This is a genomic window from Nocardia gipuzkoensis, assembly GCF_021183645.1.
GTDB classification, from domain to species: Bacteria; Actinomycetota; Actinomycetes; order Mycobacteriales; family Mycobacteriaceae; genus Nocardia; species Nocardia abscessus.
In genome coordinates, this window is record NZ_CP089225.1 from 57,672 (window position 1) to 173,014 (window position 115,343).

General features: G+C 67.9%; 97 protein-coding genes, 1 tRNA gene and 5 pseudogenes (2 of these 103 cut by a window edge). 48 read left to right on the plus strand and 55 right to left on the minus strand.

The window, feature by feature from the left end:
- The 8 genes from LTT66_RS00245 to LTT66_RS00280 all read left to right on the plus strand — a co-directional run.
- Nucleotides 1-578, plus strand: the 3' portion of a protein-coding gene (locus LTT66_RS00245) for a helix-turn-helix domain-containing protein (protein WP_233063132.1). It extends 778 nt beyond the left edge of the window; the window shows 578 of its 1,356 coding nt (coding positions 779-1,356); the start codon falls outside the window, past its left edge; it ends in the stop codon at nt 576-578.
- Nucleotides 575-1,147, plus strand: coding sequence for a GNAT family N-acetyltransferase (locus LTT66_RS00250; protein ID WP_233063133.1), 573 nt, complete (start codon nt 575-577; stop codon nt 1,145-1,147). Before LTT66_RS00245 ends, LTT66_RS00250 begins: the two co-directional genes overlap by 4 nt.
- A gap of 110 nt (nt 1,148-1,257) precedes the next feature.
- On the plus strand, nt 1,258-2,109 hold the full coding sequence (locus tag LTT66_RS00255; RefSeq protein WP_233063134.1) for a helix-turn-helix transcriptional regulator: 852 nt from the start codon (nt 1,258-1,260) through the stop codon (nt 2,107-2,109).
- Nucleotides 2,110-2,184: 75 nt separating this feature from the next.
- Complete coding sequence (locus LTT66_RS00260) at nt 2,185-2,955, plus strand: glucose 1-dehydrogenase (RefSeq protein ID WP_233063135.1); 771 nt, start codon at nt 2,185-2,187, stop codon at nt 2,953-2,955.
- 39 nt (nt 2,956-2,994) lie between these two features.
- Complete coding sequence (locus LTT66_RS00265) at nt 2,995-3,147, plus strand: hypothetical protein (protein WP_233063136.1); 153 nt, start codon at nt 2,995-2,997, stop codon at nt 3,145-3,147.
- A gap of 33 nt (nt 3,148-3,180) precedes the next feature.
- Nucleotides 3,181-3,606, plus strand: coding sequence for an NUDIX hydrolase (locus LTT66_RS00270; protein ID WP_233063137.1), 426 nt, complete (start codon nt 3,181-3,183; stop codon nt 3,604-3,606).
- Nucleotides 3,607-4,019: 413 nt separating this feature from the next.
- On the plus strand, nt 4,020-4,403 hold the full coding sequence (locus LTT66_RS00275) for an RNHCP domain-containing protein (RefSeq protein ID WP_233063138.1): 384 nt from the start codon (nt 4,020-4,022) through the stop codon (nt 4,401-4,403).
- Nucleotides 4,404-4,413: 10 nt separating this feature from the next.
- A complete protein-coding gene (locus LTT66_RS00280) occupies nt 4,414-4,824 on the plus strand; it encodes an RNHCP domain-containing protein (protein ID WP_233063139.1) in 411 nt (136 codons plus the stop codon).
- A 44-nt stretch (nt 4,825-4,868) separates the two neighbouring features.
- On the opposite strand, the gene LTT66_RS00285 is transcribed toward LTT66_RS00280, so the two are convergent.
- Genes LTT66_RS00285 through LTT66_RS00300 form a run of 4 tightly spaced genes read right to left on the minus strand, consistent with a single transcriptional unit; the run spans nt 4,869 to nt 10,054 of the window.
- Nucleotides 4,869-6,137 (minus strand): cytochrome P450, encoded by a 1,269-nt coding sequence (locus LTT66_RS00285; protein WP_233063141.1) that lies wholly within the window; start codon nt 6,135-6,137, stop codon nt 4,869-4,871.
- Between the two features lie 58 nt (nt 6,138-6,195).
- Nucleotides 6,196-7,599, minus strand: a complete 1,404-nt coding sequence (locus tag LTT66_RS00290) for an NAD(P)/FAD-dependent oxidoreductase (RefSeq protein ID WP_233063143.1) — start codon at nt 7,597-7,599, stop codon at nt 6,196-6,198.
- Nucleotides 7,596-8,819 (minus strand): cytochrome P450, encoded by a 1,224-nt coding sequence (locus tag LTT66_RS00295; protein ID WP_195099171.1) that lies wholly within the window; start codon nt 8,817-8,819, stop codon nt 7,596-7,598. The genes LTT66_RS00290 and LTT66_RS00295 overlap by 4 nt, the downstream gene beginning before the upstream one ends.
- Nucleotides 8,816-10,054, minus strand: a complete 1,239-nt coding sequence (locus LTT66_RS00300) for a cytochrome P450 (RefSeq protein WP_233063145.1) — start codon at nt 10,052-10,054, stop codon at nt 8,816-8,818. The genes LTT66_RS00295 and LTT66_RS00300 overlap by 4 nt, the downstream gene beginning before the upstream one ends.
- Nucleotides 10,055-10,311: 257 nt before the next feature.
- Between LTT66_RS00300 and LTT66_RS00305 the strand changes: the two genes are divergently transcribed.
- From LTT66_RS00305 to LTT66_RS00330, 6 genes are read left to right on the plus strand one after another with little or no spacing between them, the layout of a single operon-like run.
- Nucleotides 10,312-11,967, plus strand: coding sequence for a fatty acyl-AMP ligase (locus LTT66_RS00305; protein WP_233069525.1), 1,656 nt, complete (start codon nt 10,312-10,314; stop codon nt 11,965-11,967).
- Nucleotides 11,968-11,990: 23 nt separating this feature from the next.
- The gene (locus LTT66_RS00310; RefSeq protein ID WP_233063146.1) at nt 11,991-12,779 is read left to right on the plus strand and encodes a ferritin-like domain-containing protein; all 789 of its coding nucleotides are present in this window, start codon (nt 11,991-11,993) and stop codon (nt 12,777-12,779) included.
- 4 nt (nt 12,780-12,783) lie between these two features.
- Nucleotides 12,784-13,353, plus strand: a complete 570-nt coding sequence (locus LTT66_RS00315; protein ID WP_233063147.1) for a PaaI family thioesterase — start codon at nt 12,784-12,786, stop codon at nt 13,351-13,353.
- Nucleotides 13,350-13,616 carry an acyl carrier protein gene (locus tag LTT66_RS00320; RefSeq protein WP_043704268.1) on the plus strand — a complete coding sequence of 89 codons (267 nt, stop codon included), beginning with the start codon at nt 13,350-13,352 and terminating at the stop codon, nt 13,614-13,616. The genes LTT66_RS00315 and LTT66_RS00320 overlap by 4 nt, the downstream gene beginning before the upstream one ends.
- Nucleotides 13,613-14,461: an SAM-dependent methyltransferase gene (locus tag LTT66_RS00325; protein ID WP_233063148.1), complete on the plus strand. Its 849-nt coding sequence runs from the start codon at nt 13,613-13,615 to the stop codon at nt 14,459-14,461. Before LTT66_RS00320 ends, LTT66_RS00325 begins: the two co-directional genes overlap by 4 nt.
- Nucleotides 14,462-14,477: 16 nt before the next feature.
- Entirely contained in the window at nt 14,478-15,320 is an 843-nt protein-coding gene (locus LTT66_RS00330; protein WP_233063149.1) for an acyl-ACP desaturase, read from the plus strand.
- 60 nt (nt 15,321-15,380) lie between these two features.
- On the opposite strand, the gene LTT66_RS00335 is transcribed toward LTT66_RS00330, so the two are convergent.
- The gene (locus LTT66_RS00335) at nt 15,381-15,848 is read right to left on the minus strand and encodes a PaaI family thioesterase (RefSeq protein WP_195099157.1); all 468 of its coding nucleotides are present in this window, start codon (nt 15,846-15,848) and stop codon (nt 15,381-15,383) included.
- 278 nt (nt 15,849-16,126) lie between these two features.
- On the opposite strand from LTT66_RS00335, the pseudogene LTT66_RS00340 reads away from it, so the two are divergent.
- Both LTT66_RS00340 and LTT66_RS00345 read left to right on the plus strand, forming a co-directional pair.
- Nucleotides 16,127-20,224: pseudogene (locus LTT66_RS00340) on the plus strand (beta strand repeat-containing protein); the annotation flags it as partial.
- Nucleotides 20,225-20,319: 95 nt separating this feature from the next.
- Entirely contained in the window at nt 20,320-25,311 is a 4,992-nt protein-coding gene (locus tag LTT66_RS00345) for a beta strand repeat-containing protein (RefSeq protein ID WP_233069526.1), read from the plus strand.
- A gap of 138 nt (nt 25,312-25,449) precedes the next feature.
- Here the strand turns inward: LTT66_RS00345 and LTT66_RS00350 are convergent, their stop codons facing one another.
- Nucleotides 25,450-25,842 carry a hypothetical protein gene (locus LTT66_RS00350; RefSeq protein ID WP_233063150.1) on the minus strand — a complete coding sequence of 131 codons (393 nt, stop codon included), beginning with the start codon at nt 25,840-25,842 and terminating at the stop codon, nt 25,450-25,452.
- A 395-nt stretch (nt 25,843-26,237) separates the two neighbouring features.
- Between LTT66_RS00350 and LTT66_RS00355 the strand changes: the two genes are divergently transcribed.
- The 3 genes from LTT66_RS00355 (at nt 26,238) to LTT66_RS00365 (ending at nt 28,943) form a co-directional block, all read left to right on the plus strand.
- Entirely contained in the window at nt 26,238-27,401 is a 1,164-nt protein-coding gene (locus LTT66_RS00355; protein WP_233063151.1) for a lipase family protein, read from the plus strand.
- A 132-nt stretch (nt 27,402-27,533) separates the two neighbouring features.
- Complete coding sequence (locus LTT66_RS00360; protein ID WP_181721776.1) at nt 27,534-27,776, plus strand: hypothetical protein; 243 nt, start codon at nt 27,534-27,536, stop codon at nt 27,774-27,776.
- A 105-nt stretch (nt 27,777-27,881) separates the two neighbouring features.
- Complete coding sequence (locus LTT66_RS00365) at nt 27,882-28,943, plus strand: NAD-dependent epimerase/dehydratase family protein (RefSeq protein ID WP_233063152.1); 1,062 nt, start codon at nt 27,882-27,884, stop codon at nt 28,941-28,943.
- 107 nt (nt 28,944-29,050) lie between these two features.
- Here the strand turns inward: LTT66_RS00365 and LTT66_RS00370 are convergent, their stop codons facing one another.
- Nucleotides 29,051-29,413 carry a hypothetical protein gene (locus LTT66_RS00370; RefSeq protein WP_233063154.1) on the minus strand — a complete coding sequence of 121 codons (363 nt, stop codon included), beginning with the start codon at nt 29,411-29,413 and terminating at the stop codon, nt 29,051-29,053.
- Between the two features lie 4 nt (nt 29,414-29,417).
- On the opposite strand from LTT66_RS00370, the pseudogene LTT66_RS37295 reads away from it, so the two are divergent.
- A pseudogene (locus tag LTT66_RS37295) lies at nt 29,418-29,468 on the plus strand (hypothetical protein); the annotation flags it as partial.
- Between the two features lie 6 nt (nt 29,469-29,474).
- Entirely contained in the window at nt 29,475-29,606 is a 132-nt protein-coding gene (locus LTT66_RS37030) for a hypothetical protein (protein ID WP_269821991.1), read from the plus strand.
- A gap of 149 nt (nt 29,607-29,755) precedes the next feature.
- On the opposite strand, the gene LTT66_RS00375 is transcribed toward LTT66_RS37030, so the two are convergent.
- Complete coding sequence (locus LTT66_RS00375) at nt 29,756-30,352, minus strand: TetR/AcrR family transcriptional regulator (RefSeq protein WP_233063156.1); 597 nt, start codon at nt 30,350-30,352, stop codon at nt 29,756-29,758.
- Between the two features lie 52 nt (nt 30,353-30,404).
- Between LTT66_RS00375 and LTT66_RS00380 the strand changes: the two genes are divergently transcribed.
- A complete protein-coding gene (locus LTT66_RS00380) occupies nt 30,405-31,265 on the plus strand; it encodes an alpha/beta fold hydrolase (protein ID WP_233063158.1) in 861 nt (286 codons plus the stop codon).
- A gap of 11 nt (nt 31,266-31,276) precedes the next feature.
- Here LTT66_RS00380 and LTT66_RS00385 read toward each other — a convergent pair whose 3' ends face one another.
- Entirely contained in the window at nt 31,277-33,520 is a 2,244-nt protein-coding gene (locus LTT66_RS00385; protein ID WP_233063160.1) for a hypothetical protein, read from the minus strand.
- 99 nt (nt 33,521-33,619) lie between these two features.
- The gene (locus LTT66_RS00390; protein WP_233063161.1) at nt 33,620-34,747 is read right to left on the minus strand and encodes an acyl-CoA dehydrogenase family protein; all 1,128 of its coding nucleotides are present in this window, start codon (nt 34,745-34,747) and stop codon (nt 33,620-33,622) included.
- A gap of 140 nt (nt 34,748-34,887) precedes the next feature.
- Here LTT66_RS00390 and LTT66_RS00395 point away from each other — a divergent pair, with 140 nt between their 5' ends.
- Both LTT66_RS00395 and LTT66_RS00400 read left to right on the plus strand, forming a co-directional pair.
- The gene (locus LTT66_RS00395; RefSeq protein WP_233063162.1) at nt 34,888-35,262 is read left to right on the plus strand and encodes a MerR family transcriptional regulator; all 375 of its coding nucleotides are present in this window, start codon (nt 34,888-34,890) and stop codon (nt 35,260-35,262) included.
- A complete protein-coding gene (locus tag LTT66_RS00400; RefSeq protein WP_233063163.1) occupies nt 35,259-36,125 on the plus strand; it encodes a TIGR03619 family F420-dependent LLM class oxidoreductase in 867 nt (288 codons plus the stop codon). Before LTT66_RS00395 ends, LTT66_RS00400 begins: the two co-directional genes overlap by 4 nt.
- A gap of 32 nt (nt 36,126-36,157) precedes the next feature.
- Here the strand turns inward: LTT66_RS00400 and LTT66_RS00405 are convergent, their stop codons facing one another.
- The 10 genes from LTT66_RS00405 to LTT66_RS00450 all read right to left on the minus strand — a co-directional run bounded on the left by LTT66_RS00405 (nt 36,158) and on the right by LTT66_RS00450 (nt 46,555).
- The gene (locus LTT66_RS00405; protein ID WP_233063164.1) at nt 36,158-36,658 is read right to left on the minus strand and encodes a flavin reductase family protein; all 501 of its coding nucleotides are present in this window, start codon (nt 36,656-36,658) and stop codon (nt 36,158-36,160) included.
- 305 nt (nt 36,659-36,963) lie between these two features.
- A complete protein-coding gene (locus LTT66_RS00410) occupies nt 36,964-38,193 on the minus strand; it encodes a cytochrome P450 family protein (protein WP_233063165.1) in 1,230 nt (409 codons plus the stop codon).
- Nucleotides 38,194-38,202: 9 nt separating this feature from the next.
- Nucleotides 38,203-39,432, minus strand: coding sequence for a cytochrome P450 (locus LTT66_RS00415; protein WP_233063166.1), 1,230 nt, complete (start codon nt 39,430-39,432; stop codon nt 38,203-38,205).
- Between the two features lie 226 nt (nt 39,433-39,658).
- Nucleotides 39,659-40,954, minus strand: coding sequence for a cytochrome P450 (locus LTT66_RS00420; protein WP_233063167.1), 1,296 nt, complete (start codon nt 40,952-40,954; stop codon nt 39,659-39,661).
- Between the two features lie 290 nt (nt 40,955-41,244).
- Nucleotides 41,245-42,474 (minus strand): cytochrome P450 family protein, encoded by a 1,230-nt coding sequence (locus LTT66_RS00425; RefSeq protein WP_233063168.1) that lies wholly within the window; start codon nt 42,472-42,474, stop codon nt 41,245-41,247.
- A gap of 13 nt (nt 42,475-42,487) precedes the next feature.
- Nucleotides 42,488-43,729: a cytochrome P450 gene (locus LTT66_RS00430; RefSeq protein WP_233069527.1), complete on the minus strand. Its 1,242-nt coding sequence runs from the start codon at nt 43,727-43,729 to the stop codon at nt 42,488-42,490.
- Between the two features lie 26 nt (nt 43,730-43,755).
- Nucleotides 43,756-44,361 carry a GTP-binding protein gene (locus tag LTT66_RS00435; RefSeq protein WP_174184304.1) on the minus strand — a complete coding sequence of 202 codons (606 nt, stop codon included), beginning with the start codon at nt 44,359-44,361 and terminating at the stop codon, nt 43,756-43,758.
- Entirely contained in the window at nt 44,336-44,686 is a 351-nt protein-coding gene (locus tag LTT66_RS00440) for a DUF742 domain-containing protein (RefSeq protein ID WP_039805398.1), read from the minus strand. The genes LTT66_RS00435 and LTT66_RS00440 overlap by 26 nt, the downstream gene beginning before the upstream one ends.
- A gap of 73 nt (nt 44,687-44,759) precedes the next feature.
- Nucleotides 44,760-45,185, minus strand: coding sequence for a roadblock/LC7 domain-containing protein (locus tag LTT66_RS00445; protein WP_181721800.1), 426 nt, complete (start codon nt 45,183-45,185; stop codon nt 44,760-44,762).
- Complete coding sequence (locus LTT66_RS00450) at nt 45,185-46,555, minus strand: ATP-binding protein (RefSeq protein WP_233063169.1); 1,371 nt, start codon at nt 46,553-46,555, stop codon at nt 45,185-45,187. The genes LTT66_RS00445 and LTT66_RS00450 overlap by 1 nt, the downstream gene beginning before the upstream one ends.
- A gap of 431 nt (nt 46,556-46,986) precedes the next feature.
- Here LTT66_RS00450 and LTT66_RS00455 point away from each other — a divergent pair, with 431 nt between their 5' ends.
- Nucleotides 46,987-47,418, plus strand: coding sequence for a type II toxin-antitoxin system Rv0910 family toxin (locus LTT66_RS00455; RefSeq protein ID WP_233063170.1), 432 nt, complete (start codon nt 46,987-46,989; stop codon nt 47,416-47,418).
- Between the two features lie 10 nt (nt 47,419-47,428).
- Here the strand turns inward: LTT66_RS00455 and LTT66_RS00460 are convergent, their stop codons facing one another.
- A complete protein-coding gene (locus tag LTT66_RS00460) occupies nt 47,429-48,145 on the minus strand; it encodes an SDR family NAD(P)-dependent oxidoreductase (RefSeq protein ID WP_233063171.1) in 717 nt (238 codons plus the stop codon).
- A gap of 84 nt (nt 48,146-48,229) precedes the next feature.
- On the opposite strand from LTT66_RS00460, the gene LTT66_RS00465 reads away from it, so the two are divergent.
- Nucleotides 48,230-48,784 carry a TetR/AcrR family transcriptional regulator gene (locus LTT66_RS00465; protein ID WP_233063172.1) on the plus strand — a complete coding sequence of 185 codons (555 nt, stop codon included), beginning with the start codon at nt 48,230-48,232 and terminating at the stop codon, nt 48,782-48,784.
- A gap of 130 nt (nt 48,785-48,914) precedes the next feature.
- On the opposite strand, the gene LTT66_RS00470 is transcribed toward LTT66_RS00465, so the two are convergent.
- Nucleotides 48,915-50,453 carry a DHA2 family efflux MFS transporter permease subunit gene (locus tag LTT66_RS00470; protein WP_233063173.1) on the minus strand — a complete coding sequence of 513 codons (1,539 nt, stop codon included), beginning with the start codon at nt 50,451-50,453 and terminating at the stop codon, nt 48,915-48,917.
- Entirely contained in the window at nt 50,450-51,385 is a 936-nt protein-coding gene (dapA, locus tag LTT66_RS00475; protein ID WP_233063174.1) for a 4-hydroxy-tetrahydrodipicolinate synthase, read from the minus strand. The genes LTT66_RS00470 and dapA overlap by 4 nt, the downstream gene beginning before the upstream one ends.
- A gap of 71 nt (nt 51,386-51,456) precedes the next feature.
- Between dapA and LTT66_RS00480 the strand changes: the two genes are divergently transcribed.
- On the plus strand, nt 51,457-52,335 hold the full coding sequence (locus LTT66_RS00480) for a LysR family transcriptional regulator (RefSeq protein ID WP_233063175.1): 879 nt from the start codon (nt 51,457-51,459) through the stop codon (nt 52,333-52,335).
- 4 nt (nt 52,336-52,339) lie between these two features.
- On the opposite strand, the gene LTT66_RS00485 is transcribed toward LTT66_RS00480, so the two are convergent.
- Nucleotides 52,340-52,996, minus strand: a complete 657-nt coding sequence (locus tag LTT66_RS00485) for an EthD domain-containing protein (protein ID WP_233063177.1) — start codon at nt 52,994-52,996, stop codon at nt 52,340-52,342.
- A gap of 113 nt (nt 52,997-53,109) precedes the next feature.
- Between LTT66_RS00485 and LTT66_RS00490 the strand changes: the two genes are divergently transcribed.
- Entirely contained in the window at nt 53,110-54,582 is a 1,473-nt protein-coding gene (locus LTT66_RS00490; RefSeq protein ID WP_233063178.1) for an MFS transporter, read from the plus strand.
- On the opposite strand, the gene LTT66_RS00495 is transcribed toward LTT66_RS00490, so the two are convergent.
- Together LTT66_RS00495 and LTT66_RS00500 are read right to left on the minus strand one after the other, a co-directional pair.
- Nucleotides 54,564-57,320, minus strand: a complete 2,757-nt coding sequence (locus tag LTT66_RS00495; protein ID WP_233063179.1) for a hypothetical protein — start codon at nt 57,318-57,320, stop codon at nt 54,564-54,566. The genes LTT66_RS00490 and LTT66_RS00495 overlap by 19 nt on opposite strands.
- Nucleotides 57,321-57,728: 408 nt before the next feature.
- A complete protein-coding gene (locus tag LTT66_RS00500; protein WP_233063180.1) occupies nt 57,729-57,887 on the minus strand; it encodes a hypothetical protein in 159 nt (52 codons plus the stop codon).
- Between the two features lie 744 nt (nt 57,888-58,631).
- On the opposite strand from LTT66_RS00500, the gene LTT66_RS00505 reads away from it, so the two are divergent.
- Nucleotides 58,632-59,705 carry a baeRF2 domain-containing protein gene (locus tag LTT66_RS00505; protein WP_233063181.1) on the plus strand — a complete coding sequence of 358 codons (1,074 nt, stop codon included), beginning with the start codon at nt 58,632-58,634 and terminating at the stop codon, nt 59,703-59,705.
- On the opposite strand, the gene LTT66_RS00510 is transcribed toward LTT66_RS00505, so the two are convergent.
- The 7 genes from LTT66_RS00510 to LTT66_RS00540 all read right to left on the minus strand — a co-directional run bounded on the left by LTT66_RS00510 (nt 59,702) and on the right by LTT66_RS00540 (nt 70,805).
- The gene (locus LTT66_RS00510) at nt 59,702-60,418 is read right to left on the minus strand and encodes a PAS and ANTAR domain-containing protein (protein WP_408638716.1); all 717 of its coding nucleotides are present in this window, start codon (nt 60,416-60,418) and stop codon (nt 59,702-59,704) included. The two genes, LTT66_RS00505 and LTT66_RS00510, sit on opposite strands and share 4 nt — an antisense overlap.
- Before the next feature lie 85 nt (nt 60,419-60,503).
- Nucleotides 60,504-61,508: a glycosyltransferase gene (locus LTT66_RS00515; RefSeq protein ID WP_233063182.1), complete on the minus strand. Its 1,005-nt coding sequence runs from the start codon at nt 61,506-61,508 to the stop codon at nt 60,504-60,506.
- A gap of 449 nt (nt 61,509-61,957) precedes the next feature.
- Nucleotides 61,958-62,212 (minus strand): S1 RNA-binding domain-containing protein, encoded by a 255-nt coding sequence (locus LTT66_RS00520; RefSeq protein WP_233063183.1) that lies wholly within the window; start codon nt 62,210-62,212, stop codon nt 61,958-61,960.
- 252 nt (nt 62,213-62,464) lie between these two features.
- Nucleotides 62,465-64,114: a carboxylesterase/lipase family protein gene (locus LTT66_RS00525; protein ID WP_233063184.1), complete on the minus strand. Its 1,650-nt coding sequence runs from the start codon at nt 64,112-64,114 to the stop codon at nt 62,465-62,467.
- A gap of 461 nt (nt 64,115-64,575) precedes the next feature.
- Nucleotides 64,576-68,871, minus strand: coding sequence for a type I polyketide synthase (locus tag LTT66_RS00530; RefSeq protein ID WP_233063185.1), 4,296 nt, complete (start codon nt 68,869-68,871; stop codon nt 64,576-64,578).
- Nucleotides 68,868-69,134: an acyl carrier protein gene (locus LTT66_RS00535; protein ID WP_233063186.1), complete on the minus strand. Its 267-nt coding sequence runs from the start codon at nt 69,132-69,134 to the stop codon at nt 68,868-68,870. Before LTT66_RS00535 ends, LTT66_RS00530 begins: the two co-directional genes overlap by 4 nt.
- 27 nt (nt 69,135-69,161) lie before the next feature.
- Complete coding sequence (locus tag LTT66_RS00540; protein ID WP_233063187.1) at nt 69,162-70,805, minus strand: fatty acyl-AMP ligase; 1,644 nt, start codon at nt 70,803-70,805, stop codon at nt 69,162-69,164.
- Nucleotides 70,806-71,120: 315 nt separating this feature from the next.
- Between LTT66_RS00540 and LTT66_RS00545 the strand changes: the two genes are divergently transcribed.
- Nucleotides 71,121-71,618 carry a MarR family winged helix-turn-helix transcriptional regulator gene (locus LTT66_RS00545; protein ID WP_233063188.1) on the plus strand — a complete coding sequence of 166 codons (498 nt, stop codon included), beginning with the start codon at nt 71,121-71,123 and terminating at the stop codon, nt 71,616-71,618.
- On the plus strand, nt 71,611-73,215 hold the full coding sequence (locus tag LTT66_RS00550; RefSeq protein WP_233063189.1) for an MDR family MFS transporter: 1,605 nt from the start codon (nt 71,611-71,613) through the stop codon (nt 73,213-73,215). The genes LTT66_RS00545 and LTT66_RS00550 overlap by 8 nt, the downstream gene beginning before the upstream one ends.
- Nucleotides 73,216-73,288: 73 nt before the next feature.
- Here the strand turns inward: LTT66_RS00550 and LTT66_RS00555 are convergent, their stop codons facing one another.
- From LTT66_RS00555 to LTT66_RS00600, 10 genes are all read right to left on the minus strand, one after another.
- Entirely contained in the window at nt 73,289-73,639 is a 351-nt protein-coding gene (locus LTT66_RS00555) for a hypothetical protein (protein ID WP_233063190.1), read from the minus strand.
- 89 nt (nt 73,640-73,728) lie between these two features.
- Entirely contained in the window at nt 73,729-74,136 is a 408-nt protein-coding gene (locus LTT66_RS00560; protein ID WP_233063191.1) for a PIN domain-containing protein, read from the minus strand.
- 4 nt (nt 74,137-74,140) lie between these two features.
- Nucleotides 74,141-75,817, minus strand: coding sequence for a S8 family peptidase (locus tag LTT66_RS00565; protein ID WP_233063193.1), 1,677 nt, complete (start codon nt 75,815-75,817; stop codon nt 74,141-74,143).
- Nucleotides 75,818-76,010: 193 nt separating this feature from the next.
- Nucleotides 76,011-76,952, minus strand: a complete 942-nt coding sequence (locus LTT66_RS00570) for a GlxA family transcriptional regulator (protein ID WP_043704155.1) — start codon at nt 76,950-76,952, stop codon at nt 76,011-76,013.
- Nucleotides 76,953-76,961: 9 nt separating this feature from the next.
- Nucleotides 76,962-78,758, minus strand: coding sequence for an NAD(P)/FAD-dependent oxidoreductase (locus LTT66_RS00575; RefSeq protein ID WP_233063195.1), 1,797 nt, complete (start codon nt 78,756-78,758; stop codon nt 76,962-76,964).
- A 27-nt stretch (nt 78,759-78,785) separates the two neighbouring features.
- On the minus strand, nt 78,786-79,589 hold the full coding sequence (locus tag LTT66_RS00580) for a TauD/TfdA dioxygenase family protein (RefSeq protein ID WP_233063196.1): 804 nt from the start codon (nt 79,587-79,589) through the stop codon (nt 78,786-78,788).
- Nucleotides 79,590-79,597: 8 nt separating this feature from the next.
- Nucleotides 79,598-80,632, minus strand: a complete 1,035-nt coding sequence (locus LTT66_RS00585) for an L-tyrosine/L-tryptophan isonitrile synthase family protein (RefSeq protein WP_233063197.1) — start codon at nt 80,630-80,632, stop codon at nt 79,598-79,600.
- Nucleotides 80,633-81,021: 389 nt separating this feature from the next.
- Nucleotides 81,022-82,170: an acyltransferase family protein gene (locus LTT66_RS00590; protein WP_332909661.1), complete on the minus strand. Its 1,149-nt coding sequence runs from the start codon at nt 82,168-82,170 to the stop codon at nt 81,022-81,024.
- A gap of 3 nt (nt 82,171-82,173) precedes the next feature.
- Nucleotides 82,174-83,352 (minus strand): acyl-CoA dehydrogenase family protein, encoded by a 1,179-nt coding sequence (locus tag LTT66_RS00595; RefSeq protein ID WP_233063198.1) that lies wholly within the window; start codon nt 83,350-83,352, stop codon nt 82,174-82,176.
- Nucleotides 83,353-83,363: 11 nt separating this feature from the next.
- Nucleotides 83,364-84,179, minus strand: coding sequence for an SDR family oxidoreductase (locus LTT66_RS00600; RefSeq protein ID WP_233063199.1), 816 nt, complete (start codon nt 84,177-84,179; stop codon nt 83,364-83,366).
- Between the two features lie 312 nt (nt 84,180-84,491).
- Here LTT66_RS00600 and LTT66_RS00605 point away from each other — a divergent pair, with 312 nt between their 5' ends.
- Nucleotides 84,492-85,760: a cation:proton antiporter gene (locus LTT66_RS00605; RefSeq protein ID WP_233063200.1), complete on the plus strand. Its 1,269-nt coding sequence runs from the start codon at nt 84,492-84,494 to the stop codon at nt 85,758-85,760.
- A gap of 74 nt (nt 85,761-85,834) precedes the next feature.
- Complete coding sequence (locus LTT66_RS00610; RefSeq protein WP_233063201.1) at nt 85,835-86,473, plus strand: HAD family hydrolase; 639 nt, start codon at nt 85,835-85,837, stop codon at nt 86,471-86,473.
- 12 nt (nt 86,474-86,485) lie between these two features.
- On the opposite strand, the gene LTT66_RS00615 is transcribed toward LTT66_RS00610, so the two are convergent.
- Nucleotides 86,486-87,436 (minus strand): GlxA family transcriptional regulator, encoded by a 951-nt coding sequence (locus tag LTT66_RS00615; RefSeq protein ID WP_233063202.1) that lies wholly within the window; start codon nt 87,434-87,436, stop codon nt 86,486-86,488.
- Nucleotides 87,437-87,542: 106 nt separating this feature from the next.
- Here LTT66_RS00615 and LTT66_RS00620 point away from each other — a divergent pair, with 106 nt between their 5' ends.
- The gene (locus tag LTT66_RS00620; protein ID WP_181721833.1) at nt 87,543-88,802 is read left to right on the plus strand and encodes a KasA/KasB family beta-ketoacyl-ACP synthase; all 1,260 of its coding nucleotides are present in this window, start codon (nt 87,543-87,545) and stop codon (nt 88,800-88,802) included.
- A gap of 28 nt (nt 88,803-88,830) precedes the next feature.
- Here LTT66_RS00620 and LTT66_RS00625 read toward each other — a convergent pair whose 3' ends face one another.
- The 3 genes from LTT66_RS00625 to LTT66_RS00635 form a co-directional block, all read right to left on the minus strand.
- Nucleotides 88,831-89,238, minus strand: a complete 408-nt coding sequence (locus tag LTT66_RS00625; protein WP_233063204.1) for an ArsR/SmtB family transcription factor — start codon at nt 89,236-89,238, stop codon at nt 88,831-88,833.
- Nucleotides 89,238-89,894: an SRPBCC family protein gene (locus tag LTT66_RS00630; protein ID WP_233063206.1), complete on the minus strand. Its 657-nt coding sequence runs from the start codon at nt 89,892-89,894 to the stop codon at nt 89,238-89,240. The genes LTT66_RS00625 and LTT66_RS00630 overlap by 1 nt, the downstream gene beginning before the upstream one ends.
- 115 nt (nt 89,895-90,009) lie before the next feature.
- A complete protein-coding gene (locus tag LTT66_RS00635; RefSeq protein ID WP_233063208.1) occupies nt 90,010-90,552 on the minus strand; it encodes a TetR/AcrR family transcriptional regulator in 543 nt (180 codons plus the stop codon).
- A gap of 187 nt (nt 90,553-90,739) precedes the next feature.
- On the opposite strand from LTT66_RS00635, the gene LTT66_RS00640 reads away from it, so the two are divergent.
- The 3 genes from LTT66_RS00640 to LTT66_RS00650 all read left to right on the plus strand — a co-directional run bounded on the left by LTT66_RS00640 (nt 90,740) and on the right by LTT66_RS00650 (nt 94,761).
- Complete coding sequence (locus LTT66_RS00640) at nt 90,740-92,041, plus strand: lipase family protein (protein WP_233063210.1); 1,302 nt, start codon at nt 90,740-90,742, stop codon at nt 92,039-92,041.
- Nucleotides 92,042-92,800: 759 nt separating this feature from the next.
- Nucleotides 92,801-94,024, plus strand: coding sequence for an alkane 1-monooxygenase (locus LTT66_RS00645; protein ID WP_233063212.1), 1,224 nt, complete (start codon nt 92,801-92,803; stop codon nt 94,022-94,024).
- A gap of 98 nt (nt 94,025-94,122) precedes the next feature.
- Nucleotides 94,123-94,761, plus strand: a complete 639-nt coding sequence (locus LTT66_RS00650; protein ID WP_233063213.1) for a TetR/AcrR family transcriptional regulator — start codon at nt 94,123-94,125, stop codon at nt 94,759-94,761.
- Nucleotides 94,762-94,770: 9 nt separating this feature from the next.
- On the opposite strand, the gene LTT66_RS00655 is transcribed toward LTT66_RS00650, so the two are convergent.
- Genes LTT66_RS00655 through LTT66_RS00665 form a run of 3 tightly spaced genes read right to left on the minus strand, consistent with a single transcriptional unit; the run spans nt 94,771 to nt 98,380 of the window.
- On the minus strand, nt 94,771-96,498 hold the full coding sequence (locus LTT66_RS00655) for a bifunctional 3-(3-hydroxy-phenyl)propionate/3-hydroxycinnamic acid hydroxylase (RefSeq protein WP_233063215.1): 1,728 nt from the start codon (nt 96,496-96,498) through the stop codon (nt 94,771-94,773).
- Complete coding sequence (locus LTT66_RS00660) at nt 96,495-97,523, minus strand: VOC family protein (protein WP_233063217.1); 1,029 nt, start codon at nt 97,521-97,523, stop codon at nt 96,495-96,497. Before LTT66_RS00660 ends, LTT66_RS00655 begins: the two co-directional genes overlap by 4 nt.
- Entirely contained in the window at nt 97,520-98,380 is an 861-nt protein-coding gene (locus tag LTT66_RS00665) for an alpha/beta fold hydrolase (RefSeq protein WP_233069530.1), read from the minus strand. The genes LTT66_RS00660 and LTT66_RS00665 overlap by 4 nt, the downstream gene beginning before the upstream one ends.
- Nucleotides 98,381-98,565: 185 nt before the next feature.
- Here LTT66_RS00665 and LTT66_RS00670 point away from each other — a divergent pair, with 185 nt between their 5' ends.
- The gene (locus LTT66_RS00670; protein ID WP_233063218.1) at nt 98,566-99,597 is read left to right on the plus strand and encodes an amidohydrolase family protein; all 1,032 of its coding nucleotides are present in this window, start codon (nt 98,566-98,568) and stop codon (nt 99,595-99,597) included.
- Between the two features lie 32 nt (nt 99,598-99,629).
- Here the strand turns inward: LTT66_RS00670 and LTT66_RS00675 are convergent, their stop codons facing one another.
- Nucleotides 99,630-100,454, minus strand: a complete 825-nt coding sequence (locus LTT66_RS00675; RefSeq protein WP_233063219.1) for an MBL fold metallo-hydrolase — start codon at nt 100,452-100,454, stop codon at nt 99,630-99,632.
- Between the two features lie 427 nt (nt 100,455-100,881).
- Here LTT66_RS00675 and LTT66_RS00680 point away from each other — a divergent pair.
- The 4 genes and pseudogenes from LTT66_RS00680 (at nt 100,882) to LTT66_RS00695 (ending at nt 105,020) form a co-directional block, all read left to right on the plus strand.
- Nucleotides 100,882-101,599 (plus strand): annotated as a pseudogene (locus LTT66_RS00680) (GNAT family N-acetyltransferase).
- Nucleotides 101,596-102,315 (plus strand): SDR family NAD(P)-dependent oxidoreductase, encoded by a 720-nt coding sequence (locus LTT66_RS00685; RefSeq protein WP_195099067.1) that lies wholly within the window; start codon nt 101,596-101,598, stop codon nt 102,313-102,315. The pseudogene LTT66_RS00680 and the gene LTT66_RS00685 overlap by 4 nt, the downstream one beginning before the upstream one ends.
- Nucleotides 102,316-103,233: 918 nt before the next feature.
- Nucleotides 103,234-104,418: a cytochrome P450 gene (locus LTT66_RS00690; protein ID WP_233063220.1), complete on the plus strand. Its 1,185-nt coding sequence runs from the start codon at nt 103,234-103,236 to the stop codon at nt 104,416-104,418.
- A gap of 528 nt (nt 104,419-104,946) precedes the next feature.
- Nucleotides 104,947-105,020, plus strand: a tRNA-Pro gene (locus tag LTT66_RS00695).
- A gap of 638 nt (nt 105,021-105,658) precedes the next feature.
- Here LTT66_RS00695 and LTT66_RS00700 read toward each other — a convergent pair.
- Nucleotides 105,659-106,477, minus strand: coding sequence for an alpha/beta fold hydrolase (locus tag LTT66_RS00700; protein ID WP_233063221.1), 819 nt, complete (start codon nt 106,475-106,477; stop codon nt 105,659-105,661).
- Nucleotides 106,478-106,555: 78 nt separating this feature from the next.
- Here LTT66_RS00700 and LTT66_RS00705 point away from each other — a divergent pair, with 78 nt between their 5' ends.
- Complete coding sequence (locus LTT66_RS00705) at nt 106,556-107,380, plus strand: helix-turn-helix domain-containing protein (protein WP_233063222.1); 825 nt, start codon at nt 106,556-106,558, stop codon at nt 107,378-107,380.
- A gap of 87 nt (nt 107,381-107,467) precedes the next feature.
- On the opposite strand, the gene LTT66_RS00710 is transcribed toward LTT66_RS00705, so the two are convergent.
- Nucleotides 107,468-107,671 (minus strand): hypothetical protein, encoded by a 204-nt coding sequence (locus tag LTT66_RS00710; protein WP_233063223.1) that lies wholly within the window; start codon nt 107,669-107,671, stop codon nt 107,468-107,470.
- Nucleotides 107,672-107,908: 237 nt separating this feature from the next.
- On the opposite strand from LTT66_RS00710, the pseudogene LTT66_RS37300 reads away from it, so the two are divergent.
- Nucleotides 107,909-108,031, plus strand: a pseudogene (locus LTT66_RS37300) (IS3 family transposase); the annotation flags it as partial.
- 1,141 nt (nt 108,032-109,172) lie between these two features.
- Here the strand turns inward: LTT66_RS37300 and LTT66_RS37305 are convergent.
- The gene (locus LTT66_RS37305; protein WP_408638719.1) at nt 109,173-109,499 is read right to left on the minus strand and encodes a hypothetical protein; all 327 of its coding nucleotides are present in this window, start codon (nt 109,497-109,499) and stop codon (nt 109,173-109,175) included.
- On the opposite strand from LTT66_RS37305, the pseudogene LTT66_RS37310 reads away from it, so the two are divergent.
- The 4 genes and pseudogenes from LTT66_RS37310 to LTT66_RS00740 form a co-directional block, all read left to right on the plus strand.
- Nucleotides 109,483-109,671 (plus strand): annotated as a pseudogene (locus LTT66_RS37310) (IPT/TIG domain-containing protein); the annotation flags it as partial. The gene LTT66_RS37305 and the pseudogene LTT66_RS37310 overlap by 17 nt on opposite strands.
- A complete protein-coding gene (locus tag LTT66_RS00725) occupies nt 109,672-111,102 on the plus strand; it encodes an ice-binding family protein (RefSeq protein WP_233063225.1) in 1,431 nt (476 codons plus the stop codon). It begins immediately after the preceding pseudogene.
- Nucleotides 111,103-112,532: 1,430 nt separating this feature from the next.
- Entirely contained in the window at nt 112,533-114,143 is a 1,611-nt protein-coding gene (locus tag LTT66_RS00735; RefSeq protein WP_233063227.1) for an MFS transporter, read from the plus strand.
- Between the two features lie 169 nt (nt 114,144-114,312).
- Nucleotides 114,313-114,888: a hypothetical protein gene (locus LTT66_RS00740; RefSeq protein WP_233063228.1), complete on the plus strand. Its 576-nt coding sequence runs from the start codon at nt 114,313-114,315 to the stop codon at nt 114,886-114,888.
- A gap of 148 nt (nt 114,889-115,036) precedes the next feature.
- Here the strand turns inward: LTT66_RS00740 and LTT66_RS00745 are convergent, their stop codons facing one another.
- A protein-coding gene (locus LTT66_RS00745) for a phospholipase D-like domain-containing protein (RefSeq protein WP_233063229.1) crosses the window boundary here: on the minus strand, nt 115,037-115,343 show its 3' portion. The gene runs 1,184 nt beyond the window's last position; the window shows 307 of its 1,491 coding nt (coding positions 1,185-1,491); the start codon falls outside the window, past its right edge — the gene reads right to left on this strand; the stop codon is at nt 115,037-115,039.

Sequence of the window (115,343 nt, forward strand, 5' to 3'; positions counted from 1 at the left end):
CCGGACTGGGCGGAAGTCCCCACAAGGCATTGCAGCTGTCTGCTCGTGCCCGCGACATGATGCGTGGTCGGCCACCAGGCCGCATTCACGCCTTGATCGCCGTTCGTGAGGCGCAGGCGTACGGTCTGCTGGGTGACCGGAGGGCGTTCGGGCGTGCAGTTGCGACAGCGTGGCGTGAGTTGGAACAGGCAATGCAGTTCGAGCCACTGGAGGAAGTTCCGCAATGGCTGCGATTCGTGACATATTCGGAGATCGCCGACCACGAGGCCCGCGGCTACGCTGACATGGGTGACCTGCGTAGATCTGTCGATCTGTACGCGACTGCCGTGGACCGACCCGCAGAGATGCGTAACGCCACGATCGTCCGCGCATGGTCGGCCGCGACCAGGGCTCGCCTCGGCGATATCAGTGGCGCACTCGAGCACGGGTTCCCAGCGTTGGTGGACCTGTCCGCCATAGCGTCGACACGCACACTACGTCGCCTCGAGCCGGTTCGGAGAGCGGTCGATCGATTGCCCGCCGGTGCCGAGTTCCGCGACCTGTACGACGCACTGACTCAGAAAGCGATAACCGCATGACCGGCTTGCCGGATGGTCTGGAATTCGAGCACTACAGCGCTGCCGAAACTCGTTCTCGTCGTGCGATAGTCGAGGAAATATACCGCCGTTCATATGTTGATGCCATTGCCTCCGGAGATCCGTTCGACTCGCCCTCGGAATTCATGCGACGGTTCGATTCCTACACCGATTCCCGTAGCAACGGGTTCGCGTATGTGCTTGCGCGAGTGAACGGTAAGCCCGCTGGTCAGATCTGGGGCTGGCCACTACCCCCGCATGCACGATGGTGGACCGGATTGCAACTCGACAGTGGCGACCTCGAGGAGTTCACTGCCGAGGACGGCACACGCACGTTCGGGCTCAGCGAGATCATGGTGTGCGCCGAATATGCTGGTCAGGGCATCGCACGTGCTCTGCATGACGAAATGCTCAGCTCGAGACCCGAACGGCGAGCGACACTGCTCGTCGAGTCGGACAACGAGCGTGCCTACGAACGTTATCGGCGCTGGAGTTGGAAGAGGGTCGGATCGCTGCGCCCATCCTGGCCGGACGCCCCACATTTCGATGTGCTTGTTCGCGACTTGCGCTGACCAGGAATAGCAACAGCCGCGGCTCGAAACGGTGCTCACCCAGAACGACCTCGAAGCGTTCCCCGTGTATCTCGGGAACTGCCCCGGAGCATCGGTTGTTACCGTGGCCTATGGCCAGCGAATCCTCGGCGGCGCTGCACCGGCGTGACCAGCTCCGCGACTTCCTCCGCACCCGCAGGGCCCGGCTCACGCCGGAGGACGTCGGCCTGCCTGCGGTGGGACGGCGGCGCACGCCCGGCCTGCGGCGCGAGGAGGTCGCCATGCTCGCCGGGGTGGGCGTGTCCTGGTACACGTGGCTGGAGCAGGGACGCGACATCACCGTGTCGGCGGAGGTGCTCGACGCGATCGGTGCCGCGCTGCGCCTGTCCGGTCCGGAGCGGACGCATCTGTATCTGCTCGCCGGTCTCAATCCGCCGCCGTCGGGGGCGACGGGCGACGCCGAGATCACCCCGCAGCTGCGCCAATTGCTGGACGCGTGGGGCTCGCGGCCCGCGGTGCTGCGCGACCGCTCCTGGAATCTGCTCGCGGTCAACGACACCGCGCGAACCGTCTTCGGTTTCACCGACGCCGACCACAACTGCCTGGTCTCGTTCTTCACCAACGCCAGGTACCGCGGCATGCACGCGGAGTGGAGCGCGATCGCGCCCGCGGTCGTGGCCGCTTTCCGCGCGGATGCGGCGCACCACCCCGGCGACCCCGAGTTCGGCCGGGTGATCGGCGAGCTCACCGCCGCGAGCGAGGAATTCGCCGAGTTGTGGGCTCGCCACGACGTGGACGCCCCAAGCCAAGCCGTGAAGGCGGTACACCACCCCGAAGCGGGTGACCTGCTGTTCGACACGACCACCCTCGCGGTGGCCGACCACCCGGATTGGTTCCTGGTGCTCTACAACCCGCAACCCGGCACCGAGACCGCGCAGCGGGTCGACGGGCTGATGCGGATCAGACTCGCCGCCCCGGCGTGACCGTAGCCTGGTGGTGCCACACCTAGGTCAACTGGACACTGTTACGCGGACCGGGCCTTCGGCACGCTGATTCGTATGACACACAGCATCTCCCGATTCGACGGTCAGGTCGCGCTCGTCACCGGCGGCTCGAGCGGCATGGGACTGGCCACCGCACGACGGCTGCTCACCGAGGGCGCGCAGGTGGTCATCACCGGCCGGGACAAGACTCGGCTGGATGCCGCGGTCGAAGAATTGAACGGTGCCGACCGTGTGGTCGCGATCCAAGGCGACGCGGGACGCGTCGCCGATCTCGACGCGCTGGCCGCCGCCATCCGCGACCGGCACGGACGCCTGGACGTCGTGTTCGCCAACGCCGGGGTCGCGTCCTTCCGGCCGCACGCCGAGATCTCCGAGGACGAGTTCGACCGCGTCGTGAACGCCAACTTCAAAGGCGTGTTCTTCACCATCCAGAAGGCGCTGCCGCTGCTGTCGGAGCACGCGTCGATCGTCATCAACGCGTCGTGGACGCTGCATCGCGGCCTGCCCGGAGGCACGTTGTACGCGGCCACCAAAGCGGCCGTGCACAATCTGGCCCGCACGCTCGCGGCGGAGCTGGGGCCGAGAGGAATTCGGGTCAACTCCGTGAGCCCTGGATACATCGAGACCCCGATGTTCCACGACAACGTCAGCCCCGAAGCGCACGCCGCCGTGCTCGCCGAGGTGGCGAGCCGCCGGTTGGGCACCGCCGAGGACGTCGCGGACGCCGTCGCGTTCCTCGCCTCCGCTGAGGCGTCCTACGTCAACGGGCAGGATCTCGTCATCGACGGCGGCCTGGTCGCGGCCATCTCCCGCGAGATGATCTAGGCGGCCGTCGCCGGGCTCGCGCGGCACACGGATGCGAGGATGGCTTCCCGGATCGGCCGCCAGCGCAGATCCAGCTCGGCCGGGGTCCGGGAGTCGTCGGTCGGCGGAGCGGTGGTCAGCAATCAGGCGGCCTCGCGGCTGATCCACCGGCGCATCGGCGAACTCCTGCACCGCGCCTTGCTCGATCGCTGAGCGGCCGAAGCTCCGAAATCCGGTTGCCGTCGCATGCGCGCCGCTCAGTACAGTGGGCCGGTGATTCGCACCGCCGCGCTGGCCCATGTCCGGGATCGTCGCCTGTTGCAGGCGCGCTCGGCCGGCAAGGAGGTCTTCTACATGGCCGGCGGCAAGATCGATCCCGGCGAGACGCCCGAGGCGGCGCTGCACCGCGAGGTACGCGAGGAACTCGGTGTCGGCGTCGTCTCTTACGACGAACTCGGCGTCTTCCAAGCCGAGGCGTACGGGCACTCCCCCGGCACCCGGCTGCACATGACCTGCTTCACCGCGGAACTCGACGGCGATCCGCGCCCCACCAGCGAGATCGCCGAACTCCGCTACTTCACCGTGAGCGAGTACGCCGCCATGGACCACGTGGCACCCGGCTCGATGCTGGTCTTCCGCAAACTCCACGAACTCGGCGTGGTCGACTGGTAGTTCAGCGAACCGCTGGTTGCCGGCGTACGGCGCGCGGCGACCTCGCATCGAATTCGAAGCAGCGGGCGTCGACAAGTCGCGCGTTCCCGTGTGACCCGAAGCCGACCCCTCCGGCGAGGACTTCGAGGTCGCATGATCGGATCCACCGTCCGCCGCGCCCGTCGTGCACGCCGTCGAAAATCGGTGGTGGCGTGGCCGCGTGCGGCGGTACGGTGACGCGACCTCGGAGGCCGATGGTCCACCGAACCCGAGAGGAGTGGTTTATGTCCCGGCGAGCGCCGAGCGCGCCCCATCCTGTGGATTCGAACGACCCGTTCGGTCACACCTGACCAAGCCGGAACGCCGTCGGCACCGTCGAGGCGCGCTCGGTCTTCTCCTGCTGCATCAATCACCGCTCAGTGAGGAGTACCCGGGTGTCGAGCAACACCTCTTCGTCTCATCGTGGTCCCAGCCCGTCGCTGCGGACCGACACTTTCACCTGCGTTCGCTGCGGGCTCGTCGTCACGACGCTCGGGCCCGACAGCAGCAGGCGCAACCACTGCCCGAGCTGCCTGAATTCGCGGCACACCCGCGATCAGGTCGGTGGCGGCCGGTCCGACTGCGGGGCGCGCATGGCCCCGCTCTCGATCGCCGTGTCGCGCAGCGGCGAGTGGGCCGTCGTGCACCGATGCACCGGCTGTCACGAGCTGGCGCTGCACCCGGTGTCCGGCGACGACAACCAGCTGATCTTGATGCGCATCGCCGTTCGGCCGTTGGCCGAGCCACCGTTCCCACTCGAAATATTCGCGGATCTGTGAGGCGCGCGTCATGCCACGAAGGAAATTCGAGCGGCGCCGCCCGCAACGTCCCAAAGAGGTACTGCACGGGGCCGGTGGCGAATCCGGCGATATTTTCCGCTGCATCGGCTGTAGAAGGGAGATCCCGGTACGTGCGCCCGGGACCGCGCACCGCAATCACTGTCCGCACTGTCTGGCCAGTAGGCATGTCGATCATCGAGTGCCGGGTGACCGCGCCGCCGCATGTCGCGGACGGATGGCAGCGGTGAGCATGTCCTCGCGCGCGGACGGGGAATGGCTGCTGGTGCACCAGTGCGTGGCCTGCGGCCGCGTCCGGGCCAATCGCATCGCGGGCGACGACGACGCGGTGGCGTTGATACGAATCGCGTTGCGCCCGCTGTCCGATCCACGCCTGGGCAGGCGGGTGCTGTTGTCGCTGTGAGCGGCGCCCTCGGGCCGAGTCCTGGTCGGCCCGAGGGAACGGGCTCAGACCGCGGTGAACCGGGTCGGCAGCGCTTCCAACCCGCGGATCACGACATTCGGCTTGTAGGGCGGGGTCTGCGACAGCAATTCGATGTCGCGGACCTTCCGCAGCACCACCTCGAGCAGCACTTCCATCTCCAGCAGCGCCAGCGGCGCACCGAGGCAGTAGTGGATGCCGAGGCTGAAGCCGAGGTGTTTCTTGGCGGGGTTCATCGGATCGGCGTATCGGGCGACGTCGATGCGATCGGGATCGGTGTAGGCCGCGTCGTCGCGGTTGGCCGAGTTGATCAGCACCACCACGCCCTCGCCGGGCTCGAAGTCGTGACCGGCCAGCGTGATCGGGCGGGTCGCGGCGCGCGTGGTGATCTGCACCGACGGCTCCAAGCGCAAGAGTTCATCAGGCGCCGAGCTCACCAGTTCCGGGCGCTTGCGCAAGGTGTCGATCGCTTCGGGGTTGCGCATCAACTGCAGCATTCCGGTGCCGACCAGGTTGGCCGTTGTCTCGTGCCCGGCCACGAACGTGGTGATGCAGGTGGCCAGCAATTCCTGTTCGGTGAGCACGTCACCGCGGTCCTCGACCTGGGACAGCGCACTGAGCAAGTCGTCCTTCGGATCGCGGCGGCGTTCGTTCAGCAATTGCCGGAAGTAGCCCATGAATCCGCGCGAGGCCGCGCTGCGGGCCTTCAGCGACTCCTCGGGCAGCGTGTAGTCGTGGTCGAAGCCGCGCGCCAGATCCTGCGACCACCGATGCACCTGGTCGTAGGCGTCCGGCGGCACGCCGATCAGCTCGCACGCGATGATCAGCGGCAGCGGGTAGGCGATCATCTCGACGAGGTCGAATTCGCCTGCTTCCAGGGCTTTGTCGACCAGTTGCTCGGTGAGTTCCAGAATCCGCGGACGCAGCCTGGTCACCATGCGCGGGGTGAAGCCCTTGGTCACCAGGTTGCGCAGGCGGGTGTGATCCGGCGGCTCCATCCACAGGAACGAGGTGGGCAGTTCTTCGGGCGCGTCCTCCGGCGACACCGTGGGATGCATCATCGCCGCCTCCTCCGCGTGGCTCCACGCGGTGGTCGACAGGACGGCGGCGCAGTCGTCGTAGCGGGTGAGCACATAGTGGCCCAGCGGGGTCCGGTGCAGTCTGCCCGCCTCGCGCAGCACCCGGGCGGGGGCGTAGGGATCGGGCCTGCCTTCGGGACCGAAGAGCTGGGCCAGGGCGGTCTGGATAGCGGAATCCTGTTCCGCGACAGCCGTACCCGCGGTTGACGAGTCCATGTCGGGTGGTCCCTTCTTACGGAGCACCTGGTCGATGCTGCCGGTCGTTCGACAAAGGTCAGTGATCGGAATGGATGCGATGGCTCGGGTCCGGCGGCGATGCCGAAGCCGCTCGAACGGCTCCGGGACCGGTGGAGTTCATTCCCGGTGCGCCGGTCCGCGGACGCCTGGGCAGCAGAACTCGTCTCGCCATCGACGGGTGCAGCAGTGCTCTCGGCGGTTCCACCAGGTTCGCCACCCGCAAGAAGGTCCGCGACACCTGCGGGTCGACGTGCGCGGCGCGATGAACACGGGCGACGTAGGCGTTGGTGAGGCGCGTGCGCACCGTGCGCGGCCCGGCCACACCCGGATGCGCGAGATCCGCTCCGGCCGACAGCTGCCAGGCGACGTCGAGCGCCTTGTCCGCCGCCGCGTAGAACCGCGCGGGTAGATCGGGCGTCGGTCCGCCCGCGCGCAGACCGGCGCGCAGCGCGACGGCCTGCTGCGCCGCGACCGCCATGCCCTGGGCGTAGAGCGGGTTGAAGCTGCACAGCGCGTCACCGAGCAGCAGGAATCCCCGCGGCACCGCCGCACGAGACCGGTAGCGCCTGCGCACCGGAGCGCGGAAGCGGTGTGGCACCGCGTCGCCGAGCGGTTCGGATCGCGTGATCAGTTCGAGGATGTCCGGTGCGGCCAGGGAGGCGGCGAAGCGGGTGAAGCCGTCCGGGTCGGTGGGCGGATGGTCGCCGAGGATTCCGGCCAGGGTGACGTGCCAGCGGTCGCCTTCCACCCGGACCGCGCCGCCGCCGCGGCCGTTGGCACCGGTCGAGATGATCACCGACGAGTGCCCGTCGAGCTGGCCCTCGATCCGCCGGTAGAACCGCGAGGCGTAGCCGAGGTCCACCTCCAGCCGCTGCTCGTCCGGTGACTCGGCGCCGAGCGCGGTGAGCCACACCGCGGCCCGGGAGCCACGGCCGGTGGCATCGATCACGAGGTCGGTGGCATGCGTCTCGACGCCGGAGTCACCGGACACCGACACCGCGCGCACACCACGCGCGTCACCGACCAACCCGCGCGCGGTTCCCGCCACCAGCCGCACCACGGGTAACGCCGAAGTGCGTTCGCGCAGAACCGATTCCAGTAGCGGGCGAGTGGCGATCAGGGACGTGAGCCCGGTGGACGCCGGCGCGGCCCGCAGTCCGCCCACATACCATCGGGTTCCGACCAGGGCTTCGGCCCGGGTCGCGCCCCGGGTGGTCATCTCGTCGGTGAATCCGGGGAACAGTTCCTCGATGACGGTGCGGCCACGGTCCAGCAGCCCGTGCAGGTGCCGTGCCTGCGGCACGCCTTTGCGCATACCCTCGGCGTCGAAGCCGTCCCGCTCGAAGACCGTGACCCGGTCGAAGTGGTCGGCCAGCACCCGGGCCGCCAGCAGCCCGGCGACGCCCGCGCCGAGCACGACCGCGTGCCGTGTCGCGTTCACATCGTCACCGGCAGCGACACGATGCCGCGATGGATCAGACTCGGCCGGTACTCGATCGCGTCGGTCGCCGGTGCGAGCTTCGGAGCGCGAGCCAGCAGCGCGCCCACCGCGGCCTCGGCCTCGATCCGCGCCAACGGCGCACCCACGCAGTAGTGGATGCCGAGGCTGAAGCCGAGATGCTTGCGCGCGGGGCGATTCCCGGCGTAGCGGGTGACATCGAAGCTGTCCGCGTCCGGATACACCCGGTCGTCCCGGCTGGCCGAGGCCGTGAGCACCACCACCCCGTCGCCACGCCGGAACTGATGCTCGCCGACCGTGGTGTCGGCCAATGCGACGCGAATGGTGAACTGGGTGGGGGCGTCGTAGCGGAGCATCTCATCGAGCGCGGGCGCGATCAGCTCGGGGTTGTCCCGCAGCAGGGCGAGTTGGCCGGGGTTGCGCAGCAGCGCGAGCATGCCGTTGCCGATCAGGTTGATCGAGGTTTCCATGCCCGCCACCAGGGTGAGCAGGGCCATGCCGATCACCTCCGGTTCGGTCAGCTGATCGCTGTCCGCGCCGGCGGCGACCAGCGCGCTCAGCAGGTCCGGCGTCGGGTTCTGCTTCTTCTGCTGGACCAGCCGGGCGAAGTACCCCATGCACTCCATGGCCGCCGCGGTGCGGGCGGTGACGTCCTCCGGGCCGAGCAGCGAGTCGGGGTCGCTGCCGCGCGCGATGGCCAGCTGCCATTCCCGGAACTTCGCGCCGTCGGCCGGGTCGGCGCCGAGCAGCCGGACCGGGACCATCGCCACCGCCAGCGGCACCGCCAAACCGTCGAGCACGTCGAGTTCGCCCCGCACGAGGGCCGCGTCCACGATCTCCCGCACCACCTGCCCGGCGACCGGCGCCAGCTCGGCCATCAGCCGTGGGGTGAACGCCTTCGCGACCAGCTTGCGGTAGCGACCGTGCTCGGGCGGATCCATCCGGACGAACGAACCGGGTATCGCGGCCGTGGTGTCGCGGAACGGGCTGATGCCCGCCGCGTAGCCGTGCCCCCAGTCGGCGCCGGTCAGAATCGCGGCGCACTCCTCGTAACGGGTGATCAAAGTGACCGGCACGTCGCCGAACGCGTACGGGAACAGCGCCGCCGCGTCCCGCACTCGCCGGTAGGCCGGATACGGGTCGGCGCGGGCGCTCGGGTCGAAAGCATCGAAGGTCACATCGGGGGGCGTAACGGTGTTCATCGGGCCTCCATCCGGACACGCAGTTGCGACATGCCGCGCACGACCACGTTCGGCCGGTACGGCGGTTCCTCGAGCAGGGACAGCGACTCGACTCGATCGGCGATCGCCCGCAGCACGGTGCGCATCTCCAGCCGGGCCAGCGGCGCACCGAGGCAATAGTGCAGACCGAGCCCGAAAGACAAGTGCCGCTCGGCTTTTCGACCTCGCGCATACCTCGCGATGTCGAACTCGCCGGCCCGGGGGAAGGCCGCCGGGTCGCGGTTGGCCGACGCGAGCAGCACGATCACCGCCTCGCCCGGCGCGAACGTCTTTCCGGAGACGGTGATCTCCTCGTGCGCGGTGCGCGTGGTCAGATGCACCGGGGCGTCGTAGCGCAGCACCTCGTCCACCGCGGGCTCGGACAGCTCGGGAAAGCTGCGCAGCCGCTCGAACTGCTCCGGGTGGCGGATGAGCGCGAGCACACCGTTGCCGATCAGGTTGACCGTGGTCTCGTGCCCGGCCACGACGAGGATCAGCAGGGTGCCGAGCAGTTCGGTGCGGGTGAGCCGGGCGCCCGCGTCGTCGGCCTGTACCAGCGCGGTGATCAGATCGGCGCGCGGGGCGCGACGCCGCTGTTCGACCAGGTCGCCGAAGAATTCTAGGAAGGCGTGCACCGCGTGGGTGCGCGCGTCGAGTTCCTGCTTCGACAGCAGCACGTCGGGGTCGAGGCCGCGCGCGATGCTCGTGGAGATCTCCCGGACGTGCTCGTGCGCCTCGGCAGGCACGCCGAGCAGCTCGCACACCATGGTCAGCGGCAGCGGATACGCCAACGCCTCTAGCACGTCCACGTCGCGATCGGCGAGCATCTTCGCCATCAGGTCTTCGACCAATCGCTCGGCGCGCTCCCGCATGCCGCTGACGGTGCGCGCGGTGAACGCCTTGCTCACCAGCCCGCGCAGGCGGGTGTGCTCCGGCGGTTCCATCCAGAGGAACGATCCGGGCAGTTCGACCTCGCTGTCGCCGTGCAGCAGATCCGGTTCCTCCGCGTGGCTCCAGCGGGGGTCCTGCATGATCGCCTGCGCCTCGTGGTGGCGGGTCACCAGGTGGGTGTCGTGCGGGCCGGGCACGAACGGGCCCGCCGCCCGCAGCACGCCGTAACTGTCGTAGGGGTTGTGCCGCATATGCGGAGCGACGCTCTCGACGACCGCCAGCTGGACCGGGGTCGATTCCTCGACCGCGGAATGGTCGGAACTCACCGGCGACTCCTGAATAGACAATGGACGCGGCGCGAAAATGCCGGATCGCTGCGGACAATTCCGGGACGCGAAAGAGATTTCTCGTCCATCGTGGTGCTCGCCAGCGGCCCGGCGCGGCGGCGATTACCCGTTCCTATCGCCCCATAGCCGAAATACTTTATCGTGCAGAGTGATCGGCTGATCGGCCCTGTTTATCGCCGACATCAATTCACAACGAGTTCAATGCACCGTCATAATTCGCTGTTGTCGTGGCAGGTATGAATTCCGCGGAATCGGCCGTAACCTTGCACGGCCGCCTCGCCGAGATCGCCGCCGCCCATCCCGCGGTGGCCGCCACGTTCTGGTCGGTGTCGCAGACCGTGGACTACGCCGAGCTGCACCGGCTGTCCCTGGTGGCGGCGACGGCGCTGGCCCGGCACGGTGTGCGGCGCGGCGAACCGGTAGGCATCCTCAGCCCGAACGCCCCCGAGTTCCTCACCTGCCTGTTCGGCGTGACCGCGGCGGGCGGCGCCGCCACTCCCCTTCCGCTGCCCGCCGGCGCGCGGGCCGCGAGCGGCTACCCGCAGAAGCTGGCGGCCGTCATCGCGGCGGCGGGCATGCGCACCGTTCTGGTGTCACATCGCTTCGCCGACCTCGCCGCGCTGCTGAGCGATGCGTTGGACGTCGAACTCATCGACAGTGCAACGCTTTTCGAATCCGAACCGCCTGCGACCGAAGTCCTTCCCGCGCTCGGACCCGACGATCTGGCCGTCATCCAGTTCACCTCCGGCAGCACCGCGACACCCAAGGGCGTTCGCCTGACCCACCACAACGTGCTCAGCGGCCTGGCAGCGATTCGCGCCGGCATCGAGTTGAGCCTGGACGACCAGGGCGGCTTCTGGCTTCCGCTGTTCCACGACATGGGCCTGTTCGGCACGCTCTCGGCCGTTCTGCGCGGCATTCCCGCACACGTGTGGTCCCCCATCGCGTTCGTCAAGGACCCGGCGCGCTGGCTCGGCGAATTCGCCGCCAGCGGCGCCACCATCACCGCGATGCCCAATTTCGGCTACGAGTCGCTGCTGGCCGCCGTGCCCGCCGACCGGGTGCGAGACTACGACCTGAGCCGCTGGCGGATCGCGTTCAACGGGTCGGAGCCGATCTCCCGGGAGATCGTCGTCGCGTTCGGCGAGCGTTTCGCGCCCGCCGGATTCCGTCCGGCCACCATGTTCGGCGTCTACGGCATGGCCGAAGCCACCCTGGCGGTCACCTTCCCGCCGCTCGGCCGGGAACCGGTCTTCGAGTGGGTCGATCGGGCGAAACTGTCGGATGACGCCGTCGCACGGAGTGTTTCACCGGATGCGCCGGGCGCTCGGCCGGTCGCCGGAGTCGGTTCACCGGTACAGCGGCTGCGTTTGCGCATCGTCGCCGCCGACGGGGACCGTCCGCTGCCCGACGGCGAAGTCGGCGAGATCCTCATCCAGGGCGACGCGGTCACCGACGGATACCTCACCGCCGACCCGTCGCGAGTGGCCGGGCTGTTCGCCGACGGCTGGTTGCGCACCGGCGACCTCGGATACCTGCGCGACGGCGAGCTTTTCGTCACCGGCCGGTGCAAGGACATGATCACCGTGCGCGGCGTGAACTACTACGCCCAGGACGTCGAGGCGGCCGTGCGCGGCCTCGACGGTGTGTACAAGGGCCGGTGCACGGCGGCGATCGACCCCGACGCGGACGTGATCGCGCTGATCGCCGAATCCGAGCGCACCGGAGCCGGCGCCGACGCGCTGACCGAGGCGATTCGCGCCCGGATCGCCGCCGAACTCGGCCTGGCCGCGGTGCGGGTCCACCTGGTCGCGCCGCGCAGCATTCCCCGAACCAGCAGCGGCAAGCTCCAGCGGCTCGCCGCCCGCGATCTCATCACGCACCGCCGGTAATCCCGACCGAACTGGAGTTCTTCGTGCACAGCTATGACGTCTTCCGCCACTACGAGCGCCTGCATTGGAGGCTGGCCGACCTCGATCTCGACGCCGTCGACAAGTCTCTGGTCCGTCCCGAGTACATCACCCTCGCCAAGAGCGCGACCATGGGCGAATCCAACGTCATCGCCGCGGTGCACGGGTTCATGAACGAGTTCGTCGACGACTACGACTTCTCCACGTTCGCGGTGGTGTGGGGCTACCAGGAAGTGCAGCACCACTACGCGTTCCGGTCCTGGCTGGACGCGCTCGGCGAGCGCGTGGACGACAAGGCCGTCGACTCGATGCGCGAACCGTACGCGCCGGGCACCACCCCCTCGGCGACCCTGGCCACCAACATCATCTCCGAGCTCACCGTCAACCACATCTACCGCGCGGTGGCGAACTGGGTCGAGGAGCCCGTGCTGAAAGGGTTGCTGCTCAACGCCAGTCGCGACGAAGCGGGCCACGCGCGCGAGTTCATCCACTATGCCACCGAGCGGCTGCGGCGGCGTCCCGAGGAGCTGCCCTCGGTGCTGGAGACCCTCTACGTGTACAGCTCCGAGGCCAAGATCAAGCACCCGGTCAGCACGTTCAAGGCCGGGATCAGCGAACTCGGCGACCACGAGACCATCGACACCGGGTTCGAGCTGTTCCTCGAGCAGGTCGCCGCCGAGGGTGAGCTGGACGTCCTGCACGACAAGGTCCGTCGCACCTTCGGCAACATGACCGGACTGGATCTGTCCAGCAACGCCAAAGTCCGCCGGGCGCTGGCCGACGCGATCGCCTGACGCCATGGACCACGACAGCGCCTTCGGCGCGGAGACCGTGCACAGCGGGGTGGACACCGTCCGGGTGCCCTGGTCGGTGATCCCGGACTACCGCTGCTTCGGCTGCTCACCGCACAACACGACCGGTCTGCGCCTGCGTTTCACCCCCCATCCGGACGGGCTGCAGGCCCGGTTCCGGCTCGGGCGCGAGTTCGAGTCCTACCCCGGCGTCGTGCACGGCGGTCTGATCGGCGTGATCTGCGACGAGGTGATGGGCAATCTCATCGTCCTGGCTCGCCACCACCCGGCGTTCACCGTCACGCAGCGCACCCGCTTCCTCACACCACTGCTCGTGGGTCGCGAATACCACTGTGTCGCGACATTGCCCGGCGCCGAGGAGGCCCGCCCGATCCAGGCGTCCGCGGAGATCCGTGACGCCGACGACCTGGTGTGCGCCAGCTCCACCGCGGCCTACCAGCCGTTCGCGCTCGACGACGTGCGCCATCAGCTCACCCTCGGCGACGACGAGGTCGCCGCGCTCTCCCACGCCCTGTCCACCGGAACCGCCCTCGTACCGAACGGAGTCCACCCATGACCACCACCCACACCGCCGACGACATCCTGCGCACGGTCACCGGGATCGCCACCGCCGAGACCGGCATCCCGGAGTCGGAACTGCGTCCCGACCTGGACCTGCGCGGCATGGCGGGCGTCGACTCGGTGCGCGTGCTGCGCATGGTCGCCAAGATCGAACGCGCCTACGACATCGAACTCGAGGACCAGGACGTGTTCGGCCTGTCCTCGTTGAACGACGTCGTCACGGTGGTCGGCAAGGCGCTGCGCGAGGCTGCGGCGTGACCGTCACCGACCAGCCGGTCACCGCCGACACCAACCAGCACTACGACCTCGACCCGGACGTCTTCGGCCAGTTCCTCGACCCGCTGCGCAAGTACAGCTCGGCGCTCTACGAGTCCGAGTCCGACACGCTCGAGCAGGCGCAGCGGCGCAAGCTGCGATTCGTGGCCGACCGGCTCGGGGTGACCGGCGGCGAACGCCTGCTCGACGTCGGTTGCGGATGGGGCTCGCTGATCCTGTTCATGGCCGCCGAATTCGGCTGCGAGACAACGGGTGTCAGCCCGGCGCCGCGCCAGCACGAGTACATCGCCGAGCAGGCGCGCGCCCGTGGCCTCGCGGATCGGGTGCACACCAGGGTCGGCCACTTCGAGCGACTGGACCTGCCGCCGCGCGGATTCGACGCCGTGACGCTGCTCGGCTCGATCGTGCACATGCCCGACCTCGGCGCGATCTTCCGCCGGGCCCGTGCGGTGCTGCGGCGCGGCGGCACGCTGTATGTGTCGGAGAGCTGTTTCCGCAACGCGGCAGCACGCACGGCGTTCGACGCCAAGGACGGCACCGAGTTCGTGCGCGAGGACATCTTCGGGTGGGGCGATCTGCGTCCGCTCTCGGACTTGGTGACCGCCGCCGAGGACGCGGGATTCTCCATCATCGCGGTGGACGACCTCACCGAGCACTATCGCCGCACCATCGACGATTGGATCGCAGGAGTCGACGCCGCCGCCGAACGCATCGACACCCACGGGCCGGGCTTGGCCGCGAAGCTGCGGCACTACCTGGAGATCGCGAACGCCGGATGGGGTTACACCACCAAGCATTACGCGCTGACCTGCCGGAACGCCCGCTGAACGGGAGGAGCGAAAGATGAACATCGAATCGGCGCTGATTCCCGTGGACGAAGTCGTCGCGGCCGTGGACGGGTTCCTCGCGGCGTCGCCCGCCACGCGGGCCTGGGATGTGGAGACCGCGTTCGACTGGTCCCGCGCCGACGCGGGCCGGCTCACCGAGGGCCAGCGGTCGGCGGTCCAGTTCGTCACCCTGATCGAGGACCATCTGCCCGGCTACTTCGACGTCTACCACCGCTACTTCCCGGTGGACGACACCGTGGACCGGGACGCGTTCATCCACAACCGCGAGCTCTACCACTTCACCGTCCGCTGGGCACTCGAGGAGGACACGCACGCCCGCGCGCTGACCCGTTACCAGGAGGCGTCCGGCATCGCCGAACGCGGTGCGCTGCGCACGGAACTGGCGATCGAGGGGCAGAAACCGTTCGACCTGCCGTACCGGCATCCGGTGCAGTTCTTCGCCTACGCGCTGGTGCAGGAGAAGGCGACGCAGATGTACTACCAGCACCTGCGCGAGGTGGTGAACGACCCGGTGCTCGCGGCGGTGCTGGCGCGGCTGTCGCGCGACGAGGCGCGGCATTTCAGTTTCATGGCCGACGTGGTGGGCCGCTACCTACGCGTCCAGGGCGACGCCACCGTGGAACCGATCCGCGAGGTGATCGCCACCTTCCGTATGCCACTGGCCGACACCATGCGCGGCTACTGGCGATGGGCGCTGAAGATCGCCGACGTGGCCGCCTACGACCACACCGAGGCCTACGAGCACCTGGTGAAGGTGATCGATCGCGCGGTGGACGCACGCAGCGATCGCCTCGACGAACTGGTGCGCTTCGTCGACGAGTGCCGATCGCTGGCGTGAACCGGAAAGCCGAAGGGCCCTGTCCCCGAGAGAGTTCGGAGACAGGGCCCTTCGCGGCGTTCAGTTCTCGGGCTGCAACACCAGGATCGTGGTCGAACCGTGCGCGATCAGCTTGCCGCCCGCGTCGGTGATCCGGCCCTCCGCCGTAGCGGTGCGCCGTCCCACGTGCACGGCGTTGGCCTCGCAGGTCAGGCGCGAGCCGTCCAGCGTCACCGGCCGGATGAAGTTCACCTTCAGCTCGAGCGTCGTATAGGCGACGCCGTCGCCGAGTTTCGTGAAGACCGCGCTGCCCATCGCGGTGTCCATCAAGGTGGCCAGCACCCCGCCGTGCACGGTGAACATGGCGTTGATGGTGGCCGGGTTCGGGTCGAGGTAGTACCGGGTGTAGCCGTCGCCCGCCGTCTCCAGTCGAATGCCCAGAGACGCGCCGACGCCGAGGTTCTCGCGAAGCCCCCGCTCGAAAACCGTGGTCAGTTCGGTGACACGGGACGCCACGGTCCCGTTGGCGTGAATGTCGATGCTGGTCATGGCTTTCCTCCCTGGCGAACGTTGCCCCGCTATTCGACCAGCACCCGATGAACTCCAGCCGACCCCACTCGATTGCATACCGTGTTTCGATCGGCCGATAGGACGTGTGTCCCGGGCGGTTCCGCCGATGGTGACGCTGCCGCACACCAAAACAGACAAAAACGGAGCGAGTCCTCATTGCCAAGCTGTAGTAGCTCGAGGGTTACTGGAGAAGCCGGTTGCGACAACGTCGGCGTAGCGCCATCTTCCAGTTCACGTCTCCGTCGGAGGGCAGCCCCATGCCTACTATCGCGTCGCTCTCACCGGCTTCGGGGCCGGCGTCCGGAGGCAACAGCGTGGTGATCACCGGCACCGGGTTTCGCAGTTCCGGCCCGTTGACCGTGCGATTCGGCACGACCGCAACGACATTCACCATCGATTCCGAAACCCGGATCACGGCTGTCGCCCCCACCGGAAGCGGGACGGTGCAAGTCACCGTCGACGCGCCGCTGAGCGGCACCAGTAACGCACTGCCCTACACCTACCTGGCGGTTCCCTCCCTGAGCTCGATCAGTCCCGTCCAAGGGCCGTCCGGGACCACGGTCACCATCAACGGCTCCGGGCTTTCCGGCGTGACGGGGGTGAATTTCGGTGGCGCTCCAGCGACTTCGTTCTCGGTCGTGTCGGGGTCCCAGATCACCGCGACGGTTCCGCAAGGAAGCGGCATAGTTCCGGTGACCGTCACGTCCCAGGCCGGAACGAGCAACCCACTGCCCTACATCTATATCCCGTCTCGCCCTACCATCACATCGCTGTCACCACCTGCGGGACCGGCATCCGGCGGCAACAGCGTGGTGATCACCGGCACTCACTTCATCGGCCCCACCACTGTGCGTTTCGGCTCGACCGCTACCACGTTCACGCTCGATTCCCCGACGCGGATCACCGCGATCGCTCCCCCTGGGACAGGTACGGTGCAGGTCACCGTCACCACCGCGGGCGGTACCAGCAACGGGGCGACCTACACATACCCCGCCGCACCGTCACTGACCTCGGTCAGCCCCGAATCCGGCCCGGCGACGGGCGGCAACACCGTCGTCCTCACCGGCACCGGGTTCGGCACGGCCACGGCAGTGCACTTCGGTGCGACCGCCGCGAGCTCGTTCACCATCGTCTCCGAAACCAGGATCACCGCCGTAGCACCGGCAGGAACCGGGACGGTCGCCGTCACCGTCACCAACCCCAGGGGCACCAGCAACGGGATCGCCTACACCTTTGTCGCCGCACCCACTCTCGCCTCGGTGGCACCGGGCTCCGGCCCCGAAATCGGCGGCAATACCGTCGTCCTCGACGGAACCGGGTTCACCGGCACCAGTGCCATCCGCTTCGGCGACACGCCCGCGGCCTCTTTCGCGGTGGTCTCCGATACCGAGATACGTGCCGTCGTCCCCACAGGTACCGGCACGGTCGACGTCACCGTCATCGCGATCGGTGGCACCAGTAACCCGGCGACCTACACCTACGTCCCGTTACCGGCACTCGCCTCGGTGACACCGAGCTCCGGCCCCGAGACCGGCGGCAACACGGTCGTGCTCACCGGAACCGGTCTCACCGGCACGACCTCCGTCGTGTTCGGCGCCACCCCGGCGATAGCTTTCGTGGTGGATTCGGACAGCCGGATCAGCGCCACGGCGCCCGCGGGTACCGGGACCGTCGACGTCGCCGTCACCACCAACGGTGGCACCAGCAACACGGTGGACTACGCCTTCGTCGCCGCACCTACCCTCACCACGGTCGTCCCCGACGACGGCCCGGAGTCCGGCGGGAACACCGTCACCCTGACCGGCACGAACCTAGCCGGCGCCACCGCCGTGCATTTCGATCGGATACCCGCGACCTCCTTCACCGTCGTCTCCGACACCCGGATCATCGCCGTGGTGCCCGCCGGGACCCCGGGACCTGTTGTCGTCACGGTCACGGCCACGGGTGGCACCAGCAACGGGCTGCTCTACACCTTCGTCGCCGCACCGACTCTCGTCTCGGTTGCACCGAGCTCTGGTCCCGAGACCGGCGGCAACGCGGTGGTTTTGACCGGCGCCGACCTCACCGGCACGACATCCGTCGTGTTCGGCGCTACCTCCGCGATCGCATTCGTGGTGGATTCGGACACCCGGATCACCGCCACGGCGCCGGCGGGCACCGGGACTGTCGATGTCGCCGTCACCACGAACGGTGGCACCAGTAACGCACTCGCCTACAGCTACGTTCCCGCACCCGTGCTCGCCTCGATCGCGCCCGGCTCCGGCCCGGAGACGGGCGGCAACACCGTCATCCTGACCGGCTCCGATCTGACCGGCGTCACCGCCGTGCATTTCGGCGCGAATACCGCGATCGCTTTCACGGTCGTCTCCAACACGCAGATCGCCGCTGTGGCGCCTGCCGGAACCGGCCCGGTCGTTGTCACCGTCACCTCCGCCGGTGGCATCAGCACCCCGGTGACCTATACCTATGTCCCGGTACCGGTACTCGCCTCGCTGGCTCCGGGCTCCGGCCCCGAGACCGGCGGCAACACCGTCACCCTCACCGGTACGAAATTCACCGGCACGACCGCGGTCACCTTCGACGGGACACCCGCGACATCGTTCACGGTCGTCTCGGATGCCGAGATCACCGCGATCGCCCCCGCGGGAACCGGCCCGGCCGACGTCACCGTCACCACGGCCGGCGGCACCAGCGACCCGGTGACCTATAGATACCTCCCGGCACCCACTCTCGCTGCGGTGGCACCGGACTCGGGGCCGGAGACCGGTGGTAACACGCTCACCCTCACCGGCGCGGGACTCACCGGCACGACCGCGGTCACCTTCGACGGGACACCCGCGACATTCACGGTCGTCTCGGATGCCGAGATCACCGCGACCGCCCCCGCGGGAACCGGCCCGGCCGCAGTGGCCGTGACCACCGCCGGTGGCATCAGCAACCCGGTGGGCTACACCTATGTCCCGGCGCCCACACTCGCTTCGCCGGCACCGGGCTCAGGGCCGGAGACCGGTGGCAACACAGTCGATTTCACCGGTACCGGATTCACCGGCGCCACCGCGGTCGACTTCGATGGGACAGCGGCGGTTTCGTTCGCCGTGGTGTCCGATTCCCGGATCACGGCGGTCGCGCCTGCCGGGTCCGGCTCGGTGGGGGCGACCGTGACCACAGCCGGCGGCACCAGCAACCCCGTGACCTACACCTACGTCCCGGCACCGGCATCGGCCGCGGCGATCCCCGATTCAGGCCCGGAGACCGGCGGCAACACCATTGCCTTGGCGGGTACGGGATTCACCGGAGCGACCGCCGTGCACTTCGGTACCACCCCGGCGGCCTCCTTCACGGTGGTGTCGGATACCGAGATCACCGCTGTCGCTCCCGCGGGTTCCGGCACCGCCGCGGTCACCGTGAGCTCGGTGGGAGGCACCGGCAACGGCGTCCTCTACCGCTTCGTCCCAGCACCCGCCCTCGCCTCCGTCGAACCCGGCTCCGGGCCGGAGGCCGGTGGCGACACCGTCGTCCTCACGGGTACCGAGTTCACCGGGGCCACCCGGGTCGATTTCGGTGGGACAGCGGCGGTCTCCTTCACTGTGCTGTCGAGCACCGAGATCAGCGCGGTCGTCCCCGCCGGGACCGGCGCGGTCGACGTGACCATCAGCACCCCGGGTGGCACCAGCAACAGCGTCCGCTATGACTACCTCCCGGCACCGTCGCTCACCACTGTGGCATCCGGCTCAGGACCCGAAAAAGGCGGCAACACGGTCGATTTCACCGGCACCGGATTCACGGACGCGACCGCAGTGCACTTCGGTGCGAACACGGCGGTCTCCTTCGCCGTGGTGTCCGATTCGCGGATCACCGCGGTGGCGCCTGCCGGCGCCGGGGCGGTGAACGCCACCGTGACCACAGCCGGTGGCACCAGCGACCCGGTGGCCTACGCCTACATACCGGCTCCGACACTTGCCGGCGTGGCCCCGCGCTTCGGGCCGGAAACCGGCGGCAACACCGTCACCCTCACCGGCACCGGATTCACCGGCGCCACCGTCGTCCGGTTCGGTACCACGCCAGCCACCTCGTTCACGGTGGTCTCCGACACCCAGATCACCGCCCTCGCTCCCGCGCGCACTGGTATCGCCGCGGTCTCGGTCAGTACACCGGGCGGAATCAGCAACTTCGTGGCCTATGCGTTCGTCCCGGCTCCGACGCTCACCAGCGTGGCGCCGCGCTTCGGGCCGGAAACCGGCGGCAACACCGTCACCCTCACCGGCACCAACCTCACCCGAACCGTCGCGGTCCGCTTCGGAACCACACCCGCCACCTCGTTCACCGTCGTGTCCGACACCCAGATCACCGCCGTCGCACCCGCACGCACCGGCACCGCCGCGATCACCGTCACCACACCAGGGGGCACCAGCACACCGCCGTCGCACCCGCACGCACCGGCACCGCCGCGATCACCGTCACCACACCAGGAGGCACCAGCAACTTCGTCGCCTACGGCTACACCCCCGCACCGGCACTCACCACGGTCACGCCCCGCTTCGGGCCGACGACGGGCGGCAACACCGTCACCCTCACCGGCACCAACTTCACCCGAACCACTGCGGTCCGCTTCGGAACCACACCCGCCACCTCGTTCACCGTGGTCTCCGACACCCAGATCACCGCGGTCGCACCCGCACGCACCGGCACCGCCGCGATCACCGTCACCAGCCCGGGCGGTACCAGCAACGGTGTCTCCTACACGTTCGTCCCGGCGCCGACCCTCGCCGCGGTGGTCCCCGGCTCGGGACCGGCGAGCGGCGGCAACACCGTCCTCCTCACCGGCGCCAATCTCACCGGAACCACCGCGGTCACCTTCGGCGGCACACCGGCGAGCTCCTTCACCGTCGTGTCGAACACCCAGATCAGCGCCGTAGCCCCCGCGGGCACCGGCAGCGTTTCGATTACCGCCAGGACGCCGGGCGGTACCAGCAACGGTGTCTCCTACACCTACCTTCTGGTTCCCGCCCTCGTGTCCGTCGCGCCGAATTCGGGTCCGGTGGAGGGCGGCAACACCGTGCTCCTCACCGGCGCCAACCTCACCGCTGTCACCTCGGTTCTCTTCGGTGCGGTCCCGGCAGGCTCGTTCAGCGTCCTGTCCGATACCCAGATCAGCGCCGTCGTCCCCGCCGGGGCCGGAACGGTGTCGGCCACCGTCGTCTCACCCAACGGCACCAGTAACGGGGTCCTCTACACCTACGGCGAAGCCCCCGCCCTCGTCGCAGTGGTCCCCGGCTCGGGGGCCCGAGCCGGTGGCAACACGGTCGTACTCCAAGGCGACAACTTCACCGGGACGCTCGCGGTGAACTTCGGCGCCACGGCGGCGACATCCTTCACCGTCGACTCCGATACCCAGATCACGGCGGTCGTTCCGGCCGGCACCGGCGTAGTGCCGGTGACGGTCACCACCCTGGTCGGCACCGGCAACGCCGTTCCGTACACCTACCTCGGAACCCCGAGTCTCACCTCGATCGACCCGAATCAGGGCCCCGCTTCCGGTGGCAAAACGGTCACCCTCACGGGCACCGAATTCACCGGAGCCACTGCCGTCGATTTCGGTGGGACAGCGGCGATCTCGTTCGCTGTGGTGTCGAGCACGCAGATCAGCGCCGTCGCGCCTGCCGGAACCGGCGCGGTGAACGTCTCGGTCACGACACCGGGAGGCGCCAGCAACAGTCGTTCCTACGCCTATGTTCCGGCACCGGTTCTCGCCGCGGTGGTCCCCGGCACCGGGCCGGAGACCGGCGGCAACACCGTCGTCCTGACCGGCATCGACCTCACCGGCGCCACCGCGGTGCGTTTCGGTGCGAACGCGGCGGTGGCCTTCACCGTCGTGTCGGCTACCGAGATCACGGCGGTCGCACCGGCGGGAACCGGTTCCGCCGCGGTCACCGTCACCACTCCCGGGGGCATCAGCAACGGCGTGTCCTACAGCTACGCCCCTGTGCCGAGCCTCACCGCGGTGGTTCCGAACACGGGACCGGAGACCGGCGGCAACGCCGTGACCCTCACCGGCACCGGATTGGCGACCGCGACCGCGGTGAACTTCGGCCTCGCCCCGGCGATCTCGTTCACGGTGGTATCGGATACCGCGGTGACCGCGATCGCCCCCGCGGGCACCGGCACGTCCGCGGTCACCCTCACCACTGCGGGTGGGGTCAGCAACGACAGCGTCTACACCTATGTCCCGGCGCCGACCCTCGCCTCGGTGGTCCCCGGTGCGGGATTGGTGACCGGTGGCAATACCGTCACCCTCACCGGCGCCGGATTCACCGGCACGACCGCTGTCCGCTTCGGCGCCACACCCGCCGCCTCGTTCACCGTGGTATCGGACACCGAACTCACCGCGATCACTCCTGCCGGTACCGGCACAGCAACGGTGACCCTCACCGCCGTCGGCGGCAACAGCAACGGCGTCTCCTACAGCTTCGTCCCCGCACCGGCACTCGCCTCGATCGTCCCCGGCTCCGGCCCGGAGACCGGCGGCAACACCGTCACCCTCACCGGCACCGGATTCGCGACCGCGACCGCGGTGAATTTCGGCCCGAACCAGGCGATCTCGTTCACCGTGGTGTCGGACGCCGAGATCAGTGCGGCGGTGCCTGCCGGCACCGGCCCGGCCGGTGTCACCGTCACCTCCGCCGGTGGCACCAGCAACCCCGTGACCTACAGCTACGTCCCCGCACCGGCACTCGCCTCGATAGTCCCGGACTCCGGCCCGGAGACCGGCGACAACACCGTCACCCTCACCGGTAGCGGGTTGACCGGCACGACCGCGGTGAACTTCGGCCTCGCCCCGGCGATCTCGTTCACGGTGATATCGGACAGCGCGGTCACCGCGATCGCCCCCGCGGGCACCGGCACATCCGCGGTCACCGTCACCACCGTCGGCGGCAACAGCAACGACGTCCTCTACACCTACGCCCCGGCGCCGGTGCTCGCCTCGGTGACCCCGGGCTCCGGCCGCGAGACCGGCGGCAACACTGTCACCCTCACCGGCACCGGATTCACCGGCACGACCGCTGTCCGCTTCGGCGCCACACCCGCCGCCTCGTTCACCGTGGTATCGGACACCGAACTCACCGCGATCACTCCTGCCGGTACCGGCACAGCAACGGTGACCCTCACCGCCGTCGGCGGCAACAGCAACGGCGTCTCCTACAGCTTCGTCCCCGCACCGGCACTCGCCTCGATCGTCCCCGGCTCCGGCCCGGAGACCGGCGGCAACACCGTCACCCTCACCGGCACCGGATTCGCGACCGCGAGCGAGGTGACCTTCGGCGCCGCCGCCGCGGTCTCCTTCGTCGTGGTCTCCGATTCCCGGATCACCGCGGTCGCCCCTTCCGGGATCGGTTCGGTGGATGTCACCGTCACCAGCTCCGGCGGCAGCAGCTCCGGCGTCCGCTACACCTACGTCCCAGCACCGGTGCTCGCCTCGGTGACCCCCGGTTCCGGAGCGGAGACCGGCGGCAACACCGGCACCCTCACCGGCACCGGGTTCACCGGCGCGACCGCGGTGAACTTCGGCCTCACCCCGGCGACCTCGTCGACGGTGGTCTCCGACACGCAGATCACGGTGACGGCTCCGGCGGGTACCGGCACGACCGCGGTCACCGTCACCACCGCGGGCGGCACCAGCGGCGGCGTCCTCTACACCTACGTCCCGGCACCGGCGCTCGTCTCGATCGTGCCCCACTCGGGACCGGTGACCGGCGGCAACACCGTCACCCTCACCGGCACCGGGTTCACCGGGGCGACCGCTCTCCGCTTCGGCGCCACACCCGCCGCGTCCATCACGGTGGTGTCGGATACCGAGGTCACGGCCGTCGTTCCCGCCGGAACCGGCTCCGCCGCGGTTACCCTCACCACCGCGGGCGGCACCAGCAACGATGTCACCTACGCCTACACCCCAGCGCCCACCCTCGCCGCCGTCGATCCCGAGTCCGGACCGGAAACCGGCGACAACACCGTCACTCTCACCGGCACCGGCCTCACGGCTACGACCGCGGTGCGTTTCGGTGTCGTGTCCGCGTCGTTCACGGTCGTCTCCGACAGCGAGGTCAGCGCCACCGTCCCTCCGGGAGCCGGCACGGTCACCGTCACCGTCACCACGCCGGGTGGGATGAGCAACTCGGTCGGCTATGCCTACGTCCCGGCACCGATTCTCGCCTCGGTGGTCCCCGACGTGGGTGCGACGTCCGGCGGCGGCACCATCATCCTCCACGGCACGGGATTCACCGAGGCGACTGTGGTGAATTTCGGTGCGAATACCGCCGGTTCCTTTGTCCCGGTCTCGGATTCCGAGATCAGGGCCGTGGCGCCTCCCGGGGTGGCCGGGACCGTCACCGTCACCGTCGTCACGACCGGCGGTAGGAGCAACGGTGTCTTCTACACGTATGTGCCTGCACCGGCCCTCGCCTCGGTGGTCCCCGGCTCCGGGCCCGCCACGGGCGGCAACACCGTCACCCTCGACGGCACCGGATTCACCGGCGCGACCGCCGTCCGTTTCGGCGCGATCCCGGCAACCTCCTACACCGTGGTCTCCGACACCCGGATCACCGCGATGGCGCCCGCCGCGACCGCTGGGCCGGTCGCCGTCACCGTCGCCACCGAGGGTGGCACGAGCAACGGAGTCTCCTACACCTACCTCGCAGCACCCACACTCACCTCGGTCGTTCCGAACTCGGGCCCGACCACCGGCTCCGACACGGTTGTCCTCACAGGTACCGGTTTCACGGGCACTACGGCCGTGCGGTTCGGTCCGAACAGCGCTGTGTCCTTCAGCGTGGTCTCGGATTCCCTGATCAGCGCCGTTGCGCCTGCCGGTATCGCGGGGCCGGTCGCGCTCACCGTCACCACCGCCGGGGGCACGAGCAACGGAGTCTCCTACACCTATGTCACCGCGCCCACCCTCATCTCGCTCGCCGCTGACTCGGGTCCGGCCGCGGGGCATACCACCGTCGTCCTCACCGGCACGGGATTCACCGGCGCCAGCGGCGTCCGCTTCGGCACCGTCCCCGCGACCTCTTTCACGGTGATCTCCGAAACCGAGATCGTCGCCGTCGCTCCCGGTCGGCCCGCCGGGCCGGTCGCGGTCACGGTTGCCACCCCCGGCGGCACCAGCAACGGCGCCGTCTACACCTACCTTCCCGCGCCGACGATCGCGGCGATCCACCCGAGCCAAGGGCCCTCCTCCGGCGGCACCATCGTCATCCTCGCCGGTACGGGATTCACCGGCGCCGGCACGGTACGTTTCGGCACGACGACGACGCCGTCGTTCACCGTCATCTCCGACACGCTGCTCCGGGCCACGGTGCCCGCCGGAAGTGGCGTCGTCAGCGTCACGGTCACGACCCCGAGCGGCGCCAGTAATGGCGTCCCCTACACCTACCTCGGCGGATAGTTCACCTCACGGTCACGCGACAATACTCAGCCGGCTGTCCGGCCTGGTCCGACCGACGTCGGCCAAGCGCTCGCCGTCGCCGGTACGGAGGCCCCGCGAATCAGGGGAGCGATCGTGGCCGAGCTTCCCTCGGCACGGTTACTCGCGGGCCCGGCTCGGTTCGGTGTCCGAATCGCGACGGGCATGCTCCGCCACCCAGACGCCGACGCCGATCGCCCCGGCGACCGGCCACGACACCACCCCGGTGATCGCGGCCGCCCCGAGCCCACCGAAGTAGAGCAACGACTCCCGATCCGGCACCCGATTGCGCACCGCCGCGGTGGCCGACGCGACACCACCGGCCACGGTGCGCGGCCCGGGCGGAAGCGGGACGCGCGCCATCCGCACCCCGACCGTCGGAACCGGGACGGGCAATCCGGCGCGCTTGGCGGCCGGGGTCGGCGATGCAGTCTCGGTATCCGGCCCCGAACGTGCCGTCTCAGGTGACCCGGAGCCGGTTTCGCGGACCTTATGGGCTGCTCTCTTGGACATGACCGCTCCTTCCTTCGTCCTGAACCTCATCGCTGTGTATGTGATCCAGCCAAGCCGGGCTCGCCCCGCGTGGCAACCCCCTCGGGGTCACCGCGGCTGTACATCGAATCCAACCGTCGGCACTGCAATGGCTAAAAGATTGCTGAGATCCAGAATACCGCGCAGCGAAGCGGCAGGATTCGCGGTTGTACCGCACGTAAATCGGCTATTTGCCGCATTACGGTCTAACCAGCGAATGTCGCTGGTAATTTGCTGGCGGTACATATGGATTCAGTCCACTACTCGACGAATGCGGCGAACTACCCCTGGAGGTCAAGGTCGTGACTCGTCCGTCTCTTCGTATCCTCGCCAGAAAGCGCATCGGTTCGGCCCGCGCCCTCGGTGCGATCGGCGGTATGGCATTCACGCTGCTGCTGGCGACGACGGCAACCGCGGAGCCGATCTATCCGCTGCCCGATCCAGACCCGTTCTACGCGGCCCCGGCCGATCTGTCGGCGCACCGACCAGGTGACGTGCTCGAGGTGCGGCCGTTGCCGCCACTGGCCTCCTTCCCCGGCGCCGCTGTCAGGCTGGTCGAGTTCCGGTCCACCAATTCGCGGGGCGCGCCGATCGCGGCGACCACCACGATCGTCACACCCGCCTTCCATCGACCCGGCATGCCGCTGCTGTCGTATCAGCACTTCATCAATTCGCTCGGCACCGGCTGCGCGGTATCGCACCTGCTCTACGAGAACGATTTCAATCTGTCGATGTCGACGCCGATGTTGAACGTGCTGCTGCAACAGGGCTGGAGTCTGGCGCTGCCGGACCACCTCGGACCGCAGTTCGCACTCGGAGCCGGGCGGTTGGGCGGCCAGATCACGCTGGACGGCATCCGTGCGGCGAGACGACTGCCCGAACTCGCCGTCGATCAGAGCCCGGTGGCGCTGGCGGGCTACTCCGGCGGCGGGCTCGCCACCGCCTGGGCGGCCGCGCTGCAGCCGTCCTACGCACCTGACCTGCGGCTGGCGGGCGCGGCCATCGGCGGCGCCCCGATGAACCTGGTGGCGATGGCGGAAGGGCTGGGACTCAATCCGCACCCGGCCTTCGGCTTGGCCATGGCGGCGGCGATCGGTCTGGAGCGTGAGTACCCGGACCGGGTGCCGATCAGCCCGAATCTCAACGCTCGCGGCCGCGCGCTGCGTGACGCCATGGCCAACAGCTGCACCAACGACATCCTCGCCATCGGCGCGGGCGGCAGCGCGCGCGATTTCGTCGACAGCCCCTCTGTCTTCGACAACACACCCGACGCTTGGTCGGTGGTGGAGGAGAACAGCGTGGAACTCTACGGCGGCGCTCCGCGAACCCCGATATTCGAATGGCATTCGCCGAGCGACCCACTGATTCCGATCAAGGCCATCGACAACACCGCCGGCCGTTGGTGCGCGAGCGGGGTGCCGGTGCAGGTGGTGCACGTGCCCGCCTTCGACCACCTGTCCGCGGCGGCCATGGGCGCCCCCGCGGTGGCGGCGTGGCTCGAAGGACGGGTTCGCGGAGAGCCCGCGCCTTCCAACTGCTGACGAATCCAGCCCTGCGGCCGAGAAACGCAACGTCGAAGGCCGCTCGAAGATGACGAAGAAGCAGCTGGCGCACGGGCTCGGACGGGATCGAGCCCGACGCGCCGTCGAGAACCGGAAGCGAGAGGAACGAAGATGACCAAGCAGCAGGAAACGGGCACCATCACCGGCACAAAGGACAAGGACTACAACCTGATCTGGTTCGTCGAGGCGTCCCTGGAGAACGCGTTGCGCCTGGATACGTTCATTCAGGATGCGGAACGGGCTGGCGACAGCGAGCTGGTGGAGTTCTTCCGCAAGGCGCAAGCCGACAGCCGGAAAGGTGGCCGGCTCGGAAAAGAGCTTCTGGCCAAGCGTCTCGCGAAATCCGACATCTGACGTTTCACACGATCGGCGGGGAGGGCGCAACCTGCAGGGCCGCCCTCCCCGCATCCTGATGCCGGGTACATCTGACGAATCTCGCCGCCGAGCCGAGGAGCAGACATGCGTGTGGTCGTGGTCGGTGCCACCGGAAACGTGGGAACGAGCGTGCTGGAGGCACTGTCGGCCGAAGCAGGGATCACCTCGATCGCCGGCATCGCGCGGCGCGTGCCGGGCAAGCTCCGGGACGGCGTCGAATGGGTGCGCGCGGATGTGCGAACCGACGACCTGGAATCCCATTTCCATGGAGCCGACGCCGTAGTGCATCTGGCATGGTTGTTCCAGCCCACCCATCAGCCCTTGGTCACTTGGCGGGCGAATGTCGGCGGCACCGAACGCGTCCTGCGCGCCGTGGCCGCGGCCCAGGTTCCCGCTTTGATCTACGCCTCGTCGGTCGGCGCCTATTCCCCGTGCCAGGACGACGAGCCCGTGCCGGAGAGCTGGCCCACCGATGGATGGCCTCCGGCCGCGTACATGCGCGAAAAATCCTATGTCGAAAGACTTCTGGATCGTTTCGAGGCCGAGGAACCGGACCGGCGGGTGGTTCGCATGCGACCGGCGTTCATCTTCCGGCGGGAGACCGCCAGCCAGCAGCGGCGTCTGTTCGCCGGTCCCCTGCTACCGAATCGCCTGATCCGGCCCGGACTCCCGCCCATCCTGCCGATTCCGGGCGGCCTGCGATTCCAGGCGGTGCACAGTGACGACATCGGCCGCGCCTACACCCTCGCCATCACCAGCGACGCGCGCGGCCCGTTCAATCTCGCCGCGGAACCGGTGATCGACCGCGCCCGGTTGGCCGAGGTGTTCCAGGCTCGGGTGGTGTCCGTGCCACCCGCGGTCGTGCGCGCCGCGCTCGCCATGGGATGGCACGCGCGGACCTTGCCCGCCGCGCCGGACCTGTTCGACGCGGTGATGCATCTGCCGATCCTGGACACCGGGCGCGCGCGTGCCGAACTGGGCTGGACGCCCCGGTTCACGGCGGTCGAGGCCCTCCAGCACTTGCTCGCCGGTTTACGTGCGGGGGCGGGCGAGGACACCCCGCCGCTGGCTCGCGACGCGGGCGGACCCTGGCGATGGCGCGAGTTCGCCTCCGGAGTGGGCGGCCGTGAGCTGGGAGTCGGATAGCCCTTCCGTCGAATCGCGGCCTGCGGCGGCGGCTCGGCGGACGTCGATAGTCGCGTAGTCCCGACCCCGTTCCCGGCCCATCCGCTCGCTGTCGACAACGATCGGCCTCATTCGTCACGAGAGGATCGGCACGGAAGGGCTACTTCGCCGGGGTAGGGCGCGTTGATCGTGGTGAAGTACTGGATCGCGGCGCCGATCGCCACCGGGGAGAGGTGTTCGGCATCGGGTATCTGCCCGAGCACCACCACGACGTCATCGACCCGGAGACGGTGTACCTGCGCAACCCGCTCAACCGCCTCTGGGTGGCCGAGCACGAGGGCCGCATCGTCGCCACCACGGCGATTCGCGCTCGCGGCCCGCGCCATCCACCGCACCCCGCGTGGCTGGTCGAACAGTTCCCCGACCAGGGCACCGCACAGTTGTTCCGGGTCTACGTCCGCCCCGAGCACCACCGGGCGCGGCCTTGCCACACGGCTGGTCCGGGCAGCGGTCGATTACGTATCCGCGACACCGGAATTCGACCGGCTGTACTTGCACACCGACGCCAGGACGCCGGGTGCGCTGGACTTCTGGCTCACCTTCGGCGAGATCGTCCACGACGCGCGCCTGCCCGGTCCCGGGTTCCAGACCGTGCACCTGGAAATCCCCTTGACCCGCCCGTAGCTCTCCTGGGCACCAGCCGAACACGAAGCGGCAGCGAACGATCGGTGTCGCGGGTCACCGCGGCCTGGCGACACCGATCCCGCATCGGTTCCGAGCCGAGCTATGCGAGGCACTCGAAGCGAGCGGGCGTCCGCTCGACGCGTGAGCCGCTAGCCGCGCACCCCCGCCAGCACTTCCTCGATACGGGCGCGCAACGACCGGCCCGCCGCGTGCAAGGGTTCGGTCGAACGGAGCGTGCGGCTGAGGACGAAAGCGCCCTCGAGCGCGCTGAGCACGGCGAGGATGAGTTCGCGGGCCTCCGGGGCGGGCAGGCCGCGGCGAACGAAGTAGCCGGTGCCTTCATCGATCCAGGCGGCCATCACCTCGGCGGCGACTTCGCGCAGGTTGGGTTCGCTGTCGGCGACCTCGCCCGCGACGGTGCCGACCGGGCACATGTTGATCCAGCCGGTCTGCTCGATCTGCTCGGCGGCCGCCGCGAACGCGGCGGGCACCGCCTCGCGCAGATCGTCGTGCGGATCGAGCAGCAGCGGCAGCAACTGGATGTACGCGGCTCCCGACGTGCGCAGCGCCGCGGCGGCGATCTGCGGTTTCCCTTCGGGAAAGTGGTGGTAGAGCGAGCCCATCGGAGCGCGGGCGGCGACGGTGATCTGCTTGACGCTGGTTCCCGCGTAGCCCTGCGTGCGCATCAGCTCGGCCGTCGCGGTGACGAGGCGTTCCCGGGTGCTGGTTGACATTCTCTCGGTCACCGTTCCAGACTAGAGCAAACACTCTAGAGCGATCGCTCGGATGGAGGCGGACATGCCTGTTGCCGAATTACCCGCGGGCCGGGTGCACTATGTCGAACGGGGCGAGGGGCCACCGGTCGTCCTGCTGCACGGCCTGCTGATGAACCACACGCTGTGGGACGAGGTGCTCGACGCGCTTCCCGCGGGCTTCCGGTACGTGCTGCCGGACCTGCCGCTCGGTGCCCATCGCCTGCCGCTGCGTCCCGGCGTCGACCTGAGCCTGCGCGGCCTGAATCAGTTGGTCGCCGATTTCCTCACCGCGCTGGATCTGCGCGACGTGACGCTCGTGCACAGCGATTGGGGCGGCGCGCTGTTCCTCACCGCCTACGGGCTCGACCAACGCGTCGGCAGGCTGATCGTGCTGCCGTGCGAAGCATTCGACAACTTCCCACCCGGCCTGCCGGGCAAGATGGCCACCGTCGCCACCTATCTCCCCGGCGGGATCTCGCTGGCGCTGCGGCAGTTACGCGTTCGGTGGCTGCGCCGCTCGCCGCTGCTGTTCGGCTGGATGGCGCGGCGCCCGCTGCCCGACGCGCTGGTGCACGGCTGGACCGAGCCGGGGCTGCGCGATGCCCGGATCCGGCGGGACCTGCTCGCCTACACCAAGTCGGGCTTCCGCAAGCCGGAACTGATCGCGAACACCGAAGCGCTGCGCGACTTCCAGGGTGAGGCGCTGATCCTGTGGTCGTCGGCGGGCAAGGTGATGCCCCGCGAGCACGGGCGCAGGCTCGCCGAACTCATCCCGAAGGCTCGGCTGGTCGAAATCGACGACGCCTACGTCCTTTCCATGCTCGACCGGCCCGCCGCGGTCGCCGAGGCGATGTCGGCGTTCCTCGTCGGGCAGCGCGCCACGCCGGAGCCGCCCAGCCGCTGATCCCGCGGTGCTCACGCGTCGACGGAGACCAGCGCCGGTGGAGGAATGACGATCTTCGGAGCCTCCGGCGGTTCGTCGGTCGTGCGCCGCCGCGTCCGGTGGTATGTCCAATGCAACAGGCCGAGCCCGATCAGTCCGGCCGCGGTGGTCGCGATCCCGATTCCACTGCCGGGTGGACGCCAGTCCACGACCAACTCGGCGCCGTCGGTGCCCGCCGGTACGTCGACGGTGAGGAAGACGCCGCCGATCGTGCCCGCTGCCACCTCGCGCCCGTTCAGGGTCACCCGATGCCCCGGCCAGGCGAGCCGGGCGAACACGATGCGCCCGCCGCTCGCCGAGCTGACCACGGCCCGGGTCGTGATGTCGTCGAGCGAACCGCTCGACTCGGCGGTCACCCCCGCGGTGTGGGCGATCGCCCCGTCGCGGGCGGACGCGAGCCCGTCGGCGCGTTCCAGCACCCAGATGTGCCGCTCGTGTCCCGGATAGTCGGCCCATCGCCAGCCCGACGGCGCGGGACGGTCACGGGCGTCCGGGTACTGCGTGCGGTGCAGGACCACCCGATCGACCTTCATCAGGTCGATGATCCTGGCCCCGGTGACGGGTTCGGTCGCGAAGGCACGACGGAACGCGTCGGGGCAGGTGCTGCCGTCCCACGCCATGCACAGCATGCCGGCGAAAGCGGCGTGCCCGATCGGCGTGTAGGCGTTGACGTAGTCGAGTCCGAGCGCCTTCGCGTAGTTGCCGATGGCCAGCGAGCCGTACGCGCCGGCGAGGTTGCGGTCCTCGGGGCGCACGGCGGCGCGATCAGCCAATTGCAGAGTGAGGCCGTCGAAATCGGGGAAGGCCGCGCGCATCGCCGAGCGCCGCTCCGGGAAGTCGTAGGACATCGGCGTCATCGGCGCACCGGCCACCTGCGCGTAGGCGATGGGGAACATGGCGAGCACGGCCAGTGCGCACGCGGCGGCGGCGCCGCGGTGGCGGGCCAGCCATACGGCGGCGGCGCCGAGCGCGCCCACCGCCAGCGCCCCCGCCACGTGCCGCAACACCAACTCGGGGGCGGCCGACACCGACCGCACGAACAACAGCCCGATCAGCACGACGGCGGCAGTGGCCCGGCGGCGCGAGGCGGCGAACGTGCCGTAGCGGCTGAGCGCGACACAGACCAGCACGAGCAGCACGATGGCGAGCATCGGCAGCACCCGGGCCGGCCAGCGCAGCGGACCGATGGCCCCGGGCCCGGCTGTCCACATCAGCACCGCCACCGCGAAGAAGATCAGGCCGCTGAAATCCCGTGCGGCGGTGCGCGCGGCACGCCAGTCGACGAACGCGAGCGCCGGGATGAGGAACCAGGCGATGTAGACCATCGGCAACGGCTGGACATGACCCCACCAGGCGGTGAACGCGGGGGTCGTGCTCGGCAGGCTCGCGTTCAGCGACTCCGACCACGGCACCGTCAGGAACGGGTCGTTGTGGATCTGCACGCTGCCGCGCCAGGTCACCTGCGAGGACAGGATGCCGGACAGGTTCGCGATCGCCGCGGTGAGCGCCGCGCACCCCGCCGCGAGGCACAGCCGCACCGCGGGGCCCCACCGGCGCTGATATACGACCTCGCCTGCCGCGACGGCGACAATGATCAGCGCCGATTCCACCGCGGGGAAGGCGTATTGGACCGTGAGCGTCAGGTACAGGAAGACGAAGACCGGCAACGGTCCGCTCCGGCCGCGCGCGTACTGCACCGCCGAGGCCCAGGCGTGCACCATCCAGGCGGTCGCCACGTGCGGAGTGAACCAGCTGGCCTGGTCGAAGAACAGGAACCAGCCGCTGAGCGGGAACGCGATACCCGCGACGGCGGCCCACCCGGGACGCGCGCCGTAGGCGAGGCAGATGCGGAATACCCCGAGCGCGGCGATGATCGAGAAGACGAGCTTCACCGCCGTCGCGTAGGTGGCGAGATCGTCCATCGACGGCGCGAGGAGATAGACGAGCAACTGCGGCGGATTGAACAGCGCCGCCTCTTCCAGCGTGTAATTGCCCGCCATCCATTCGTGCGGGACCAGCGCGGGAAAGCGGCCGTCACGCAACAACTCTCCGAGCATCACCCACATCGGGGCGTACTGCGCCTCGGTGTCGTCGGTGTAGTAGTGCCTGGTGTCGGCCAGCAGCACCGACACATATCCGGCGAGGACTCCGACGACGGTCGCCGCGCCCCAGACGTAACGCTCTTTTCGCGGTCCGGATGCCGCGGCTGTACTCACAAGGCGCGGAGTGTAGCCGCCCCGGGTGAACACACGACGACCTGTTCGCACCATATGTCCGAATATTTGACGTTCGGACCCTCGAGCGAAGACCCGCGATCACGCTTCGTCCGGCACACCGAGGACTTCCCGGCCGATCACACCGGCGATCACCTCCGTCGAATACGCCATGAGTTGGCCGGCTTGGGCATCGCGCAGGTGGCGTTGGATCGGCGACCGCTTGAGATACCCCGAAGCGCCGCCGATCCGGATGCCCAGCTGCGCCACCTCGACCGCGACCTTGTTCGCTAGATACTTGGCCCGGGAGAGGTTGTCGAAGAACAGCGGAATCCCGTTGTCGGCCTGCCACAGCGCCTGCTCGTAGAGCGTGTGTGCCGCCGCGAGCCGGGTCTGGGCGTCCGCGACCTCGTATTGCACCCACTGCTGGTGCGCCAATGGCTTGCCCAGGATCTCCCTGGCCCGTGCGTGCTCGACCAGCGCCTCCAGCGCCGCATCGGCGATCCCCAGCGAGATCGCGGGCAGACCGGCCGGGATCACCGCGAAGTCTCCGGGGCCCGGCGCGCGACCGCGGTACTCGGCGCGCAGAACGGTGTCATCGAACGCCAGCAGCTGACTGCGCGTCGCGCGCAAGCCGAGGGTGTCCCAGATCGGGATGATCGACACCGTGCCGTCGGGGACCACGCCGAAGAACGCGGGCTCCCCGTCCACGAGCGCGTTGACCAGCAGATAGTCGGCGATCTCACTACCGGACACGAACCGCTTGGCCCCACTGAGCGTCCACCCGCCCTCGGCCGGCGCGGCGATCTGCTGCGGCTGGAGAAAGCGGTTTCCGCTGGCCGGTTCCGATAGCGCGTTCGCGAAACGCCGGCCGGCGCGGAACTCCTCGGCGAAGAACGATCCCGATGTCTCGGTGGTCAATTCCGCGAGGGCGACACCGGCCCCGGCGTGCATCGTCCAGATCGTCGCGGTGGACGGATCGGCTTTCGCGAGGATGCGGACCAGGCGCCCGAGCCCTTGATAGCTCAGGCCGGTGCCACCGGCCGACTCCGGCAGCACCGCCCGGTTCACCCCCGCGCCGTGCAGCGCGTCCAGATGCTCGACGGCGAGTTCGGCGCGCTCGTCGTAGTCGGCCGCCACGGCGGCGAATCCGGCCGCCAGGTCGGCGACCCGGTCGAGCAGTTCCCGCTCGCTGTCGCGGACCGGGAGGAAGAAATGCGCGTTCGTCACGAAATGCTTTCTGGTCGCAGCGGATCGGCGGACGAGACCGCCGGATGGATTCGTTCCGAGCGTACGCAGCGCCCGCGGCAGCTTGCCTTGACATCGACGAGAAGGTTTAGCGTTGCGGTGACGAAGACGAAGGAGGACCGATGCGCATCGGCGAACTGGCGCAACGGGCGGGCACCAGCACGCGCGCCCTGCGGTATTACGAGGAGCACGGCCTGGTCCGGCCGCACCGCACCGCCAACGGGTACCGCTCCTATGACGACGCCGAAGTGCTGATCGTGGCGAGTATCCGCGAAATGCTCGGCGCGGGCTTCGACCTCGACGAGATCCGCCCGTTCGTCGCCTGCCTGCGGGCGGGTAACGGCTCCGGCGATGTCTGCCCGGACTCGGTCTCCACGTTGCGGCGCAAGCTGGCCGAGGTCGATTCGTACCTGGAACGGCTGGAGCAGGTCCGGCGTCAGCTGAACGACCGGCTCGCGGCGGCCTGCGAGTTCGACCGAATCGAGGAGCAGCGGTGAAATTCGCGGTCAGCTACAGCACGCCCTTCTTCGGCGTCGACCCGGATCGGCTGATCGGCTACGCCCAGCACGCCGAGCGCTGCGGGTTCGAGGCGATCTACCTGCCCGAGCACATCGCGTTGTATCCGGGCGCCACGATCGGGCCGATGGAGATGACGCCGTCGGTCCCGTTCGCCGACCCGCTCGACGCGCTGAGCTTCGTGGCCGCCGCGACGGACCGGATCCTGCTCGGCACCGCCGTGCTGCTGCTGCCCTATCACCATCCGGTGGTGCTGGCCAAACGCCTGGCGACGATCGATGTGCTGTCCAAGGGACGGATGCGCCTGCTCACAGTCGGGTTGGGCAGCCTGCCCGGTGAGGCGCAAGCCGTCGGCGTCGATTTCACCGGCCGCGGCCGCCGCGCCGACGAGGCCATCGACGTGCTGCGACTGCTGTGGTCCGGCGACGCCGAGGGAGTGAGCTTCGACGGGGAGTTCTTCCGATTCGAGAACCTGTGCAGTTTTCCGAAACCGTTCGGGGGCGAGCCGTTGCCGATCCATGTCGGCGGATCGAGCCGCGCCGCGGCGCGGCGCGCCGGATCCCGCGGCGACGGCTACTTCCCGGGCGGGATGCTCGGACCGGCCGAACGCGCCACCCAACTGGAGATCGCCCGCGCCGCGGCCGGAGCAGCCGGCCGGACCACCGGGGCGTTCGACTACACGCGCTGGGGCTCGATCGACATGCCGGTAGCGCGGGTCGAAGGACTGGCCGAACAGGGTGTCACGCGAGTTGTGGTGAGCGCGAGCACGGGCGACCCGGAGCGCGCCCGCGACGAGTTGTCCGCCTTCGCCGACCGCTTCGATCTTGCGAACGCACGGAAGTAGCTTCCGCGCAGTCCTGCGCGCCGCGGACCTCCTCAGACGGCGTGGCCCGCAACCAGATCCGCCACCGAGTGGTAGTGCAGTGTCTCCACGGGATGCCGCCGCACCGCGGCGTCCTCGGGTTCCAGCAGCAACCCGGCGTGATCGCCGAAGTCGTAACGCTCGCGGATGCGGGCGCTGAACCAGCTCGGCACCGTGCTGAGCACCGGAATGCCGCCGGGGCCGGAGTGCCAGTCGCAGTGCACGAACTTGTCGATGTCGTCGCCGGTCTCACCACCGAAAAGCCTGGCCAGCGAGAGTTGTTCGCTGCTGAGCACATGCACCGCGAGCCGGTCGGCGCGCTGCGCGACCCGGTAGGTGTGGTTCTTCTTGGACAGGCCGATCAAGAACCGGCGCGGCTCGATGCTGACCTGCGTCGCGAATCCGACCAGACAGCCCGCGCGCCTGTCCTCCGCCTGCACGGTGACCAGCAGCACGGGATAGTCCGCCGCCGCGACCACCGCGTCGAACACTGCGGTCCGGTCTTCGGTAGCCATCGGTCCTCCCAGCGTGATGCGACGTCTTTCCCGGATGCCCGCGCGATCGTCGTGCAAACATGCCGGGACGAGCAGCGCTCACCCGGAAACCGCGGCGGCAGGTCGTCTGAGACGCCGACGCCGGCAGGGGTGGGGCGCCCGTGCGACGGCCGTGCAGATCAGCTCATTCCGATCCACATCCCGTGGATGATAGTCCACCACAACAGCTTCCGCGCCGACACTGAAAATGCATAGTGGCGGTCGCCACATTGCGAGCACACCGCACCTGCTGCGCCCCCGGCCACACCGGGGGCGCGGGTCCGCCGCTAGTCGGCCGGTTCCAGGTACACCGGAAGCCTGGCGTGCCCGTTGGAGATGAAGCTGGACACCGTGCCGAGTTCGGCGGGTCCGGCCGCCAGGCGCATGTTCGGGAAGCGCCGGAAGAGGGCGGGCAGGGCGATTTCGGCTTCCATCCGGGCCAGCGGCGCACCCAGGCAGTGATGCGCCCCGTAGCCGAAGGCCAGGTGCTCCTTGGAAGCTCGCCGCACGTCGAACTCGTCGGCGGCGGCGCCGTGCAGGTTCGGGTCCCGGTTGGCCGCGGCGTAGGACGCGAGAATCGGCTCGCCCTTGGCGATGCGCAGGCCGTCGATCTCGATGTCGTCGGCGGCGAAACGCAGCGGCAGGTGCGCCACCGGCGCCTCGTAGCGCAACGCCTCCTCGATCAGATCGGACCAGGTCGCGCGTCCCTCGGTCACCTCGGCGCGCTGCTGCTGGTGGGTCAGCAGCGCGAACACGGCCTGGTCCAACAGATTCACCGTGGTCTCGTGCCCGGCGCTGATCACGAGCAGCAGCGTATCGATGAGCTCCTGCTCGGTCAGCTGCGAGCCGTCCTCCTCGTCGCGGTGCGAGATGAGCAGGCTGGTCATGTCGTCGGCGGGGTTTTCGCGCCGGTGGGCGACGAGCTCACCGAGGATCCGGTACATCTCCAGGTAATTCGCCTGCGACTCCTCCGGTCCGAGCGAAGTGTCGAAGATGCCGTCGACGCACTTGCGCAGACCGGCGTTCAGGGATTCCGGAACGCCCATCAGCACACTGATGACCTGGATCGGCAGCGGATAGGCGAAACCTTCCCTGAGGTCGACCGCTTCGCCCTGCGGTGTCGCCGCGAGTTCGGCCAGCAGATTCGCGGTGATCTGCTCGATCATCGGCCGCATCGCCTGGGTGCGGCGGTGGGTGAACGCGGGCGCGACCAGCTTGCGCAACCGGCGATGGTCCGTGCCGTACGCGGTGAACATGTTGTTCACGGCCACCCACAGGAACAACGGCCAGTCCTGGGGTATCTCCCCGTTGATGAACGCGGGCCAGTGCTGCTTGGCATCTTTCGACACCCGGGGGTCGGCCAGCAACCGCTTGAGCACGCCGGCGTCGGTGACCGACCACGCCTGCACCCCGCCGGGCAGTTCGACTCGGGCCATCGGCCCGCGCGCACGGATTCGAGCGGACTCACCTTGGATGTCGGCGCCCGTTGGGTCGAGGACTAGGGGCTGTGTGTCCATCGGGACTCCTTAGAAGACGGTCAGTGGAGGGGATTTCGGAAAGACGACCGGCAGCGACACCAGAGCGCGGTGGAACGGGCCGGGCCGCCAGTTCAATTGGCCGGGCTCCACGGCCAAACGCAGCTCTGGCAACGCGTCGAGGATCTGATCGATGGCGTCCTGGACCACCAGGTACGCGGCCGATCGGGCGGGGCAGGCGTGCGGGCCCACGCTCCAGGACAGATGGGCGCGGCTATCGGTGCGTTGACCGACCCCGATCGCGGGATCGTTGTTGCAGCCGGCCATGCTGATCACCACCGGCTGATGCGCGGGCAGCCAGACGTCATCGATGAGGATCGGCTGCCTCGGATAGCTCACGCAGTAGTTCGCCATCGGCGGGTCGTTGAACAACACTTCGTCGAGGGCGTCGCGGGTCGAAAGGCTCCCGCCGAGGAAGTCGCCCGCGAAGCGTTCGTCGGTGAGCATCAGCAGCAGCGTGTTGACGATCAGGTTCTGCATCGGTTCGATTCCGGCGCCGTAGAGCGTCACCAGCTGATGGATCATCTCGACGTCGTCCAGGCCCGCGGTGTGCTGCAACAGCCTCGAGGTGATGTCGTCGCCGGGTTCATTGCGCTTCATCTGCACCAGTTCGAACAGCGCGTCGGTGAGCATCGCGTTGCCCTTGTCCGCGTTGACGCCCTCGAAGATGGCGGCCATGCCGGTCGCGACCTGCTGCCCGATGTCCGGCGGGCAGCCGATCACGGCGTTGAGCACCGCGAAGCTCACCGGGAACGCGTACTGGCTGATCAGATCCGCCGCTCCGTCCTGGCAGAAGGCGTTGATCAGCGGAATCGCGATCTGCTCGATGGTCCCGTGCAGCGTGTGCAGATCGACCCCGGCGATGCTGGCGACGTTCGCCTGCCGGTAGCGCAGATGCTCCAGGCCGGAGCTGCGCAGCGCGTTCGGACGCCACTCCAGCATCGGCAGCACCGGGCACTCGCCGGGAATGTCCTTCTGCCAGGTGCGCGGATCGGCCGGGAAGTGATCCGGATCGTTCAGGATGCGCAGCGCGGTGTGGTAGCCGATCACCAAGGTGGCCGGCACGTTCGGCGACAGCTCGACCGGAACGAGCGGACCGTACTTGCGGCGCATCTCACGGTAGGCCCGGTGCGGATCCTCGGCGTATTCCTGCGAATACAACGGGTAGCGCGGACCGCCGGTGTCGATCGGCGACCCGTGCGGCACGGGGCACCCGCTCACGGAGGTGGACGGTGGGAAGTGTGGCGTGGTCAAAGACGAAACTCCAGAAGAACGAACTTTCGACGAACGCGTTCGCACGGCGCGTGCCGCGACGGCGTGGGTCGACGTGATGCGTGGGAATCGGTGACAGGCCGGCGCACACCCTCATCAGCTGTGTGCACGACGACCTCTGAGCGGCAACCTCCTTCTGGAACGGAATGCGAGAAGCTTCAGCTCGCCGGACAGGCTACGACGCCGGGCTCTGCTCCGGCTGGCCGGAGAAGACGAGCATCGGCGGTGATTCCGGGAAGGCGACCGGCAAGGCGGCCAGCGAGCGATGGAACGGACCCGGCCGCCAGGTCAGCTGCTCGGCGGGGACGGCCAGCCGCATCTCGGGCAACGCGTCGAGCAACTGATCGATGGCATCCTGGGCGATCAGATAGGCCACCGACCGGGCCGGACAGGTGTGCGGCCCGACGCTCCACGCGAGATGAGCCCGGTTGTCGGTGTACTGCCCCGTGTTGATCGCCGGGTCGTTGTTGCATCCGGCCATGCTGATGACCACCGGCTGGTGCGCGGGTAGCCAGACGCCGTCGATCAGGATCGGCTGCCGCGGGAACGTGACGCAGTAATTCGACAGCGGCGGATCGGTGAACAACACCTCGTCCAGCGCGTCCCGTGTCGAGAGACTGCCGCCGAGAATGCCGCCCGCGAACCGCTGGTCGGTGAGCATCAGCCGCAGCGTGTTGATGATGAGGTTCTGCTGCGGTTCGATGCCCGCGCCGTACAGCATCAGCACCTGCTGCACCATCTCCGCGTCATCGAAATCGACGGGGTGGCGCAGGATGCGCGTGACGATGTCGTCGCCGGGCTGCGATCGTTTGAGCGCCACCAGGTCCGCCATCGCGTCGTTGAACATCGCGTTGCCCTGCTCGGCCTCCACGCCTTCGAACATCGCCGCGAGCCCCATCGCCGCCCGCTGCCCGATGTCCGGCGGGCACCCGAGCATGGCGTTGATCACCGCGAACGACAGTGGGAACGCGTATTGCGCGATCAAGTCGGCCGAGCCGTCCCCGCAGAAGCTGTTGATCAGCGGAACGGCGATCCGCTCCACCGTGGTGCGCAATGCGAACTGGTCGATCTCCTCGATGCCCGCGACCGTGGCCTGCCGGTACCTGGCATGCTCCGGGCCGGAATTGCGGATCGCGGCCGGACGCCACTCGAGCAGGGGCAGCACCGGGCAGTCACTGGGCACGGTCTGCTGCCACGTCCGCGAATCGGCCGGGAAGTGGTCGGGATCGTTCAGGATGCGCAGCGCGGTGTGATATCCGATCACGAGCGTCGCGGGCACACCGGGGGACAGTTCCACCGGAACGAGCGAACCGTACCGCCGGCGCATGTCCCGATAGGCGCTGTGCGGGTCCGCCGCGAAATCCTCCGAGTACAGCGCGACCCGTGGGCCGTCCGCGCCGACCGGTGAACCGTGCCGGACCGGGCAGCCGCTGGAGGTGGACGCGGACGACGAAGACTGTGGGTGGGTCAAAACGTGACTCCAAAGTCGGAACGTTCGACGAGCAGGGTGGATAAACGACACACGTGCCCCAGTGCTCGGGATACGAATTGCCGTGCGGGCGTGGCGATTTCGACTTTACGCCGAATTTCGCCGGGGCAGAGCATATCTCGTGCGTCAGGTCGACGCGATCGGGGCGGGTCCGCGTACATCCCCAGGCGGCGAAACACCTCTGCCCGCGTATCCGCAACGGATACGCGGGCCGCCGGGTCCGGATACGGGACTGCAGAGCCCCGATGCCGGGCAGGTGTGATCGAGATGTCCTACTCCGCCGCCTCCAGTAGGACCGGCAGCTCGGAGTGGCCGTTGGAGATGAAGCTGAGCACGGTGCCCACCTCGGACGGGTCGACCGCGAGGCGCATGTCGGGGAAGCGACGGAAGATGGCCGGAAGGGCGATCTCGGCTTCCATCCGGGCCAGCGGCGCGCCCAGGCAGTGATGCGCCCCGTACCCGAAGGCCAGATGATCCTTGACCGACCGGCGCACGTCGAACTCGTCCGCGGTCGCACCGTGCACCTTCGGATCGCGATTGGCCGCCACGTAGGAGGCCAGGATCGCCTCGCCCTTGGGGATGCGGACGCCGGCGATGTCGATGTCCTCGACCGCGTAGCGCAGCGGCAGGTGCGCGACCGGCGCCTCGAAGCGCAGCGACTCCTCCACCACGTCCGACCAGGCGAGCCGGCCCTCCACCACGTCGGCACGCTGATCCGCACGGGTGAGCAACGCGAAGATGGCCTGATCGAGCAGGTTCACCGTCGTCTCGTGCCCGGCGTTGATCACCAGCATCAGGGTGTCGACGAGTTCCTTCTCGGTCAGCTGCGAGCCGTCCTCGTCGTCCCGGCTGGCGATCAGCACGCTCGTGATGTCGTCGCCGGGGGTCTCCCGCCGGTACGCCACGAGTTCGCTGATGAGCCGGTACATCTCGAGATAGTTCGCCTGGGCCTCTTCCGGCCCGAACGAGGTGTCGAAGAAGCCGTCGACACATTTCCGCACACCGGGGCCCAAGTGCTCGGGCACACCCATCAGCTCGGTGATGACCTGGATCGGCACCGGATAGGCGTAGCCCTCGCGCAGATCGACGGCCGTACCGCGCGGGGTCGCCGCGAGCTGGTCGAGCAGGCCGGCGGTGATCGCTTCGATGCGCGGTCGAAGCGCCACGGTGCGGCGATGCGTGAACGCGGGCGCGACCAGCTTGCGCAGCCGCCGATGCTCGGAACCGTAGGCGGTGAACATATTGTCGACCGCCACCCAGGGGTGCAGCGGCCATTCCTGGGTGATCTCGCCGTTCATGAACGCCGCCCAGTGCTGCCGCGGGTCCTTCGACACGCGCGGATCGGCCAACAGGCTCTTGAGCACGACGGCATCGGTGATCGACCACGCGGGCACCCCGCCGGGCAGCTCCACCAGGGCCACCGGCCCACGCTCGCGCAGCCGCGCGGCCTCGCCTTGGATATCGGAACCGGTCAGATCCAAGACTATCGGCTCTTGCGACATCGGACGCTTCTCCTTACACCATGTTCAACGGAGGGGATTCGGGGAAGACGACCGGCAAGGCCGCCAACGCCCGGTGGAATGGGCCCGGCCGCCAGACCACTTCGTCCACCGGCACGGCCAATTGCATCTCGGGGAGAGCGTCGAGCAGCTGATCAATGGCTTCTTGAACGACCACGGACGCCACGGACTTCGCCGGGCAGGCGTGCGGTCCGACGGCCCACGCCAGGTGCGAGCGGTTCCCCGCACGGTCACCGCCGCGGATCGCCGGGTCGTTGTTGCAGGCAGCGAGGCTGACCAGCACCGGCTGGTGCGCGGGCAACCAGGTGTTGCCGATCAGGATGGGCTGGCGCGGGTACGTGATGCAGAAGTTCGCCATCGGTGGGTCGTTGAACAACACCTCGTCCAGCGCGTCGCGCGTCGACAGGCTGCCGCCGAGGACCTCACCGCCGAAGCGGTCGTCGGTGAGCATCAGCAGCAGCGTATTGGTGATCAGGTTCTGCTGCGGCTCGATTCCCGCGCCGTAGAGGCTGATCAGGTTCGAGAGCATCTCCTCGTCGTTCAGATCGGCCGAGTGATGGGCCAACCGGGACGTGACGTCCTCACCCGGCTCCGCGCGACGCTGCTGGATCAGTTCCATCAGCGCCGCGGAGAGCATCTCCATGCCCTTGGCCGCCTCGACGGTATCGAAGAGCATGGCCATGCCGGTCGCGACCCGCTGCCCCAGTTCGGTGGAACAGCCGACGATCCGGTTGAGCACCTCGAACACGAGCGGGAACGCGTACTGCGTCACCAGGTCGGCGGAGCCGTCCGCGCAGAAGGAGTTGATCAGCGGAATGGCGATGCGCTCGACCATCGAGTGCACCTCGTGCAGGTCGATGGCATCGATGCTGGCGGTATAGGCGCCCCGGTAGCGGGCATGCGCGGCGCCGCTGTTGCGCAGCGCGTTCGGGTACCACTCCATCATCGGGCGGATGGGCGAGTCCTCGGGAATGTTCTTCTGCCAGATGCGGGGATCGGCCGGAAAGTGCTCCGGATCGTTGAGGATCCGCACGGCCTCCTGGTAACCGATCACCAGCGTGGCGGGAACCCCGGGCGACAGTTCGATCGGGACCAGTGAACCGTGGCGCCTGCGCATGTCCCGGTAGGTCCCGTGCGGGTCGGCCGCGAATTCCTCCGCGTACAGCGGAATCCTAGGACCGTCGGTATCGATCGGCGATCCGTGCGCGACCGGGCAGGCGCCGCCGGCTAGGTTCATGGGGTAGGTCGAGGACTGTGGTGTGGTCAAATGCGAGACTCCAAACGGTGGAACAAGAATTCGACTAGCGTGATAAGCGAACGCAGGCAGGTGCCCCGGTCCCGTGCGTCCAGTGACGTCAACGGTGTGCCGGGTTCCAGATCGAGGGCATCGCGCACCTCTTCGAGCGGGTAGGGCCGCGCGCCTTCGAACTGGTTGACCGCCACCGAATACGGGACGCCGCGCTCCTCGAGCACCGACAGGACCTCATCGGACTTCTCGATACGGCGGGTGTCGACCAGCACGAGCGCGCCGAGCGCACCCCGGGCCAACTCCTCCCACAACGGGACGAAACGCTGCTGGCCCGGAGTGCCGAACAGATAGAGCGCCAGTTTGGGACTGAGCGTGATGCGGCCGAAGTCCATCGCGACCGTGGTCTGCGACTTGCCCGGCAGCCCGGCCATGTCGTCGACGCCGACGCTGGCTTCGGTGATGGTCTCCTCGGTGCGCAGCGGCTTGATCTCCGAGACGCTGCTCACGAAAGTGGTCTTGCCGACACCGAAGTTGCCGGCCACCAGCAGTTTCACCGACCGGGTCACGGTCTCCGGCACGTAGTCGACAGCGCGATCAGACGGCGAGAGCACGGAGCCCATTGAGTACCTCCTCCAGCAGAGCGATCTCCGGCAGGGACTCGGCCGGGGTGGGGGTGACCAGGTGCCCACCGTCCATGAGATCGGACGCGACGATCTTCACGACGGACGGCGGCAGATCGAGGTACGCCGCGATCTCCGCGATCGACAGCGCACCTCGGCGGCTGCACAGGGCCATGACCCGGCGCGCATCGGGCGACGCGCCGGGAAGTGGATCTTTGGCGGTCAGGACCAAAGTGACCAGGTCCAGCTCGCGAGTGGGACGCGTACGCCCTCCGGTGCGCACATAAGCCCGGACCAGGTCCGGATCGCGCCGCGGTTTGCTCATGACGGAACCTCACGCCAGCTCGGCCCCGTAATGCCCAGCGGCGCAGTACCTTTGACTCGCTCGCCGCGCTCGATCATGGCATTTCGCTGCCGTCTACGCGCCTGCGCGGCTGGCTGCCCAGCTCGCGTCCGACCCGGCCTGCCAGCTCGTTCATCCGGTGCGCGACCAAGCCCACATCGATGTCGTTGGTGGTCGCGACGCCGAGTAACGCGCCCTCCCCCGCCGCGGTGATGAGGATCATGCCCTGGTCGTACTCGGTGATGTTCTGTCGCACTCCGTTGGCGGAGTCACCACAGAATTCGCCGAGCGCCTTGCCGAGCGAGCGCAGGCCGGAGGCCGCGGCGGCGAAGCGTTCCGCTTCGTCGCGGGCGATCCCCGTGGAGTGCGCGATCCGCAGGCCGTCGTCGGACAGCAACACCGCGAACCGCACACCCGTGATGCTGAGATCTTCGAGTAGCCAGCCCAGTTTGTTGCTGCTGTCGGTCACGGGTGTGGCCATCAGGATGTCATCCCTTCCGTGTCATCAGATGCGGCGGCGCGGCCGCTCTTGGAGCCGGTATGCCAAGCTGCGGCGATCTCGGGGCGAGCGAGGCCCGGTTCGGTGCGCGGCCCGACCGGCGCGAGCGCGACCGTTCGGCGTCGCCGCTTGGGTAACCCGCCGCTGGTGATCTCGCTCAGCGTCAGCGGCTGCTCGTCCTCGCTGGGCTGCTCGCTCGGCGCGTCCTGCGCGGGAACCGTGACCGGCTCCGGTTTTGCCTCGGTCACGGGCGCGACCTCCTGGACGTTCTGCGGGGTGACCAGCAGCGACTCCGGGATGTAGACCATCGCGCGCATGCCGCCGTAGACGTTCGGGCCGTCGATGTAGACGGTGAAGCCGTAGCGTCGGGCCAGCGCGGCGATACCCGGGAAGCCGACCTTGGGCGACGGGCCGAGCTGGTGGATGTCGACGGGCCGCTCGTGCGCGAGTACCTGCCGGGCCTCTTCCATCTGCTCGGCGTTCATCCGCACGCCCGCGTCATCGATGATGACGGTGACGCCGTGATGGCCCTCCTGGAAGTTGACGTCCACGTAGGAGGTCGGCGGGGAGTACCGCAACGCGTTGTCCAGCAAGGTCGCCAGCGTGTGCACGAGCGGTTCCACCGCGCGGCTGATCACGACGCGGTCGAGCTGGTTGGGCCGCACCCGCAGGTATTCGCGGACCCGGCCGATGGCGCCGCCGACCACGTCGGTCAGCGTCTGCGCGGGCCAGCGGCGGCCGGGCAGGCCACCGCAGACGATCACGTAGGACTGCGCCTGACGGATCATCTGCTGCACGGTGTGGTCGATGCGGGTGAGGGTTTCGTACACCTGGTCGTCGCGATGCTCGCGCAGCGCGGCGCTCACCACCTGGCTCACGTCCGCGCCGAGACTGACCACGGAGGTGCCGAACGAGCGGACCGCGGCGCTGGTCGCCTGGCGCGAGGCGGAGGACACCTCGTTGCGCGCGGCCTCCTCGGCGGCCTTGATCGCCTGCTGCGCTTCGTTGTTGGTCAGGTCCCTGGTCTCCGAGCGGATCAGGCTCAGATCATCGGCGTATCGCTCGGAGATCCACCGCAGGATCTGCGCGAGCCGTGAATTCTCCATGCCCGCCTGGACTTCGACCGGGGGCACCTGCGACTCGAACCGGCGGATCGACTCGGCCACCGCGGGTAACGTGGTGGCGGCGAACCGCTCGAGCGTGTCCTCTGTCGCGCGCTGTTCCCTGGTCACAACCTCGAGCTTGGCCCGCTGAGCCCTGGCATACTGTACTGCGTACAACGCCCCCGCTACGGCGATCACCAAAGCGGCGGCGAGGATCCATGAAAGCACCACGGCGATATCTTGATTCATCAGTTCTTTCGTCGTTGACTGGTCTCGAGGAGTCGGCCCACTGCCATCCTGCTTCGCTCGCCTTCCCTCGCCTGCCGACCATGAACGGACCGGTCGGTGGGGTCCGCGTCGGAGTACCGGAACCCGCGTCGACGCCGGCACTCACCGAGAGTGCCTATCGCACAGTGCCCGCAGGACAGGCGATTACACGTCAATCGCCGACCGCTCGGATCGTGTCCGAACGGTAACCAGAACCCGACCATTCGCACATTAGCAGCATTCCAACAAAGTCTCTGCCGATCCCACCGAGACTTTCGGTTTCCCGGAGCTGGGACGATAAGTGCCGGGGATCGCGACATAGCTGCGCAATGATATTGGGTTGCCTTGCAACCCGCCGAGTCCCGGCCGCCCTCGACACCGGGCGGACCGCCGGTACCGGATACCATGCGCCCATGGCAAAGCTGAAGGTCTCGGTCGATGTCCCGATTTCGCCCGAGGAGGCCTGGACGCACACCTCCAACCTCGCCGAGCTCGACAAATGGCTGACCATGCACGAGGCATGGCGCGGTGCGGTGCCCACCGAACTGACCGTCGGCACTCAGCTTGTCGGCATCGCCTCGGTGAAGGGCCTGCGCAACCGGGTCACCTGGACGGTGCGGGCCGCCCAACCGCCGCGCTGCCTGCGACTGACCGGCGCCGGCAAGGGCGGCACCAAACTGGGCCTGCAACTGCTCGTCGCCCCGAAGGGCTCGGGTTCGGAAGTCACCGTCGACATCGAACTCGGCGGCGCGCCGCTGTTCGGCCCGATCGGCTCCGGGGTAGCCCGTGCGGTCAAAGGGGATATCGAACGCTCCCTCGACCGCTTCGTCGCTCTGTACGGCTGACTTTCGGCGCTCACCCGCCGAGGGCGTCGAAGATCTCTTCGGCCCGGTCGCGGGTGCGATACATGTTCCACGCGGTCTCGGCCAAGTCGTCCGGATCGAGCGTGTGCCCTTCCGGGCTGCCGAAGCGCGCCGGGTCCGCGGTGACCATGGCGTGGATGTCGCCGCGTTCCACGAGGCCGCCGATGGTCAGGGTGCCCGCGTAGAGATTGCGCTCGCCCAGCGCCGCGTTGAGCGTGAGCGCGTAGTTGCGCAGCGCCGCGGCCGCGAGGGCGAGGTGACCGAGCATGGGCATCGGCCGGACGCTGGACAGGCCACCCGCGAAAAGCAAAGCGCCGTCCCCGCGATCGAGCATGCCCGGTAGCACCTCACTCACCACGTCGACCGCGGGCCACACCCACTCGAACGCGGATCGCGCCGTGGCGGAATCGATGTCGGTGATCGGCACCGGATGTTGCGTCGGCCCCGGCCCGTAGTAGACCATGCCGATCGGCCCCGCCCCGCGGATGTCGCCGAGTACCGCGCCGAGCCGCGACCGATCGGTCACATCGGCGACATGGGCGGTGGCCTCGATGCCGCGCGCCGTCAGGTCCGCCAGGTAGGTGGCGTGCCGCGCGTCGCTGCGCGAGACCAGCGCGACGCGGAACCCTTCCCGCCCGAATCGCCGGGCCATCGACATTCCGAGACCGGGGCCGACGCCGACGATCAGGGCCGTTCCACGGTGGGACATGCGCTCTCCTTAATTTGAGGCCCCCCTCGATTTCTCACCGTAGCACGAATTCGAGGCACCCCTCAGGTTTTGTAGAATGCGCGGGTGACCAAACCCCTGCGCCGGGACGCCGCCCGTAATCGGGAGAAGTTGTTGCGGTCGGCGGCCGAAGTGTTCACCGAGCAGGGCCTCGACGGTTCCCTCGAAGAGATCGCGCGGCGCGCGGGGGTCAGCATCGGGACGCTGTACAACCATTTCCCGACCCGCGACATGCTCATCGACGCCCTGCTGCCACCGCGGCTGGCGGCGATGGACGAGATCGCCGCCCGTGCGGCGGCCGAACCGGATGCCTGGGCGGCTTTCACCGGATTCGTCGAAGACCTGCTCGACAGGCTGACCGCCGATCGCGGGCTGCTCGAAGCGTTCACCGGGGACCATCCGGCGGCGGCGCAGCTGGCGCAGGCCTGTCATCGCGGCATGTCGCAGCTGGCGGCGGTGCTCGCGCGCGTCCGGGAAGCCGGCGCGCTGCGCGCCGACGCGACCGACGAAGACGTCGTCAACTTGGTGTGGGCGCTGTCGCTGCTCGGGGAGACCACCGGTTCGCCGTCGTGGCGCCGTGGTCTGGAGATCGTGTTCGACGGGCTTCGAAACCGGGGATGAGCGGCCGCCACTGGCCGCATCCGCGGCGGCGTTCAGTTTTCAGGCGGGACAGGGCGATCGAAGACGACCGGCCCTCCTGTCGGCACTGTCCCGAGACCACCTGCCGGACAGGTGATCTCGGGACTCGCGGCTAGGCGTGCACCACGGTCGCCGCGTCGACCGCCTCCGGGTTCTTCGGCTTGGTGCGCGGGAGGAAGAACGCCGGGACCAAGGTCAGCACGATCAGCACCAGCGCCACCACATAGGTCTGGCTGAACGCGTCCGCGGCCTGCTGCAGACCGGTCTCGACGGCTCCCGGCGGAAGCTGGCTCGCGATGGCGGGATCGAAGTTGGCCGCGATCGCGGGACGGGCCAGCGGCTCGTTGTTCAGCAGGTTGGTCAGCACCACCGACATCGTCGCCGTGCCGATCGAGCCCGCGGTCTGGTTGACGATGTTCATCAGTGTCGACCCGCGAGCCACCTGCTGGTGGGTCAGGGTCTGGATCGCGGCGGTCATGATCGGCATCATCGTGCAGCCCATGCCGAGGCCCATCACGACCAGGGCGCCGATCATCGGGAGGTACGAGCTGTCCGCGTCGAGCTGGACGAAATAGGCTGTCCCGATCGAGATCAGCGCGATACCGACGAGCACGATCTTGCCCGGGCCGATCTTGTCCACGAAACGGCCCGCGATCGGCATGCTCAGCATCGCGCCGATGCCCTGCGGCGCGATCAGCAGACCGGCTGCCAGCGCCGACTCACCCCGCACCTGTTGCAGATAGGTCGGCAGCAGCAGACCCGCTCCGAAGAACGCGATAGCGAACAGCACCATCGTGAGCACCGCGAAAGTGAGCGCGCGGTTGCGGAACAGGTGCAGGTCGATCAGCGGGTGCTCGGTGCGCAGCGCGTGGAACACGAACGCCACCATCAGCAGCGCGCCGACGGCCGCCGGGATCAGCACCTTCGCCGCGAGCACCGTCTGCTCCTCCGGGATGGAGGAGACGCCGAACAGGAACAGCGCCAGGCCGGGCGAGGCCAGCAGCATGCCGAGGAAGTCGAACGATTCCGACGGCTCCGGCTTGTCGGCGGGCAGCACGATGACCGCGAGCGCCAGGGCGATCAAGCCGATCGGCAGATTGATCAGGAAGATCCAGTGCCAGCTGAAGTTCTCGATCAGCCAGCCGCCCAGGATCGGGCCGCCGATCGGACCGAGCAGCATCGGCACGCCGAGCACCGCCATCACCCGGCCCACCCGCTGCGGTCCGGCGGCGTGGGTCATGATCGTCATGCCCAGCGGCATCAGCATGCCGCCGCCGAGGCCCTGGATCACGCGGAACGCGATCAGCGACTCGATGTTCCACGCCGTGCTGCACAGCAGCGAGCCGAGGACGAAGAAGGTGAGGGCCATGATGTACAGCCGCTTGGTGCCGAAGCGGTCGGCCGCCCACCCGGTCAGCGGGATCACGGTGGCCAGCGCGAGGGTGTAGCCGGTCATCGTCCACGCCGCGATGGCGTAGCTGGTGTCGAATTCGCGCTGGAAGGTCGGGATCGCGACGCTGACGACGGTGATGTCGAGAATCGACATGATCGCGCCGAGCACGACCACGCCCGCGACCTTGAAGACGGCCGCGTCCAGTTTGTCGGCCGTCGGGTCGGGCCCAGCCGCCTGGGTATCCGGAGGTTGTGTCACCGCTTAAGGGTGGCACCTTCGTGGCCGTTGCACCAGTGATCGGCGATTCCTCGTGCCGGGAATTCCGCGAGCACGGCCAGCGCGGCGAGGGTCGCGGCCTCAGTCGCAGGTAGCAGCGGCAACCGCACCGCGGCACTCGGTATGCGGCCCTGCGCGGCGAGCACCGCTTTGATCACCGTGGGATTGGGTTCGGCGAACAGTGCCCCCGACAGCGCCGCGAGATGGTGCCCGAGTGACCGCGCCGCGCCGACCGGACCGTCGCGCCACGCGGTGACCAGTGCGGCGAACGACGAGGTGTGCACGGCGGCCGAGGCCGCGATCGCACCGGACGCGCCGAGGGCCAGCAGCGGCGCGGCGAACCGGTCGTCACCGGCCAGCACGGCGAAATCGGCGGGCCGCGCGCCCATCAGCGCGATGGTGGCGTCGTCGACGGCGCCGACCGCGTGCTTCAGACCGATGACGTTGGGCAGGTCGGCTAGCGCGAGCAGGGCGTCCACGCCCAGGGAAAGTCCTGTGCGGTAAGGGATGTGATACACGATCAGCGGAACCGGGGCGGCTGCGGCGAGTTCGCGGAAATGCGCGAGCACACCCGCCTCGGAGGGGCGCGTGTAGTACGGGACCACGGTCAGCGCCGCGGTGCTGTGCGGGTCGAGATCGGCGAGGGCCGCCACGGAAGCCGCCGTGTCGTTCGACCCCACGCCCACGATCAGGGGTGCGTCGTGTTCCCGGCAGACGCCCGCGCAGACGGCGACCACCTTGGCCCGCTCCGCATCCGTCAGCGTCGCGGGCTCCCCGGTGGTGCCCAATGCGACGATGCCGGTCGCGCCGTCGTCGAGTACTTCGTGGGCTAGCCGCTCCAGCGCGTCGGCGGCGATCGTGCCGTCGGCTGCGAACGGGGTGATCAGGGGAACGAAGAGACCTGCGAGCGTCATGACGACCAGCGTGACCGCTCCCAACCGTCAGTTCCAGTTCACATTTCTATCGCAGACCGTAAGGTGAACTTATGCTCGATGTCCGCAAACTGCGGCTACTGCGGGAACTGTCGCACCGGGAAACCATCGCCGCGGTCGCGGAGGCCCTCGCGTACACGCCCTCGGCGGTGTCGCAGCAACTCTCCGCCCTGGAGCGGGAGGCCGGTGTGCCGCTGCTGACCCGCACCGGCCGCCGGGTGTCCCTCACCCCCGCGGCGCTGGCTCTGGTCCAGCACACCGAGCGCATACTCGCGGTGCTCGAGCAGGCCACCGCCGAACTGGCCACCGCCCGCGCCGAACTGACCGGAACGCTGCGCATCGGAGCTTTCCCGACCGCGGTGCGGACCATCCTCTCCCCCGCGCTCGTCGCGCTGAGCAGCGCGCACCCCCGGCTGGAACTGCGCGTGACCGAACTCGATCCCGCGCTGGCGCCCGACGCGCTGCGCGCCGAGGTGCTCGATGTCGCGCTGATCCAGGAGTACGACTATGTGCCGGTCCCCGCGGATCCCGCGCTGCACAGCGAGCCCCTGTTCGAGGAGATCGTCTATTTCGCCGCGCGCACCGCCGAGCCGCTCGCGGCATACCGCGAAAGTCCTTGGATCGCAAGCACTCCCGGCACGCTGTGCCACACGATGACGGTGCGCGCCTGCGAGGCGGCCGGATTCACGCCCAGGATCCGCCACCACGCCGACGACTTCGGCACGGTCCTCGCGCTCGTCGCCGCGGATCAGGGCGTCGCCTTGGTTCCCGAATTCGGTACGCGGGAATGCCCTGCCGGCGTCACACTCGCTCCGCTGCCGATGCGTCGGCGGACTCACCTCGCCTATCGGCGCGGCACCGGAAACCATCCCGTGGTGCGCGCCGCTCGATCCGCCCTGCGTGAATCGGCGGGGCGGGCACCCGGCGGCTGAGTTCTCAGCGCAGCCGGTATCTGCTGGTGGGCACCACGTCCAGATTCCGGTCGCCACCGAAGGTCGCGACGCTGGTCATCAGCCGGTCGACGCGGCGCGCCAGTTCCGCGCCGTCGCCACCGCTGCCGTAGAACGCGTGCGGGTCGGTGAGCGCCTCGATCGGGAACAGTTCCTCGACGATGCCCGCGATGTCCGGCGCTGCGGCCGTGGCGGGCCCGGTCACCAGATTCTGCACATAACCGAACGTCGCCTGGGTCTCGATGGCGATCGCGGTGTGGTGGGTGCGCCAGCGGTCCAGCCACTCGGCGTGGGACAGATCGTCCGGCTTACGCAGGAAAGCGATATTCGACAGGCCCGGCGCGCGCTCCAGCGCGGCGGTGACCGGCGGCGGAATCGGAGTCGCCTCCTCGACGTGCCAGCCGGCCACCCGCTCGGCCACGCCGCTCAGCGCTCGCTCGGCCGCGGCCGTCCGCGGCGTCCCGTCCCACCAAACGCTGACGACGGCTTGCACCGGGGCGTCGAACGTCGTGATGCGCAACATCGCCGTCTCCACCGCCGCGTCCGAGATGTTCGCCTGCACCGCGGCGGCCCCCGGCAGTCGCGGCGCGAGATCCGCCGTGCGCAGGTCGTGCACGCCCCACAGCGCGTAGATCGTCTTCATCGACAGGCCACTTTCTAGAACACGTTTCACTCCCGGATCGAGCCTAGCCCACCGGCGCGGTTGGCCGCGGCGGCTAGGGGTATCCGACCGTCAGTCTTTCGAAGGGGTGATCCGTGCGGACCATATCGACCGACATCCCGGCCAGGCTGGACCGGCTGCCCTGGTCGCGATGGCATTGGATGATCGTGATCGGACTCGGATCCGTCTGGATCCTCGACGGGCTGGAAGTCACCGTCGTCGGCAGCGTGGCCGCCCGGCTGTCGGAACCGGGCAGCGGCCTGAGCATCACGGCGGCACAGGTTTCCGGCGTCGCCGCGGCCATGTACGTCGCGGGCGCCGGTGCCGGTGCACTCTTCTTCGGTTGGCTGACCGACAGATTCGGCCGCAAGAAACTCTTCTTGATCACCCTCGCGGTGTACCTCTTCGCGACCGCGATGACGGCGCTGTCGTTCTCGATGTGGTGGTTCGTCTTCTTCCGGTTCCTCACCGGGTTCGGCATCGGCGGCGAGTACGCGGCGATCAACTCCGCCATCGACGAGCTGATTCCGAAGCAGTACCGCGGCCGCATCGACATCGTCATCAACGGCACCTACTGGCTCGGCGCCGTCGGCGGCGCGCTGCTGTCCATCGTCGCGCTCAACACCGATCTGTTCGCGCCGAACGTGGGCTGGCGCTTGACGTTCGCGCTCGGCGCTGTGTTCGGCCTGATCATCCTGCTGGTGCGCAAGAACGTCCCGGAGAGTCCGCGCTGGCAGTTCATCCACGGTCACGAAGACGACGCGGAGCGCACCGTCACCGCGATCGAAGCGACCGTCCGGGCCGACAAAGGCACCTCGCTGGCGGACGTCTCCGATCAGCGGATCCAGATCCGGCAGCGCCGGACCATCGCCTTCCGCGAGATCGCGGCGGTGATGGTGCGGCGCTATCCACGCCGCAGCGTGCTCGGGTTGTCACTGTTCATCGGACAGGCATTCCTCTACAACGCCATCACGTTCAATTACGCGCTCATCCTGTCCAAGTCCTTCGGCATCGCCGACGACCGGGTCGGCTACTACTTCGCGGTCCTCTGTTTCGGCAACTTCCTCGGTCCGCTCCTGCTCGGCAAGCTGTTCGACACGATCGGGCGCAAGCCCATGATCGCGGGCAGCTACCTGGGTTCGGCCGTGCTGTTGCTCGCCACCGCATGGCTTTTCGCGGGCGGCCACCTGACCGCGACGACACTCACCGCCTGCTGGACCGCCGTGCTGTTCGTCGCGTCGTGCGGCGCCAGCGCGGCCTATTTGACCGTCAGCGAGATCTTTCCGATGGAGACCCGCGCCATGGCCATCGCATTCTTCTACGCGATCGGCACCGTCGCGGGCGGCGTCGCGGGACCGTTGGTGTTCGCCGAGCTGTCCGCCGAGGGCGATCCCGGGAAGACCGCCCTGGCGTTCACCATCGGCGCGCTTGCCATGTTCGCGGCCGGGCTGGTCGAACTGGCCTACGGTGTGCGGGCCGAAGGGCGGTCGCTGGAGGAACTGGCCGAGCCGCTCAGCGCGACGAGTGCGGCCGGCCCCGTGGATGCCGGTCAGCGGCCCAGCGGGTAAGGACGGCACTGCGCCGTGTCGGCGGCGGTGGCTCGGCCGCAGCCGTAGACCATCACGGGTTCGGCGTTGGTCGAGGGATCCCAGATCTGCTCCACACTGAGCATGCCCACCCATTTGTCGTGCGCCACCCGGCCGGCGTGGGCGCCCTGACTGACCGAGAAGTCCAGCACGCCACTGCTGGACTCGATCACCGGCTGCCGGGGAAGGTCACGCAGTGCCGCCCACACCGCGGCGGCACTGATCGGGATCGGCTCGGTCCAGACGCCGGAGACGGCCGGGGCCAGCGCCTGCACGGCGCGCACGAACAATCCGACCGCGTCGTAGGTCAGCGCGACCCGCTCCCCCAGCGGATGCAACTCGACCCGCTCACCCATCGGTTTGTCCGCTTCGGCGCAGGCGTTCCAGCTCGGGACGTCCGGATCTACGGTGGTGGCGAGGTGGTAGAACTCGACCCGGCTGCGGAATCCCTGACCTTTGTTGCGGCAGGTCACCAGGCTCGCCTTGGCCACGTAGACCAGCGGACGCGCGCTGTTGGCCGCCCGGCGCCGGTCCACGCTGGCCATGAACCGGTTGACCGAATCGTCCGCGATCAACATCACCCGCTGGTCACCGCACGCTTTGTTGAGGCTCTGCAGGAAGTCGGGGAACTCCGAGTCCCGGCCGGCGAAGAACAGCACCTCGTCGCAGGCGTCGGTGCCGCCCTGCCCGGTGAAGGCCTCGCGCAGGTCCCAGGAGCCCTCCCAGATCTCCCGTCCGTCGCCGGCGAGGACGTGCAGGTCCGCGGCCATGTTCTTGGTGTAGAGGTCGGTCGGGTCGGGCCGGTGGTAGATCCGCACGCCGCGCCCGGCCATACCGGGGAGGGAATTCAGGTACTGCTTGATCATGTCGGCGATCGCGTGGTTCGGCGGGGCGATCTGGAAGTACAGCGGGGAGGACCGCACCATCTCGTCGGCCGACAGGCTGGGCGCCACCATCGGTATGCCGAGCCCGGTCAGCGCATTGATCATGCTCAGCGTCGCGGTCCGGCTCTGATCGAGTCCGATCGCCCCGACAATGCTCGGATCGGCGCGGATGAGCGGCGTCAACAGTTCGATGACCTCCGGGCCCTGCAGGTTGGCCGGACCGGTGTTGGCGAGCAGCAGCCGGATCAGCGGGACCGTGTCGGGGGTGACGGCGTCGGACAACACGACCGATTCGAGCGCGTTGTACTGCGCCAGCGCCAAGCCTTCGATGTCCTCGCTCTGCGCCGGGTAGTCGCCCGGAACGCCGGTGAGCTGGCCGAAATAGACCAGGGTGAACAGCGGCCGCGCAGGTTGCTCGCGGGCCAGCTGTTCGGCCAGCAGATTCTGCTTGTACACCCGCCGCTGCACCTCCACCAGACGGCGACTGCCCGGCTCGTCGCTCGCGAAGAGGAAGCCGTTGCCGCCGGTCGCGGGATCGTCCGGATCGTAGGCACTGAAACCGACGCAGTTTCCGTCCGGACCGGGGACGACCCGCACCCACTGGACACCCGCTCCGGTGGCGCACGCGGGGTCGCCCGCACGCCACGGTCGCCATGTCGCGAACCCGGTCGCGGCCACCGCCAGCGCGATCACCAGGAACACCGCACCTGCCGACACCGCCCGCCGGGCCCACCACGGCGGCGCGGGCACCGAAATCGAACGGAACGGGTCCGGCTCGTCGTCGTGTGGACCGGTGGCGGGTATCGCGAACCACAGCTGCCAAGCCCGGGGCCGCTGGCGCTGCCGCCCCACGGGCAACTCGTCCTTCCAGACCTCGTACAGCCTCCGCACCCGGTACACCGGCCGCGCGGTGACGTCGGCCGGCGGCGTGTGGGTGCCGGTCACCAGCAGCAGCGGATCGTCCTTGCCGGTCTCGTTGCGGACGTCGTTGACCAGATCCAGCAGCCGGGGACCGGCTTCTCCGGCGAGCGCGCGCAGGATCACGACGGGATAGGTGGTGCGCCGTGCCGCGCTGATGCGCCACCAGCGGCGCCGGTAGGCCACCCGCAGATCTTCCAGGAAAGCGTGCACCAGAAGCTTGGCCAAATGCTCGGCGTGCTCTTGGCGGCGGGCGCCCTCGGTGAGACGGTGTGCGAATCCGACGAACTGGCTGGACTGTTCCGGCGCCAGGTACTGCTGGCGCATGAACCACCGGAACTCGCGGCCCACGCCGGGAATCCGGCCACCGGTGCGCGCCCGGAACACCGCCGGGGGCAGCACGATACGCAACAGGCCCAACAGGATTCGCTGGATGGGGCCCACTGTGGCCTGGGCTTCGCCGAGCAACTCCTCGCCCCATCGGCCGAAGTCCTTGCGCAACAGCGACGCCAGTTCGTCGAGCTCGTTGTCCGAGCTGAGCTTGCGGGCCATCAACCATTCCGCTAACCGGTAGCGCCGGAAAGGCAAGGGGCGCAGGCGCCCGAAGCGGTCCGCGGCCAATCCTTTGCACAGGTTGTAGAGCAGTTGGCGCAACGCGGTCAGGCCCGGGGTGTTGTCCTCGGCCAGAGAGCTGTCCTCGGGCAAGGGGTCGAGAGCGTCCACGTCCACGGACACATGCACCGCGCCGCGCAGTGCCGCCCCGAACATGTCCAAGCAGACTTCGACATTGGTCGGGTCACCGCACAGGCCCACCATCGGGAGCATCCGCTCCCCTCGCCGCGGCCGCGGTACCAGCCAGCGCAGCAGATCTTCGAGCACATCGACCCCCCGAAAGGAGACAGCTCTGGTGCCGGACATGACGCCCCCGTGTCCTCCGCCGAATATGACCACCCATTGAAGCAGACTCCGAACTCGCGGGCACCACGGCTGACGGGCGGGCGTCGATTACCGGTTCCGGGCGGGACAAACAGGCGCGCACCGTGCGCTCCGACACGCCGGAGAAGCCCCGAATTCACCGGGCGGCACGACAGTTCGGTCGCGTCGTATTTCGACGCGGAACTCGGATCGGAGGTCGGTTTCCGAACGGCGGATTTCGCGCGGCAGCGAGAACACAGATGGCCGCAGGGGAAATTTCGACAAGGCGCCAGGGAACAGCAGGGCGCGCATTACGCGCGGCGGCGAAGCGGACGCGAACGTCGATCATCCGCCGACGTTCGGCGCCCACCTTCCGCACGTCGCAGTGGGTCGGTGCCACCGCGGGGCCGGTCAGTTGTGGTGCGGATTCGCGGTCGGTGCGGGCTGCCGGGTGATCCGGCGGTGGGCCATGACTTCGGCCCACCAGCCACTCAGCGGGCTGGGGTCGGGCCAGATGATCCGATCTCGTTCTTCGTCGTCCACGACGGGCGCTTCGGGCTTCTCGCTCACGATGACATTCCTCTGCGCTGGTGCACGTAGGTCGTGCACATGCTTGCGGAGAGCCCTCGTGTTCGAGCGGCGCCGGTAGTTCACGACAGAGCGCTTCGAATCGGCTGAACATCGAGCAGCGCGGGTTCCTCGCCCCTTTTATCGGTCGACCGCGCTGTCGATCCGATACATCCAACGTTTACCACAGCTCACCTGTAACAAACCGATCTTTTCGGTTCACGATCTGATCACCAAGCGGTCGCTTGGTCAAAATTGCGGCCGCTGAGCTGTGGAAATAGCGGCTCCCCCGACTTTATTGCACGAAACCGAAAAAGGGCGACTTTGCCGCCCGGCGGCCAGCAGCGGCGGTGTCGGTTCCGCCGAAGCACCGGCGTCGGCCGTACCACCGCCGAAGCGACCGCAATCGACATTCCCCGGAAGCGGTCGCCACCCGGCGCGGCCCGATCCGATCGGTAGCCCACCGATGACCGCACGAAAACCCCTCGCGCGCAATCGGTACGGCGATGCGGTTGCGGGCCGGGACGCACGACACGAAGATCGGCGGCGGCTCGATTCCCCGGTTGTGCGCGGGCTGATTCGGCGCGAGACACCCGGGTACCCGCTCACCATGGTTCGCCGAACCGAAGCTGTCGGCACACAGGACGAAGTCACCCGGGCGTCGAGGCCCACCGCCGGGTCGTCGCCCGATGTTCGCCGAGGCCCGGTGGCGCGGACGTCCACGGCCACGGAAACCAGGTGATACCGATGGCCGACCTCCGGCGGATCATCGGAAAGCACGGCCCCTTCGCATCGGTCTGTTTCGATAGTTCGCACGACACCGAAGACGCGGCACGCCGGTCCGAGCTGCGTTGGCGCTCGATCGACGCCGAGCTGGATCGCAGCGGGGCCAGACCACGTGTCCGGCGGCTGCTGGCCCAGGCGATCGAACTGCACCCACCGCCGCGCGGGCGGTGCGGCAGGATGCTCATCGCCGACGAGACCGAGGTGCTCGCCGACGAACGCCTGCCGCGACCGCCGGATATCGACATCGTCCGGGTCTCCCCGCTGCCGTACCTGCTGCCGCTGATCGAAATGCAAGGCGAGCAGATACCGCACGTCATCGCGCTCGTGGACCGGGTGGGCTCGGAACTGTACGCGCTCGACAAACGCAACGAGGACGAGGAATTCCTCCGGACCGCGGGCCCTCCGATGCCCGATATCCAGCGCGACGACTGGTCTCATCGCACGATCCGGCAGCGGACCGTGGACAGCACGCGACGGAACATCCGGGAATTCGCGCGGGAACTCGACCGGCTCGCCGACACCGTGCACGCGGAAGTCGTCGTGCTCGCCGGAGAGGCCCGGGCTCGATCGGAACTGCGTGCGCAGTTCGACGCGAAGGGCCGGGATGTCGTCGAGGCCGAATCCGGCACACTGACGCCGGGTTCGGATCCGAAGGCGCTCGATGCGGAGGTCCGCGAGATCCTGCACCGCATGGTGGCGCAGCGCCGCCGCCGGGTGCTCGACCGCTTCGCCACCGAGATCGAGCGTCCGGACGGGCCCGCGGTGGCCGGGCTGGCCGCGACCACGACCGCATTGCGCGCCGCTACCGTAGAGCGGCTACTGCTCGACCGCGCCGTACTGGGCGACCGCTTGATGCTGGCCGGGACCGCTCCGAGCCCACTGCTCGGGCCCGCCGCGAACGGCACGACCGGTGAGATGCGCCGCGCCGACGAAGCGCTGCCGGTGGCCGCCTTGGCGATCGGGGCCCAGGTCACCCTGGTCGACGCCGTCGCAGCCCTGCGCGACGGTGTCGGCGCCCTGCTGCGGCGCCGCTAGGCCGAACCCGAGCCGCGGCAGCGACCCGCACGACTCGGGACGCGCTCGTGCAGCGTCAGCAGCATGTGGTCGAAAGCGGTCTGCACCGCCGGCGGAGCCGGGGGCAAGCGATCGATTTCGGCGATGAGCTGTGCGGCCAGGTCGCGCAGTTTGACGTTGGTCTCCTGCGACCGCCATTGCAGGACGTGGAATGCCTGGTCGGCGTTGATCCGGTAGATCCGCATCAGCACGCCTTTGGCCTGCTCGATCACCGCGCGCGCCTCGAAGAGTTTGGGCAGCGTGCCGTCGAGCAGGTCCTGACGTTCCTCGGCGATGGTGGCCGTCAGGTCGATGTAATAGCCCGCGGTGCCGACGACGGTGCCGCCCTTGTCGATCATCGTGTCGCCCAGGACGATGACGTGGTGCGCGACCCCCCCGGTGTCGATGATGCGGTGGCGGCTGCAGAACGGTTCGGCGTTGCGGACCGACTTCTCGATCGCCTCGGCGACATGATCCCGGTCCTCGGGGTGTTTGTGCGCGAGTAGCAATTCCGTCGTCGGTGTCACCGTGTCGGGCGCGTAGCCGTGCATCGCGGCGACCTCGTCCGACCACTCCCACCGCCGATCGGCGAACCAGAAACGGAAGCTACCCGTGGTCTGCGGCATCCCGGCGCCCACCACCCGGGCTACCGCCCCCTCGGCCGTATCCACGATTCGGTCGCCCGATTCGTTCATCGCGTCAGTATGCTCCTACCTGCGGTTTTTCACCGCGGAACCAGCGGATCGAAGCGACTCCCGGACCGCTGCCCACGCCCGTTTCTCACGACACCGGGTGAAGGTCCTCGGCGTCGATCTCGCTGACGGCCACCGCGGCGCGGGCCGCCGCACCTCGGGTGTGCCACCACCGCCACCGATCCGTATCCAGCTCACCCGCCCGCGCGAGCAGCCCGGGCCAGTCGTCGAGATCCGGCCAGCGGTCCAGAGTGAGCGCCATGCCCGCGTCGGCCAGTGCGCGCCCGGTCGCCCGCTGCTCGCCGAACGGGCGGTCCGCCGGGATCAGGACGGCCGGTTTGCCCGCGGCGGCGATGTCGGCGACCGCGGCCTGACCGGCGTGCGAGACGATCACGTCGGCTTCGCACAACTGCGGCCACGGGTCGTCCACCCAGTCACCCGAACCGATACTGCGCCACCGGTATCGGCGGTGGCGCGCAGCGCAGGCACGGACCATCGCCGCGGTGGACGGCACGCCGCCCGTTCCGCCGAGCACCAGGACCACCGGGCGCTGGTCCGCTCGGTCGGTCCGGACGGGCACGCGTCCGGCGAAGCGGGTGATGCCGCCGACATAGTGCGTCTTGTCCGCGTACGGGTGCAGCCACCACGGGTCGTACAGTCCCCGCGGCCACGCGGCGATCAACCGATCGGCGACCCGGTGGACCATTTGGTGCGCCGGATCCGCCCGGGTGCCGGGCAGCACCATCGAGACGACGGGCACGCCGTGCAGCCGGGCCAGCAGCGCGATCTCCGCCGACCCGTCGACCACCATGGCGTCCGGACGCGCGTGGGCGATCCAGTCGGCGACCGCCGCCATCCGCTCGGCGAGGCCGCGATCGTGGCGCGGCGCCCAGTGCAAAGTCCCGCCCGCGGTGGGATCCTCGACGATCGGCGCTCGATCGTCGGCGGGCAAGCACACCGTGTCGTCGAAAACCCCGTGGTCGGCCAGCGACAACGACGACAGGGCGACGACGGGTCGAGCGATGTGCGCGCGAACGCATTGCGCTCGAAGCAGATGCCCGCAGCCGCGGTGGTGGATGTAGTAGCCGATCATGCGGCCCCCTGATGAGCTACGAGCCGGCCACACGCTTCGCCGGGGTCCCGCTCGCGAGTGGTGCACCGGTCCCGGCATCCCGCCGCGACAGCAATGAGCCCGCCGAGTTCGCGACCGACCTTGCGGATACCGATAGGTCTGATAACCATGGCATCGGGGCCTTTCAGGACTGAGGGGGCGACGTGGCGGTGCTACCCGCAATGCCAGTTGGCAAACATCTAGCTATCTTCCTGAAACGGTCGCTGACGAGAAGCGGTCGCTTGACCAGTTGCGAGACGACCACCCGACCGCCGCTATGGCCCGCGGACTTGCCCGAAACCCGACTTCATCCCTGGTCCGTACCAGCCACCCGCTCGGCCGCAGCGCAGACGCGGGGCGCCGCGAGGACGGATAGGCTTGACGATGTGCCGGGGCAGGTGGAGTCTGCCCCGGCACACCCGCGGGGAGCGTTATTCAGCGTGCGCCAAGGCCACTCGCTGCTTCTCGTTGTCGATATCGAGGATGCGCACCGTCAGCATGGCGCCGATCCGCGGCTCGGTGGACCACTCGGTCTTGTGCAACAATCCGTGCACGCCGGGAGCGACCTCCAGGAACGCGCCGAACGGCACGATCTGTACGACGGTCGCCTCGAGCACTCCGCCCGGAGCGTGTGCGGAGACGAAGTCCGGCCATCCGCTCGTCTGTGGCGTTTCCGCATGGGACATGTAATCACCTCCTTCCGATGTCCCTGTAGTACTGGGGATTTCGTGAAGAAGGCGGGCGGGCCCCTGGCCCGCCGGATGATCACCGCGCGGCCGGGTAACCGTTCTGTGTGCGGCGCGTCGCCGACCCGGCAGTCATGACGACGACCATAGCCCAGCGCTTCGAGCGCAGCAAGACACGTTCCGCGCCGAACGCTGAAAACCACCGCAGCGAAGCACTTTTCACGCCAGTCGGCGATCTGCCGAAGGGCAGCGTCACCTCACCGGTCCCGCCCCTGGGCGCCGGTTCATCGCGGGGTCGACGCCGAGTTCGGACCAGAACGCACAGTCGTGCCGGGTGGCGAAGTCGTCGGTCATGTAGCTTCCGGTCGCTCGCATGATGAGCGCAGGCCCGTCGGAGCTGTGTCCGGTCGGCTCCGGCCAGGCCCACCATTCGGGGGAACCCGGAGCGTTCGGGTCACCGGTATGGGCGAAGGTGGTCCACCATCGTTGCATTTGCGCGGCGAAAGCGGCGGACGCGCCGGTCCAGGGAATAGGCACGCCCAGGAATCTGGTGAACAGATACAACAGCTCGGCGGAGTGAAAGGCGCCGGGCAGAACAGGATTGGCGGCACCGAGCGGCGCCTGATCGAATTCGTACTGCCACAGCGGATGTCCGGCATCGCGCGCCGTTCGGCTGGTGGCCATCGTGGGACAGGCGAGACCACTGTCGGTGATCACCGCGATCTGGGCAGCCGCCGGCGAGGGGTATCGGTCCACCGGATATCGGGCCAGCACTCGATCGGCGTCGGCGCCGAAAGATTGGCGCACGAAACGTTCGTAGCTTTCCGCGTCCGGAACGTGTCCGAGGGCGTAGTCGGTTTCGGCAACCATCAGCGCACCTTCCCCGCTGGTGGTCCCGACGATGATCGGCGTCTTCCGTGCGTCCTCCACCAGGCCCGCGTCGAGTGTCCGGGTGATGACGACGCCGTCGATGCTGGGCGCCCAGATGGGAGTTCGCCCGTCGGATTGGACGCTCGACGCGTCCAGGAGCGTCGCTGCGGGCAGTGCGCGCAGGCAGGCCAGCCGGGTCGCGGCATCGCCGCATCCGACGCTGTCCGCGTAGCGCTGCGAGCGCGCGAAAGCGGCGTCGCGATCGCCGGGGGCCAGGGGCGCTCGAGCGCAGGGACCGCTTTGGATGATCGCCTTGGCGAACAGGGCGTCGGAGCCGGGTGCGGCGAAGTGCGTGCAGACACTCACGCCGCCGGCCGACTCACCGAAGATCGTGACATTGCCCGGATCGCCACCGAAGGCGTGCGCGTTGTCGCGCACCCACCGCAGCGCGGCTTGCTGGTCCTGGATGCCGACCGTTCCGGTGGCGCCGCCGGATTCGGCCGACAGTTCCGGGAGCGACATGAAGCCGAACGGCCCGAGGCGGTAGTTCGGGATGGCCACGACGACGTCGCCGTCGGCGGCCATTCGGGTGGGCCCGTCATATTCGGTGTTGGAGCCGCTGAGATAGCCGCCGCCGTGGAAGAACACCATGACGGGTAGCGGGCGGTCGCGGGCACGGTCCGGCGCGTACACGTCGATGGTCAGGCAATCCTCGCTGGTGGGTCCGAGCGGCGGTAGACCGGGCAGGTATCCGTTCTGCGGACACTGCGGTCCGTGGTCGCGCGCGGGGCGCACGCCGGGCCACGGCGGCACGGGGCGCGGCGGTGCGAACCGCGCTCGGCCCCCGGTGGGCGCGGCGAACGGGATGCCGAAGTATTCGACGACGCCGTCGGCGGCGCGGCCGGAGATCTCGCCGCCGGTCACGAACACCGCAGGCGGCGCGGACGCGCTCACGGGCGCCGGAGTACCGGCGAACCACAAACCGGTGGCAACCGTCAGAGCGGTCGCGGTGCGCACGATCGAGCGAATCATTGCTGTCCACTACCTCCGATGCGGTCGCTACGGTCGACGGCGTGAAGGCTTATGGCCTCGTCCGCCGCGGTAGCCGGCAGCGATCGGCACGGACGTGAGCCACTGTCGAGTAAGAGGCCGAAAGTCGCACATGAAACGAGCCCGATCACCGCTCGAACCCTCACCCGGCGAATCACCCGCGGCCCGTACGAAAGATCCGGTCGAACACGCTCCTGCGCGGGGCTCCGACCCACCGACGGCCTGCCGCAACCCGCCCTCATCGGCGACCGGCCCAGCGGCACCGCGAGCGGCGCGAACTGGAGCAATGGCGTCCGGACCGATGCTACAGCGACCCCGGCATCTCCAGGCCCAAGGCGCTCGGCACACCGCCTCCGCCCGCGCACAGCAGTAATCCGGGGCGGGCCGCACCGCCTGCGCGTTCACATCGAACGCGCAGGCGGCGGCCGCCGGCCGGACGCGGCTCAGCTGTCGGCGAGTTGTGCGAGTTCCTCGGCGAGAATCTTCACGGTGTCGCGGATCTGGTCCTCGGTGTGGCAGGCGGTGACGAAGAAACGCAGACGCGCAAGGTCTTCCGGCACCGCGGGATACAGGATGGGGTTGACGTTGATGCCGCGGCGCAGCAGCGCGTTCGACAGCTGCAACGTCTTCAGCGAGTCGCCCACGATGCACGGGATGATCGGCGTGTCGTGGCTGTCGCCGGTGTCGATGCCCGCGTCCCTGGCCAACTGCAGGAACAACCGGGAGTTGTGGCGAAGGCGTTCCAGCGGGTCGCCGTCGGCCCGCAACTGCCGGATCGCCGCGGCCGAGGCGGCCGCGTTCATCGGCGTCATGCCGACGCTGTAGACGAATCCGGGAGTCGTGTACTTCAGGAATCGGATCAGCTCCGCGCTGCCCGCGACGTAGCCACCGCAACCGGCGAGCGCCTTCGAGGTCGTGCCCGACCACAACTCGACGTCGCCGCGATCGACGTCGAAGTATTCGCCGATGCCACCGCCGCCCGCGCCGAGCACGCCGACGCTGTGCGCCTCATCGATCATCAACAGCGCCTTGTGCTTCTTCTTCACCGCGATGATGGCGGGCAGATCGGGAATGTCGCCGTCCTGGCTGTAGACGCCTTCGATCAGGATCAGCACGCGCCGGTACTGATGGCGGATCTCGGTGAGCAGTTCGTCGAGGGCGGCGTGGTCGTTGTGCGGGAACGGACGGCGGGTCGCGCCGGACAGTTTGCAGCCCTGCATGATGCTGTCGTGCGCGAGGCTGTCATGGATCACGAGGTCCTCCGGCCCGACCAGGTGCCCGATGATGGTGACGTTCGTGGAGTGGCCGCCGACCAGTGCGATGGCGTCCTCGGTGCCGAGCAGGGCCGCGAGTTCGGCCTCGAGTTCGCGGTGCACCGGCTTCTCGCCGGAGAGGATCCGGCTGGCCGAGCACGAGCTGCCGTAGCGCGCCACCGCGTCCTGCACGGCGGCGATGACGGCCGGGTGGCCGGACAGCCCGAGGTAGTTGTAGCTGGAGAAGTTGACCACGGAGGCGCCGTCGATGACCGAGGTGTCCCGCGTGATGCCGTCGTTGACCAAGAAGTAGGGATTGGACAACCCGAGCGTCCCGACGCCGGAGAGCCGATCGCCGATCGCCATGACCTCCGCGAAATCGGAGATGCGGTACTCAGGCTCGACAACCACCTGGCGGGGTTCGCAGGACTCGATCACCGGGCGGCGGTCGGCCGCGTCGGGGACTTGCCCACCCATTCGGGTCGTGACGTACGCAATCACGCCGCCGAGCGTCGTCGTGGGCGTGAACCGGCCCGGGTCGACGGTCAGTCCGGGCAGCTTGCGAATGAGCGCGGCGATCAGATCGGTCAGCATGAGCGAATCGAAACCCAGGTCGTCGCCCAAGGTTTGGGCATCGCGCAACCGATCGACCGGGAATCCGCTCACCCTTGCGAATTCCGCCCGAACCACGCCGGCCACCACCGACGGGGCCATCGGCTCGTGCGCAACGGCCGACTGCCCCGCCACACGCCGCGCAGCGAGATCCTGCGCTGCCACCGGCACGGCGCCCGCGGGCTGCGGTGCGGCGGACGAGGCACCGACGAGACCGGCCAGCACGGCGTTCTGCTCGCGGAAAAGGGCGATCACGTGGTCCATGGAGGTTTCCTCGGTTGGTACGGAAGGTGTTCGGGCCGTGCACGGTTCGACCCAGAACCGGTGCTCGGTGGAGAACTCGTACCCGGGCAGCCTGCGGCGGACGCGCTGCGCAGGTTCGTAGAGCCGGTCCCAGTCGGGGTCGAGTCCGTCGCGGTACAGTGCGGCGATGGTGCCGGCGAGTTCGCCGCCCGTCGCGCCGGGCCCCGGGCTGGGCGCCAGGCAACGCGCGGCCATATCCGGGCGGGCCCGGCCGACGAGCGCGGTCAGTACCCGGCGCGGCCCGATCTCGATGACGTGGCTGGGCTCGGTGGCGAGCGCGGTCCGGATGGCGTCGCCGAAGCGCACGGTGGCGCGGACATGTTCGGTCCAGTACTCCGCGTCCATCGCCTCGTTCTCATCGAGCAGCCGCCCGTGCACGGTCGAGTAGAGCGGAACAGCGGGTGCCCGGTAGGTGCATTCGCGGGCAACGGCCCGGAACTGTTCGAGCACCGGTTCCATCAGTGGGCTGTGGAACGCGTGCGAAACGTTCAGCGCTTTGGCCCGTATTCCACGCTCAGCGAGCGCATCCCGAATCCAGCCGATCGCCGGCGCCGCGCCGGACAGCACGACCTCGCCCGGGCCGTTGACGGCGGCGAGCGCGACCTCCGGCCGGTCGGCGAGCAACCCGGCGACGTCGGCCGGGTCCGCCTGCACGGCGAGCATCGCTCCGCCGTCGGGCAGCTGCTGCATCAGCCGTCCGCGTGCGACGACGAGCCGGCACGCGTCGTCCAGATCGAACACCCCCGCCACCGCCGCGGCCGCGAGTTCGCCGATGCTGTGCCCGATTATCCAGGCGGGGCGGACGCCCGCGTCGGCGAGCGATTTGGCCAGCGCGTACTCCATCGCGAAGATCGACGGCTGCGCGAGTTCGGTGCGGTCGATCGCGGTGTGCTCGTCGAGCATCAGCGCGCGTACCGAGCGACCGAGATGGGCCGTCATGGCCTGGTCGGCCACCGCCAGCGCCGCGCGGAACAACGGACTGCCCGCCTCCAGCGCGCGTGCCATTCCCGCGAATTGCGAGCCCTGTCCGGTGAACATCCAGCCGACGCTGATCGGTGCAGCGACACCGGTTTCCGCGCCGTCGCGCAGCTGCGCGATCGCGGCGTCACGATCGGCCGCGACGACGGCGAGCCGGGTGCGACCGGACGACTTGACCTGGTTGCTCGTCCAGCACAGTTGCGCGAATCGGTCCCGCGGGGTGGCGGCGAGGGCATCGGCGAGGCGATGTGCGTTGCGCCGCAACCCGTCCGCGTCGTTCGCCGACAGCGTGAGCACGCCGCCGCCGGATGCCGCGCACGTCTCGGCGACGGGAGCGCTGCCCAGCACGACGTGGGCGTTCGTGCCGCCGATGCCGAAGCTGCTGACTGCCCCGTAGCCGGGGCCCTCCAGCGGCATCGGTTCGGTGAGCAGGCGCAAACCCTGCTGGGACATCCGCAGCCGCGGGTTCTCCTGCTCGGCGAACCTCGACGGTGGGACGACACCGTGCCGCAAGCTCAGGGCGACCTTGATCAGGCCCGCCACTCCCGCGGCGCCCTCGGTGTGACCGAGATTGCCCTTGATCGACCCGATCGCGCAGGGCCGCCGCCGGTCGCGTGCGTGCAGCTGTCCCAGCGCGTTGACCTCGATCATGTCGCCGAGCACGGTCCCGGTGCCGTGGGCCTCGAGGAAGTCCACCTCCGCCGGCCGTACCCCGGCGCGCTCGCACGCCTCGCCGATCACCTGTTGCTGCGCCCACCGGTTCGGCGCCGTGATGCCGTTGCTGCGCCCATCCGAATTGACCGCGCTGCCCTTGATCACCGCGTAGATCGGCAGACCCGCCGCCTGCGCGTCGGCGAGGCGCCGCAAGACGAGCACCGCGACGCCCTCGCCGCGCACTATCCCGTCGGCGTTGCCGCTGAACGGCTTGCACCGGGCATCCGGCGCGGACAGACCGGCCTGGGTGTAGAAGACGCCGACAGCGGGCGTGAGCACGAGGTTGACCCCACCGGCGATCGCCTGATCGCATTCCCCGGAAGCCAGCGCGCCGCAGGCGAGATGGATCGCGACCAGCGACGACGAGCAGGCCGTGTCGACCGCGACGCTCGGTCCTTTCAGGTCGAACTGGTAGGACAGCCGGTTGGCGGTCATGAAGTACCCGTTGCCGGAGCCGTGCTGCGGGGTGATCGCGGCATAGTCGCTCATCTGCAAGTTGGCCCATTCGTTGGCCATCACGCCGACGTAGACCCCGGTGCGCGACCCGGCTTCGGCACGCGGGTCCAGCGTCGCGTCTTCGAAAGCCCGCCACGTGGTTTGCAGCAGCAACCGCTGTTGCGGATCCATCGTTTCGGCTTCACTCGGGGCGATGCCGAAGAACTCGGCGTCGAACGCGTCCGCGTCGTCGAGGAAGCCTCCGCTGTGGGTGTTGATCGTGCCGGGCGCACCGGCCGGGTCGTGGAAGTCGGCGGCGTTCCAGCGGCTCGCCGGAACTTCGGAGATCACGTCTCGTCCGTCGATCAGCAGCCGCCACAACGCGGCCGGATCGGGTGCTTGCGGGAATCGGCAGTCGAGACCGACGATGGCGACATCGGTCATGCGGCGAGGGTGAATTCGGCGGCGAGGTACGCGGCGATGTCGGCGATAGTGGGGTAGTCGAAGACCAGCACCGGGTCGACCTCGAGCGACCAGCGGTCCTCGATCTCGCCGCACAGGTTCACCGCGGAGACGGAGTCCAAGCCCAGCTCGGCGAGCGGGACGACCGGATCCACGTGGTGGGGTGCGCGTTCGGTGTAGTCTGCCACGCGTTCGATAAGCCACTCCTGGATCGTGGTCGGGCGAACGGCGGTTGCGCTGAACATGTTTCGGCTCCTCGGCTGGGGTATGGATCAGACGGTCATGGTCCGGCTCAGCACCGGTTCGAGATCCTCGTGCAGGACACCCGCGACGCGATCCTGGATGAACGCCTGCCGCATCGAGCTGCGCTGGACCTTGCCGCTGGTGGTGCGGTGTACCGATCGGGGCGCGACGAGAACGACATTCGGCGCGGGCACGTCGAACCGGCGGGCGATCGCGATCTTGATCGCCGAGGTCAGTTCGGCGAATGTCGTGTCGCCTAGCCGCGCCTTCTGGACACCCTGCAGCACGACAAGCCGTTCGCGGCCGCCCGCGTCGACGGATACGGCGACGCCGGCGCTGTCGGCGAACGCCGGATGCAGTTCGCGGATCAGTTCCTCGATGTCCTGGGGGTAGACGTTGCGGCCGTTGATGATCAACAGATCCTTGCGTCGGCCCGCGATGAACAGCTCGTTCTCATGCAGCAGCCCGAGATCACCGGTGCGCAGAAAAGGCCCCTCGGTACCGAGGTGGGCGTCGAAGGTTTCGCGGGTCTCGTCAGCGCGGTTCCAATAGCCCGCGGCGACGCTCTCGCCGCGGATCCAGATCTCGCCGACAGTGTTCTCCGGCAGCTGTCGGCGCCGATGCGGGTCGACGATGCGGATGTCGAGACCACGGGCCGCGGGCCCGCATCCGACGAGCCGCGTATCGCGTCCGATGTCCAGGTAGACGGGCGCCGAAGGTACCGTTCGCGCGCTGGCGAGCAGCGTCACCTCGGCGAGGCCGTAGGCCGGCCGAAACGTCGTCGGCCGCCAGCCGGCGGACGCGAACCGTTCGATCACCGCTGTCATGGTTGGCTCGCGGACCGGTTCTGCGCCGCTGATAGCGATCTCGAGGCTGCTGAGATCGAGAGCTGCCAGCTGCTCGTCGGTCACCCGGCGAGCGATCAGGTCGTAGGCGAAATTCGGTGCTGCTGTGTAGGTCGCGCGGTACTTGTCGATAGCTTGCAGCCAGCGCACCGGACGCTTGAGAAACGTGGTCGGCGCCATGAACACCAAGTTGGCGCCGGCGTACACCGATCCGAGCAGCAAGCCGATCAGGCCCATGTCGTGGAAGTGCGGGAGCCAACTGACACCGGTCCCAGCGGCGTTCAATCCGCCCGCGGTGATGGCGGCCTCGTTGTGCACGAGATTGCCGTGCGTCACGACCACACCCTTCGGAGCGCCGGTCGACCCCGACGTGTACTGCAGGAACGCGATCGTCGCCGCGTCGATGTCGGGCATCCGCCACGCGTCGGGATCCCCGAGCGGCTCGTCGGTCGCGATCACGGCCGCGGACGTGGCCGCTTCGATGAGCGGCTGGAAGTGCGCGGTCGTGAGCACCAGTCGGGCGCCGGAATCCGCGATCACACCCGCCACTCGTTGGGCGCTGCCTGCGTCGTGCGGCACGGGCGCGGGGACGGCCACGACTCCTGCGTACAGACAGCCGAGAAACGCCCGCAGGAACGCCATACCGTCGAGATAGAGAAGCACGACCGGCTCCGCCGACTCCGGACGGCCCGCGAGCCAGGCGGCGAACGCCCTGGCGTCACGGTCGAGCTCACGGTAGGTGCGGATCTCTTCGCCGAGCTCGCGGCCGGTCTCACGAAGGTAGGTGTACGACCTGGTATTCCCATATTCGGCAACTTGCTGCCTCATGTGGTGAACGAAAGTCGGCTGCATCTCGTGGTTCCTTCGCGGCAATCGGTATTGGTGTCAGCTATTACTGTCCGCCGTTCATAACCGCATAACCAGGGGCCTCAGGGAGCATCCAGCAAACCCAGGGGTGGGCACCGACTCACCCTGGGGTGGGGGCGGCCGCCTTTGCGCAGTTCGATAGCCGCAAATCTGCTGCACCCTCCACACACCTCCGTCCATCGACCAGGGGCCAGACGCCAAATCTGCTAGTTGCTTAGCGCAAGCAATTACTTTATAGTTGCATAGCGCAAGCAACTTATTTCGTCTGGAGCGGCCATGGCAGTCTCACCCGATACGGCTCAGAGCCTGATCAAAGAGCTCTATCTGATGGGCCGGGCGATCCGCACCGTGCTCGCACACCCGGAGGAAGGGCAATTGCTCCCGGGCGGCATCGGGGTGCTGGGCACGCTCGAGTCCAAGGGCTCGTGCAGGCAAGTGGACCTGGCCGTTGACCTGTGCATCAGCCCGAGCGCCCTCAGCAGGCACGTCACCGAACTCGTCGCCGCGGGCTACATCAGCAGGCACGCCGATCCCACCGACGGCCGGGCCACCCTCATCCGGGTGACCGACGAAGGCCGCGATCTGCTGCACCGCGTGCGGGGGTCGCGGGCGCGGGGGTTGCAGAACGTCCTCGCGGACTGGAGTGAAGACGACGCCGAGCAGGCCTGCGTCGCCGTGCAAAAGCTCCGCGACGCACTGACCACGCACGCGCAGAACAGCACGGCCGGCGCGCACCAGCCGGTTTCGAGAGAGAGTCAGGAAGTAGATGTCTAGTTCAGTCGAGTCGGTGACGCGACGCGACCCGTACGCGATGACCCACCGCGAAGTCCTGGAAGCGATGACCGGACTGCTCGCGGCATTGTTCACGGCGCTGCTGAGCACCACGATCGTCGCCACCGCGCTGCCCACCATCATCGGCGACCTCCAGGGCTCGCAGACCGCCTATGCCTGGGTCATCACCTCGGCGCTGCTGGCCAACGCGGCGTCCACCCCGATCTGGGGCAAATTCGCCGACCTGTTCAACAAGAAGGCGCTGGTCCAGTCGGCCATCGTCATCTTCGTGGTCGGCTCGGTCCTCGCCGGATTCGCGAGCAACGTCCCGCTGCTGCTGGTCGCGCGCGTCGTCCAGGGCATCGGGATGGGCGGGCTGACCGCGCTCGTCGTCGCGATCATCGGCTCCATCGTCGCCCCGCGCGAACGCGGGCGCTACTCCGGCTACATGGGCGCCGTGATGGCGGTCTCGATGTCCGGCGGACCGATCCTCGGCGGTGTCATCGTGGACAGCCCGCTGGGCTGGCGCTGGTGCTTCTTCGTGTGCGTGCCGCTGGCCGTGATCGCGTTGGCGCTGGTGCAGCGAACGCTGCGGCTTCCCACCGATCGCAAGGACGGGGTGTCGATCGACTGGCTCGGCGCGGCACTGCTCACCGGCGGTGTGTCGGTGCTGCTCATCTGGGTGTCGTTCGCCGGGAAAGCCGGATACTACGACTGGATCTCGCCCGAATCGGCGATCTACGTCGGCTCCGGCGTGCTGCTGCTGATCGCGACGGTATGGGTGGAGTCCCGCGCCGAGTCGCCGATCATCCCGCTGCCGATCGTCACCGAACGCACCACGGGCCTGGCGATCATCGCCTCCATCGCGGTCGGTATCGGTATGTTCGGCGCGACCACTTTCCTGGGCCAGTACTTCCAGACCGCGCGCGGCTACTCCCCGACCGCGGCCGGCGTGCTGACCATCCCACTCGTGGCGGGCATGCTGATCGCCTCGGTCGGCTCCGGCCAGCTGATCACCCGGCGCGGCAAATGGAAGGGGTTCGTGGTCGCCGGAGCCGCGCTACTGGTGGCCGGATTCGGGCTGCTCTCCACGATCGACCACGCGACGAGCCTGTGGCTGGTCGGCGCGTACATCACCGTCGTCGGGCTCGGCGTCGGAATGATGATGCAGAACCTCGTTCTGGCCGTGCAGAACACGGTGAGCGTGCACAACGTCGGCGCGGCGTCGAGCAGTGTCGCCTTCTTCCGCACCTTCGGCGGCGCCATCGGAGTCTCGGTGCTGGGGTCGGTCCTGGCCGGCCGGGTCAGCGAGTTGTCCGCGAAGGGGTTCGCCGAACTCGGCATCCGGACCGCGCCCTCCGGCGGCAGCAATCTGGACCTCGACGCCTTGCCCGCGCCGATCGCGACCATCGTGCGCGCCTCCTACGGTGACGCGACCGGGCGGATCTTCCTCATCGCCGCGGCCGCGACGGTCGTCGCACTCATCGCGGCGGCGCTGCTGCCGAACCGGCCGCTGCGCCGCACGATCGACATCGATCCGGCCGTCGACCCTGCGCGGCCGGACGCGCACACTGTCAAGGAACCGGCTCTGCTGGACTGAGCCACCGATCCACGCGCAGAGCCCCGGCGCTTTTCGGGGCTCTGCGGCGTCCGTCATCGGCACGACGACGGAATCAATACAGCGGGCGCTCGGCGGTGCGCAGGTCAACGGTCGTCGCCGAGGTCAGGGCGACGGCCAGGCAGCGCAACTCGCCGGGAATCAACACCGATCGAATCGCACCCTGGAAACACTCGAGTACCGCGCCGTCGGACCACCGCACGTCGTAGCGGTACCAGCACCTGCCTCCGCCTCCGGCGCGCTGGACGTCCCGTTCGACCCGGACGGCCAGCTCGGTGAGCGCGGCACGGACCTGCGTCGGCACGCCGGTGCTGGCGATCTTCCACCACGGCCGATTGAAGTAACCTGGCTCGGAGATCTCGACCAGGTAGAGCAATGGCATCCCCACAACGTCGGAGGCGGTCATACCGCTCAGACTGCCCCAAAACGGACTGGACGGATGGTTGAAACGCCGGGTGTCATCAAGGCGATACCGACTTCCCGGCGCTGACCGAGTCACGATCCGAGGCAGTCCAGAAGCCGGCTCGGACCGATCACCTCCGCCCCGAGAGCCGCCACGCGCTCGCGAAGTCCCCGGTCCGCCGTCACCACCGTGATCGAGCGGCGGCCGTCCTCGGCGCGAGCCGCGGCCACCACGTCGACGATCGCGTCATCGCCCGAACCCTCAGCGAGCACCACGATCACGCCGCCGGATTCCGGATTCGCCGCGTCGACCGCGGCCTTCGCCGCTCCCTCCAGTATCACGACCACCTCGGCGGGCCCAGCCAGCTGGTCCCGCAGCCGCGACATCCGCGCGAGCAGGCGCCGGGCAGCGCCGGAGCGATCACGCCACCACCCGTCGGGCCGCGAACCGACGACATTCGCGGCGTCCACCACGATCAGCGCAACGCCGTCCGCTGCCACTGTCTCACTCTCCTCCCACGGTGAGCACCGCACCGGTAGTGGCGTCGGCCGCCGGTGGCCGAGCCGCCCGCACCGCGGCGAGCGCGTTCAGCCTGCCGTACCCGTACTTGTCGCTGCGCCCGTCCGCGCCATAGCCGCCACCCTGCGGGTCGATCTTGTCGCAGGCGCCCTTCAGCAGGTTCTTCACCGCGTCCCAGGCCAGATCCGGATTCACCGACAGCATCAGCGCCACCACCCCGGCGGCGCCAGGGCACGCGCTCGAGGTGCCGCCGAAGTCGTTGGTGTAATCGCCCGCCGCGTCCCCGGACGCCGCCTTACCGGGGTTGTAGCCGTCCCTTCCGTGCCGGTCCACCGTCCAGATCCCGGGCGTCAGGGCGTCGGGATGGCCGAAGGGACGGTGTCCGAAATCGCTGCTGGGGAACGCGCACCACACCGCCTTGCCGAAATCGCTGTAGACACTGCGTGTGCCGGTGTCGTTGCAGGCCGCGACGGCGATCACCTTCCCGAAACTCGCGTACCCGTCGTTGTCTACGGATTCGTTGCCGTTGCCCGCCGCGAACAGCACGACGCAGCCCTTGCCGTCGCGTCCGGCGGTGACGGCGTGCTCGATCGCCAACCGGGTGCTCGCCGGTAGCGCCGCCACCCGGTCGTGCACTGGATCGTTCGGCTGGAACCACTTGCCGTCGGCCGGCCCCCAGCTGCACGAGATCACGTCGGCGCCGTGATCGGCGGCCCACGCGAAAGCGTCCGCCTCGGCCTGCGAGCCGAGCCCGGAGACGAGCCGGATCGGCATCAGCGCGGACTCCGGCGCCACTCCCGATGCTCCGGCCGTGCCGTTGGCGCAGGCCACGCCCGCGCACGCGGTGCCGTGGTTGTCACCGTTGTCGGGGCCGGTGCCGAAGCTGTCCTTGGGCCGCGGATCGCTGGACTTCGATGTGACATCCCGTGGCGCGACGATCTTAGCGGCGCCGGCGAACTCGGGATGGTCGATGTCGACGCCGTCATCGATGACGGCGATCGTCACCCCGGCGCCGCGGGTGACCGCGTGAGCGGCTTCCACTCCCGCATGCGCGTCGATCGTGACACCACCGATGGTGGTCTTCTTCAGATGCCACTGCTGGGGAAAGATCGTCTTCCTGGCCCGGCGCCGGATCAGTTCCGGATGGCAGTACTCGACGTCATCCCGGCTCAGCAGGGAGTTGGCGATGTCGAAGACCTCCTGGCCGGTGCCCTCGGGCGCCGCTGTGAAGTAGGCGTTGGTCGCATACGAAACCGCCTGCTTCACTGTCAGGTTCGCCGCGTCCAGAACGGCGCGGCAGTGCTCGTCGTCCACGCGGTCGACGAACTTCACGAAGATGTTCTCCGTGTAGAGCACCGGTTCCCCGGTGCCCGGGTCCACCAGGACGTGTCCGGCGAACCGCACTTCCGGCGCGGCATCGAGCACCGGCTTGCGTTCGTCCACCGACCTCGAGCCCGCGGGCAGCCGATAGACCTCGACCCCGGCCTCGGGGTGCGCCTGCACCAGCGTCGCGTCCTCGAGTTCACCACTCAGCGGTGTGCGCACCGATCCCGACTGGCGCCGGATCCCGCGGCCACTGCGCGTGCGGACCACGATCAGATCGGGACTCTGCTCGAGTTCGAAGCCGGGATCATCCTTCGTACCGAAATTCGCGGTGGGCATAGTGATCTCCTTCGTCGTGGGGACCCGAGCACCAACTATGGTCCCCACTCCGGCTATCACGAAAATCCCGAGTAGCGCGAGTACGAGTAAACCGGCCGACCGGGCTACTCGCCGCGAATCCAGAATATGGATCCACGGCGAGACCCGGCCGCCGGCTGCGAACGACCGGCCCGCGGACGGGCCGCGCGAACGGTCAGCGGAAGGCCCGCCGGTACGCCTGCGGCGTCACCCCCACGGTCTTGCGGAAGACCTTCCGGAACGCGGCCACCGAAGCGAACCCCGTTCGATCGGTGATGCACTCCATCGTGAGGATGGTCGTCTCGAGCAGCTCCTGCGCCTTGCGCACCCGCGCGGTCTGGAGCCACTCGTTCGGCGTCATCCGGACCTGCTCTTGAAAACGCCGGATCAGCGTGCGCTTGCTGACTCCGGCCCGCTCCGCCAGATCCAGCACAGTGATCTTCTCACCGAGCATCGTGTCCGCCCACTCCAATGTGGGATTGATGGACTTGCTGTCCGCCTCCGAACGCGGGCGTTCCGCGATGAACTGGGCCTGTCCCCCGTCGCGTGTCAGCGGCATCACCGAGAGCCGGGCGGTAGCCGCCGCCACCGCGGTCCCGTAATCCCGCCGAACCATGTGGAGGCACAGATCCAGCCCAGCCGCCGCGCCGGCCGAAGTCAGGATGCATCCGCTGTCCACATACAGCACCGTGGGATCCACTCGCACTCTCGGATAGCTCCTCGACAACTCGGCGGCGGCCATCCAATGTGTCGTCGCCCGTCTCCCGTCGAGCAGTCCGACCGAGGCGAGAGTGAACGCGCCCAGGCAAATCGACGCCACCCTCGCCCCACGCTCGTGGGCGCGAACCAACGCCCTTCGCAAGCGATCCGACGGCCGGGACCGATAACTCATCGATCCCGGCACGATGATCGTTCCGGCCTCCTCCTCGAGATAATCGAGGTCGCGCAGACACGAGATCCCGAAGAACTTCGACGGAACGTCGGAGCGCACGCCGCAGACCTCCACCTCGTACGCCGGAGTTCCGTCCTCCTGCACGGCCCGGCCGAAGATCTCGATGGGAACCGAGAGGTCGAACGGAATCACGTCGTCGACCGCCAGTACAGCCAATGACCTCATGTCGCCGACCTAGTCGACCTGCTGATCCGCTTCCGGCCCGACGACCACCAACCCGGCGCGGATCAAGCGCTTCAAGGCCCGCCCCTGCAACACCGACAGCTGTGGCGCCAGCTCCGACCAGCGCGCGGCGCCGCGGTTCAGCGTTTCCCACAGTTCTTCGCCCCCGTCCCGCTCCAAGCACCGCACCTCGATGCCGGGGTCGGCCGCGGAGTAGATCCGGTGGCAGGGCACCGGGTCGGCGAGCGGGGACGGCGCGGCGTCGCTGTTGGCGATGGGATCTCGCCAGTACATGGCCAGCCCTTCGCGTGCCGCCTGCGGAATCTCGAACGGCGGCGACATGCCTTTGAACCCCGGGATGTCCGCCGCCAGCCCCGCGCGAATCCGTGCGTCGGGAGACAGCGCCACCCTGTCGCCCGGTCCCAAGTCCACCGCGTCGGCCGCGGTGAAGGCTCGGAGGTAGGGCCCTTCGGTGGCGAGGTCACGCGGATCGCGAGTGCCCTTCGTCATGATGTTCAGCAGGTCGGGCACCAGCGCGGTGTTCAGCAGCGCCTGGAACGTCCCCTCGGTGGCGTTGTCCACCCCGACTCGCCGGCCCTGGGCGCTCCAGTACGGGCTCTCGGGATGCGAACGCGAGATCTCGTGGTACCACTGGTCGATACTGAGGGCCCACGTCTCCGCCATGCCGCGCCACTCGACGTCGTAGTCACGCCAGAGGTCTTCCTTGGACTGCTCGTCCAGCTCCTGGTCGAAGGTCTTCCGGAGGACCAGCGCGGCCGCCCAGGCTTGCGTGACGGCGAACGACATCCCCGAGGAGAACAGCGGATCCACGAAGTAGGACGCGTCCCCGACCGCCATCCAGCGATCGGAGTACGAACCGAAACACTCGCTGACGCGGGAGTAGTTGGTGGCCGTCAGCATCTCGGCACGAATCGGCTCGGCATCCGCGACCAGATCCCGCAGCACCGGAATCGATTTGATCGTCTTCAGGAAGATGTCCGGATCACGCAGATCCACCCTGGCGATCGACTCCGGATTGGTCACGATGCCGATCGACCACACGTTCTCCCGGACACCGTCGACCAGGCGAGGCGTGGGGATGTACCACACCCACCCGCGTTCGAAGGCCACCGCGTAGATCGGCGACAGGTCGTCGGCGCGAAAGACGTTCCAGTCACCGTCCGCCCGCTGCGCGGGCACACAGTTGCGGTAGTGCGACCAGACGGCCACATTGCGGTAGTCCGACAGCCATTGCTTGTCACGTTGCGAACCGCGGGCCGCGACCTGATTCGCCCGGCCGGATGCGTCGACGAAATAGCCTGCCCTGATCTCGGTTCCGTCTTCCAGCACGATCGTGGCGTCCGATTCACCGGGGAGGAACCGTACGATCCGAACACCTTGGAAGACGTGTGCGCCCGAGGCTTCGGCGTGTTCCAGCAGTACGGTGTCGAATTCGGCGCGATTCACGTGCACCGACCAGCGGTAGACGCCGTCGACCAGGTAGTCCGAGTGCTCGAAGAAGCCCACGAACGGCCGATCCGTGTCCCACTGATAGATTCCGCCGAACTTCTGGATCCAGCACTCGCTCGCGAGCACCTTTTCCAGAGCGCCACTGGCTTGCAGAACGGGAACCAACGGGTGCGCTCCGGATTCGCCGATGTGTTCGCGCGGGAACACCTCGCGGTCGAAGACCGCCACCCGCAGATCGGTCTCGCGGCAGAGCATCGCGGCGAGAGTGGACCCTGCGGGACCACCGCCCATGATCACGACGTCGTACTCGCTCGCTGGCCGTGAGTTCGATGTAGCCATTGATAGTCCTCTCTAATGGCTGGTAGCTCAGATGATCTGGATGCGCTGCAGATGCCGGGCTACCGACCCGGTGAAGGCATTTCTGCCGTGCAGCAGCGAGTGGTTCTCGGCCACGACGATGTCGCCGGTCTGCCATTCGTGGGCGTAGCAGTAGCGCGCGTCGTGCAGCCGCTCGCGCAAGTCCTCCATGACGCGCACGCCGTCCTCGGCCGAAATGCCGTCGACGGTAAGGAACAGCGGATTGGCGTATCGCGCGGGATCCAATGGCTCGGCGTATCTGATCGTCGTCTCGCCGGTGGCCGGATGAGTGCCGAGCAACGGCCATTCGGCGAGGCCGCCGTAATGCGCGAGTTTGTCCGTGCGGTACGTGATGGTGGCCCGGGCCCACAGCTCTTTCAGGTCTTCGGGCGCTTCCCGATAGACCTGGACGCTGTCACAGAACACGGTCTCGCCACCGGCGCCCTCGCCTTGCACACATTGGAAGAGGAAGAATCGCGGCACCTGCTCGGCGAACGCGCCGTCCCAGTGGAATGGGACATCGCCTCGGTCGAACAGATAGTTCTCGGGCGTGTCCCGCACCACCAGATCGAGAATCGAGCCGAAATTCCATTGCAGGATCTCTCCCGCGGCGCGGCAGTAATTCTCCAGTTCCGCCTTGCCGAGCAGGCCGAACCCGCGGAGTATCACCACTTTCGCGCCGAGCGCGAGTGCGAGCAGTTCGTCGATCGGCACGTCCGCGAGCGTCTGCCCCTGCGCCGGGGACGTCACCTGGCGGCCGAACGGGCGCAGCCGCTCTCCCTCCAGCAGTGCTTCGTTCAAACTTCTGGTCATGAGCTTCCTTACGCTCGCTGTGTTTCGGTCTCCGGCGCCGCACCGAGGACGAAATGGCTGGGACGGCTGTTGCGCCAGACCAGGCGAGCACCCAGTTCCTCGGCCTGCATCCGCTTGACCAGCGTGTAGTTCGTTCCGTCGTCGAGCACCACGCCGTGCCACGGGGTCAGCCAGCTGTCCTGCGTCCGCAGGAGGTGAAATCCGATCTTCTCGGAGTGATTCGCCTGCGGATGGATCGACAGCCGCACCGCGTCGGGGAAGGTCTCCCCCATCAGCCGGCTCCACGCCTGACTGCGCTGTACCACTTCGTAAGCCGTCTCCTTCGACCGGTTCCGCCGCTGCGTGGCGGACAGCTCGGGCATCAGCACCGCGTTGTCCTCGACCATGAAGCGATGGATTCCGTTGAACATCCGCCGGGCGGCGGGCTCGGTCCGGACCGCCTCGCGCAGCACGTCGATCCCGTCGGAGAACTCCTTCAGCAGGCGCTGCCTGCGTTCGTCCCACCCCATTTCCGGCATGGCGTCACGCAATCCGTACAGACCGATGGAACCACCGCCGGTCGACCGGATCACGCGACGGAGCTCGTCGCCGTAGTGGTCGACGTGTAGGTCCGGAATTCCCAGCGTGTCACTGAACACATGGCCGTCGGAACAGATGGTCACGATGGCGCCCGGCCGGTACACAGCCGAGATCTGGTCGCAGAAACCTTGCAGGGACTCGATCGCCAGGACTTCCGCCATGTCGGGCAGATGGCCCAGCGTCTTGCGGCGGTTCCGCGACTTCGCCGGGAAGGCGGGGATGATGAAGTGGACCGGCAATCCGAGCTGGATGTAGCGGATCACCTTGGTCAGGTGCGGCGCGAAGCACTCCGCACAAGGGGCCAGGTCGCACACCGCCCCGGGCTCGGCACTTCGCCTGCGCGCGAAGACCATACCGAGTATTCGGGTGGCGACCGACCCGACGTCATGGTCGGGTCTGGCGGGGGCGTCTCGGCGCCCGAGTTCGCTGACGCGCTCGGACCCGTTGTCGACAGTCGTACTCATTACTACCTTCCTGACATCCGACAAAACGAGCGCACACAACCGGACCGCACGGCGAAATTCCGCCATGAACGCGGATCGAGCCGTCGGTGAGCTGCCTGCGATCAGAAACGTCAGAGTAAGAACGAAAGCAGGAACCGGAATCCAGCGGAAACCCAGGATCGGCGAGCCCCGATGCTCAGAGCCAAATCCGAGTCACGCAGTTCATCGATCGAACACCCCCCACGTCTATAACCGGTTCCGTGGTTAGAACTCTTCCAGGATACCGCCGCCGAGACACAGAGGCAACCAAATAGATTCATGGCCGAAACATGAAATAGATCGGAGGCCCATGGCAACGCCACGAGCCTCCGAACAAGTATCGAGTTGTGGTCGAGCTTCACCCGTCCCGGCTAATTCACCACCTGTTCCACGACAACCGGTCGTCGTTTCGGCCGAGCGAAACGGCGCATCGCGGGCGATTCCACGAAGGTGAACAACAACCATGCGGCGAAGATATTGAGACAGAACAGGAGCACGATCAGCAGCACCGCGACCGGCGCGCCGAACGTGGCGGCCCCCATCGCGCGACGGACGTAGAACACCGTCACGCCCTGACAGATGTAGAAGGCGAACGAGATCTCACCGAGCCAGACCGCGAGCCGGCTGGACAGGAACCTGGAGCTCCCATCCAGGTCGGACTTCGCCGCGGAGCCGATCAGCAACGCGAGCGGAACGGCTGTCGCCAGCACGAAGCCGATGTAGAACGGCGTGTACATGGCCACCAGGTATCCCACGCCGACCGCGCCGACCGCTGCCCAGAGGGGGATCCGTATCCATCGCCCTTCCATCACGATGCGCGCCACGAACACGCCGAGAAAGAATTCGAACAGACGCGACGGCGGGAAAAGATATCCGAACCACAATTGCAGCACGGGTATGGGCGTGAGTTCCGATTTCTCGGAGCTCGGCACGACGAATACCGTCAGCAGGACGATCAGGCACATCCCGGCCACCATGGCCGCGGCGCCGTACCACAGGTATTTCGCGTCGATGCGCAGCACCGCCGGTATCAGGAAGGGGAACAGAACATAGAACAGGAGCTCACAGGACAATGTCCACGACGGCGTATTGACTCCCGCGTTGATATAGTTCTGCGGGAACCAGGCATGGATCAAGAAGATATTGGGCAACCATGCCTTCCAGGACGTGATCGCCGCCGCGAAGAGCACCATAGACGCTACCCACAACGTCAGGTGATTGGGGAATATCTTGACCATACGTCGCCGGATGAACTGCAGTTTGCTCGAGCCCGGCTTCCACGACCAGGTCAGCACGAAGCCGCTCAAGATGAAGAAGAACGACACCCCCAGGAACCCGGCTTTCCCGACCACCACCGCCGCGTTGTACGCGATATCCGGATCGGAGAACAGGTTGACCGGCTTGTAGGGCGGTATCGGTGAGTTCGGCAGCATCACATGGAAGATGAATACCGAGAACGCGGCGAAGAACCGCAGTCCGGTCAAGGACGGCAGCCGTTTGCGATTGTCGACTTCCATCATCGATCAGCCCAACCCTACGACGAACGGGAACTCCGGTCTGCCGCCGAGCACGAAGGCGCCGGTCGACTGGATCACCTGGTCGTGCGCGATGATGTGCCGAACCATCGTGTTCGTATCGCGCAGCCAGATATCGAGCGGATTCGGCCGGTAGATCGCATCGGTGCCCACCAGCTCGCACAGGCGAGAGAGGATTCGTTGCGCGGCGCGGAAGGCATTGGTCCTGGCCAGCGCGGTCGCGATCCGTAGATCCGTGGGCAGGTCCACGAAACGGTTGCCGTCCAACGCGTTCCACAGCTCCGTGATGGTGTTGACGACAGCGCCGCGCGCGACGATGTACTCCATCTCGCACTCTCCGAGCAGATATTGGGCGCGGTAGTTGTCCGCCCACTTCTGCCCCGTCGCGGCCACTACTTTTCCGTCCGCGACATCGCGTACGTAGTCCAACGCCGCGCGGGCCGTCCCCAGGGGCACCCCCGGCATGATCCGGGCCAGCGCCTCCGGCTCGGCCAGTTTCCCGCTGCAGCTCTTCGGTTCCCCGAATGCGAAGGAATGGCGCTCGGGAACGAACAGGTCCTCGACGGCGTAGTCATTGCTCCCGCTGCCGCGCAGGCCCGTGGTGTCCCAGGTGTCGAACACGGCGACCTGATCGCGCCGCATGTAGAACAGCCGAACGACGGGCTTGCCGTCCGGGGTCTGCTCCATCTTGCCCTCCGATGTCACGAACGCGCCACCGATGACCAGGTCCGCGTGCGTGATCGCGCTTCCGAACTTCCATCGTCCCGTCAGCCGGTAACCATCGGTGACCCGCTCGGCGCGGGCGGCCGGGAAGATCAGTCCCGCGGTGATGAGGTCCTGCGTCGGCATCAGCTCCGCGATGGCCTGTTCGTCGAGATAGCCGGCATAGATGCCGGTGGCGGCGCCGATCATGGCACACCAGCCGGTCGCGGTGTCGCCGTACGACAGCGCCTCGACGATTTCCAGTTGCTCGAGCGAGGTCAAGCCGGGGCCGCCGATCTCAGCGCTGAAACACATTCGGTAGACACCGATTTCGCGAAGCCGCTCGACGATGTCCACCGGGAGCCTGCGCTCGGCGTCGATCTCACTGCGACGCGCGGCCAAATCGGGGGCCAGCGACCGGACCGCCGTCAGCAGGGAGGTCGCCGAGATTGTTGCTGCAGTCATTTTCCCAATTCCTAAGCCAGAGAAGTTGCGTGCGATTCCGGGCGCTCTCGCATGAGCAGCTCGATCGCCGACGTGGTCTGCTCGGGTCCGAGCGCCGAGTAACCGCCGTCCACGGTCCACTCGGCGCCGGTCACGAAGCTCGCCTTGGACGAGGTGAGAAAGGCGACCACCTCGCCGATCTCGCGGGCGTCGGCCGCCCTGCCCAGCATGTGGAACCGCGAGGCCACCGCATCGGTGCGGGCCCGGTCTCCATCGGTGATCTCGTCCATCACGCGAGACCAGGTCCAGCCCGGCGAGACACTGTTCACCCGGATCCCGTCGCCGGCGTATTCCAGTGCGAGACTGCGGGTCAGCTGCAGCATTCCCGCCTTGCTGACCGGGTATCGAATGCGCCCGGCCTGCGCGATGCGTCCGCTGGGAGACGCGAAATTGACGATGGATCCCGCCGTATCCCGTAGCTGGGTGCGCGCCTGCTCGCACAACATCGCCGCGCCGACCACATTGGTGTTCAGCACGTCGAGCCACTGTGCCCGCGCGTCCCCGCCGGGCCCGTCGTCGCCATAGACGCAGGCGATGTTGACCAGCACATCGATCCGTCCGTGCCGCTCGACCGCGGCCGCGACGAACGACCTGATCGACGCGTCGCTGCGCACATCGAGCGGCACGAAGACGGCTCGGTCGCCGATCGCGGCGGCCGTCTCCTTCCCCCCATCCGTATCTATGTCACCCAGTACGACATTCGCGGAATATTCGGCGAAGACACCAGCGACTTCAGCTCCGATGATGGTTGCCGCACCGGTTACGAGTACCGTCTTACCTTCGAACAACGTCGACTCCCCTCGGCTGAGCCCTCCGACCGGCACAAGCCATAGAACGAAGTATTCACAACCAAAAGAGCGACCAGCCAGTCCGATTCGCGACAGAGATGCACCTCTTTGCGCCAGCCCCGCACCCCTGTCACGACGGGCGTGGCCTGGATCACTCTGCGACCGCGTCCACCGGGCCGGTGCGCTATCGTCTCGGTGCAGGCAGTCCAAGTTTCGGGGGGTTCCGCACCGCGGTCGATTCGCTACGGAGATACCCCGTGCGAGCATCGAATCCGATCCCGCGATTCGTCGAGGTCGAACGGAGTCGAGGCGATGCCGAGCCATCAAATGATCTTTCTGTTGCTGGACCTCGTCTTGATCGTGGGCGCGGCACGTCTGCTGGGCTGGCTGGCCGAGCGGCTCGGCCAGCCCGCCGTGATCGGCGAGATCGTGGCGGGCATACTCGCTGGCCCGACGGTTCTCGGGGCGCAGTTGTCCGAGGCGGTCTTCCCGCTCGACATCCGGTCGTACCTCACGGCATTCGCGAATGTCGGGGTGATGATCTTCATGTTCTCGGCGGGCCTCGAGATGGATCTGCGGTCGATCGCCGGACGCAGGCGGTCGGTCACGGCGATCGCGCTGTCGGCCTACATCGCGCCCTTCGCGCTCGGTTCGGTCATCGCGCTCTGGGCGCTGGCCCGGCACGACGGTGACAACCGGCTGACCTTCGCGCTCTTCATCGGTTGCGCGCTGGCCGTCACCGCGTTCCCGGTGCTGGCCCGGATCCTGCACGACCGCAAGCTGCTCGGCACCCCGCTCGGCCAATCGGCCATGACCTGCGCCGCGGTGGACGACGTGCTGGCCTGGTGCGGACTGGCGGTGGTCATCGCCATCGCCCGGCCGGGCACGGATCACCACTGGCGGTTGCTGTTGTTCATTCCGCTGGTCCTGGTGTTGTGGTGGGCGGTGCGTCCAGCCCTCGACCACCTCTCCCGCACCGGGTCGGAGAAGAATTCGGGCAACATGGTCTTCCTCGGCGTCGCCGGTGCTCTGCTGCTGGGCGCCACCACCGAATGGCTGGGACTGCACCTGATCTTCGGCGCGTTCCTGTTCGGTGTCGTCTTCCCCCGGCGGTTGCGCGCGGCGGTCGACAGCGGCGCCCAGCTCCTGAGCAGCATCTTCCTGCCCGCCTTCTTCGTGGTGGCCGGCCTCCAGGTCGACCTCGGCGCCCTCGATCGCGCCGCGATCGGCGAATTCGCCGCGATCATGTTCGCCGCGATCGCCGGAAAGCTCGGCGGCACCTACCTGGCGGCCCGCCTCGCCCGGACCGATCGAGCCGAATCCGCGGCCCTCGCGGCGCTGATGAACACCCGCGGGCTCACGGAGTTGGTGATCCTGAACATCGGGCTCACGATCGGCGTCATCGAACAGCGGCTGTACTCGCTGCTCGTCATGATGGCATTGGTCACCACCGCGATGACCGCACCGTTGCTGAAACTCTGTGGCGCCACCCCCGCGGCGCATCGCGGCGACCCACCACCGGGGAAAGAAGAAGGACGACGCACCGATTCCACCGTGCAGACCGAGGTCGCCGCGTCATGAGACAGCATGCGCAGACCACGGGCTCCGCCCGCCCAGGCGCGCCGCCGGTAGCGCGTCGGATCGATCGAGCCGGTGTGCCAGCGGCTTTCGTCGACGTCGACGAAACCTTGGTCCGTTGCGTGACTTTCCTGTCTTTGTTCCTGTTCGACGCGCGGCGAGGGGGCCGCGGCCCCGAAGCCGACACCGTGGTCGAAGAGTTCCACGCACTTCGTGGAGCGGGAATGAGCCGCGGCGAATCCCATCGGTGGTTCTATCGGCGATGGGCCGGCCGCGACGTCGCCGACGTGCGCCGCATCGGACACGACTGGTTCACCTCGTGCGCCGCGGATCCGGCTTTCTTCAACACCGCCGTGCGACAGCGGCTCGACGAACTGTCCCGCGGCGGGACGCACATCGTGCTGGTCTCCGGCTCGTTCACCCCGGCGCTGCGGCCGATCGCCGACGCCGTAGGCGCCACCTCGGTGCTGTGCACGACGATGGAGACGGCGGCCGGAAAATACACCGGGAAAGTCCTCGCGACGATGGTCGGGGCCGACAAGTCCGCGGCCTTGCTGCGGTATGCCGAGCGGAACGCCATCGATCTGTCCACCTGTACGGCGTTCGGCGATCACCATTCCGACATCGCGATGTTCGACCTGGTCGGCCATCCGGTCGTCGTCGGCGACACCGATCCGCGACTGCGCGACTATCCCGCGCAACGACTCCCCGGCTGAGTCTCGCGCTACTCAGTTTCCGACCGCGAACATGCGCCGGTACTGACCGGGGCTGACACCCAGATGACGCTTGAATACCGCGCGGGTGTTGGCCGGGTTCCCGAGACCGACGCGGTAGCCGATCTGATCGATCGACAGTTCGGTCGTCTCGAGCAGTTCCCGCGCCTGATTCAGGCGCGCACTGGTGATCCACACGTGGGTGGAAGTTCCGGTCTCCTCCCGGAACCGCCGGACGAAGCTACGCCGCGAGAGATTCGACCGCCTGGCGAGGTCTTCGAGCGAATGCCGGTGATCGAGGTTCGCGAGGATCCACGCGCGTGTCTCGGCCAGCACGCCGGAGGAGGTCTGCGTCGGGAACTGCCGGGTGTACTGGGCCTGGCCGCCCTCGCGGACCGGCGGCGCCACCAGGTCGCGGGCGCGTTCGTTCGCGGCCGCCGCGCCGATGTCCTTGCGCACCACGTGCAGGCAGAGATCGATCCCGCTGGTGACCCCCGCGGAAGTCAGCACGTCTCCGTCGTCCACGAACAGGCGATCCGGGTGGACCTCGACGTCCGGGTACTGGCTCTGCAGTAACGCGGTGGCCCGCCAGTGCGTTGTCGCGGGCCGGTTGGACAGCAGTCCCGCGGCGGCGAGAGCGAAAGCACCGGTACAGATCGACAGCATGCGCGCGCCCCGGCCGTGAGCGTCGCGAAGTGCTCGGACAACCGGATCCGGCGGCGGTGTTTCATAGGACGCGTAACCGGGCACCACCACCGTGTGTGCGTGCCGCAAAGCCTCGAGCCCCGCCACAGCCACACAGGACAGCCCCGGGACCGACGTCGGTACCTCGGGGGATACCGCGCACACGTCGAGCCGATAGTGGGGATCGGAGCCGAACACATCGATCGGAATCGCCGCGTCCAGAACGACTACTTCATCGGGAATGACGACGGCGACCCGGCGCGCTCCCCCATCCGGTTGCATGGCCCGATCGTAGCGGTGAAAGGCACTCGGGCTACTACCCCGGCCTTCCAGCGCGCACATAGCCTCGCTTGAGCATCCGAGCCGACAAGCCGAAAGAAGGGGTTTGATGTCCGATTTGACGGACTTCTCCACCAGCAACGGAGGGTTCCGGAGCGTGGTCGTGACGGCGGTCGAAATGTCGACAGCGGTCGGCGCCGACACCGAGGCGACCTGGAAACGACTGCTCGCCGGGGAAACCGGAATCGGCAAGGTGCAAGACCCGGACTTCGAGCGTTTCCAGGTTCCCGTCGACATCGGCGGCCAGTTCGAACTGGATCCGACCGATGAACTCAGCCGCGTCCAGAAGCGCCGCATGTCCTATGTCCAGCAGGTCGCCTATGTCATGGGTAACCGGATCTGGGACACCGCGGGACGACCGGACGTGGATCTCGATCGTCTCGGCGTCTGCATCGGCACCGGCCTCGGGGGCGCCGACACGATCATCGAGTCCAACGACCTGATGCAGAACGCGGGCTACCGCAAGGTGTCCCCCTTCGCGGTACCCATGGCCATGCCGAACGGCGCCGCCGCGGTGGTCGGACTGGAACTCGGCGCCCGAGCCAGCGTGATCACGCCCGTCTCCGCCTGTGCTTCGGGATGCGAGGCGCTGGTGCACGCGTGGCGTTCGATCATCCTGGGGGAAGCCGACATCATCGTCGCGGGAGGCGTGGAGGGCCGCATCAATCCGCTCGCGGTGGCCGGATTCTCGATGATGCGAGCGTTGAGCACGCGGATCGACGAACCCGAACGCGCGTCACGTCCGTTCGACCGGGACCGCGACGGATTCGTCTTCGGGGAAGCCGCCGCGCTGTTCGTGCTGGAGTCCGAAGACCACGCACGGGCTCGGGGTGCCAAGCCCCTGGCGCGTTTGATGGGCGCGGGCCTCACCGCCGACGGCTACCACATGGTGCTCCCGCATCCGGAAGGCGAGGGCAACATCCGAGCCATGCGCCGGGCGATCGAAACGGCCGGGGTGAGCCCCACCGAGATCGACCACGTCAATGCCCACGCGACGGCCACCCCGTTCGGTGATCTCGCGGAAGCCAAGGGCATCCGGGCGGCGGTGGGCGACCACGCGTCGGTCTACGCGCCGAAATCCGCGTTGGGGCACTCGGTCGGCGCGGTCGGCGCGGTAGAAGCCGCCCTGACCGTGCTCAGCGTCCGCGACGGTGTGGTGCCGCCGACGCTGAACCTCGACAACCAGGACCCGGAGATCGATCTCGACATCGTGCACGGCAGCGCCCGAACCCAGAACATCAACTTCGCGCTGAACAACTCCTACGGTTTCGGCGGCCACAACGCGGCCGTCGTGTTCGGTCGCTGCTGAAGCGGATCGTGGGCCCCGCCGCGGCGGGTCACGCCTGCCGGGCTCGGCGGCCGGAATCCTCGTCGCCGCTCCGGCCGGACGCGGCGCTGCGGCGGGCCCGTTTCCCGCGGGCGATTTCCGTCGCGAGAGCGTCGAGCGGTTGCGCGAACTGGTGCAGCGGGTCGGCCAATCCGGTGAGCCAGGCCCGAGCGGCATCGACGCCCTCGGGGGCCAGGGCGTACAGCCGTCGAGTGCCCTCGGCGCGGACGCTTACCAGCCCGGCGTCGCGGAGCACCTTGAGGTGCTGGGAGACGCCGGGCTGCGAGATCGGTGCGCGCTGTTGCACGGCGGCGACCACCGCACCCGCGGTCTGCTCGTCGGCCGCCACCAATTCGAGGATGAATCGGCGAACCGGGTCGCCGAGGGCCTCGAAGATCTTCGCCGGGGACCGATCCATCAGCCCTCGGAACCGTCCTCGGGAACGGTCGTGTAGAAAGCGACGGTCCGCAGCGCCGCCGCGTTCGCGTCCGCCGGGGCGTCACCGTCGTCGACGGCGGCATCCGCCCACCCGAGCGCAGCCGTGCGTACGAACGCGACTCCCTCGGGCGTGACCGGAAAGGCCAGGGCCTCCGCCGAGTCCACCGGAGCTCCGCTGGACAGGTGCAGCCCGAGACCCATCAGGGCCAGATCCCAGCCGACCCCGACAGCGCCCGGCCCGTACTGCGACCAGAACTCGGGATCGACCGGAGCCTCGTGCAGCAACTCCAGCTCGGTGCCGTCTGCGGCCGGCGTGAGACGAACCGTCAGCCAGGAGATCTGCGGGCCCATCTCCCAGGTCACGGCGAAGCGCTCCGGCGCGTCACACTCTTGCACGACACCGTTGGCATTGCCCTCGGTCTGATAGCGGCCGCCGACCCGCAGATCACCGCTGACGGGCAGGAACCAGCGCGGGATCCGTTCGATATCGGTCAGTGCGTGCCAGAGATCCGCCTGATCGGTCGGGTAGCTGCGCCGGGCGACAGCGATCCTGGTCGAGGTGCCGTCCCGGGAACCGGTGCGGACCTCGCGGGTCACGAGCCCGGCGATGGCGGTGGGATCGGTGAGCAGCGGCATGACATCCTCCTTGAATAAGTTTTGACTTATATTAGACCAGACGCGCCGACCGCGACACCACCGGAGCGTTCAGGCCCCGTCGGGCACGCGACCGGGACGCTTCCGGCCGAGCGGATCAGCCGTTTCTGGTCAACCCCGCGATCGCGCGCAACGCCGAGATCATGCCCGTCACCGGGATGCCGGGATCGATCGACCGGAACAGGCCCAGCCCGACGCCGAGCGCCAGTACGGCGACCGCGGCTTCGGCCCGCGGCTTCTGGGTTTCGACGTCGTCCGCCGTCTCCAGCGCGGCGCCGACCATGCCGACGATGTCGCCGAGCCGGGTCGCGAGTTCGGCGCGCAGGTGCTCGTCGCGCCGCGCATGGACGCTGAACTCCAGTTCCAGCTGCGTCCAGTCGGGATCGCCGACAACCCGCTCGGCCCATTCCGTCATCCGCTTCAGACGGTCGGTAGCCGTAGGCGCGGCGATGATTTCGGCGACCTCCGCGGCTCGCTCACGGTGAATCTCGTCGAGCACCGCCAGGCACAGGTCGTCTTTCGTGCGGAAGTTCGAATACACCGCCCCTTTGGTGAAACCGGCGGCCTTTGCGACCTTGTCCAGAGTCGTCGCCTGATAGCCGTCCTCCAGAAAAAGCCGTTTGGCGGTCGCGATCAACACGGTGCGCGTCCGCGCTTGGCTCTGCGCCCGAGTCGGCCGCGAATGCCCTGCTCCCCGAAGCCGCCGACACTCATCGCTATTCCCAGACAATCCATACCCCTTACAGATACTCTCAGTATCCGATTCTAGATGCCATGGGTATCCCAATCGCAGGAAGGATCGCATCGTGAGGAGTCGAATACTCAGATTGGCCACAGCTTTGACGGGAACCCTCATCGTGGCCGGGGGCGCGGCGGTCGCGGCCCCCAACGGGTGGGCGGAGCCGGTCGCGGAGGCCGTGGCAGGCGACGAGTTCTACATCCCACCGGCGGAGACCGGGGGCGCGCCGGGATCCATCATCCGCGCCGAACCGTCGCGGCTGGCGATATCGGTCCCCGGAGTGGCCGGATCCATCCCGGCGACGTCGACGCGCCTCATGTACGTCAGCAGCGATACCCACAGCGCCAGGACAACGGTGGTGGGTACGTATCTGGAGCCGGCAGCGCCGTGGAACGGCCCCGGTGAGCGCCCGCTGATCGCGTACGCGGTCGGCACGAAGGGGCAAGGCGACCAATGCGCGCCTTCGAAACTGCTCGCGCAATTCGTCCAATACCAGCCTCCGTTCGACGTAATCGTCGAATACGACGTACTGGCGCTGTATACGCTGCTGGCGCGCGGCATGGCGGTGATGGTGACCGATTACCACGGCCTGGGAACGCCCGCCGTCCACGACTACCTCAACCGGAAATCTCAGGCCTACGCGCTACTCGACTCCGCGCGTGCGGCGCTGCAATTGCCGGGCACCAGTCTCAACCCCGGCTCACCGGTGATTCTGTACGGGTACTCCCAGGGCGGCATGGCCTCCGCGGGCGCGGCCGAATTGCAACCGGGTTACGCCCCCGAATTGAACGTGCGTGGCGCCTACATCGGCGGGCCGGTGGTGGACGACCAGTACTTCATCGGCTTCAACGACGGCCGAGCCCCCCTCGGACCGGCTTTCGCGTGGATCCTCAACGGCATCGCCGCCAACTATCCCGAAACCCGTCCGGTGCTCGAGGCCGAACTCAACGACACCGGCAAGGCGATCCTGCGCGAGTCCCTGGAGAAGTGCGCCGTACCGCTCGGACTGGCCCAGCAGTTCCCGAACACGTCGCAGTGGACCACCAGCGGGCAACCGCTCACCGCGGTGATCGAGCAGTCCCCCGTGCTGAAATCGGCGTTCACCGAGCAACGAGTCGGCACGCTCAACCCGCGGGTGCCCGTCCTCATCTCCTCGAGCCCGAGCGACGAGGGCGCCCCGTACGTGCCCGTCCGCGAGATGGCCGCCGGATGGTGCGGCGCCGGCGTGCCGGTGCAGCTGAACGCGAACGTCGAGCTGCCCAGCGTCATCACCGGATTGCGAGCCACCCACGTGCTGGCGTTCTTCCCTTCGCTGGTCTCCTCGCAGCAGTGGATCACCGAGCGGCTCGCGAACCAGCCCGCACCGACGAACTGCGGGGCCCTGCCCTGATTTGCGCAATCACGACCCACTCGGATACCGTCGGTATCTCGATCGGAGACTCGGCGCAGCGCCTCGCGCTGGAGCGCGACATCGGCGCGTAGTGCCGCGATCTCCATGCACGGTGGTCGGCCGCGGTTCGGTCTTACGACCGGACCGCGGCCGACCTGCCTGCCCGGGTCGTCACAGATCCGTGGCGTGGCAGGCGGGCTACGCCCGAGGACCAGCCTGATGCCCGGCTCCGGAATCGGCGGGTCTGATTCGCAGGAAATTTGCTGTTGCAGTCTTCAGCCGTTCGTCAGCTAGGTCGAATTCGGTACAGGAAGGTTCGAATGTCGGAGTTGGCTCACCCCTGCCCGCCCGAGCCGCTCAGGTGCGCACACCGGTGAAACTCGGAGATCCAGCGCGGATCGCTCCGTGCCCGAGGCTACGACGCCGACCGCCCGAAGGCCGCGGGTCGATTCCGTGCCGTTCGAATGCGCACTCCGCGTATGCAGTTGACGCCGACACGGCCGCGGAGATGGCGGTTGCCGAATCCGATCACAGGGCTTCGAGCTGGCCGGGCGTCGCGTGCGGTAACCCGTGCGGTGACCCCCCGGCCGACCGGGGGCCGCTGCGCGAGCACGTGGCGGACATTGGCCGCCCAGTCGGTGGTTTCCACGGATTTCCGACAACCAGCGAACTTCCAGCTATCCTTGAATGGCGAGCTAGGTGTCTGCGTTATCCGCAGTCAGAACTGTCGGTTGAGTGTTCTCCTGATGGATCGGCGAGATGACTATGACGATCTTCGAGCACACGAGAGCCCGCGATCCCAAGCGTTACCTGTGGGTACTGGGCTTGATCGCCCCGGGTTGCGCATTGCTGCCTTCCCAGCTGGTGGTGTACACCGGGCTGGAGGTGTTCTGGTGGATCGGCCCGATCATCGTGCTGGTGGTGATCCCCCTGCTGGACTGGGCCATCGGCGACGACGGAAGCAACCCTCGTGACGAGGATTACGAGGCGCTGTCCAACGACCGCTATTACCGCTGGTGCACCTATCTTTTCCTGCCACTTCAATTCATCGGCCTGCTCATCGCGGGCTACCTGTGGGCCAGCCACGAGTTGAGCCTGGCCGACAAACTCGGCTTGGCCGTCACGCTCGGCTTCGTCTCCGGTATCGGCATCAACGCCGCCCACGAACTCGGGCATCGCGCCGAACGCCTGGAACGCTGGCTGGCCAAGATCGCGCTCGCCCAGTCCGGGTACGGGCACTTCTTCGTCGAGCACAATCGTGGCCACCACGTTCGCGTCGCCACGCCCGAGGACCCTGCCAGCGCCCGCTTCGGCGAATCGCTGTGGCAGTTCCTGCCGCGCACCATGCTGGGCGGATTCCGCTCCGCCCTCGCGCTGGAACGCCAGCGCCTCGCCCGCAACGGCAAACGCTGGCTCAGCCCGGCGAACCATCTTCTGCAAGCCTGGGCGATGAGCGCGGCGTTGTTCACCGCCTTGATCGCGGCCTTCGGCCCCGTCGTCATCCCCTACCTGGCCATCCAAGCGCTCATCGGCGCCGGCCTGCTGGAGACGGTCAACTACGTCGAGCACTACGGACTGCTGCGCGCCCGCCGCCCCGACGGCCGCTACGCCCGCTGCTCGCCGCGCGACAGCTGGAACAGCGACCGCCTGGTCACCAACATCTTCCTGTTCCACCTCCAGCGCCACAGCGACCACCACGCCAACCCCGGCCGCCGCTACCAGACCCTCCGCAGCTCCGCTCGAGCTCCCCAGCTTCCCGCGGGCTACGCCACGATGGTTGTGCTGGCCGCGATTCCACCGCTGTGGCGAGCGGTCATGGACCACCGGGTCCTCGCCCACTACAACGGCGATACCAGTCTCATCAACACCATGCCCCGCAAACGCCGGCTCGTCGTTCCGATCCGGCAACAGCGAGACGACGAGCAGCCGATCCCGTCCACAGGTGCCGACGAGGAGCACTTCTCGACCGGAGCAGATCGGTAACTGCCGATCGCCGGGTGGACCGCCAGCACACGCCACGGTGGAACTGATTCTTTGATCAGTTATGATTTCCGCACTGATGGCGAAGGCGGGGTAGGTCGATGACTGCGGAACCGGTGGTGCGTACTCGGACCGATCGACGCCGGGAGCGCACCCGCAACGCGCTGCTGGCGGCCGCGCGGAAGTTTCTGGCGGAAGGCCGGTCGGCGGTGAGCATTCAGGAGATCACCGATGCCGCCGACGTCGGTTTCGGCTCGTTCTACAACCACTTCCAGAGCAAAGAGCAGTTGTTCGACGAGGCGGTGCGCTCGGCGCTGGAGATCTACGCCCAGATGCGCGACGAGATCGTGCGGCTCTACGACGACCCGGCCGAGGTGTTCGCGGTCAGTTTCCGCATGACCGGGCGGTTGCAGCGGCAGATCCCGGAGATGGTGCGGGTCATCCTGAATTCGGGAATGCCGGTGCTCTCGCGGGACGACGGCTTGGCCCCGCGGGCACGCCGCGACATCCTCGCCGCGCAGGAGGCGGGCCGGTTCGAGGAGATGGACGTGGAGATGGCGATGATGGCCGCGGGCGGCGCGTTGCTGGGGTTGTTGCAGATGCTCGACACCCGCCCCGATGCCGACGCCGGGGCGCTGGCGGACGAGATGACCTTTCACGTGCTGCGGATGTTCGGCATGCCGAAGCGGACGGCCCGGAAACTGGTGTCCGGGCAGCTTCCGCCCCAGCCGCAGTTGTGAACGTGCCGGTCACGGCGAGGTCCCTTCGCCACCGGTGACAAGCTGACCGACCGGCGGTGTCCTGGGATGCGCGGAAACGCCCAGCTGCCGACCGAGCTCGGCGATCAACGGCGCGCCTCGCCCGGCCGCGGCGGTGCCGAAGACGAATCGGTCGGGGCGCAGCACGACGAGGCCGCCGGTGCGCAGTCCGGCCTTGCCGAACCACCGGGTCAGCGTGCCGGTGTGGTCCTCGACGTCGACGACGTCGTCGCGTCCCTCGCCCGGCTTGCCCTGTGGGCGTCCGCCCAGCGGGTACACGGTGACGAAGGCGGCGCCGAGATTCCGCAGAATCGCCAGTTCTGCGGCTCCGAAGGCCCGGCGGGGATCGACGCCGTAGCCCAGGATCGCGAAGCCGATACCCAACGCCTCGTCCAAACGCCGATGACGTCCGTCGTAATCGCGCACCTCCGGCTGCGGGGCCAGGGTTCCCTCGATGCCGCGCAGCCCGCGGCGGGGCAGGCCGAGGTACGCACCGCGACGGAAACGCGGCCGTGGCTTCATTTTCGCGCCACGAATCCAGCCGCCGAGCCCTGGCACGCGCAGCGCGGTGGTGAGCCCGATGTCCCGGGCCGCCGCGAACACCTTGTTGTCTATGGAGACGAGCTTCTTGTTCAACACCGACAGATCGATCATCGCCTTGGCGTGCGGCCTTCGCTCGGACTCGTAACTGTCCAGAATCTGCAGCGCCGCACCGTGTTCGATGATCGCGGTCAGCTTCCAGGACAGGTTGTCCGCGTCGCGCACCCCGGAGTTCATACCTTGACCGATGAACTGTGGCGTCATGTGCGCGGCATCGCCCGCGATGAGGATCCGGCCGTCCCGCCAGCGGTCGGCGACGACGGCGTTGAAGGTGTAGACGAGTTTGCGCAGCACCTGCACTTCGTCCGGGTCGACGAAACGGGCGATGTGGCGGCGTACGGTGCCGGCGTCCTCCATCTCCTCCTTCGTCTGCGTCGGCGTCAGCATGAACTCGAACCGGTGGTGCCGGTCCGGCTGCGGGCAGGACACGATCGGCAGTTCGGGATCGCACACGAAATCGAAATACGGCAGATGCCGGAAAGCGTCGACGCCGTCACGGGCTCTCAGATCCACCACCAGCCACCGTTCCGGAAAACTGGTGCCCGACATCTCGATGCCGAGCTCGGTGCGCACCACACTGCGGCCGCCGTCGCAGCCCACCAGGAACTTCGCCCGCACCCGCTCGGCAGTGCCCAGGTCGGTGTCCGCCGGGAGTTTGCCGTAGCCGGTGCCGCGGCACTCGGCGTGCTCGACGCTCACACCGTCGGCATCCTGGTCGAAGCCGACGACCTCGCGACCGCGCCGCACCGTGACGTGCGGGTAGCGGCCGAGGGCCCGTTCGAGGGTGTTCTCCAAATACGGCTGGTACAGGAAATTGACCACCGGCCAGCCCAGCGGCCGATCGATCCGGTGGAACTGCGCGGGCACCGAGCCGTCCCCGCGCACCCACTGCACCGTCGAATCGACGTTCATGTCCGCCGCCAATTCGGCTGCCGCACCGGCGGTTTGGAAAACGCGCATGCCCTCGTCATCGGTGTAGACCGCACGGGCCGACCCGTAGTACTCCGGCTCCCGTTCCAGCACCAGCACCCGGACCCCGCGCCTGCCCAGCAGATTGGCCAAGGTCAATCCGGTCGGGCCGAGTCCGACCACCACGACGTCGACATCGAGAACACTCATCGCGACAGTCCGTCCGCCAGTTCCGGAACAGTCGTCTCCGGTGTCCGCACCGACCGCAGCGCTCGGCGGAACTGCGCGAACTTGTCCAGCACCGTCTCCCCTACCGTGGTGTGACCCCAGATGCTGATGCCCGGATAGGTGCCCGGCTCCCAGGTCGATTCCAGCTCCGGACCGATCACCACCGGGTTCCAGCCCACCTCCAGCTCGAATCCGGACGGCGTCACGCAATAGAACGACAACTCGCGATCATTGGTGTGCTGGCCGACCGACCACGCCATCCGGAAACCCAGATCGGTGACCCGCCCGAACGCGGCCAGCATGTCGTCCAGGCTCGCGGACTGGATGTTGACGTGCTGCACCCGGGTTCGGATCGGATCGATCTTCACGCCGCGCAGGTTCGCGATCGCGATCGAGTGGTGCCGTTCGTTCACCCGCAGGAAGCGGATCTTCATCGTCAACCCGGCGACGTTCTCATCGATGTAGTCGGTCAACCGCGCGTCGAACACGGTGTCGTAGTAGCCGCGCACCGATTCCGGCTCACGGGAGAGGATCGCGACGTGGCCCATCCCCGCCTCCCCGGTGATCCAGCCGGAACTGATCATCCGCAGCGGCTCCGGCGTGGTCACCGGGGTGGTGAAGATCTCCGTGGCGATGCCCTTCGGGCCGGGAAAACGCCACAGCCGCTCCACACCGCGCGATGCCGCCTGCTCGGCGGTGCCTTCCTCGATCGGCACGCCGCGACCGCCGACCCGCGCGAGGATGCGGTCGAAGGTCTCGTGATCATCGACCTGCCAGCCCAGCGCCGTGACGTCCTCGGCCGTCCCGCGGCGGATCAGGAAGCGGCAGGCGCGGTCGTCCAGGCGGAAACGCAGTGCGTCGGCGCCGAGTTCGTCGACGTGCATGCCGATCGCCAGCGCGCCGAACCGGCGCCAGTCGGCCAGCCGACGCGAATGCACCACGACATAACCCAGGTGCACCGCACCGAACACCGACCCCTCGATGTCCGGCCGGGCGAACCGGCTCATGCCGTCGCTCCCAGGAACGCACCGGCCAGCTCGTTGAACAGCTCCGCGCGCTCCCACTGCACCCAGTGGCCGGTCCTGGCCGCCAGGTACAGGTCGCAGTTCGGCATGGCCTCGGCGAGCATGCGCCCACCGGAGGGACGATTGACCTTGTCTTCGGCGCCCCAGATCACCAGCGTCGGGTTGCGCACCCGGGACAGCCGGGAGTCGCGGGTGAAATCCATCCGCCACAGGGTGCGCAACGCCGACGGACCCGAGGGGCGGCGCAACGGCGGCTCGGCCACCACGTCCGGGTCGAGACTGGCCCGATACCGGTCGTCGATGATCTCGTCGGTGACGGCGCCGGCGTCGAAGACCAGATACTCGCGGATGAATTCGGCGAGTTTGGCCCGGCTCGGACCGTCGCCACGGTAATAGGACAGCAGCGACTGCAAGCCTTTGGTCGGCAACGCGCGCGTGGTGCCGACACCGCCGGGCCCCATGAGGATCAGCTTTCCCACCTTCTCGGGCCGGTCCATCGCCAACCGCAATGCCGCCGCCCCGCCATAGGAGTTGCCGATCAGGTGTGCCGAGTCGATGTCGAGGGCGTCCAGCAACCCGCCGACCGCCGCGGCCAGGTCGCCGAACGGGTCGGACTGGTCGATGCGTTTGGTCGAGCGCCCGTAGCCGGGCAAATCGGGCACGATTACCCGGAACCGCCGCGCCAACGGCTCGACGTTGCGGGAGTAGTTCGACAGGCCGCCTGCGCCGGGCCCACCACCGTGCAGGAGCACCACGGCCGGACCGGCGCCGGTCTCACTGAAGAAGATCTCCCGATCGCCGACCCGGATCACCCGCCCGGTCTCGGCGGCGTTGTCGATGGTCACCACTACCTCCAGATAGCTAAACTGATGTAATCATCAGTTATGGGGAAATACTCTGTCAAGCAGAAAATGATGAAACCATCAGAATTGGTTGCGTGGCGAGCCGAGGTGCGCCAGAGTGAGAGTTCGGACCTCTTCGGCGTTCATCGCGGCCGATGCGCCCGGAGAAAGGACTGCCCGCAATGAACCGCATCGATGTGCACCAGCACCTCATCCCGCCGGACTACGCCGAGATGCTGCGCGCTCACGGTGTCACCGCCCCTGGCGGGCGTGCACTGCCCGAATGGAGTCCCGAGGCGGCGCGTGCGCTACTCGCGCAGGCCGGGATCGCCTCGGCGGTGCTGTCGGTCTCGACTCCCGGCACCACCTTCCTGTCCGATTCGGCACAGGCGGCCGCACTGGCACGGTCGCTCAACGACTACTCCGCCGCGCTCGCGGCCGCCGAACCCGATCGGTTCGGGTTCTTCGCCACCCTCCCCATGCCCGACGTCGGCGCGGCCGCCGCCGAGGCCCAGCGCGCCCTCGACGACCTGCACGCCGACGGTGTCGTGCTGCTGGGCAACGCGGCGGGCACCTACTTGGGGGAAGAAGGACAGGACGAACTCTTCCGCGTCCTGGACCAACGCGCGGCCGTCGCGTTCGTCCACCCGGCCGACCTGCCCGCGCCCACCGTGCCCGGCGTTCCGCCCTTCGCCGCGGATTTCCTGCTCGACACAACCCGGGCGGCGTTTCTGCTGGTGCGTAACGGAATCCGGCGACGCTACCCCAACATCCGCTTCATCCTCGGCCATGCCGGTGGTTTCGTCCCCTACGCCGCCCACCGCATGGCGCTGGCGATCTTCAACGACACCGGGCACAGCCCGCTGGACGTCCTCGACGACTTCGCCGGGTTCTACTTCGACACCGCGCTTTCGGCGAGCGCGGCCACGCTGCCGACCCTGCTCGCGTTCGCCGAACCCGGGCACGTGTTCTACGGCAGCGACTGGCCGTTCGCCCCCGAACCCGCGGTCCACTACTTCAACGCCGGGCTGGACACCTATCCCGGTTGTGACGACGCCACGCGGCGAAACATCGAGCGCGACAATGCCTTGGCACTGTTTCCCCAGTTCGGCGAGGCCACACCCACTCCGGAGCCACCGCTGCTCGCCAGGGCACGAGCGAACCTTCGACGGCGGCTGTTCCGCAGCGCGGCGCGGGCGATCGCCCGGCACTGAATCCGCTGATCAGCCGCCGCCGCGCACCGGTGTCAACGGTGCAGTCGCTCGAACTCCGTCGCGCAATGCGCGGAGAACACCGTCACCTCGTCGCCGTTGTCGCGGACGAGTTCCCGTAGCCGCTGCTGGTTCTCGATCCGGGACCGCCGCTGCGTGTCCACATATCGCTGGAAGGCTCGCACCCCCAACGGCATCGACGGCTTCTCCTGCATCTGGCCGTGATAGGTGTAGGCGTCGCCGGCGTGCAACAGCCAGCCGTTCCCGGTGTCCACCGCGACACCGACGTGACCGCGCGTGTGCCCGGTCAGCGGAACCATGAGTATCTCCGGTGACAGGCCCCGCAATTCGCGGACCGCCCGGAAACCGAACCAGCGCTCGGCGCGGCTGTCGGATTCGTCGTAGACCGACCATTTCGGCCCGTGTTCGAAGTGCACGGACCGATACCGAAACTTCTCGCGAGGGCCGTACGGCCCTTCGACCGTGTCCAGCTCCGCCCGGTAAACGTGCACGGTGGCCTGTGGGAAATCGGCGAGGCCACCCGCGTGATCGAGATCGAGGTGCGTCACGACGATGTCCCGGACGTCGGCGCGGGAGAAGCCGAGCGCCTCGACCTGCCGGGCGATCGGCTGGTCGAGAACCGGGTTCGACTGCCGGATGAGCTGCCGCCCCACCCAGACTTCCGGCCGGACCAGAGCCTGCTCGCCGTATCCGGTGTCGACCAGAGTCAACCCGGTGGAGTGCTCGAGCAACAGGCAGTGACACGCTCCGGCAGCCTCGCGCCACACGCCCGGCCTGCCGTCGAACAGACGACCTCCGAAAGGACGAGTCCCCCCGGCATCCAAATGATGGACACGCACCAGTCCGCTCCTATCCATGCCGGCCGGTCAGCCACCATACACGCCTACACTGCCGAACGCGACCGATCTGGTTTGCTCGCCGACCTCGCAAATCCTCAGTGCGCGAACGCATTCAGCGCTGCGCGTCACGACGTGTGCCGCTATGAGCGGGCCGTGCGGCTGCAGAGAACGTTCCGGCACTGACGCGGACACACGGCATCTGGCCGCCGACCCGGCCAACCCTGCCGATCGCCAGCGAGACCGCACTTTTCGCCATTTCCGGGGCACCTTGCCGCCATTGCCCGGATCGGCCGAAAATGCGTGGACTCTCACCCCGCCCGCCCCCGCGCGACGAAGTGCGGTATCGAAATCGCGGTGAGCGCAATCAGTGCCCATTGGTCGCTTCGCTAATGTTCTGCGGTCGGACGCTGTTGTAGAGGAGTGCGCGGTGACCATCGACGTCGACATCTCCCCGCACCCGCTCGACGATCCGGTGCGGGCGTCGCTGCGTGGCCAACACCGCCGGTTCGAACTGGGTGGGACGGATCGGCCGCTACGACCCGGAGGTCGCCCGGTTCGTCGGCCATCCGCCGGTTCTCGACCGACAGGACTGGACCGATCTGGCCACCCTGCTCGGACCGGGCGGCAGCACCTGGCTGCGCGGACACGACCACGTGCCACCGGACGGCTGGACCATCCTGAACGAATTGGGCTCGGTGCAAATGGACGGCACCGCGCTGCGCGTCGCCCACGATCCGGAGCTGGAGGTTCTCACCGCCGCGGACGTGCCGCAGATTCTGGAACTGATCGCACGCACCGACCCCGGCCCGTATGCACCGCGGACCATCGAGATGGGCACCTATCTGGGATTGCGGATCGACGGCCGCCTGGTGGCGATGGCCGGGGAGCGCCTGCACCCGCCCGGCTGGACGGAGATCAGCGCCGTGTGCACCGACGCGGAGTTCCGTGGCCGCGGCTATGCTTCGCGCCTGATCCGTGCGGTCGGCGCGGGCATCCGCACGCGCGGTGAGATACCGTTTTTGCATGCCCTCGCCCACAACACGACAGCCATCAGTCTGTACGAGACGCTGGGATTCACACTGCGAAAGCGTTCGAAGTTGACGATCGTGCAGGCGCCTTCCGCACCCGCGAGCCACCTCCGATGACGCGCACGATCGTGGTCACCGGCGGCAGCCGGGGCATCGGGCGCCACGTCGCGCAGCGGTTCGCCGCGGCCGGTGACTTCGTCGTGCTCACCGGCCGGGATCACGACCAGGTCGAACGAACCGCCGACGAACTCGGTGCGACCGGAATCCGCTGCGACGCCACCGATCCCGCCGACGTGCAGCGGCTGGCCGGGCAACTCGGGCCGACAGTGGACGTGCTGATCAACATGGCCGGTGGAAACACCGACCTCGGGCGGCCGCCCGTGGAATCCCTCGACCAGATCGCGGCGCAGTGGCGGGCCAACCTCGACGCCAACCTCCTCAGCGCGGTGTTGACGACCACCGCGTTGCGGGATCGCCTGCCGGAGGGTGGGGCGATCATCAACATCGGTTCGATCGGCGCCGAATACGCCGCGAACTCCTACGGTGCGGCCAAGGCGGCTCTGGCTGCGTGGTCGGCAGGGTTGTCGGCTCAGCTGGCGCCGAACGGCGTCACCGTCAACGTGGTGTCCCCCGGCTACATCGCCGAGACCGACTTCTTCCGGGGCGAACTCACCGATGAACGCCGAGCGACGTTGATCGCGGCGACCCACAACAAAAGGGCCGGTCTGCCCGAGGACGTCGCCGGACTTGTCGAATTCCTCGCATCGCCTCACGCCCGCCACATCACCGGGCAAACCCTTCATCTCAACGGCGGTGCTCACACCACACGCTGACTCGCACGGTGCAGGGGCATGCGCATGGTCGGTCCACCGTCCGCAGGCCCCGCTGCCCGCTCAGCACGACTCCGCGCGTGGCGAATCTCCCGGTTCGGGACGGGCGGGCGAATAGCCCTTTCTCCAGCGGAAATTGCCGATTGGTAAACGGCCGTTGTCCGCCGGGTGTCGTCGGCGGAACCGATATGTGACATCGCCCACCTCATCGCTCGGCCGAAAAATGATGCCGGACAAAGCCGACGCCGGTCGGCAGCGTGATCACCGAGCCCGAAAGGCAAATCCGGACGCGTCCGAATCCCGCGAACAATTCGACCGGCGATCAGTAGCCGCACTGTTCACGGCACAGAAAAGCACTGGCGCACATCATCCGACTTCGACGCGGGGGCCAGGGTGCGGCAGTCTCGCGTCGACGCGGACGGTCGGAGCAGCGCCGTCGTGACCGCCGCGTCCAGGGCGCCGCCGACCCAAATCTTCGCGCTGCGTACGAGCGCGGGGATGCGTATGCTCGCTCACCGATAGTCGAAATATGCTGTGGTCGAATACCTTTGGCGGACCGGTCGGTACGACGGCCGGGTTTTCGGCCGTGGCGCCAATTGCCGGCGGCGTAAACAGGGGAGTTCAGAAGTGTCGAGGTCGCACCGGGCATACGGATCGCCAGGAATCACGACCCGCGCAGCAGGCCGACCATTCTCACCCGTCGCGTGTCAGCGACCTCCCCTCTGCACCTTACTGCGATAGCCGGACCAGCTAATTCCTGCACGGCCGGATCCGCTTGCGCCAGAGAAGCCGTACGGATCCTGTCGTCGACCCATGCCTTCGATTTCAGGAGTTTGTTTCGATGATTTCATCGTCTCTTTCGCATGAAACGAGACAACCGTCTCGCTCGGCCGCTCCGCCGCACAGTGACGGTGCCCGCGGGTGAAGCTGTATTCGGAGGAGTTCGCGGCCGACCCGCATGCCACGTACCAGCGACTGCGGAGCGAGCACGGTCCGCTCGTTCCGGTAGAGGTAGCGCCGGGGGTACCGGCGACTTTGGTCATCGATTACCGCACGGCACTGGACATTCTCACCGATCCCGCGCATTTCCCGGCGGATCCGAGCCAATGGCAGCAGAGCGTGCCGACGGAGCGCTCGGTGCCGCCGGCGATGCGCTGGCGACCGGAAGCGTCGCGGAGCACGGGAGACGAACATTCCCGTTACCGGACCGCCGTCACCGGCAGTCTCGATCGGATCGATCTGCACACGCTGCGCGACACGGTGGAACGCACCGCGGTATCGCTGATCAACGGTTTCTGCGCGGCCGGTGCGGCGGATCTGCTCACGGAGTACGCGATCCCGCTCACGGCCGGGGTGCTCGAGGAGGTGCTCGGAATTCCGCCGGAGGTCCGCGAGGACGCGTACGCGGCGATGATGAACCTGCGCAACGCCGTCGACGCCGACGCCGCGGAAGCGAGCCGACGCACGCTCGAAGCGGTGATGCTCGAGGTGATCTCCGCCAAACGGGCAGCACCGGCGGGCGATACGGCCTCTTGGCTGGTCCAGCATCCGGCGCGGCTCAGCGAGACCGAACTCGTGCATCAGATGACCATGTTGTACACGACCGGCGCCGAACCCACGTGGAATCTGATCGCGGTCACCGTGCTGCTGCTGGCGACCGATGACCGGTTCGGAGGTGAACTGCTCGGCGGAGCGCTGTCCACCCGGGACGCGATCGACGAAGTGCTGTTCACCGACCCGCCGAAGGCGAATTTCTGCTTCAGGTATCCGAGCCAGCCCCAGGTCGTCGGCGATGTGTGGCTGCCGCAGCATCATCCGGTGCTGATCGGTTTGGCGGCGTGCAACAACGATCCCGCGGCGGCGGCCGGTGAGCGTCAGGGCAACCGTTCGCACCTCGCGTGGGGCGCCGGTCCGCACACCTGCCCCGCCCAGTCGGTCGCCATGGTCATCGTCCAGGAAGCGCTCGACCAATTGCTCGACGCCCTACCGGAAATCCGGCTGGCGATCCCCGCCGACGAGGTGACGTGGCTACCGAACTCCTTCCACCGCGCGCCCGCGACCGTCCCGGTGACATTCCCCTCGTCCCCACCCCTACCTTTGTTTTGAAACCGGAGCCTTCTCACCCAGCACAGCGCGAGTTCTCGGCGTAGACGCCCTCACGACGCAATTCGCGCATCGCTACGGCGAACATCTGTGCGCATACTCCCCCATCCCACCGATTCCGTTCGAAGGAGAAACCTACTGACCTAACCTCATCACCGGCGTTCGCGGGATCGTCGTCGGCCCGTTGCGCACGGCCGGAAGAACGGTGCGGGCGGCAAGCTCGCCCCCCGAAACCACCGTGGCGGACTCCGTCGAACTCGTCGGCCTCGACCCGGCCGCCCCGGAATCGGTCCCCGCGGCCGTCAAAGGCATCGACAACGTCATCGAGGCCGCGAAGGCCACCGGTTTCCCCACATCGCGCTGCTGCCCTCCATCGCGGCGGCGAACGACTCCCCCTGCCGCCACACCCCCGCCCATAGAGACCGGCCCACCGGCCGGGCCAACGCACCCCCGAACCCACTCTGACTAGGCGATTAGCACCGCCCCACCATCGTGCGGTAATCTCTTCGAGCGCCCGCACAGCGGACGCAACGGGCTGTGGCGCAGTTTGGTAGCGCACTTGACTGGGGGTCAAGTGGTCGCAGGTTCAAATCCTGTCAGCCCGACACAGAAAACCCCTTCCGACCAGCGGCGGAAGGGGTTTTCTCGTTGATTGGGCCGGGCCGGATTCGAGCTGTTCTCACAGAAATCTCACGTTCTCAGGCTTGTGGAGCCTCGGGCCCACTGCTCGAGCACGTCTCGATTGTCCGGAACGGTCTCCGGCACGTCGATGTAGTGCACCTTGGCCACCGCGCGGGTGTTGCCCGGCTGACGCGCGGCGCGCTCGGGGTCGCCGTAGGCGCGGTCGACGGCGGTGGCCGCGCCTTTGCGGAACCTACGCGGGGTGACCCAGGAGAAGTTCTCCCCCGCGCAGCACGCCAGGTCCGGCCGAAGTTGTTCGGGTTGCGCAGCGACCCGCTTCGAGCCGGAAACAACAGTCCCATCGGGTTGGGGCGGTCGCCGACTTCCAGGTCCTTGATCGCCTCCCGGACCGCCTCGACGGTGGGGGCGGGCAGCAGGATGCGCCGCCACCCGTTGTCGGACTTCGGGGCGGGTTTACGCACCCATCTCCCCTTCACCTCAGTGCCTCGGGGCGCTCTGACCCGGGTGGCCGGCTCGGACCGCGATGTTCGTGCTTCTTCTTCAACGACTGCTTGCGTTCTTCCGCCCCATATCAGGTCGAATCGAAGCTTGCGTCGCAGGCCTAGAGTGTGTAGTCGAGTATCGAGCGGGCGAGGGCGTCGCGGTCCTCGAGCATCGCCATATGCCCGACTCCTCCAAGGTATTCGAGCTTGGCACCCGGCACCGCCTCGTACTGGTGTGCCGAGGCCGGATCCCACCGAGGGTCGGAATCCCCGAAGATCACCAGGAGGGGCTTCCCGGCGGCGATGAGGCGCTCGGGCACAGTCCCCGCGGCGATGTAGTCCATGTTGGCGGCGAGAATCGCGCGGAACGCTCGATAGGTCGTCCTTCGCAGATCGGCTACAGCTGTGTCGGGCACCGTGATCGGGGCCGCCGCAGTCGCTGCCAGTCCGCGGCGGATCATCGAGTCGGTACGAATCGCCCACACGAGCGGGCCGAAAGGCGGCGAGGCGAGCGCCTTGATGATCGCCGGCTCGGGCAAGAGCGCTGTGTGGCTCGGCCCTGTGCTGACCAGGACCAACTCGCCGACCAGGTCCGGACGACGCTCCACGAGGGCGGTAGCGACGTATCCCCCGCTGGAGTGACCGACCACCTTCAGATTCCGGAACCCGAGCTCGTCCAACACTGCCGCCGTCCGATCCGCCTGCTGTGGAACGGCGTACGTGGAGACCGGCTCGGATCGGCCGCATCCCGGAAGGTCGATCGTGATCACCCGATGCGCCGTGGCGAGCGATGGCACCACCGGCGCCCACATCGAACCGGTTGCGCCCGAACCGTGGATGAGCAACAAGGGCGGTGCCGCCGGGTCTCCGTCGAGGACAACGTGCAACCCGTGGACTGTCGTGTCATCGCGTGTCCGGGTGGGGCTCGATTCGCTCATACCGACAGCTTCGTCGCAGGCTCGTCGCACCGTCTTGTACGAATGTCACGTTGTCCCGATCCGGCTAGCCTGGGCTGTATGACCGCAACTGGCCTACTGGACTGGAGCCGGGTCGAGGTCGCGGTCCCGGCCGGTCTCCCGACTCCGGGAGTCCGGATGGCGGGTTTCCGTTACTACGACATCGGCCCCGCGGACCTCACGATGATCCCGCATCCCTCGGTCACGCTCCTGCTCGATCTCACCGAGCGCGGAGTCGTCTACAACGGTCCCGGAGGCCCGGTCGCGGGGGACGCGATCATCGGCCTCCGCGCCGGCGCCGTGCGTATCACCAGCGCGGGGGTCGGCGAAGTTTTGCAGATCCGCCTGTCCCCCGTCGTCGCCGCAGCGATTCTCCGAGACACCGAGATGATCGGCGGTACCGTGACACCGTTGCCGCAACTGTGGGGCGGCAGCGCTGCCATCTTGACCGAGCGGCTCCGCTCGACACCGTCGTGGGACGACCGGTTCGCCCTCGCAGGCGCGTTCCTCCGAAGCCGGGTGACCGGCGAATTCTCTGTAGCACCCGAATTCGCCTACGCCTGGGACCAGACTGTCCGGACCGGAGGGCGGCTCCGGATCGAGACCATCGCCACCGAGACCGGCTGGACCCGCCAGCGGCTCTGGTCTCACTTCCGGACCCGGATCGGAGTCTCGCCCAAACGTGCGTCCGAACTCGTCCGCTTCGACCGTGCCGCCCATCTCCTGGTGGCAGGTCGCTCGCCCGCGGATGCCGCGGTCGAGGCAGGCTATGCCGACCAATCCCATCTTCATCGTCGAACCAAGGCGATCACCGATATGACCCCGGCCCTCGTCGCGAGCGCACCGTGGCTCGCGATCGACAAAACTGCGTGGCCGACGGGCTGAACCCGCAGCCGACTGTATACCGACGGCCTGCGCGACGGGCACATGAGACCGCTGTGACCCGCGAGGTCGGCGTGCGGTCCGCTTCGTTCAGACCGCGCTTCGTGCCGGCGATGTCCCGAGTGCGCGTATGGCCTCCGCGGTCGCCCACTGGGCTTCCGCCTGCGCGAGGGCAGCATGTGCCTGTGCCTGAGCGATCACGTTCCGCCGCTCCGCGCCGCTGACCGCGTCGCTGGCGGTGAGGCCGCTGAGCAGCGCCTCGGCGCGCTGCTTGTGAGTGGTGTAGTCATCCATCGCTCAATTCTCGCACCCCCGGAACGGGCGGATTCCCGGACAGCTGCGGCAGGTAGAGTTGACGAAGTGGTTGCGTCAAGCCGACATCGACGACGGTGTGAAACCAGGGACCACGACCAGTGATTCCGCCGAGGCCGGTGAAGTGATGGCTGGACGGACGGCGTGGCGGATCTGTTCGGGCAATCGGTGGTGGAGTGTTTCGGTGCGCCCCGACGCGGCAAGAACGCGAAAACCAGGCCGCCGGTTCATGACGATCTCGTCAACCGGGACTTCGCCGCTGACCGACCGAACATTGTGTGGCTCAGCAACATAACGGAACGTTGCACCGATGAGGGGAAGCTCTACCTCTGCGCGATCAAGGTGACCGGTACACCTCTCTCGTTCGATCGAGAGAAGGTGATGAAGGTTGTTTGATGTGGTCGACCGAGACGCGAGAGATCCGGTTGCCGCAGCGGGGCGTGTCGTTCAGGTCGAGAGTCCGGCGGGTGCCCTGCTTGGTGGTCGATGCCGCTGGCGAGGCAGTGGCGCCGATTCGTCGGTTTCTAGCCGATTTCGTCGCGTAGGGCAACAGGATGTGCCGACGATCGACCGGGACAGCCGTACTCACTGATCTCGTGATGCCCGCGATCAGGTAGGAATCACCATCGTGAGCCAGTTCGTCCCCACCTCGCCGAAGGCGGTAACAACTCCCGATTGCTGGGCCACGCCTGGATCGGCAACCGACGCCGGAGTGAGGGGCTCCGCCAGAACCGAACGATTTCCGACACCCTGGTATCCGTTCGTCTGGCAGCGGAATCGTCGCGGCGGTCGGTTTGTTGCTGGCCAGGGTTCGCTGTGGATTGGGGGTCGAGGAACGTCTGTGAGAATCCGGCGCTAAGGACTTCCCGCAGATGTTCCTCGACCCCCAACAGTTCCGCGGCAACCTCACCCAGCCCATCACCGAGGCCGAGCAGCGAATCTGGCTGGAGCCGAAGCTCTGCGGGTCAGCCTCACCGCGGTCACCGAAAACTGGCCCAGCTCGACGAACGAACCCGCCGCGCCGCCACCGTCTTCCTCAACAGACCCGGTCGGCGCCCGGCCGCCGCGCCGGGATACTCCTCACCGCGAGCGTGCACCGGTCGTTCAGCTCATCCTTGTCAATCCCCCCATCACACGGCGAACTACACCAGCCACCATCAGCTATCGGCCAGTTACGCATCATGTATCGGATGGAACGGCTATTACCGACACCTGGTTCCGGTCGCGAATACGGGCGGTATTCGGTGGTGGATTCAAAATCAGTAGTTGAGTGAGATTTTGGTGATCTCGAATTTCGACACCGTTGTGGTGGCAGGGTCCTCGCTCAGGCCTCGCGCCGATCGCCGAGCAGGTGGACAGGGCGATGGACCACACATTGCGCATGCTGCGCTCGGCTGGGGGCCTTCCATACCCACATCGGCGTATCCCCTCACGCCTGAAACCCACCGCGCGACGTGCCAATCCGATACCAACACAGGCGATGTCAATTTTCGCGACCAGGATCGGAAATCACCCAGCCCCAACCGGCATCGTCAGGGTTCACGAACAAAGCCAGGCCCCCAACCTGCAGCGACGCCATCCGAAGCCGGGTGACAAGATCACTCTTGGTGTCCAGTTTCCTAATAGCTAACGGCCGAACCGGAAAACGGACAAGACCGGACGAAAACGGACCGAGGATGCATTGCAGAAGTGCCACCACCAGACGGTTACTGGTATTAGCGGCATAACAAACGGCCAAGCCGGTGCCGCTGCGTGAGAACCCTTTTGAAGTTTTCTGAATAGAAGGTAAGAAAATGGCACCTGTCATCACCTCGCTGAATCCGTCTTTCGGTCCTCCAGCGGGTCTCAACTCTGTAATCATCAACGGCTCCGGATTCGCCAATGTCGGTCCTTTGACTGTCCGGTTCGGCACGAACGCAACGACGTTCGCCATCAACTCCGATACCCAGATCACGGCCATCGCCCCGCCTGGCACCGGCACGGTGAACGTCACCGTACAGGCCTTGCTGGACGGCACGAGCAACCCGATGCCCTACACCTATGGTGGTGGGCTTCCTACCTTGAGCAGCATCAATCCGGCTTCGGGATCGGCGGCCGGCGGTACGACGGTCGTGCTCACCGGCACGAACTTGACCGGAGCCACCGCAGTGAGTTTCGGTGGGACACCGGCAACCTCGTTCACGGTCAACTCGCCGACACAGATCACGGCGGTGGCACCTGCCCATGCAGCTGGCACGGTGCAGGTCACCGTCACCACCGCGGTTGGCACCAGTAACGGTGTCTCCTACACCTATATCGCGGTGCCGACTCTCATCAGTGTCACTCCGAACTCGGGGCCGCCGAGCGGTGGGACAGTGGTTGTGCTCACCGGCACAGGCCTGACCGGGACGACCGCGGTGAGTTTCGGTGGGACACCGGCGACCTTGTTCACCGTCAACTCCGACACCCAGATCACCGTGCTCACCCCAGCGCATGCAGCTGGCACGGTGCAGGTCACCGTCACCACCCCCGGCGGAACCAGCAACGGTGTCGCGTTCACCTATATCGCGGTGCCGACTCTCATCAGTGTCACTCCGAACTCGGGGCCGCCGAGCGGTGGGACAGTGGTTGTGCTCACCGGCACAGGCCTGACCGGCGCGACCGCGGTGAGTTTCGGTGGGACACCGGCGACCTTGTTCACCGTCAACTCCGACACCCAGATCACCGTGCTCACCCCAGCGCATGCAGCTGGCACGGTGCAGGTCACCGTCACCACCCCCGGCGGAACCAGCAACGGTGTCTCCTACACCTACGTTTCGGGTCTGGCGCCGGTCAATTTGGGCACAGCGTCGTCGTTCGCGGTGCTGGGTGCCTCGACAGTCACCAACGCCGGAGCCACGGCCATCACCGGGAACCTGGGTGTCAGCCCGGGCACCGCAGTGACCGGATTCCCGCCGGGAACGGTGACCGGCGGAGCGATCCATGCCGGGGACTTGGTCGCGGCGCAGGCACACACCGATTTGCAGGCTGCCTACCTCGACGCGGCGAGCCGCACGCCCACCGCGTTCGTGGTGGCCGATCTGGCGGGACAAACCCTGACCTCCGGGGTGTACAAGGCAGTTGGCGGGATCGGCCTCAACGGCACCGTGACCCTGGACGGGCAAGGTAATCCGAATGCGGTGTTCATCTTCCAGGCCGGGTCGACACTGATCACCGGGGCGAACAGCACCGTGAACCTCATCAACGGTGCCAACGCAGACAACGTGTTCTGGCAAGTCGGTAGCTCGGCCACACTGGGCGCCAACACCAATTTCGCCGGCAACATCCTGACCTTCACCTCGGACACGGTGTCAGCCGGAACCACCGTGAACGGGAGCGTCCTTGCTCTCAACGGCGCGGTCACCCTCGACACCAACACCATCACGGTCGCCTGAGGCCCGACGACCCACAGAAAGGATCTCAACCCCTGTCCGCGCGCCTTCGGCGCGCGGACAGGGCCGTATCGGGGGCGGGTAACCGCTACATATCCCGGGTCCGCTGCTGCGGATGAGCCTCTACCCGCAGACTGAACCCGGACCATCCGCTCATCCAGCGGTTACGCCATATCCGTTGGTTCGGACGCTGGCTCGGCCGCAGCTATGGCTCTCGGACGCTGCCTCGCCGCCCACAGCACACACCTGCCCCAGCCGACTCTCGACGAGCTCGGTCTGGGGTGGATCCGCAAGGTGTGTGATCGCCTGTGGGTGTACAGGAGCGCGGACTTCGAGCCGGACATCACCGTGCCCCTACACGAGAGTCAGTGGCGCGAGACGTGCGCACTGGCAGGCTCCATCGCTGAATCCCTGATGCTCGCTGCCGCGAACCTGGTCGAGATCGAGTGGCACGAGCGAGCACTCCGCCAGAAGACCGAACCCGCAGGGATGGTGCTCGGGCAGCGGTACCTGGCCGACACGGCGTGCGAGACCTCGATCGCCGTCGGCCACCGGCTGATCAACCTGGTCGCCCCCGTGTTGCGAACCGATCCCCGCACTCGGCAACGCATGACCGACCACCGCCTTCTCGCCGCGCTCGGATCGTCACCGGGAGCGCTCGGCTCGAAGCCGGGGACACGCTGCTCCTCTATACCGACGGACTCACCGAAGCTCGTACGGGGCCCCCGGTGGTCGTTACGGCGATCAAGCCCTCGTCGATTTCGCTCGGAGCCTCGCGCCGGTCGCGGCTTCCGGTGGCGTCTCAGCCATCCGAGAACTGCTGCACTCCTTCGGATCCGGAGTGGAGGACGATACCGCCGTTCTCGCGATCCATGCGCTACCCCCGTCGCAGGACACGACGCGCTGATCCCGCGCCGGGACACCGCGCCGCCGCGAGATCGGTGGCTCCCTGTGGGGCACAAGTAGATCCGCGCGGCCGCGCCACCGAGCCGTCACCTGCTGGAACGCCACTTCGCCGAAATGGGAACGGCCACATCTGTTTAATGAGCCGTCGGATAGTGGCACAATTCATATCGAACCAATATTCGCGTAACCCGGGCGTAACCATGTTCCGCTCAGGGCGGTGAGGAGGGACGCCAGTCCAGATGGCGAGACGCACACGCGGCACACCCCCGCGCCCGGATGGCCCACGGTCGCCCACCGCCGGGCTCCGTACGCCGAAGGGGAGAGCATGTGCGCCGTGCACGGGCAGGCCGCCCGGGACCTGGGCTCGTCCAGGACGAGTCGCACCCATCCGCTTCGCGTGCTGCCAGATCCGTCCGAGCCGGGATCTCGCCGATGTCGAGAAGAGGCGGTGAATATCGACTGATCCCGCCGCCCTCACGCAGGGGCACGGACGGACTGGCCAATTCTCGAGTCGAGGTGATCATCAAGTGTTGGAAACGCAAACCAAGGTAATTCGAAGTCTGGTTCCCGCCCGGATGGACCGGCTTCCGTGGACCAGGTTTCACTGGCTCATCGTCGTCGGGCTGGGCGTCTCCTGGATTCTGGACGGAATCGAAATCCAGATCGTCAGCAGCATGGGCGGACCGCTACAGGACGCGGATGCGCTGCATCTGACCTCCGGCCAGGTCGGCGCGATGGCATCGTGGTACCTGGCCGGACAAGTCGTCGGCGCCCTCGTCTTCGGCCGCCTCACCGACCGGCTCGGCCGCAAGAAACTGTTCATCCTGACCCTGGCCATCTACCTCCTCGGCAGCGGATTGGCCGGGTTCTCCTGGAATGCGTGGTCGCTGTACTTCTTCCGGTTCATCGCGGGCATGGGAATCGGTGGAGAATACACGGCGATCAATTCGGCGATCGATGAGATCATGCCGTCCAAGTATCGGGGCCGGGTCGACATCGCGATCAACGGCACCTATTGGGGCGGCGCGGCGCTGGGGGCGGCGGCCAGCCTGGTCCTGTTCAACGAACGTTTCATCCCCACCGGCTGGGGATGGCGCATCGGCTTCTTCATCGGCCCCGTCCTCGGGCTCATCATCATCTTCCTGCGCAGGCACATCCCCGAGAGCCCGCGCTGGCTGCTCACTCATGGACGGGCCGAGGAAGCCGAGCGGACCGTCGACGAGATCGAAGCGCAGGTTCGGAGCAGAGGAATCGATCTGCCTCCGGTCGACGAGAGCAAAGCTCTGGATGTCGTGGACGCGGGTCGGCTCTCCTATGTGCAGATGGGCCGGATCTTCTTCGGAAGATATCCGTCCCGTTCCTTCCTCGGATTCACAATGATGGCCACACAGGCGTTCCTGTACAACGCGATCTTCTTTACCGTCGGATTGGTGCTGATCAACTTCTACAATGTGCCGGCCCACCATACGGGTTATTATTTCTTCCCCTTCGCTGTCGGCAATCTGATCGGCCCTCTGGTGCTCGGCCCGCTCTTCGACAGCATCGGCCGCAGGAAGATGATCTGCGCGACCTATGTGGGGTCCGGTTCTCTGCTTTTCATCTCCGCTTGGGCTTTCAACGCGGGTATTCTCGACGCAACCACGCAGACCATCTTCTGGTGTGTCATCTTCTTCTTCGCCTCGGCGGGGGCGTCCTCCGCTTATCTCACGGTCAGCGAGATCTTCCCGCTGGAACTGCGTGGTCAAGCCATCTCGTTCTTCTTCGCGATCTCGCAGGGCGCCGGTGGGGTTGTCGCCCCGTTCCTCTTCGGCCACCTGGTGGGCGGCGCCGACAACCCGAGTCCCGATCGGTTTCCGCTCACGGTCGGTTACCTCGTCGGCGCCGGGTTCATGATCTTCGGTGGCCTGGTCGCCTGGTTCTTCGGAGTGAACGCCGAAGGCCGGTCCTTGGAGGACATCGCAGATCCACTGTCGATGGCTCACCCATCGAAATCGACTCCCGGCCCGGCGAGCGGCAATGGCTCGCAGGCTCATGACATAAAGGGTTGCCAGGAACCGACCGCGACCCGTAGTTCTTCAGCATCCAATGAGCCGATATCTGACGGTTCATCATGTATCGATTCACTGAGCAGGGATTGACGATATGGTGCAGCCAACTCCATGGGGGGCAAGCAAGAGTCAGCACCGGCAGGCGGGCTCACCGATTCGCACAACGGGCGGCGGCCGAAAACGGCGGGTCGACGCGGAGAAACTGCGGGCGCGGGTCCGACCGCTCGTAACTCTGCTCCGAGACAACACCGGCTATCTGTTGGCCGCAGTGGGCTGCGTCATTACATTCACCCTGCTGTTCAAGCCGTGGCTGACCACCGGCGGACCCGACGGCACGATCTGGAGCAATGCCTTCGGCCAAACCCATATCAGCACTACGCTCGTGGGTCTTTGGTCGCAGAAGCCGCCCGCCCACTCCAATCTCAGCGGCAAGTGGGCGATTCTCGCCACCATCGCGATCTTCCTCACCGTGCTCGCCGCGTTGGCGAATCTCTGGACCCGCACCGAAACGCTTGCGCGTTTGACGACGGGTTCCGCGGTGGCGGTGGCGCTTTTCGTCGCTTTCACACTGGTCTATCTCAACGGAAAGGGACCGGAGCTGCGGTCCATGATCGGGTCCGGCCCTCCCACCGACCTCGGGACGCAGGCCGGCTTCGTGATCCGATGGGCTTCGGGCAACGGGCAATACCCGCTACCAGGGCTGCGAAAGGTCGAGTTCTCGACCGCGAAGCTCACCGGTTCCGCCCTGTTGGCAGGCGCGACGGCGATGTTCTCGGCGGTGGCGGCTATCGCGCAATGGGTTCAGAGGCTCAAGGCGCGCCGCCGCTCCGGCTGAGGTCGGCCTCGGCCGGAGCGACTCGACGGGAGCGCAGCCTAGGAAGCCCAAGGGCCGATGCCGCCGACCTTCTCGATCCGCATCGATCGATGCGCAATTGGATGGAGGTTGATCACGTGGGACTACGACAGCCACAGCTGTGCGTCCGCTACGTATCGCAGCGCACCGCCACCGCTGTCTTCATCCTGCGGATACCCCGGCTCAGTAATGGGTTGTGCCACAGGCTCGGTGGCGTGCGTTCGGGATCCATCAGCTCGTTCTCCGCCAGCGGACTGTCCTCGTCCTCGACGGCCTCCGGCTCGAACCGCACCAGGGTCCGGCCGTTGCCGCGCAACGTCTCGACGGTGCGCAGTAGCGACGACGTCTCGGCGAGTGTGGCGTCGAACTTCGCGGGTTCGGCATCGAGATGTTCGCAGATCAGCTGGCGCCGGATACCGAGGATGGTGTCCCGCAGC

What these genes read in the sequence shown, in the direction of transcription:
- LTT66_RS00250 (WP_233063133.1), top strand. Translation starts at nt 575, where the DNA reads ATGACCGGCTTGCCGGATGGTCTGGAATTCGAGCACTACAGCGCTGCC.
- LTT66_RS00255 (WP_233063134.1), top strand. Translation starts at nt 1,258, where the DNA reads ATGGCCAGCGAATCCTCGGCGGCGCTGCACCGGCGTGACCAGCTCCGC.
- LTT66_RS00260 (WP_233063135.1), top strand. Translation starts at nt 2,185, where the DNA reads ATGACACACAGCATCTCCCGATTCGACGGTCAGGTCGCGCTCGTCACC.
- LTT66_RS00265 (WP_233063136.1), top strand. Translation starts at nt 2,995, where the DNA reads ATGGCTTCCCGGATCGGCCGCCAGCGCAGATCCAGCTCGGCCGGGGTC.
- LTT66_RS00270 (WP_233063137.1), top strand. Translation starts at nt 3,181, where the DNA reads ATGCGCGCCGCTCAGTACAGTGGGCCGGTGATTCGCACCGCCGCGCTG.
- LTT66_RS00280 (WP_233063139.1), top strand. Translation starts at nt 4,414, where the DNA reads ATGCCACGAAGGAAATTCGAGCGGCGCCGCCCGCAACGTCCCAAAGAG.
- LTT66_RS00285 (WP_233063141.1), bottom strand. Translation starts at nt 6,137, where the DNA reads ATGGACTCGTCAACCGCGGGTACGGCTGTCGCGGAACAGGATTCCGCT.
- LTT66_RS00295 (WP_195099171.1), bottom strand. Translation starts at nt 8,819, where the DNA reads ATGAACACCGTTACGCCCCCCGATGTGACCTTCGATGCTTTCGACCCG.
- LTT66_RS00305 (WP_233069525.1), top strand. Translation starts at nt 10,312, where the DNA reads ATGAATTCCGCGGAATCGGCCGTAACCTTGCACGGCCGCCTCGCCGAG.
- LTT66_RS00315 (WP_233063147.1), top strand. Translation starts at nt 12,784, where the DNA reads ATGGACCACGACAGCGCCTTCGGCGCGGAGACCGTGCACAGCGGGGTG.
- LTT66_RS00320 (WP_043704268.1), top strand. Translation starts at nt 13,350, where the DNA reads ATGACCACCACCCACACCGCCGACGACATCCTGCGCACGGTCACCGGG.
- LTT66_RS00330 (WP_233063149.1), top strand. Translation starts at nt 14,478, where the DNA reads ATGAACATCGAATCGGCGCTGATTCCCGTGGACGAAGTCGTCGCGGCC.
- LTT66_RS00335 (WP_195099157.1), bottom strand. Translation starts at nt 15,848, where the DNA reads ATGACCAGCATCGACATTCACGCCAACGGGACCGTGGCGTCCCGTGTC.
- LTT66_RS00350 (WP_233063150.1), bottom strand. Translation starts at nt 25,842, where the DNA reads ATGTCCAAGAGAGCAGCCCATAAGGTCCGCGAAACCGGCTCCGGGTCA.
- LTT66_RS00355 (WP_233063151.1), top strand. Translation starts at nt 26,238, where the DNA reads ATGGCATTCACGCTGCTGCTGGCGACGACGGCAACCGCGGAGCCGATC.
- LTT66_RS00360 (WP_181721776.1), top strand. Translation starts at nt 27,534, where the DNA reads ATGACCAAGCAGCAGGAAACGGGCACCATCACCGGCACAAAGGACAAG.
- LTT66_RS00365 (WP_233063152.1), top strand. Translation starts at nt 27,882, where the DNA reads ATGCGTGTGGTCGTGGTCGGTGCCACCGGAAACGTGGGAACGAGCGTG.
- LTT66_RS00380 (WP_233063158.1), top strand. Translation starts at nt 30,405, where the DNA reads ATGCCTGTTGCCGAATTACCCGCGGGCCGGGTGCACTATGTCGAACGG.
- LTT66_RS00395 (WP_233063162.1), top strand. Translation starts at nt 34,888, where the DNA reads ATGCGCATCGGCGAACTGGCGCAACGGGCGGGCACCAGCACGCGCGCC.
- LTT66_RS00405 (WP_233063164.1), bottom strand. Translation starts at nt 36,658, where the DNA reads ATGGCTACCGAAGACCGGACCGCAGTGTTCGACGCGGTGGTCGCGGCG.
- LTT66_RS00410 (WP_233063165.1), bottom strand. Translation starts at nt 38,193, where the DNA reads ATGGACACACAGCCCCTAGTCCTCGACCCAACGGGCGCCGACATCCAA.
- LTT66_RS00425 (WP_233063168.1), bottom strand. Translation starts at nt 42,474, where the DNA reads ATGTCGCAAGAGCCGATAGTCTTGGATCTGACCGGTTCCGATATCCAA.
- LTT66_RS00430 (WP_233069527.1), bottom strand. Translation starts at nt 43,729, where the DNA reads ATGAACCTAGCCGGCGGCGCCTGCCCGGTCGCGCACGGATCGCCGATC.
- LTT66_RS00435 (WP_174184304.1), bottom strand. Translation starts at nt 44,361, where the DNA reads ATGGGCTCCGTGCTCTCGCCGTCTGATCGCGCTGTCGACTACGTGCCG.
- LTT66_RS00440 (WP_039805398.1), bottom strand. Translation starts at nt 44,686, where the DNA reads ATGAGCAAACCGCGGCGCGATCCGGACCTGGTCCGGGCTTATGTGCGC.
- LTT66_RS00445 (WP_181721800.1), bottom strand. Translation starts at nt 45,185, where the DNA reads ATGGCCACACCCGTGACCGACAGCAGCAACAAACTGGGCTGGCTACTC.
- LTT66_RS00450 (WP_233063169.1), bottom strand. Translation starts at nt 46,555, where the DNA reads ATGAATCAAGATATCGCCGTGGTGCTTTCATGGATCCTCGCCGCCGCT.
- LTT66_RS00455 (WP_233063170.1), top strand. Translation starts at nt 46,987, where the DNA reads ATGGCAAAGCTGAAGGTCTCGGTCGATGTCCCGATTTCGCCCGAGGAG.
- LTT66_RS00460 (WP_233063171.1), bottom strand. Translation starts at nt 48,145, where the DNA reads ATGTCCCACCGTGGAACGGCCCTGATCGTCGGCGTCGGCCCCGGTCTC.
- dapA (WP_233063174.1), bottom strand. Translation starts at nt 51,385, where the DNA reads ATGACGCTCGCAGGTCTCTTCGTTCCCCTGATCACCCCGTTCGCAGCC.
- LTT66_RS00480 (WP_233063175.1), top strand. Translation starts at nt 51,457, where the DNA reads ATGCTCGATGTCCGCAAACTGCGGCTACTGCGGGAACTGTCGCACCGG.
- LTT66_RS00485 (WP_233063177.1), bottom strand. Translation starts at nt 52,996, where the DNA reads ATGAAGACGATCTACGCGCTGTGGGGCGTGCACGACCTGCGCACGGCG.
- LTT66_RS00495 (WP_233063179.1), bottom strand. Translation starts at nt 57,320, where the DNA reads ATGTCCGGCACCAGAGCTGTCTCCTTTCGGGGGGTCGATGTGCTCGAA.
- LTT66_RS00505 (WP_233063181.1), top strand. Translation starts at nt 58,632, where the DNA reads ATGGCCGACCTCCGGCGGATCATCGGAAAGCACGGCCCCTTCGCATCG.
- LTT66_RS00510 (WP_408638716.1), bottom strand. Translation starts at nt 60,418, where the DNA reads ATGAACGAATCGGGCGACCGAATCGTGGATACGGCCGAGGGGGCGGTA.
- LTT66_RS00515 (WP_233063182.1), bottom strand. Translation starts at nt 61,508, where the DNA reads ATGATCGGCTACTACATCCACCACCGCGGCTGCGGGCATCTGCTTCGA.
- LTT66_RS00520 (WP_233063183.1), bottom strand. Translation starts at nt 62,212, where the DNA reads ATGTCCCATGCGGAAACGCCACAGACGAGCGGATGGCCGGACTTCGTC.
- LTT66_RS00525 (WP_233063184.1), bottom strand. Translation starts at nt 64,114, where the DNA reads ATGATTCGCTCGATCGTGCGCACCGCGACCGCTCTGACGGTTGCCACC.
- LTT66_RS00530 (WP_233063185.1), bottom strand. Translation starts at nt 68,871, where the DNA reads ATGACCGATGTCGCCATCGTCGGTCTCGACTGCCGATTCCCGCAAGCA.
- LTT66_RS00535 (WP_233063186.1), bottom strand. Translation starts at nt 69,134, where the DNA reads ATGTTCAGCGCAACCGCCGTTCGCCCGACCACGATCCAGGAGTGGCTT.
- LTT66_RS00540 (WP_233063187.1), bottom strand. Translation starts at nt 70,805, where the DNA reads ATGAGGCAGCAAGTTGCCGAATATGGGAATACCAGGTCGTACACCTAC.
- LTT66_RS00545 (WP_233063188.1), top strand. Translation starts at nt 71,121, where the DNA reads ATGGCAGTCTCACCCGATACGGCTCAGAGCCTGATCAAAGAGCTCTAT.
- LTT66_RS00550 (WP_233063189.1), top strand. Translation starts at nt 71,611, where the DNA reads ATGTCTAGTTCAGTCGAGTCGGTGACGCGACGCGACCCGTACGCGATG.
- LTT66_RS00555 (WP_233063190.1), bottom strand. Translation starts at nt 73,639, where the DNA reads ATGACCGCCTCCGACGTTGTGGGGATGCCATTGCTCTACCTGGTCGAG.
- LTT66_RS00565 (WP_233063193.1), bottom strand. Translation starts at nt 75,817, where the DNA reads ATGCCCACCGCGAATTTCGGTACGAAGGATGATCCCGGCTTCGAACTC.
- LTT66_RS00570 (WP_043704155.1), bottom strand. Translation starts at nt 76,952, where the DNA reads ATGAGGTCATTGGCTGTACTGGCGGTCGACGACGTGATTCCGTTCGAC.
- LTT66_RS00575 (WP_233063195.1), bottom strand. Translation starts at nt 78,758, where the DNA reads ATGGCTACATCGAACTCACGGCCAGCGAGCGAGTACGACGTCGTGATC.
- LTT66_RS00580 (WP_233063196.1), bottom strand. Translation starts at nt 79,589, where the DNA reads ATGACCAGAAGTTTGAACGAAGCACTGCTGGAGGGAGAGCGGCTGCGC.
- LTT66_RS00585 (WP_233063197.1), bottom strand. Translation starts at nt 80,632, where the DNA reads ATGAGTACGACTGTCGACAACGGGTCCGAGCGCGTCAGCGAACTCGGG.
- LTT66_RS00590 (WP_332909661.1), bottom strand. Translation starts at nt 82,170, where the DNA reads ATGATGGAAGTCGACAATCGCAAACGGCTGCCGTCCTTGACCGGACTG.
- LTT66_RS00595 (WP_233063198.1), bottom strand. Translation starts at nt 83,352, where the DNA reads ATGACTGCAGCAACAATCTCGGCGACCTCCCTGCTGACGGCGGTCCGG.
- LTT66_RS00605 (WP_233063200.1), top strand. Translation starts at nt 84,492, where the DNA reads ATGCCGAGCCATCAAATGATCTTTCTGTTGCTGGACCTCGTCTTGATC.
- LTT66_RS00615 (WP_233063202.1), bottom strand. Translation starts at nt 87,436, where the DNA reads ATGCAACCGGATGGGGGAGCGCGCCGGGTCGCCGTCGTCATTCCCGAT.
- LTT66_RS00620 (WP_181721833.1), top strand. Translation starts at nt 87,543, where the DNA reads ATGTCCGATTTGACGGACTTCTCCACCAGCAACGGAGGGTTCCGGAGC.
- LTT66_RS00625 (WP_233063204.1), bottom strand. Translation starts at nt 89,238, where the DNA reads ATGGATCGGTCCCCGGCGAAGATCTTCGAGGCCCTCGGCGACCCGGTT.
- LTT66_RS00630 (WP_233063206.1), bottom strand. Translation starts at nt 89,894, where the DNA reads ATGCCGCTGCTCACCGATCCCACCGCCATCGCCGGGCTCGTGACCCGC.
- LTT66_RS00645 (WP_233063212.1), top strand. Translation starts at nt 92,801, where the DNA reads ATGACTATGACGATCTTCGAGCACACGAGAGCCCGCGATCCCAAGCGT.
- LTT66_RS00650 (WP_233063213.1), top strand. Translation starts at nt 94,123, where the DNA reads ATGACTGCGGAACCGGTGGTGCGTACTCGGACCGATCGACGCCGGGAG.
- LTT66_RS00655 (WP_233063215.1), bottom strand. Translation starts at nt 96,498, where the DNA reads ATGAGTGTTCTCGATGTCGACGTCGTGGTGGTCGGACTCGGCCCGACC.
- LTT66_RS00660 (WP_233063217.1), bottom strand. Translation starts at nt 97,523, where the DNA reads ATGAGCCGGTTCGCCCGGCCGGACATCGAGGGGTCGGTGTTCGGTGCG.
- LTT66_RS00670 (WP_233063218.1), top strand. Translation starts at nt 98,566, where the DNA reads ATGAACCGCATCGATGTGCACCAGCACCTCATCCCGCCGGACTACGCC.
- LTT66_RS00685 (WP_195099067.1), top strand. Translation starts at nt 101,596, where the DNA reads ATGACGCGCACGATCGTGGTCACCGGCGGCAGCCGGGGCATCGGGCGC.
- LTT66_RS00700 (WP_233063221.1), bottom strand. Translation starts at nt 106,477, where the DNA reads ATGAGCGAATCGAGCCCCACCCGGACACGCGATGACACGACAGTCCAC.
- LTT66_RS00705 (WP_233063222.1), top strand. Translation starts at nt 106,556, where the DNA reads ATGACCGCAACTGGCCTACTGGACTGGAGCCGGGTCGAGGTCGCGGTC.
- LTT66_RS00710 (WP_233063223.1), bottom strand. Translation starts at nt 107,671, where the DNA reads ATGGATGACTACACCACTCACAAGCAGCGCGCCGAGGCGCTGCTCAGC.